Origin of the sequence: Paenibacillus sp. LjRoot153, assembly GCF_964253085.1 — a bacterium.
GTDB lineage: Bacteria > Bacillota > Bacilli > Paenibacillales > NBRC-103111 > Paenibacillus_E.
In genome coordinates this window covers 2248186-2363528 of sequence record NZ_CAXUQH020000001.1, presented here as the reverse complement: position 1 = coordinate 2363528, position 115343 = coordinate 2248186, and the positions used below count along the sequence as shown (strand labels likewise).

The 115343-nt window shown below is 43.5% G+C and carries 101 protein-coding genes, 1 pseudogene and 1 riboswitch (2 of these 103 only partly in view); of the genes and pseudogenes, 22 read left to right on the top strand and 80 right to left on the bottom strand.

Features of this window, described 5'->3' with window-relative positions; all coding sequences use genetic code 11:
• From ACSQ8P_RS10410 to ACSQ8P_RS10395, 4 genes are all read right to left on the bottom strand, one after another.
• A protein-coding gene (locus ACSQ8P_RS10410) for a sugar-binding protein (RefSeq protein WP_436235109.1) crosses the window boundary here: on the bottom strand, positions 1 to 3101 show its 5' portion. It extends 1543 nt beyond the left edge of the window; 3101 of the gene's 4644 nt are visible here — the first part of the coding sequence; the start codon lies at positions 3099 to 3101; its stop codon lies beyond the left edge, outside the window.
• A gap of 359 nt (positions 3102 to 3460) precedes the next feature.
• Positions 3461 to 5017 carry an extracellular solute-binding protein gene (locus tag ACSQ8P_RS10405; protein WP_436235108.1) on the bottom strand — a complete coding sequence of 519 codons (1557 nt, stop codon included), beginning with the start codon at positions 5015 to 5017 and terminating at the stop codon, positions 3461 to 3463.
• Positions 5018 to 5065: 48 nt separating this feature from the next.
• Positions 5066 to 5935 carry a carbohydrate ABC transporter permease gene (locus tag ACSQ8P_RS10400; RefSeq protein ID WP_436235107.1) on the bottom strand — a complete coding sequence of 290 codons (870 nt, stop codon included), beginning with the start codon at positions 5933 to 5935 and terminating at the stop codon, positions 5066 to 5068.
• Between the two features lie 35 nt (positions 5936 to 5970).
• The gene (locus ACSQ8P_RS10395; protein WP_436235106.1) at positions 5971 to 6936 is read right to left on the bottom strand and encodes an ABC transporter permease; all 966 of its coding nucleotides are present in this window, start codon (positions 6934 to 6936) and stop codon (positions 5971 to 5973) included.
• Between the two features lie 261 nt (positions 6937 to 7197).
• Here ACSQ8P_RS10395 and ACSQ8P_RS10390 point away from each other — a divergent pair, with 261 nt between their 5' ends.
• A complete protein-coding gene (locus ACSQ8P_RS10390) occupies positions 7198 to 9567 on the top strand; it encodes a helix-turn-helix domain-containing protein (RefSeq protein WP_436235105.1) in 2370 nt (789 codons plus the stop codon).
• 90 nt (positions 9568 to 9657) lie between these two features.
• Here ACSQ8P_RS10390 and ACSQ8P_RS10385 read toward each other — a convergent pair whose 3' ends face one another.
• The 6 genes from ACSQ8P_RS10385 to ACSQ8P_RS10360 all read right to left on the bottom strand — a co-directional run bounded on the left by ACSQ8P_RS10385 (position 9658) and on the right by ACSQ8P_RS10360 (position 17212).
• Complete coding sequence (locus tag ACSQ8P_RS10385) at positions 9658 to 10854, bottom strand: polysaccharide pyruvyl transferase family protein (protein ID WP_436235104.1); 1197 nt, start codon at positions 10852 to 10854, stop codon at positions 9658 to 9660.
• 196 nt (positions 10855 to 11050) lie between these two features.
• Positions 11051 to 12535 (bottom strand): glycoside hydrolase family 88 protein, encoded by a 1485-nt coding sequence (locus ACSQ8P_RS10380; protein WP_436235103.1) that lies wholly within the window; start codon positions 12533 to 12535, stop codon positions 11051 to 11053.
• Positions 12526 to 12888 (bottom strand): Rieske (2Fe-2S) protein, encoded by a 363-nt coding sequence (locus ACSQ8P_RS10375; protein WP_436235102.1) that lies wholly within the window; start codon positions 12886 to 12888, stop codon positions 12526 to 12528. Before ACSQ8P_RS10375 ends, ACSQ8P_RS10380 begins: the two co-directional genes overlap by 10 nt.
• Positions 12889 to 12890: 2 nt before the next feature.
• On the bottom strand, positions 12891 to 13979 hold the full coding sequence (locus ACSQ8P_RS10370) for an amidohydrolase family protein (RefSeq protein ID WP_436235101.1): 1089 nt from the start codon (positions 13977 to 13979) through the stop codon (positions 12891 to 12893).
• 117 nt (positions 13980 to 14096) lie between these two features.
• Positions 14097 to 14927, bottom strand: a complete 831-nt coding sequence (locus tag ACSQ8P_RS10365) for an AraC family transcriptional regulator (protein WP_436235100.1) — start codon at positions 14925 to 14927, stop codon at positions 14097 to 14099.
• On the bottom strand, positions 14924 to 17212 hold the full coding sequence (locus ACSQ8P_RS10360; RefSeq protein WP_436235099.1) for an AraC family transcriptional regulator: 2289 nt from the start codon (positions 17210 to 17212) through the stop codon (positions 14924 to 14926). The genes ACSQ8P_RS10365 and ACSQ8P_RS10360 overlap by 4 nt, the downstream gene beginning before the upstream one ends.
• Positions 17213 to 17471: 259 nt before the next feature.
• Here ACSQ8P_RS10360 and ACSQ8P_RS10355 point away from each other — a divergent pair, with 259 nt between their 5' ends.
• The 3 genes from ACSQ8P_RS10355 (at position 17472) to ACSQ8P_RS10345 (ending at position 20975) form a co-directional block, all read left to right on the top strand.
• Positions 17472 to 18449 carry an ABC transporter permease gene (locus tag ACSQ8P_RS10355; protein ID WP_436235098.1) on the top strand — a complete coding sequence of 326 codons (978 nt, stop codon included), beginning with the start codon at positions 17472 to 17474 and terminating at the stop codon, positions 18447 to 18449.
• Positions 18450 to 18461: 12 nt separating this feature from the next.
• Positions 18462 to 19343 carry a carbohydrate ABC transporter permease gene (locus ACSQ8P_RS10350; RefSeq protein WP_436235097.1) on the top strand — a complete coding sequence of 294 codons (882 nt, stop codon included), beginning with the start codon at positions 18462 to 18464 and terminating at the stop codon, positions 19341 to 19343.
• 87 nt (positions 19344 to 19430) lie between these two features.
• Complete coding sequence (locus ACSQ8P_RS10345) at positions 19431 to 20975, top strand: extracellular solute-binding protein (protein WP_436235096.1); 1545 nt, start codon at positions 19431 to 19433, stop codon at positions 20973 to 20975.
• Positions 20976 to 21061: 86 nt separating this feature from the next.
• Here ACSQ8P_RS10345 and ACSQ8P_RS10340 read toward each other — a convergent pair whose 3' ends face one another.
• The 4 genes from ACSQ8P_RS10340 to ACSQ8P_RS10325 form a co-directional block, all read right to left on the bottom strand.
• Positions 21062 to 21907 carry a helix-turn-helix domain-containing protein gene (locus tag ACSQ8P_RS10340; protein WP_436235095.1) on the bottom strand — a complete coding sequence of 282 codons (846 nt, stop codon included), beginning with the start codon at positions 21905 to 21907 and terminating at the stop codon, positions 21062 to 21064.
• An 83-nt stretch (positions 21908 to 21990) separates the two neighbouring features.
• The gene (locus ACSQ8P_RS10335; protein ID WP_436235094.1) at positions 21991 to 22869 is read right to left on the bottom strand and encodes a creatininase family protein; all 879 of its coding nucleotides are present in this window, start codon (positions 22867 to 22869) and stop codon (positions 21991 to 21993) included.
• Positions 22870 to 22887: 18 nt separating this feature from the next.
• On the bottom strand, positions 22888 to 23865 hold the full coding sequence (locus ACSQ8P_RS10330) for an aldo/keto reductase (RefSeq protein WP_436235093.1): 978 nt from the start codon (positions 23863 to 23865) through the stop codon (positions 22888 to 22890).
• A 5-nt stretch (positions 23866 to 23870) separates the two neighbouring features.
• Complete coding sequence (locus ACSQ8P_RS10325; RefSeq protein ID WP_436235092.1) at positions 23871 to 24617, bottom strand: phytanoyl-CoA dioxygenase family protein; 747 nt, start codon at positions 24615 to 24617, stop codon at positions 23871 to 23873.
• Positions 24618 to 25296: 679 nt separating this feature from the next.
• Here ACSQ8P_RS10325 and ACSQ8P_RS10320 point away from each other — a divergent pair.
• Positions 25297 to 25470 (top strand): hypothetical protein, encoded by a 174-nt coding sequence (locus tag ACSQ8P_RS10320; protein WP_436235091.1) that lies wholly within the window; start codon positions 25297 to 25299, stop codon positions 25468 to 25470.
• 60 nt (positions 25471 to 25530) lie between these two features.
• Here the strand turns inward: ACSQ8P_RS10320 and ACSQ8P_RS10315 are convergent, their stop codons facing one another.
• Positions 25531 to 26421 (bottom strand): helix-turn-helix domain-containing protein, encoded by an 891-nt coding sequence (locus ACSQ8P_RS10315; protein WP_436235090.1) that lies wholly within the window; start codon positions 26419 to 26421, stop codon positions 25531 to 25533.
• A 94-nt stretch (positions 26422 to 26515) separates the two neighbouring features.
• Positions 26516 to 27895 (bottom strand): ADP-ribosylglycohydrolase family protein, encoded by a 1380-nt coding sequence (locus ACSQ8P_RS10310; protein ID WP_436235089.1) that lies wholly within the window; start codon positions 27893 to 27895, stop codon positions 26516 to 26518.
• A gap of 179 nt (positions 27896 to 28074) precedes the next feature.
• Between ACSQ8P_RS10310 and rbsK the strand changes: the two genes are divergently transcribed.
• Positions 28075 to 29022, top strand: coding sequence for a ribokinase (gene rbsK, locus ACSQ8P_RS10305; RefSeq protein ID WP_436235088.1), 948 nt, complete (start codon positions 28075 to 28077; stop codon positions 29020 to 29022).
• A gap of 67 nt (positions 29023 to 29089) precedes the next feature.
• On the opposite strand, the gene ACSQ8P_RS10300 is transcribed toward rbsK, so the two are convergent.
• The 30 genes from ACSQ8P_RS10300 to ACSQ8P_RS10155 all read right to left on the bottom strand — a co-directional run bounded on the left by ACSQ8P_RS10300 (position 29090) and on the right by ACSQ8P_RS10155 (position 60033).
• On the bottom strand, positions 29090 to 29251 hold the full coding sequence (locus ACSQ8P_RS10300) for a Beta-galactosidase C-terminal domain (protein ID WP_436235087.1): 162 nt from the start codon (positions 29249 to 29251) through the stop codon (positions 29090 to 29092).
• Positions 29252 to 29504: 253 nt separating this feature from the next.
• A complete protein-coding gene (locus ACSQ8P_RS10295; protein ID WP_436235086.1) occupies positions 29505 to 30176 on the bottom strand; it encodes an ABC transporter ATP-binding protein in 672 nt (223 codons plus the stop codon).
• Between the two features lie 62 nt (positions 30177 to 30238).
• Entirely contained in the window at positions 30239 to 30802 is a 564-nt protein-coding gene (sigK, locus tag ACSQ8P_RS10290) for an RNA polymerase sporulation sigma factor SigK (protein WP_436235085.1), read from the bottom strand.
• A 39-nt stretch (positions 30803 to 30841) separates the two neighbouring features.
• Positions 30842 to 31975: a glycerate kinase family protein gene (locus tag ACSQ8P_RS10285; protein WP_436235084.1), complete on the bottom strand. Its 1134-nt coding sequence runs from the start codon at positions 31973 to 31975 to the stop codon at positions 30842 to 30844.
• A 91-nt stretch (positions 31976 to 32066) separates the two neighbouring features.
• Positions 32067 to 33032 carry a D-2-hydroxyacid dehydrogenase gene (locus ACSQ8P_RS10280; RefSeq protein ID WP_436235083.1) on the bottom strand — a complete coding sequence of 322 codons (966 nt, stop codon included), beginning with the start codon at positions 33030 to 33032 and terminating at the stop codon, positions 32067 to 32069.
• A gap of 15 nt (positions 33033 to 33047) precedes the next feature.
• Positions 33048 to 34535, bottom strand: coding sequence for an aldehyde dehydrogenase family protein (locus ACSQ8P_RS10275; RefSeq protein ID WP_436235082.1), 1488 nt, complete (start codon positions 34533 to 34535; stop codon positions 33048 to 33050).
• A gap of 19 nt (positions 34536 to 34554) precedes the next feature.
• Positions 34555 to 35739: an iron-containing alcohol dehydrogenase gene (locus ACSQ8P_RS10270; RefSeq protein ID WP_436235081.1), complete on the bottom strand. Its 1185-nt coding sequence runs from the start codon at positions 35737 to 35739 to the stop codon at positions 34555 to 34557.
• Between the two features lie 20 nt (positions 35740 to 35759).
• Positions 35760 to 37553: a cache domain-containing sensor histidine kinase gene (locus ACSQ8P_RS10265; protein ID WP_436235080.1), complete on the bottom strand. Its 1794-nt coding sequence runs from the start codon at positions 37551 to 37553 to the stop codon at positions 35760 to 35762.
• Positions 37550 to 39136: a response regulator gene (locus tag ACSQ8P_RS10260; protein ID WP_436235079.1), complete on the bottom strand. Its 1587-nt coding sequence runs from the start codon at positions 39134 to 39136 to the stop codon at positions 37550 to 37552. Before ACSQ8P_RS10260 ends, ACSQ8P_RS10265 begins: the two co-directional genes overlap by 4 nt.
• Before the next feature lie 136 nt (positions 39137 to 39272).
• Positions 39273 to 40142 carry an NAD(P)-dependent oxidoreductase gene (locus ACSQ8P_RS10255; RefSeq protein WP_436235078.1) on the bottom strand — a complete coding sequence of 290 codons (870 nt, stop codon included), beginning with the start codon at positions 40140 to 40142 and terminating at the stop codon, positions 39273 to 39275.
• Positions 40143 to 40215: 73 nt separating this feature from the next.
• Positions 40216 to 40926 (bottom strand): RraA family protein, encoded by a 711-nt coding sequence (locus tag ACSQ8P_RS10250; protein WP_436235077.1) that lies wholly within the window; start codon positions 40924 to 40926, stop codon positions 40216 to 40218.
• A 65-nt stretch (positions 40927 to 40991) separates the two neighbouring features.
• Complete coding sequence (locus ACSQ8P_RS10245; protein ID WP_436235076.1) at positions 40992 to 41825, bottom strand: carbohydrate ABC transporter permease; 834 nt, start codon at positions 41823 to 41825, stop codon at positions 40992 to 40994.
• A gap of 16 nt (positions 41826 to 41841) precedes the next feature.
• Positions 41842 to 42795 carry a carbohydrate ABC transporter permease gene (locus ACSQ8P_RS10240; protein WP_436235075.1) on the bottom strand — a complete coding sequence of 318 codons (954 nt, stop codon included), beginning with the start codon at positions 42793 to 42795 and terminating at the stop codon, positions 41842 to 41844.
• A 42-nt stretch (positions 42796 to 42837) separates the two neighbouring features.
• Positions 42838 to 44244, bottom strand: a complete 1407-nt coding sequence (locus ACSQ8P_RS10235; protein ID WP_436235074.1) for an ABC transporter substrate-binding protein — start codon at positions 44242 to 44244, stop codon at positions 42838 to 42840.
• Between the two features lie 102 nt (positions 44245 to 44346).
• Positions 44347 to 44649, bottom strand: a complete 303-nt coding sequence (locus ACSQ8P_RS10230) for a Dabb family protein (RefSeq protein WP_436235073.1) — start codon at positions 44647 to 44649, stop codon at positions 44347 to 44349.
• Between the two features lie 39 nt (positions 44650 to 44688).
• The gene (locus ACSQ8P_RS10225; RefSeq protein ID WP_436235072.1) at positions 44689 to 45783 is read right to left on the bottom strand and encodes an Ldh family oxidoreductase; all 1095 of its coding nucleotides are present in this window, start codon (positions 45781 to 45783) and stop codon (positions 44689 to 44691) included.
• Positions 45780 to 46460, bottom strand: coding sequence for an RraA family protein (locus ACSQ8P_RS10220; protein WP_436235071.1), 681 nt, complete (start codon positions 46458 to 46460; stop codon positions 45780 to 45782). The genes ACSQ8P_RS10225 and ACSQ8P_RS10220 overlap by 4 nt, the downstream gene beginning before the upstream one ends.
• Positions 46461 to 46813: 353 nt before the next feature.
• Positions 46814 to 47827 (bottom strand): LacI family DNA-binding transcriptional regulator, encoded by a 1014-nt coding sequence (locus tag ACSQ8P_RS10215; protein ID WP_436235070.1) that lies wholly within the window; start codon positions 47825 to 47827, stop codon positions 46814 to 46816.
• A 163-nt stretch (positions 47828 to 47990) separates the two neighbouring features.
• On the bottom strand, positions 47991 to 48677 hold the full coding sequence (locus tag ACSQ8P_RS10210; protein ID WP_436235069.1) for an RraA family protein: 687 nt from the start codon (positions 48675 to 48677) through the stop codon (positions 47991 to 47993).
• A gap of 33 nt (positions 48678 to 48710) precedes the next feature.
• On the bottom strand, positions 48711 to 49418 hold the full coding sequence (locus ACSQ8P_RS10205; RefSeq protein ID WP_436235068.1) for an RraA family protein: 708 nt from the start codon (positions 49416 to 49418) through the stop codon (positions 48711 to 48713).
• A gap of 108 nt (positions 49419 to 49526) precedes the next feature.
• On the bottom strand, positions 49527 to 50360 hold the full coding sequence (locus ACSQ8P_RS10200) for a carbohydrate ABC transporter permease (RefSeq protein WP_436235067.1): 834 nt from the start codon (positions 50358 to 50360) through the stop codon (positions 49527 to 49529).
• 17 nt (positions 50361 to 50377) lie between these two features.
• A complete protein-coding gene (locus ACSQ8P_RS10195) occupies positions 50378 to 51268 on the bottom strand; it encodes a carbohydrate ABC transporter permease (RefSeq protein WP_436235066.1) in 891 nt (296 codons plus the stop codon).
• Between the two features lie 83 nt (positions 51269 to 51351).
• On the bottom strand, positions 51352 to 52686 hold the full coding sequence (locus tag ACSQ8P_RS10190; RefSeq protein WP_436235065.1) for an ABC transporter substrate-binding protein: 1335 nt from the start codon (positions 52684 to 52686) through the stop codon (positions 51352 to 51354).
• A gap of 1099 nt (positions 52687 to 53785) precedes the next feature.
• Entirely contained in the window at positions 53786 to 54463 is a 678-nt protein-coding gene (locus ACSQ8P_RS10185) for an ABC transporter ATP-binding protein (RefSeq protein ID WP_436235064.1), read from the bottom strand.
• A gap of 65 nt (positions 54464 to 54528) precedes the next feature.
• Positions 54529 to 55074 (bottom strand): RNA polymerase sporulation sigma factor SigK, encoded by a 546-nt coding sequence (gene sigK / locus ACSQ8P_RS10180; protein WP_436235063.1) that lies wholly within the window; start codon positions 55072 to 55074, stop codon positions 54529 to 54531.
• 40 nt (positions 55075 to 55114) lie between these two features.
• Complete coding sequence (locus ACSQ8P_RS10175; RefSeq protein ID WP_436235062.1) at positions 55115 to 55486, bottom strand: hypothetical protein; 372 nt, start codon at positions 55484 to 55486, stop codon at positions 55115 to 55117.
• A 29-nt stretch (positions 55487 to 55515) separates the two neighbouring features.
• Positions 55516 to 57402: an FtsX-like permease family protein gene (locus tag ACSQ8P_RS10170; RefSeq protein WP_436235061.1), complete on the bottom strand. Its 1887-nt coding sequence runs from the start codon at positions 57400 to 57402 to the stop codon at positions 55516 to 55518.
• A 25-nt stretch (positions 57403 to 57427) separates the two neighbouring features.
• Complete coding sequence (locus tag ACSQ8P_RS10165) at positions 57428 to 58204, bottom strand: ABC transporter ATP-binding protein (RefSeq protein ID WP_436239491.1); 777 nt, start codon at positions 58202 to 58204, stop codon at positions 57428 to 57430.
• Between the two features lie 135 nt (positions 58205 to 58339).
• On the bottom strand, positions 58340 to 59335 hold the full coding sequence (locus ACSQ8P_RS10160) for a sensor histidine kinase (protein WP_436235060.1): 996 nt from the start codon (positions 59333 to 59335) through the stop codon (positions 58340 to 58342).
• On the bottom strand, positions 59332 to 60033 hold the full coding sequence (locus tag ACSQ8P_RS10155) for a response regulator transcription factor (RefSeq protein ID WP_436235059.1): 702 nt from the start codon (positions 60031 to 60033) through the stop codon (positions 59332 to 59334). The genes ACSQ8P_RS10160 and ACSQ8P_RS10155 overlap by 4 nt, the downstream gene beginning before the upstream one ends.
• Positions 60034 to 60259: 226 nt before the next feature.
• Between ACSQ8P_RS10155 and ACSQ8P_RS10150 the strand changes: the two genes are divergently transcribed.
• The 6 genes from ACSQ8P_RS10150 to ACSQ8P_RS10125 all read left to right on the top strand — a co-directional run bounded on the left by ACSQ8P_RS10150 (position 60260) and on the right by ACSQ8P_RS10125 (position 68151).
• Positions 60260 to 61762: an alpha/beta hydrolase family protein gene (locus tag ACSQ8P_RS10150; RefSeq protein WP_436235058.1), complete on the top strand. Its 1503-nt coding sequence runs from the start codon at positions 60260 to 60262 to the stop codon at positions 61760 to 61762.
• Positions 61763 to 61892: 130 nt separating this feature from the next.
• Positions 61893 to 62663, top strand: coding sequence for a sugar phosphate isomerase/epimerase family protein (locus tag ACSQ8P_RS10145; protein WP_436235057.1), 771 nt, complete (start codon positions 61893 to 61895; stop codon positions 62661 to 62663).
• Position 62664: 1 nt separating this feature from the next.
• Entirely contained in the window at positions 62665 to 63747 is a 1083-nt protein-coding gene (locus ACSQ8P_RS10140) for a Gfo/Idh/MocA family protein (RefSeq protein WP_436235056.1), read from the top strand.
• Positions 63748 to 63905: 158 nt separating this feature from the next.
• On the top strand, positions 63906 to 64709 hold the full coding sequence (locus tag ACSQ8P_RS10135; RefSeq protein WP_436235055.1) for an AraC family transcriptional regulator: 804 nt from the start codon (positions 63906 to 63908) through the stop codon (positions 64707 to 64709).
• A gap of 105 nt (positions 64710 to 64814) precedes the next feature.
• On the top strand, positions 64815 to 66368 hold the full coding sequence (locus ACSQ8P_RS10130; RefSeq protein ID WP_436235054.1) for a response regulator: 1554 nt from the start codon (positions 64815 to 64817) through the stop codon (positions 66366 to 66368).
• Positions 66361 to 68151, top strand: a complete 1791-nt coding sequence (locus ACSQ8P_RS10125) for a sensor histidine kinase (RefSeq protein ID WP_436235053.1) — start codon at positions 66361 to 66363, stop codon at positions 68149 to 68151. Before ACSQ8P_RS10130 ends, ACSQ8P_RS10125 begins: the two co-directional genes overlap by 8 nt.
• 116 nt (positions 68152 to 68267) lie before the next feature.
• Here ACSQ8P_RS10125 and ACSQ8P_RS10120 read toward each other — a convergent pair whose 3' ends face one another.
• From ACSQ8P_RS10120 to ACSQ8P_RS10055, 14 genes are all read right to left on the bottom strand, one after another.
• The gene (locus tag ACSQ8P_RS10120) at positions 68268 to 71018 is read right to left on the bottom strand and encodes a hypothetical protein (protein ID WP_436235052.1); all 2751 of its coding nucleotides are present in this window, start codon (positions 71016 to 71018) and stop codon (positions 68268 to 68270) included.
• 151 nt (positions 71019 to 71169) lie between these two features.
• Positions 71170 to 72888, bottom strand: a complete 1719-nt coding sequence (locus ACSQ8P_RS10115) for an S-layer homology domain-containing protein (RefSeq protein WP_436235051.1) — start codon at positions 72886 to 72888, stop codon at positions 71170 to 71172.
• Positions 72889 to 72973: 85 nt separating this feature from the next.
• Complete coding sequence (locus ACSQ8P_RS10110) at positions 72974 to 78256, bottom strand: DUF4962 domain-containing protein (RefSeq protein WP_436235050.1); 5283 nt, start codon at positions 78254 to 78256, stop codon at positions 72974 to 72976.
• Between the two features lie 33 nt (positions 78257 to 78289).
• Positions 78290 to 79300 (bottom strand): M14 family zinc carboxypeptidase, encoded by a 1011-nt coding sequence (locus ACSQ8P_RS10105; RefSeq protein ID WP_436235049.1) that lies wholly within the window; start codon positions 79298 to 79300, stop codon positions 78290 to 78292.
• 128 nt (positions 79301 to 79428) lie between these two features.
• Positions 79429 to 81009, bottom strand: a complete 1581-nt coding sequence (locus ACSQ8P_RS10100; RefSeq protein ID WP_436235048.1) for an ABC transporter substrate-binding protein — start codon at positions 81007 to 81009, stop codon at positions 79429 to 79431.
• Positions 81010 to 81060: 51 nt separating this feature from the next.
• Positions 81061 to 81999: a carbohydrate ABC transporter permease gene (locus ACSQ8P_RS10095; RefSeq protein ID WP_436235047.1), complete on the bottom strand. Its 939-nt coding sequence runs from the start codon at positions 81997 to 81999 to the stop codon at positions 81061 to 81063.
• A gap of 24 nt (positions 82000 to 82023) precedes the next feature.
• The gene (locus ACSQ8P_RS10090) at positions 82024 to 82941 is read right to left on the bottom strand and encodes an ABC transporter permease (RefSeq protein ID WP_436235046.1); all 918 of its coding nucleotides are present in this window, start codon (positions 82939 to 82941) and stop codon (positions 82024 to 82026) included.
• A gap of 316 nt (positions 82942 to 83257) precedes the next feature.
• Positions 83258 to 83935, bottom strand: a complete 678-nt coding sequence (locus ACSQ8P_RS10085; protein WP_436235045.1) for an ABC transporter ATP-binding protein — start codon at positions 83933 to 83935, stop codon at positions 83258 to 83260.
• 86 nt (positions 83936 to 84021) lie between these two features.
• Complete coding sequence (sigK, locus tag ACSQ8P_RS10080; RefSeq protein WP_028555640.1) at positions 84022 to 84723, bottom strand: RNA polymerase sporulation sigma factor SigK; 702 nt, start codon at positions 84721 to 84723, stop codon at positions 84022 to 84024.
• A 110-nt stretch (positions 84724 to 84833) separates the two neighbouring features.
• Positions 84834 to 85691 (bottom strand): hypothetical protein, encoded by an 858-nt coding sequence (locus ACSQ8P_RS10075; RefSeq protein WP_436235044.1) that lies wholly within the window; start codon positions 85689 to 85691, stop codon positions 84834 to 84836.
• A 9-nt stretch (positions 85692 to 85700) separates the two neighbouring features.
• Positions 85701 to 87383 carry a recombinase family protein gene (locus tag ACSQ8P_RS10070; RefSeq protein WP_436235043.1) on the bottom strand — a complete coding sequence of 561 codons (1683 nt, stop codon included), beginning with the start codon at positions 87381 to 87383 and terminating at the stop codon, positions 85701 to 85703.
• Complete coding sequence (locus tag ACSQ8P_RS10065) at positions 87374 to 87709, bottom strand: hypothetical protein (protein ID WP_436235042.1); 336 nt, start codon at positions 87707 to 87709, stop codon at positions 87374 to 87376. The genes ACSQ8P_RS10070 and ACSQ8P_RS10065 overlap by 10 nt, the downstream gene beginning before the upstream one ends.
• A gap of 151 nt (positions 87710 to 87860) precedes the next feature.
• Positions 87861 to 87995, bottom strand: a complete 135-nt coding sequence (locus ACSQ8P_RS10060) for a hypothetical protein (protein ID WP_436235041.1) — start codon at positions 87993 to 87995, stop codon at positions 87861 to 87863.
• A gap of 81 nt (positions 87996 to 88076) precedes the next feature.
• Complete coding sequence (locus ACSQ8P_RS10055; RefSeq protein WP_436235040.1) at positions 88077 to 88925, bottom strand: hypothetical protein; 849 nt, start codon at positions 88923 to 88925, stop codon at positions 88077 to 88079.
• A gap of 684 nt (positions 88926 to 89609) precedes the next feature.
• Between ACSQ8P_RS10055 and ACSQ8P_RS10050 the strand changes: the two genes are divergently transcribed.
• From ACSQ8P_RS10050 to ACSQ8P_RS10040, 3 genes are read left to right on the top strand one after another with little or no spacing between them, the layout of a single operon-like run.
• Entirely contained in the window at positions 89610 to 90938 is a 1329-nt protein-coding gene (locus ACSQ8P_RS10050) for a tyrosine-type recombinase/integrase (RefSeq protein ID WP_436235039.1), read from the top strand.
• Positions 90935 to 92038 (top strand): tyrosine-type recombinase/integrase, encoded by a 1104-nt coding sequence (locus ACSQ8P_RS10045; RefSeq protein WP_436235038.1) that lies wholly within the window; start codon positions 90935 to 90937, stop codon positions 92036 to 92038. Before ACSQ8P_RS10050 ends, ACSQ8P_RS10045 begins: the two co-directional genes overlap by 4 nt.
• The gene (locus tag ACSQ8P_RS10040) at positions 92031 to 92996 is read left to right on the top strand and encodes a tyrosine-type recombinase/integrase (RefSeq protein ID WP_436235037.1); all 966 of its coding nucleotides are present in this window, start codon (positions 92031 to 92033) and stop codon (positions 92994 to 92996) included. The genes ACSQ8P_RS10045 and ACSQ8P_RS10040 overlap by 8 nt, the downstream gene beginning before the upstream one ends.
• Positions 92997 to 93933: 937 nt before the next feature.
• On the opposite strand, the gene ACSQ8P_RS10035 is transcribed toward ACSQ8P_RS10040, so the two are convergent.
• The 6 genes from ACSQ8P_RS10035 to ACSQ8P_RS10010 all read right to left on the bottom strand — a co-directional run bounded on the left by ACSQ8P_RS10035 (position 93934) and on the right by ACSQ8P_RS10010 (position 96758).
• Positions 93934 to 94182 carry a hypothetical protein gene (locus ACSQ8P_RS10035; protein ID WP_436235036.1) on the bottom strand — a complete coding sequence of 83 codons (249 nt, stop codon included), beginning with the start codon at positions 94180 to 94182 and terminating at the stop codon, positions 93934 to 93936.
• Positions 94183 to 94216: 34 nt separating this feature from the next.
• Positions 94217 to 94936, bottom strand: coding sequence for a hypothetical protein (locus tag ACSQ8P_RS10030; protein WP_436235035.1), 720 nt, complete (start codon positions 94934 to 94936; stop codon positions 94217 to 94219).
• A gap of 282 nt (positions 94937 to 95218) precedes the next feature.
• The gene (locus ACSQ8P_RS10025; protein ID WP_436235034.1) at positions 95219 to 95377 is read right to left on the bottom strand and encodes a hypothetical protein; all 159 of its coding nucleotides are present in this window, start codon (positions 95375 to 95377) and stop codon (positions 95219 to 95221) included.
• Between the two features lie 41 nt (positions 95378 to 95418).
• Positions 95419 to 95811, bottom strand: coding sequence for a hypothetical protein (locus tag ACSQ8P_RS10020; protein ID WP_436235033.1), 393 nt, complete (start codon positions 95809 to 95811; stop codon positions 95419 to 95421).
• 22 nt (positions 95812 to 95833) lie between these two features.
• Positions 95834 to 96220, bottom strand: coding sequence for a hypothetical protein (locus ACSQ8P_RS10015; protein ID WP_436235032.1), 387 nt, complete (start codon positions 96218 to 96220; stop codon positions 95834 to 95836).
• A 79-nt stretch (positions 96221 to 96299) separates the two neighbouring features.
• Positions 96300 to 96758: a GIY-YIG nuclease family protein gene (locus tag ACSQ8P_RS10010; RefSeq protein ID WP_436235031.1), complete on the bottom strand. Its 459-nt coding sequence runs from the start codon at positions 96756 to 96758 to the stop codon at positions 96300 to 96302.
• A gap of 331 nt (positions 96759 to 97089) precedes the next feature.
• Here ACSQ8P_RS10010 and ACSQ8P_RS10005 point away from each other — a divergent pair, with 331 nt between their 5' ends.
• Positions 97090 to 98241: a hypothetical protein gene (locus ACSQ8P_RS10005; protein ID WP_436235030.1), complete on the top strand. Its 1152-nt coding sequence runs from the start codon at positions 97090 to 97092 to the stop codon at positions 98239 to 98241.
• Between the two features lie 170 nt (positions 98242 to 98411).
• Here ACSQ8P_RS10005 and ACSQ8P_RS10000 read toward each other — a convergent pair whose 3' ends face one another.
• From ACSQ8P_RS10000 to ACSQ8P_RS09970, 7 genes and pseudogenes are all read right to left on the bottom strand, one after another.
• A complete protein-coding gene (locus tag ACSQ8P_RS10000; protein WP_436235029.1) occupies positions 98412 to 98636 on the bottom strand; it encodes a nucleoside triphosphate pyrophosphohydrolase in 225 nt (74 codons plus the stop codon).
• Positions 98637 to 98784: 148 nt separating this feature from the next.
• On the bottom strand, positions 98785 to 99075 hold the full coding sequence (locus ACSQ8P_RS09995; protein ID WP_436235028.1) for a hypothetical protein: 291 nt from the start codon (positions 99073 to 99075) through the stop codon (positions 98785 to 98787).
• Positions 99076 to 99292: 217 nt separating this feature from the next.
• Complete coding sequence (locus tag ACSQ8P_RS09990) at positions 99293 to 99565, bottom strand: hypothetical protein (protein ID WP_436235027.1); 273 nt, start codon at positions 99563 to 99565, stop codon at positions 99293 to 99295.
• Between the two features lie 55 nt (positions 99566 to 99620).
• The gene (locus tag ACSQ8P_RS09985; protein WP_436235026.1) at positions 99621 to 100007 is read right to left on the bottom strand and encodes a hypothetical protein; all 387 of its coding nucleotides are present in this window, start codon (positions 100005 to 100007) and stop codon (positions 99621 to 99623) included.
• Positions 100008 to 100041: 34 nt separating this feature from the next.
• A complete protein-coding gene (locus ACSQ8P_RS09980; RefSeq protein WP_436235025.1) occupies positions 100042 to 100626 on the bottom strand; it encodes an NUDIX domain-containing protein in 585 nt (194 codons plus the stop codon).
• A 122-nt stretch (positions 100627 to 100748) separates the two neighbouring features.
• Positions 100749 to 101210 (bottom strand): hypothetical protein, encoded by a 462-nt coding sequence (locus tag ACSQ8P_RS09975; protein ID WP_436235024.1) that lies wholly within the window; start codon positions 101208 to 101210, stop codon positions 100749 to 100751.
• A gap of 604 nt (positions 101211 to 101814) precedes the next feature.
• Positions 101815 to 102015: pseudogene (locus tag ACSQ8P_RS09970) on the bottom strand (RNA polymerase subunit sigma-70); the annotation flags it as partial.
• Between the two features lie 410 nt (positions 102016 to 102425).
• On the opposite strand from ACSQ8P_RS09970, the gene ACSQ8P_RS09965 reads away from it, so the two are divergent.
• From ACSQ8P_RS09965 to ACSQ8P_RS09955, 3 genes are all read left to right on the top strand, one after another.
• A complete protein-coding gene (locus ACSQ8P_RS09965) occupies positions 102426 to 103958 on the top strand; it encodes a class I SAM-dependent methyltransferase (RefSeq protein WP_436235023.1) in 1533 nt (510 codons plus the stop codon).
• 145 nt (positions 103959 to 104103) lie between these two features.
• A riboswitch (purine riboswitch) is annotated at positions 104104 to 104202 on the top strand.
• Between the two features lie 61 nt (positions 104203 to 104263).
• Entirely contained in the window at positions 104264 to 105688 is a 1425-nt protein-coding gene (locus ACSQ8P_RS09960; RefSeq protein ID WP_436235022.1) for an NAD(P)/FAD-dependent oxidoreductase, read from the top strand.
• Between the two features lie 187 nt (positions 105689 to 105875).
• Positions 105876 to 106223 carry a LytTR family transcriptional regulator DNA-binding domain-containing protein gene (locus ACSQ8P_RS09955; protein ID WP_436235021.1) on the top strand — a complete coding sequence of 116 codons (348 nt, stop codon included), beginning with the start codon at positions 105876 to 105878 and terminating at the stop codon, positions 106221 to 106223.
• Positions 106224 to 106295: 72 nt separating this feature from the next.
• Here ACSQ8P_RS09955 and ACSQ8P_RS09950 read toward each other — a convergent pair whose 3' ends face one another.
• The 6 genes from ACSQ8P_RS09950 to ACSQ8P_RS09925 all read right to left on the bottom strand — a co-directional run bounded on the left by ACSQ8P_RS09950 (position 106296) and on the right by ACSQ8P_RS09925 (position 111670).
• Positions 106296 to 106694, bottom strand: coding sequence for a hypothetical protein (locus ACSQ8P_RS09950; protein WP_436235020.1), 399 nt, complete (start codon positions 106692 to 106694; stop codon positions 106296 to 106298).
• A gap of 109 nt (positions 106695 to 106803) precedes the next feature.
• Complete coding sequence (locus tag ACSQ8P_RS09945; protein WP_436235019.1) at positions 106804 to 108069, bottom strand: MFS transporter; 1266 nt, start codon at positions 108067 to 108069, stop codon at positions 106804 to 106806.
• The gene (locus tag ACSQ8P_RS09940; protein ID WP_436235018.1) at positions 108066 to 108515 is read right to left on the bottom strand and encodes a MarR family winged helix-turn-helix transcriptional regulator; all 450 of its coding nucleotides are present in this window, start codon (positions 108513 to 108515) and stop codon (positions 108066 to 108068) included. The genes ACSQ8P_RS09945 and ACSQ8P_RS09940 overlap by 4 nt, the downstream gene beginning before the upstream one ends.
• A gap of 413 nt (positions 108516 to 108928) precedes the next feature.
• On the bottom strand, positions 108929 to 110059 hold the full coding sequence (locus ACSQ8P_RS09935) for a lactonase family protein (protein ID WP_436235017.1): 1131 nt from the start codon (positions 110057 to 110059) through the stop codon (positions 108929 to 108931).
• A gap of 25 nt (positions 110060 to 110084) precedes the next feature.
• Entirely contained in the window at positions 110085 to 110720 is a 636-nt protein-coding gene (locus ACSQ8P_RS09930; RefSeq protein ID WP_436235016.1) for a DUF2238 domain-containing protein, read from the bottom strand.
• A gap of 101 nt (positions 110721 to 110821) precedes the next feature.
• The gene (locus tag ACSQ8P_RS09925; RefSeq protein WP_436235015.1) at positions 110822 to 111670 is read right to left on the bottom strand and encodes an AraC family transcriptional regulator; all 849 of its coding nucleotides are present in this window, start codon (positions 111668 to 111670) and stop codon (positions 110822 to 110824) included.
• Positions 111671 to 111801: 131 nt separating this feature from the next.
• On the opposite strand from ACSQ8P_RS09925, the gene ACSQ8P_RS09920 reads away from it, so the two are divergent.
• The 3 genes from ACSQ8P_RS09920 to ACSQ8P_RS09910 all read left to right on the top strand — a co-directional run bounded on the left by ACSQ8P_RS09920 (position 111802) and on the right by ACSQ8P_RS09910 (position 114523).
• Positions 111802 to 112797: a Gfo/Idh/MocA family protein gene (locus ACSQ8P_RS09920; protein ID WP_436235014.1), complete on the top strand. Its 996-nt coding sequence runs from the start codon at positions 111802 to 111804 to the stop codon at positions 112795 to 112797.
• Between the two features lie 30 nt (positions 112798 to 112827).
• Positions 112828 to 113766 (top strand): aldo/keto reductase, encoded by a 939-nt coding sequence (locus tag ACSQ8P_RS09915; protein WP_436235013.1) that lies wholly within the window; start codon positions 112828 to 112830, stop codon positions 113764 to 113766.
• A 151-nt stretch (positions 113767 to 113917) separates the two neighbouring features.
• Positions 113918 to 114523 carry a c-type cytochrome gene (locus ACSQ8P_RS09910; protein ID WP_436235012.1) on the top strand — a complete coding sequence of 202 codons (606 nt, stop codon included), beginning with the start codon at positions 113918 to 113920 and terminating at the stop codon, positions 114521 to 114523.
• Between the two features lie 420 nt (positions 114524 to 114943).
• On the opposite strand, the gene ACSQ8P_RS09905 is transcribed toward ACSQ8P_RS09910, so the two are convergent.
• Positions 114944 to 115343 carry the 3' portion of an anti-sigma factor domain-containing protein gene (locus ACSQ8P_RS09905; RefSeq protein WP_436235011.1) on the bottom strand. Its footprint extends 317 nt past the window's final position, so the window shows 400 of its 717 coding nt (coding positions 318-717); its start codon lies off the right edge, out of view; it ends in the stop codon at positions 114944 to 114946.

The window sequence follows — 115343 nt, the reverse complement described above, 5'->3', positions numbered from 1 at the left end:
GCGTGTACATACAGGTGTTGTTCATCCCATAACAATCGGACTGTCGCAAGTGGCCATTTTTTCGTGCTATCGCTGACATATAAAGCCTGAAAACTCTCTGTTGAGGACCATAGTGCATCCGTTAGCCCATCAATCATCGGCGTCCCCTTGGCTGCTGTAGCTGCTTTAGATATTTCTGGCGTTGGTTCAGTTAGTTGTACAGCATCATCCACTAAAAAAGCGGGGTTATTACTTGGTGATTCATAGGCGCCGATATCGACACGAGCATTCGAGCCTTCTCCTGCATAAGGACGCACGTTCCCATCATAATCAACACTTGGAGCAAATGAACGGGTGCCAACATCAATCGCCGGCGAATCTGCTTGTAGATGAAAATCATACGTCGCCCCGGTCACAGTAACAAACTTCGGATCATCTACAAGCTCATTTTTCCCTACAAAACGAGTTAAACCGCCATACATATTGTTGGCAAAAAGATTGTTAAATCCACTATTTCCGTTTGCATACTCACCAGCTTCACTCCTGGCAATGGAAATATTGTTCAGAAAGACGGCATTATCTCCGGACTGCACATCCATATTCGGATATTTTAAATACGGACTACGGCTATTATGATAAATCGTGTTGTTAATGACATGCACGTTATGACTTCGATAAATGTGAATGCCCCCGCCGCCATTGTCATAGACAATATTGTTGCTCACTAATTTTTTACCTTTGTAGGTTTCATCGACATCAAAAATAATCCCGTTCCCATCGGAATAGCCTTTCGTTCTCTCCCATTTGACTCTGGTTTCATTGTCATAGACACGGTTATTGCGAACAATAATTTTGTAATCGGACGTGTTGGCGTCAATATCAACATCGTTCATAAAACTAATCCCACTTGTCGCATAGAAGGTATACCAGCTGTTGGCATGAATATCATTACCTTCAATCGTGATATAATCACCGCCACCGCCAACTCCGCCGCCTGACAAGTGATGAACGTGATTATTCTTAATCATGACATGATGGCCAGCAATAGAAATGCCATTGGTGTTAGTTTTTGCATAAGTAGACCAATCAGAGCCGCCTGCTATTTTGCTTTCATAATTAGCTTCCGCTTCTGCGAGTGTCAAATTTATATTATTACCTTCGATTTCCAGACCATCAACGACGATATAGTTGGCACTTACTTGTACCATATCCCATACCCCTTTGATATTCGGAGGAAGCAGCAGTTTGGGTTTATTGTTAGGATCATATGCTTTGTAAGTAATGTAATGAGCAATACCCGTTTTTACATCTTTGGCACCGGAGCGATTGATTAGAACGAAGTCGTTTGCTTCATTCGCTGCGGCATAGGTTCCCGGCATAATATTAACGGTGTCACCGGGATTCGTTACACTTACGGCTTTATTAATCGTTTTGAATGCGGATGTTGTCGTCAATCCGTTATTCGTATCCAAACCTGCTGGGCTTACATAATAGACAACAGGCTGGCCAATGTATGGTTGTTCTTCAAATAAGGTGCCGGGGTTCTGGTTGATGGTTGGTGGCGTACCCACTGAGTTGGAACCAGACAGCCTAATATCATCAACAAGAATTTTGGTTTCCTGTCGAGCACCATCTTTTACTTCTAGGAAGAATCCTTTTAGTCCGCCTAAGTAAGCGTCATTTTGAAGAGGTTCGCTGTTCACGATCTTCGTATTATTCAGATACATATCATAACTCTTCGTATCTAAGTGAAACACCAGTTTGATCTTATAGAGCGTATTCATGCTCCAATTTGTACGATCTGCCAATGCCCCGCCTGCCGAATTGTCAGAACGTGCATAAAGCTGATTATCCATCCCGAAGGCAAAGATAGGACTCTCCAGACCAGCAGCGCTTACCAACTTGAAAATATAGTTCGCTTTCTCGTCCTTCAGCATAAAGCTGGACTCAAGCGTATAACTCTTCATGGGCACAGGAGCAAGCCAACTGCCATGGAAAGGAAATCCAACAATGCCCTGCTTACCAGCCGGGGACGTCACTTCTGCCCAGCGGGAACCTGCTTCTTCTACGATTTTCACTGTACTCGCGGAAGTGCTTTTCAATGCATTTCCACTAATCAACGGTGAATTCAAGGTGGATCCAGTCGGTGCAGCTGCAATAATAGCATCTATATCCGAAGTCTCGAAGCTAGTCGTTCGGAAGGTTTGATCTCCTACTTCAATGAAAGCTTCGGTTACAAACTCAAACCGGTCGATCACTGGGGTAGCATTTGCACCAATACGCTCAATTTTCATAGTGTTTACGCCTGCGTTTAGGTCAATGCCCGTTAGTTCCTCATACCTCCAGTTCGCCCACGCGCCTGTTGCAACACCCTTGGCGTCTTGAACCCGGGTACCATTAATTGTTACGGCAAAGGGCCTAGCCGTGCTGCCGTTACTGTACCTAACTTTCAATGTATACTTGCCAGTCTTAGGAACGACAATATTGTTATACAGCATATAACCTGTCAAGCCTGCAGCAATACTGGCATAACCCGTTCCAGAGAAGCCTGGCGCAGTGCCTACATTCGCAGCAATTGTGACATTAGAATGAGCTGCTCCCCCGCCATTCTCAGCTTCGATGATCGTCGCGAATGGTGTCACTTCCATGACATCGACCAGTGGGCCATCGGCGCTTTCAGATGAAAGCTTTATGGTATTGGCTCCTTGATTCAACAGCACGATTGCAGTAAGCTCTCCCCAAACAGGAATCTGCCCTTCTCCCGTTTTGTTGCCAGCAAATGTCGTAACTTTCTGACCATTTACACTTAGACTAACTGGCTTGGGAGCGGAATCCGCATTGCCATAGCTGATTTTGACAATATAATTCCCATAAGTAGCCGCTTGAACAGTCGTCCATGTCAGACTTGCCATATTAGTTTGAGCTCCCAAATCTACATATCCTGAGGCAGAGTAAACCGCCCCTACCGCTGGACTTGGTATTTGCCCATCCACGCGTGCGGCATTTTCAGCTTCATACATGGTACCCCCTGCAGCAAAAGCCTTATTTACTGGTATGATGGGTATAACCGTAGCCGTCAGTACGAGTGTAAATACTACAAACCATATCATTACCTTTTTCAAAATGAGTGTCCTCCTTATACTTTTCTCCAAATGGTGAAGCGCTTACAAAAAAGTTAATACGTTAAACTTAGCCTCACATTCCTCCTTAGATTACTTGCCGGTACATGCTTTCTAATCTGTAGCACTTTTGATTAGCGTCTAATCACCTTCCCTCCACATGTGGCTTACTATAGGCTTTAATGCTTATTTCCTGCAATTAGAGTTTTTTGAAAGATCTACTTCTACTACACTTCGAGCAATGGAAAAATAATGCAATTGCAGGAAATCGCTTGAATTGAAGCACAACAGAGGATGTCGCACCTCAATGATGTGACATCCTCTGTTGTGTCCTACTCCCTGCACATTAAACGTATAACGCCTTACTTCGCCCCAAATAGCTGCTTGTAACTTGCTTCTCTTTCGCTTTCAATCTTCTTGACATTCGGATCATTTTTCATACCCTCAATGAATTTATCCCAAGCTTCAATTGTTTCTTTACCCATAATGACTTTGATCTTCATATCCTGTAGTTTCTTTGCGATTTCCGATCCGAATTTGGTATCTGTTTCCGAAATTACCCCGTTATTGTTGATAAAAACACCATTTTGGATACGCTCATCCACAACTTTCTTATCCCGTTCCAAATACTCTTTCGGGTAGTCAACCGAGGCTTGTTGTACACGACTGTATGGATCAACCAACGTCCAGATATTTGTCAATGACGCCGTTGCTATTTTTTTGTACTCATCCGTCGTAACTTTCTTACCCTCTTTTACCGTGAAATGTACATCTTTGATACCAAAGTTTGAAAGCTCCATTCCTTCCGGTGTAGCACCGTAGTCAAAGAATGCCAAAATTTGCTTCAGCTTCGCTTCAGGCACTTTCTTGGAGATCAGATAGTTTCCGAAGAAACCTCCTTCTTTGGTTGCATACTTCTTCTCAGTTGAAGGTGTAGTCAGTGTAGGAACATGTACAATTCCCGCGTTCGGGGTTGTTTTTCTAAGAGTTCCTACCATATCACCGATTTTGCTGGCATCCATTGCTGTAGGGATCATACCAACTTTGCCTTGTTTCATCATATCCAACACTTGCGAGCCCTTCATGATCGCAAAATCAGGTGCTAAAACGCCTTCCTTGTAGGCACGTTGCAGCCAAAGAATAGCATCACGAGTTGCAGGTGAAAAATCTCTATACGAAGTCGGTTTCCCTTCTGTACTTAGAATCATGTTTTCGAATCCATTAAATGTATTTTCGACGAAACCTAACTGATCCATCCAGCCTTCTGCTACGGCACCCGTAAAGCCGTACGTATCTTTCTTGCCGTTACCGTCAGGATCCTGTTCAGTGAAAGCCTTCAGTACCGTGTACAGTTCATCCATCGTCTGCGGCACTTTTAAGCCAAGTTTGTCTAACCAGTCCTGACGTAATGCAGGGAACGAAGCACCGCCTGCTAATGGGCGAGGACGTGGGAGCCCATAGACTTTACCGTTCACTTTTGTATTATCAAAGCTTTCTTTCGGATAATTCTTCTGTAAATTCGGATAATCCTTTAGGAATGGGGTCAAATCCCAGAAGGCACCGTCTTTAATCGCATTCAAGACAGTAGAATCGAATATATAGGTAGTTAAGAGCACATCAGGAATTTCGCCCGAAGCGAGCATAACCTTAAATTTGTCCCCATAGTTATTGGAAGGCACGTAAGTAATATTAACTTTGGTATTCGTTCTTTTTTCCATCTCTAATTCGATTGCGTTATCATTTGCTGGCGCTTCTGGATTGTAGTTAATTGTTGTGATATTAAATTCAGTTGGTGCGGCTTGCTTCGTAGCAGCAGGTGATACGGAAGCTGCAGGTGTTTCCTCCTTCGTTCCGCATGCTGCAAGTACACTTGTTAATAGCAATGTTGCCGATAATACAGTTACTAAATTCTTTTTCATTTCTTATCCTCCCTTAAATTCCCCTTAATAATAGCATATATGTGACTATCATCCCTTAACAGAGCCAAGCATAACACCCTTGGCAAAATGCTTTTGAAGGAATGGATACACCAACAGGATTGGCACAGTGGCAATGACGACGGCAGCCATTTTAATCGTTTCGGGAGGAACCTGCTGTTCCGCAGCAACACCCGCTTCGGCAATTCCCGTTTCGGATTGAACCAGCATCCCTTGCAGTAGAACCTGCAGTGGCCGTTTATCTGGATCAGTGAGATAGAGAATGGCATTAAAGAAAGTGTTCCAATAAGCGACAGCAAAAAATAGTCCAAACGCCGCTAATGCTGGAAGCGATAAAGGCAAGATTATACGGAAGAAGATGTGTAGATCATTAGCACCATCAATAACTGCCGATTCTTCGAGGCTTTCAGGTATGCCATCGAAGAATGTTTTAAGTAGCAAGGCATTCCAACCGCTTAGCAAACCTGGCAAGATAATGGACCACAAACTATTCATGAGTCCAAGATCTTTGATGAGAAGGTAGTTCGGAATAATACCTGGCGAGAACAAAATCGTAATGATAAGCGCAACAGTTAACACTCGGCGTCCAAATAAGCGTTTTCTGGAAATCATATATCCGAATGCTGCAGAAACGATCAGACTTAGCGCAGTCCCTACAATAGCAAGATAAGTACTAACACCAAGTGATTTCACAAAAGTTTGGGTAGAGAAAATATATTCGTAAGCTGCAAGTGAAAACGATTTGGGGAAGAGCATTAAACTGCCCCCGATATAATCGCTAGGCGAGGTAAAGGATACGACAATAACATAATAGAATGGAAACACGGAAGCGATGCCAAGTAAGGCTAGTAGTACTACGTTGATATTTGAAAATATTTTGTCACCCAATGATTCTTTCACTGTCAACTCTCCTTAATATCTGACATTAGCCACACTTAATAAAATCCTTCCCCGCCTGCCTTTTTCACTAGCTTATTGGAGATGATTACCAATAGTAACCCGATAGCAGCCTTGAATAAACCAACTGCCGTTGTATAGCTAAACTCCGATTGTTTAATCCCCACACGATAAATATACGTATCGAAGACATCAGCAACATCAGAAACAGCAGCATTCTGTAAGAGGAAAACTTGTTCGAAACCAACATCCATAATATGTCCAAGCTTCAGAATCAGCAGAATGATAATTACATTTTGAATAGAAGGTATTGTAATATTCCACATCTGACGTATGCGACTGGCGCCATCCATGCGTGCGGCCTCATATAAACCTGGATCTACGTTGGCCATTGCAGCCAAGAAAATCACCGTTCCCCAACCTGCTTCTTTCCAAACACTCTGTCCTGTGAGGAACCCCCAGAAGAAACTCGGTGTCGTTAACCAATCTACACGTTCGAGGCCAATCAGGACCAAAAACTTATTTACGAGTCCTTCTCCCGTAGCAAACAATGTGAAAGTAAGTCCTGCAATGATTACCCATGATAAGAAATGCGGAAGGTAGACGATCGATTGTATGATTCGTTTAAAGACTTCGTTTCGAACCTCATTTAACATTAAAGAGAGAATGATGGGAACTGGGAAGAAAAACACCAAACTCATAATATTAATGGCAAGCGTATTTCTTAGCAGCTTAAAGAAATCCGGATTACTAAAGAATAGTTGGAAATTCTCTAAACCTACCCAATCACTTTTAAGTATCCCACGGAATGGAGAGTAATCCTGAAAGGCAATAACAACCCCCCACATCGGAACATATTTGAAAATGAGCAAACACAAGATACCAGGTAATCCTAATAAGTAGAGGTATTTATCACGTTTGATGGATTGCCACATCTTCTTTGCTGGATTCCGCGGCTTAACGATGCGTTTCGTTAATAGCCTATTTTCTTTCAATACATTCATTAGCTTCTCCCTCGCATTCAACGGTTGCTAGCACGTTTGTCTATGTCATCACTGTATGGGCTAGCCTCTTTTCCTGCAATAAGAGTTAATTGGCGTCTAGCTACATGTGAATTTACCGAGCTTTCCTGTTTCTTGGATCCTCTATCAAAAAAGTCTTAAGGCAGGAAAGCCGCCTTAGCCTCATAATCGGTTGCAGAGAGGTACCGTGAGGTTTATATTAAGAGAACTTACATTTATTGCGTTGTTCTGGAGGGCGTAACTATGCTTCAACATATGGCTAAAAAATATAAAGATCAGCATAAAATTTCTAGGCTGCAATCTTCCTTTTTCCGAAAAAACTTGATTATTGTCTTATTCATTACCTGTCTGCCAACTACTTTTATTGGGTTCACACTGTATTTTATTGGGGTTCACCGCATTGAAACCGAAGTAAATAAAACCCACCAATTAAGTGTTAATCAGATTTCGAAACAATTGGATGACCAACTCTCCCAACTCGAGATACGCCTCGCTCAATGGGTATTCAATCCCATATTTAGTGAGAAATTGAAAACGCTAAATTTTGGTCAAGAAGTAGACTTCACCAGGGATATGCTGAAGTCACTCCTGCTTATGCAGGAATCGAATCCGCTTATCGATGAAGTCTCTTTGTATATTGATAGCAACCAAACTTTGATTAGCAGCTCCCGTGGCGTTAACAAGCTGAATCAAATGCAACAAAATCCACATGATGCTTACCTGCATCTACTGCAAGAGAAGAAGAATATTTTCTGGACCAAGTCCTTACCTTTACAGAGCATTACCAATAGCCCTTCCGTTCCTACCGACTTTAAATATAGCTTGGTACATAAATTACCTGGCGATTCCTCTGAGAAGTATGGGGTATTCATCGTTAGAATAAATACTGCCAAGTTAATCACTTATTTCTCTGAACTAAGTGATTCAAGTGCTCCTTTTCTTATGGATACGAATGGGGATTGGTTAGTTGGAGGTCGTCCCCCTACATCAGAAGCTAGTCTTCTAGAAAATACGATTCACAATGAAATCATGGATCGCTGGCCAAAGCAGAAAGAAGACACTTTCCTGTATGGCTTTCGCAACACCAAATATTCAATTTCTTACCACACCTTCTCAAGATTAGGGACGGAGTGGATATTTACGACTTTCTCCGACATTTCCAACATATCCAAACCTGTCATTCTCATGTCTCGCCTGATTATAAGTATTAGTGTATTCGGTTTCATTACCGCCATTTGTTTATCCTGGTTTGCGTCTCAGCGGATCTATCAACCCATTGCCCGATTAATGGGAACCGTGATAAAGGATAAAAAGGACCGAGGGAATGTGAGAGGGGATGAGCTGACCTTCATTGAGAAGGAATGGCAACATTTATCTCGCGAAAGTCACATCTTGCAAACGAAGGTTGAAGAACAACTGCCTACCCTTCGTGAAGGTTTTATGCTCCAGTTGGTTCAAGGACGCTTGTATTATTTAGACGAGAATGAGTTAACTGCAAGGATGTCCTATTACGGTTGGGACACCGTTGGTCAACAGTACACAGTGATTGCCGTGCAATTGATTGGATTGACATCAGAAGGCGGGAAATTCAAAGAGGATGATGAGCAGCTTGTCACCTTTGCCGCTGCCAATATTGTAGATGAAATTACTCATTTGCATATTGAACAGGCTTATGTGATTAATTTTCAGGATTTATTCGTTGGGATTATCCTTGCACTCCCAACAGATACCCCGGGTATGACAATGAAGAAAGAATTGACTCAGTTATCCCAAGAGATTATTACAACGCTGAATCATATCCTCAAGCTTCAAGTTACTGTTTGCATTGGCCAACTCAGTAATGAGCTTACCCGCATTCCTACCTTAATGGAAGAAGCCCGCCATACACTTCGATTCAGGAAGTTGCTTGAAGCCAATCAAATTATTGATATGGATTCCTTAATCATTTCAGGAGATTATACGTTCCGGTATCCCTTTGAGATTGAGAAGGAACTTATCCATGCCATTCGTTTGGGGCAAGAAGAGGAGGCGTTTCATCGGGCCGAGGAGTTCATTGCTGAATTAGATCGGAACGCAGGTGTTGAACTGTTCCTCCAACAAGCCATGATGCAACTAATAGGAAATGTGAATAACACTCTGCTGCAGGCCGGATTTAATGTTTATTCCTATCACAGGGGTCACAATATCATGGAGGAGCTCCTTCAGCTGCGACAATCCGATGAAATGTTGAAGTGGTTTAAAAGCAATGTCATCTCCCCCTATGTGATGGAAATGCATGAATCGTATCATGCCCATTTAACACAGAACATCGAGAAAGTCATTCGACTGGTTGAAGAGAGATACATGACTGACTTGTCGCTAGAGGAATGTGCAGACCTGCTAGGTGTTCATGTAACTTCACTCAGTAAAACCTTTAAGCAAATCAAAGGCATTAACTACGTTGATTATGTAACGAAGGTACGCATTGATACTTCCAAGAAGCTATTACTGGAAACTGATCTGAAAATCAGTGAAATAGCTGAAAAGGTTGGCTACCAGCATTCCTGGTTTAACCGAGTGTTCAAAAAATCGGAAGGGGTTACACCTACCCAATTTAGAGAACAGCAACGGTAGTCAATTTGTGTTAAAAGGCCCTGCATCTCAACTCTAATGAGATGCAAGGCCTTGCTGTGTCTTTCAACTGGTAGACATTCCATTTCTATGCTACAGCTTATCAAGCTCTTGCCTAAGGGTTCTCACCATTTCTTGATAATGTATGTCTACTCGTGCTTTTGCGGCTCTCGCTTTGTCTCTTGCTTCTTCAGGGTGCAGGGCTAGTTGGCATACAGCAGGAACAATCCGCTGTCGATCCTCTTCCTGATCCAAATCGAACAGCCATTCACCTAGACCGATGTCCTGCCACATCCATCCTTTCGTCGACTGTTCTTCCCACCGACAAACAATAGCAGGGATACCATGACCAATACACATAATCGGCGAATGCATCTCACTTCCAAAAAGTCCAGCTGATCGTATATATACGCTTATTGCCTCATCCGGCAACCAAAATTCCTCACGCCAAACGACCCGTGTTTTGATATCATCTGGCAACTTATTAATAAGCATTTCCTTGCTTAGCTCCATTTGCGTCATATCCTCGGGACACACCAGGACTTTCAGCGATGTCTGTCGGACGACTTCAATGATGGCTTGCCGGATATCAGCATGATCTTGTTCTTTCATCAACTCATTGTAGGCATGCTTTTCCTCATTGAATGGTACGTTTTTTACTTTCCAGAACGGTGTATATCTGTTTCTGACAACACAGCAAAGGAATTGACCTTCATAGAGATCATTTGCAGCGAGGAAAGCTTGAGCCCGCTGTTCATCTCTCAGATCGACGGCGAAAGCACCATCAGGGCCAAATTTCATCAGAGGACTCGTAATTTCGTCGCCTAGTGCTTTCTCCAAAGAAACGGAATCTCTAAAATAGATAAACTTGGCTTGTGACAAAATGGTCTTCATCTCAGGCCAATTAGATTCATTATAGCCTCCATATGTGATACCAAATACACCAAAAGACTTGCCCATATGCTTTGTATAGGCAATCATATCCTCATGTCCAACGAGTAATGGTCCTGAGCCATGTAATACAAATACACTTCGATCTATGGCTTCCTGCAACTCCCGATTGGTCGCCCTTCCATCGGTGCCGATACTTCCCATCACAATCGAAAGATGAGGGAACCTTCTATGAATCATATCCCTAACTTCATCAGAGAAGTCTTCCGAAGCCCAGAGAATGACCTCCACCTCGGGTAAATAAGCCTGCAGTAGTTGTAGTACGCCTGGGGTATGAGCAATATCGCCAATGTTGACTACCTGCCAAGAAGATCGCAAGATGATTGTATTTTTGGTCATAATTATTTATCACTCCTTATCATCTTACTTGGTTGTTCTACTAATCGTAATCGTGAATCTATTTTCCTGCATTAAGAGTTAATTGTTTGGTATCATTTTTTTTGACCAAAATAGTCTTACTACCAGAAAGCCGCTCCATTTAGCAAGGGTTTGGATAAGCAATAGCATGTATCTGCTTAAAAAATATCAAAAAACCTTACGATACCTCGTAAGGTTTGACCAGCTTCATTGCCGCTTCCAACTGAGCCGCTAAACCCGTACCCATTTGTGAAAGAATTCGATAACCGTTACGCTGAAGCTCTTCCCCTGCTTTGTTGTTCTGTGTCACGCCATGCAGGATACCATCGGGTGTCACATACTTGGCAAGTGAATCCCTCGCTCTATTGCAGGAAGAAAGAGTATTGCTATCGAGTATACCTAGCTTTACACCGATAGCCAATGCCGTAGCAATCGCAGATGAGCCTGACGTTTCTACTCCCGTGTGCGGCTCATTCACGTATACAAACCAAAGCCCATCTTGCGACTGGTACTTCATCACCTCTTCCGCGACACGCGCAAGCTCTAGCTTAAGTAGGTCTATGCGTCTCAACGCTGCCTCGGGTAAACCATAAATCTCTTGAAGCACCCGCAACGTACGCGCCATTCCCAGCATGTACCAAGCATAAGCTCTCGACCATTGGCAGAAGCTTCTGCTGCCATCCGACTGATAGCGCAAATATAGCGCATTTTCCCAAGCTAGCTTATCCTTTCGTATCTCTAACTGTTGAAGCGCTGAGTCCACTAAATCCACTCTTTCGTAGATCTTAGCTAACACAGCCATGGGATAGGCAATTGTGTAGCAGCCTTCAGCAGATAGCATAGCGCCATCCCAGATTGAACCATCTTCAGCTCGCTCGGAAAGCCAGAACGCAATCGCTTTCTCAAGCGCAGGATGCTGCGGCTCCAACTGAGCAAGTGCAGCGAAAGGCAACGTCCCCTCAATGCCGTATACCTGTCCGTCAACAGGCTCACTACGGGGATTCTCATAGCGTAGTATCCCTTGCTTATCAATGAACATTAGAATGTGCTTCCTCGCTGTTTCGCGAAAATGTCCTCCTCCTACTGCCTGCTCTAAATCAAGCAGACCATCCAGCACACAGCCTTCGAGCCAACCGAAAGGTTGCAAAGATGACATGGAGGCAAGCGTATTTGAAAGCCTTGACCAAGGGTTGAAGGATTCACAGGGTGTCCTAAGAAGATGAGGCAGCAACAAGGGAGCTTCTACTGGGCCCTCTGTGAAAATCCATAGGGACGCACTTCCTTTTACCAATCGCAGCTCGACTCCCTCGCTTGAAATGAGTGCCATTTGCGTAGCAGTTAATTGTAACTGGTAGGGTTGAAAGACAGAGGCATAACGAATATCCAAAATGCCGATCTGTACACTTGTTACTGCAGTAGCTACCTCGACACAAACTTCCTCACGTAAATCCAAAGCAACCGAAATTCTCAAATACCCTGGTTGATTGCTAACTGGAACAGACCAGAATAGCCTTACCCACTCCTTGGAAGAAGCCCCCACTGCAGTGGCTGACCATCCAAATGGGATACGCTTCCCCTCTGGAACAGCACAACTTTGGTTACTAACTGTACTTGCCAAAACATAAATCTTGTCATTCTGTCGTGTATTTGTCTTTATATCCATACATAAATGTCGTTCCCCTCAACATCAACCTCATACCCGCGGAGCTGAACACCGCCTTCAACCAAATGCTTGCCGTCGGTCAGCCCGAACTCCCAACCGTGCCAAGGGCAGCGTAAAATCTCTTGATCTCGCCCATATTCGTATTCATATACCAAAGAAGGAAGGCGTGTTCCGCAAATGACCCCTTCGCAAACGGGAGCCGCCGCGTGAGGGCACATATTCCGCCACACATAGTAGCTGCCATTAACAAGAAAGATGCCGATTTCTATGCCGTTGATGCTAACAATTTTGCGTCCATTCTCTATCAAGTCATTAACTTTAGCTGCTGGGTATTTCGTTTTTACTTTACTCATGTCTACACCCCCTGTTTAACGACAGGGAATGTGTGTTGACCATATAATTCCACAGCATTATCGGCAAGAATTCGCTGTCTCAAGTCTTTGCGTATTGGCTGGAGCACCATTTTGGGATTGTCGAAATCCCAGTGTGGGTAATCCGAAGAGAACATCACCATATTGTCAGCGCCAATCATATCAAAGATCTGATTAAGATGTTCAGGCTTTGCAGGCTCTTCGATCGGTTGTGTCGTTAAACGAATATGCTCTCTAATATAATCTGAGGGCAATCGTTTAAGCCACGGGACAAGATCCCTTAGCGCTTTATAGTTCTTGTCCATCCGCCACATCAGATGTGGTAACCAGGCAATACCACCTTCTATGGCGACAAACTTCAATTTAGGGAACTTTTCGAATACACCTTCGCAAACTAAGCTATTCACGTGAGCCATATAATTTGTTGGGAGTATATTATGCCATTCCAAATATGTCGTTGGATATCCTGAAGGAGTTGGCGCTCCAGCAATGCCTCTGCCTTCTGTCCCAGGATGAACAGCAACGGGTAATCCGTTACGCTCGGCTGCTTCATAAATCGGATGAAAGCAGCGTTGACCAAACAATTGCCGTGAACCGCTGCACATAATCACTTGAATCATATCGGGATGCTTGGCCATGCGATCAATCTCTTTGGCAGCCGCCAACGGATCAGCGTGGTTCACAAGAATAGAACCTTTATACACAGGACTTGCCTTCAGCCAAGTTTCGACCAGCCAATCGTTGTAGGCACTAGCCACCACATTCCCATAATCTGGATTCGGATTTAGCGAAATTCCCAATATGCCTGAGCCTGTCAATATCCCGTAATCAATGTTGTACTTTTCAAAATGGTGTTTAAGCATATGATGCGGATCACTGCCAGGTATGCCCCCACCATTAGGAATGGCATCTTTACGCATAACACCCACGGGTGAATGCCAACCTCCGCCATAGCCTGGGCCAGCAGACAGCCAATAATCATGCCAGACTTTGGGCAAATACGGCAGCAGGTCCTTGTTATGCGCAATGGCATTATGGACATCTGCATCAATAATATTCGGTTTATTGAACATTCGAAATCGCCTCCAGGTAACGTATGAAATCCTTTATATATCTCACTATAAAGGGTCGAAATCACTACGTACATGAAGGATAATTCTGAAAATATGGATTTTTGTTATGTCAATATCTCATGAATTTCGATACTCACGAGGATTCATCCCCGTATCTTTTGAGAAGATACGCGAGAAGTAGAAAGAATCTGCAAATCCACAATCTTCTGCAATTTGTCTAATCGGCAACTTCGTGCTTTTCAACAAAAATTTCGCGCGATCTAGTCTGACTTTGGTTACATACTCAATTAAGCTTAAACCCGTATATTTCTTAAATGTAATCGATAAATAACCCGGAGATATTGAAACATATTCGGCAATTATTTCCCGAGTCATATTTTCTTTATAGTTCGCTCGAATAAATTCGGAAGCTTTTTCAATCAGACTAGCTGTTGAACTCTGTTCTAGTAGTTCCATACCCACGAGCTCATTGACTCGCTGTACGTTATTTAGAAACTCTAGTTTTACGAGCCATTCATAGCTTCTGCTTTTGGACTGCCACATATGGAAAGCTTTGCGAAACGAATCTTCGATAGTTGCTTGCCCGATTGGAAAAACTTCACCGCAGATCGGTAACTTCCCAATGCTATCCATGGATAGCATTTCCCCATTTTCCCATCGCACAAGTCGATATTGAAAATGAAACGAAAAAAAACAGACGGGATGCGCTGGCGTCGTTGTGATTCGCATGTGGGCGTTTGGCCATACTTGAAACAATTGCCCTGGATGAAGTGGGTACGGCTTGCCATCGATCTCAAGAGTGCCTGCACCTTGATACACGTACGAAAGTGTATGCAATCTTGTCTTGTCGCGCAGCAATTCGTGATTAAAGTGGTCCCAATACGCTTTATCTCGCTCTACAACATCGATAATTCTTGGGGTGAAGCTCGTCAGGAATTCATCATTCATATCTGGTCTGCCTTTTCGCGATATTGGCCTGGCGTTATTCCCTCATACTTTTTAAATAGTCGGTTGAAATAGGGAGGCTGATAGCCAACTTGGATTGCGATATCATTAATTTTCTCGTCTGTCTCTACGAGTAGCTTTTTGGCTTGATTAAGCCTATATTGTGTCAAATAGTCAATGAACGTCTGTCCAGTTACTTGCTTGAAGCCGACACTTAATTTCTTCGAATAGGTGCCATGAAGGTCAGCACATGCTTCAAGTGAGATATCCTTGGCATAAGTTGTGTGAATGGTTTGAAGCACATTTTCAACTAACTGCTTGAGCTGCATATCTTGTGTGCTGTGTAAACGATACACATAAGGCTCAATAATATGTTGCTTCATCCAAGCAAGTATGGCTTCAGGCTCACGGACTTCGGCCAGTTGTTCCCACATATCCAGCCCTTCATTCAAAGCGAGTGGGTTATACCCCGAAATCATAATGGTATTCAGCATATTACTACATAATTGTAGCAGTCCTTGTCGAACACCTAACTCAATAGCCGACTGCTTCTTGAGAATCCGAAGAAACTCATCCAACATGTGAGAAAGCTCTGGTTCATTACCTGAGCGCAATGCCTTAAGGAGGAGACTTTCTTCTTCGAAAGGATAAAGAATGGCATCATGACCGCCCGGAATGAGTTCATTCACATCCAGAATCTGCTGCTCTTCCCCTATTTTCCGGTGATTCAACGCACTACGAGTGTCATCAAATAAAAATGGAAGTCTGCGTAACTCCGAGGTACGTGCACCAACACTTACAGTTACTTCCAATTTCAATAAGCTATTTAACGTATGGGCAAGCTCTTCTGCCAAGTGAAATAGATTCGACTGCATGCTTTCCACAGTCATTTCTGAAGGTTGACGAATTAAAATCCCGAGCGTCATATCATGAAAATTAACCGTATTCACATCCAAGCCTTTACCCTTCGTTAACTCTTGGGTAATGTTCACGGCTGCGAAGGTAACGAGTTGTTCGTCACCTTGCGAGAATTTGCCTTCCGATCGATAAATACCATGCAATTGTACAGCCATTACGGCAAACACACGATCCGTCACTTCCCACCCATACTGTACCATGCGGTCTGCCAATTCATTTTCGCTTAAAAATGAAAGATGCCCTTGTAAGAGCTGTAAGAGAAAGTTCTCCCGTAAAGACGGCAATTGTTGATCAACTCTCTCTTGCAATATTTGACTTTCCCGTGAAAGATGCTTCCATTCATCAGCGATCGTTGCAAATTCATCTGTCGTAGCTGCGGCTCGACCTGGTAATAGCTGTTGCATCAGCCGTTGAACGGGTTGGTACATCTGACGATAGGAATACCATGATAGGAATAAGGCAAGCAGGATCCCGAAGCAGCCGGTCAAAATCATGAAGCGTGACACGGTCTGAACGGGTTTGGTCATTTGTTCCAATGGTGTAGCAGCGGCAATAATCCACATATTCTCAATGCGCTTCATCTGGCCGTATGAAACCGAATAGGCTTCGCCGTCCCAAGACTCAACAGCGGAAGCATGATCTATCTTCTGTTCTTTAACCGAATTCATCAAAGTGAGATCTAGCGAAGTGGGTTGATGAATATCAGTTGCCCCTAATGAAACGATGCCTCCATCCTGCTGCATTAGAATGGTCGACCCCGTCCCTTCTGAGTCTAACTCGGCAATTAGTGCATTTAACTGTTTAGCGCTTACATCAATAATTAACGCTGCCTCAGTCTCTACAAGTCCGCCAGGAATGCGCACAATCAGGGTATAGGGTACATTCTCATTTCGTGGTGTCAGGCGATTGGTCCAGTAAACATCCCGTTGGTAAGAAGCCAATGCCCGGTACATCATCTTCTCCTCCGTCGATTCAATGTTAACAATGCCCGTGCTTTCTTTAATCAGCACCTGCTGCTTATCAAGATATAAGGTAACTTCCTGAATGAGGGGGTCAGAGGATTTAATCCACGTTAAAGCTTGATAAATTGAACGCGTGCTTCGGTAGTCTTTAAACAAATCCAAGTCCTTATAACTGCTGCTTAAATTTAAATTAAATGACCATTGGGCCATGATCGATTCTAAATGATTTAAATTTTCATTGATGCGCTCCGTCGCGTAGGCAACTTGATTGCGATGTGTCTTCTGCGCCTCTGCCTCGATCTGCTGTGTACCAAGAACATACAAAATCATGCCAATGATGGCTGCTGGCAGACAAGCACTTAGGATTGCGATCAGAAATCCTTTCCGTTGATAATGTTGTCTCCGCATAGGTTTAATCCTCCTAATCAACTTAAGATGATTTATCCATTACCTGTTGTCCATCCATCATATAAGAAAAAAAAGCCGTCTGCAAAGGGAAAATAATTAAAAACAGGCCAAGAATAAATGTGCAAGAGCAGGAAATTTGCCTTACCCAAAAGTGATAGTCTTGGAAATAACCCAGAAAAACTATCTAATTGATGGAAATACACTTTATGCCTAAAGTAAAGCCAAGAGACCGACACTACTTCTGGGAAAGGTGAAAACTATGAAGAACAAAACCATGCTTATTGCCCCTCCTCATGCAGGCCAACCTGTATCTACACCAGCTCTATCCAACTGGATCCGAGTTTGGAGGGGCTTGAAACGAGACCGAATGCTTTACCTAATTGCCTCTCCCATGCTGGTATACTTCCTTATCTTTAAGTATCTGCCGATGTGGGGTGTACTCATTGCCTTCAAAGATTATTCCCCCTATCTAGGCTTCTGGGATAGTCCTTGGGTTGGATTTCAACATTTCGAAAGATTCTTTGCCAACGATAGTTTTTTCCAGCTTTTACGCAACACGCTAGCCATCAATCTACTGAATTTAGTCTTTTTCTTCCCGCTTCCCATTGTGCTTGCACTCATGCTGAATGAAGTACGGAAAGAATGGATTAAGCGAATAATTCAATCCGTTATTTATTTACCCCATTTTCTATCCTGGGTGGTTATTGTCGGGATTACATATTTGATGTTATCCACCTCTAGTGGTTTCGTGAATAAGTTTCTGGAGTCGCTCGGCTATGACAAAATCAATTTCTTAACGAGTCAAGGCTTATTCTGGGCTTTGCTCACGCTGCAATCCATTTGGAAAGAAGTAGGCTGGGGTACCGTTATCTTCTTGGCCGCAATTGCATCTGTGGATACGCAACTCTTCGAAGCGGCACGAATGGACGGCGCAGGCAGACTTCGCCAAATCTGGCACGTCACCTTGCCTGCTATCCGCAATGTTATTATTATTCTGCTCATTCTGCGTATCGGGCATATGATGGATGTTGGCTTTGAACAGGTGTATCTGATGATGAACGGCGCTGTTTCCGATGTTGCGGACGTATTCGATACGTATGTCTATCGCAGCGGTATTCAGCAAGCGCAATTCAGCTTTAGTACCGCTGTAGGTTTGTTTAAATCTATTGTAGGTGTGATTTTGGTTGTTATGACAAACCGGCTTGCCAAGAAGTTTGGCGATGACGGTATTTACTAGGAGGGCTGATCAATGACTCAACGCACTACAGCCGACAAGTGGTTTGAAGGAAGTATTTTAGCAGCATTAATCGTGGTTGCTCTGGTTATGCTATTTCCCTTTTACTATATAACTGCTGTTTCTTTTACATCACCCATTGAATACTTAAAAAAAACCGTCGTCATCTTCCCAGAAAAATGGACACTTGACTCTTATCGCTATCTGCTTTCAAATAACGTATTTATCCAAGCAGCAGGTGTGAGTACTTTTCTAGCTACCGTTGGTACATCATTAAGCTTAATCATTACTTCCGCTGGCGCGTATGCTTTATCTAGAAAACGACTTCAAGGCCGCAGAATTCTATTGATCTTAATTTTAATGACAACACTATTCAACCCAGGCATCATTCCACCTTATTTAGTTGTAAGAGATTTACATTTAATAAACACCATATGGGCACTTATCTTACCCGTTTTGACAAGTGGGTGGTATGTCATCTTAATGAAAGGATTCTTCGACAGCATTCCAGATGAGCTTGAAGAAGCTGCCAAAATTGATGGTGCAACAGATATGGGCGTTTGGTTCCGTATTATTTTACCCTTATCCCTACCATCGCTTGCCGCATTTGGCCTTTTCTATGCAGTAGCCTACTGGAACACATTCTTCTCTGCTGTCCTTTATATAACGAAGCCAGATCTTCGTCCCATGCAGATTGTGCTTCAAATGCTCCTTATTGATTCCTCCTCTTCTTCTTCCGGAGAGATTGCGAATTCAATGGCTGGGGACATTGCAATCCCGACAGACACGTTGAAAATGGCAGCTGTGGTCATTTCTACAGTACCTATACTGCTCGTGTATCCGCTGCTCCAAAAACATTTTGCAAAAGGGGTGATGGTCGGATCTATTAAGGGGTAATCTGCCCATGTGTTTCATTAGAAAATTAGTTTTCGTAATGTATGTTAGGTCAAAAAATTGTATGATATCCATGGGAGGTTGATTCACTTGATTCACTTGTACACAAAGAAAAACGTATTTGCGAAAAGTACAGTTATCGGTCTAATCGCTGCCTTAACCCTTACAGCCTGCAGCGCCGACAAAACAGCAACAACGGAGAAAAAAGCAGAACCCACCAGTAACGAGCCTGTGAAAATTTCAATTTTTACTAACCAACAAGGCGCTCAGGCTGTTGACCCTGCCAATCCAATTCTCCAAGAAATAGAAAAGAAAACGAATTCGAAACTTAACATTACCTGGGTTCCCGTGAACACGTACTCCGAGAAGACAAAGGTCATGCTTGCATCCGGTGATTTATCCGATCTTAACTTGGTTATGAATGTCTTTGATTCACAGGTTGTGCAAATGGCGACATCCGGTGCTTTCTGGGATATTACCCCTTATATCAAAGATTATAAAACGCTAAGCGCTATGCCTGCTGTCGTTTGGGACAATGCCAAAATTAAAGGGAAAAATTACGGCGTTCCTCGTCCGCGCTCGTTAGAAGGTGTTTGGGGCGTACACGTCCGTAAGGATTGGTTAGATAAGTTGGGTATGAAAGTACCTGAAACGATGGATGAGATGTATGCTGTGCTCAAAGCTTTCACAGAAAAAGATCCGGACGGCAACGGCAAGGCTGATACGATTGGGCTCACAGGCCAAGTGGATGCGGATGGTATGGGTTTATATGGATGGGTTGAAGATGTCTTTAACAACAATAATGGTTTTTGGAAGCTTGTAAATAATCAAATCACCATCGCTGCTTTAGAACCATCAGAACGTAAAGCATTGGAATGGCTTAAAAAGGCTTATGACGAAAAAGTACTTACACAAGATTTTGCCGTTATCAAGAATTCCCAAGCACGCGAGCAATATATGGGAGGTAAAGCTGGTGTCCTCGGCTCAGCACTTAATCCGCAATGGCTCTATACGGATGCTATGCGTAAAATTGATCCGAAAGCTGACTCTCTACCACTCACTTATTTAATGACACCAGAAGGCAATAAATTTGCCGCTCAAGATGTTGGGAACTTCGGTATGTACGTTATTCCTAAAACGGTGTCAGAAGCCAAAATGAAACAGATCTTAGGGTTTATGGACAAATTATTATCCGATGAAGTCGCGGATATCGCTGCTTATGGCATTCTAGACAAGCACTATACGATCAAAGATGGTTTTAAAACAGCTACAGAACAAGCCAAAATTGACAACATTCCAGACGTTTCCAATAACCTTTTACAAATCGCTCAGAAGTACGATAAATACACACGCGCTTACTACAATGGCATACCCAAAGAGTTCTATGATCGCAGCAAAAAGATTATTGATGACCGTAGTGCCTTTAGTAAACCTAATGCAGCTTATGGTCTCATCTCACAAACCAACTTAACGAGTGGCCCGGAATTGAACAAGAAAATTTTGGATATGAAAATCAAAGTAATTATGGGCAAAGAATCCTTAACGGCTTGGGATGAGTTCGTAGCGAAAACGAAAGCAGATCCAACGTATCAAAAAATTGTGCAAGAAATGACAGAAGCATACAAAAATAAATAATACGGCTAAAGCAAATAGAGATCGAAGACAAGTATTCATCTACCTGTCTCGATCTCTATTTTTCTCTATCGTTACCTCACCTAAGATCAATTGTAATAAGACTGATTTGTCTGTTGCACCTGTTCCCTGTACTTTCCAGGATTGACGCCAAACCTCTTGACGAATTGATGACTTAGATACGAAGCATCCCCAAGCCCGCATGCAGCAGCAATTTCAACAAGGCTATCGTTAGAATTCTCCAGCATGCCCTTCGCTTTCTTTAATCGAAGCTCACGAAGCATCTGCATGGGGTTCATTTGATATTGCTCTATGAAAATCTTATCTAAATAGTTGGTATTTAAATGTACGAGGTTTGCGAATGTTTTTCTCGTAATTTTCTCATGATAGGACCCATTAATAAATGAAATGACCTTTTCTAACCTTTCGTCGTTTCTACCTGCCTGGAAGATGCGACTGACCCGGCCATTATGATCCCAGCTCTCTAGTAATAAATGGACTAATTGCATGCCAAAACCTGATAACTCAAGTTCACGAAAGGGAGAGTCTTTTTTTTGCCAAGCAGCTAAAAGCTTGTAAAAAATGGCGGAGTAAGCCACTGGATCCATCAATGACATCACTTCAGGCAGGGGATATAAACGGAACAAATCAACTTGGTAGCTGTTTCTCACATCAATTAGCAACCAAAGGTGTAGACCTGGCGTTGTTGCTTTCTCAGCGAATGGTAATCCAGGAGCGTGCAGCATGACTTGTCCGGATTTCGCAGTTTGCGCCTTACTGCCATCCTCCACGTCCACCTGACCTTCCAATATAAAACTGACAACCCAAGACGGATAAATCAGGTTTTGTATATCGATGCTCTTATACGAGGATTTCTCAACCTGAAACAAGCGAATTTGCCAGTATTCGTCCATTATTCCCTTTGAATCCTTCACCAAGATCACTCCTAACCATCATTCAAGCTTTATGATTTCATCCGGTTTTCTCATACAGCATAGCACTTGCTTACCCACGATTACTAGCCCCTCTTCTTGTTATAAGGTCGTTCATATGGCTGCCATTGGGAATGCCCAGGTAAAAGATTCTGCGACTTTAGAGGGCTCGAAGTGATCCATTCCTCCTGGAGAGTTAGAACCTTTAACCATATTTGCTCCGTTTCTGCAATACCAATACGTTTCAACGATGATGGACTTTGGTTCATTTCCCCAACAATCGTCCCCATACGTTCGAGCGCTGCGTCTACTATTTGACTTCCGTAATCTCCCGAAGCTTCCATAGCATCTGAACCGATGGCTAATGTCCCATCCGAACCTGGCTTGTTGGCAAGCGAACTTAACGTTAAATCAACAAGTTCAGGACGAATGTACATTAATTGGGATATCTCATATTTGCCTGCATGATCCCCTTTATATCGGTCAGCCACTAGGTCACCATCTGTAAATACCTGTACCTCAAATCCAAACGCTTCTTGAAATAACGATGCGGTCAAGCGCAAATCATGCTCATTCCCGCCGGCATGGCCTGTTAGTACGAATGCACTTGTGAACCCTGCATTGGCAAACGATCTCAATTGGTATATAAAAAAATATAGAAGAACATGAGGAGGCATGGAGGTCATTCGTGGATTCTCCTCACCTATAACCTCATCCAGCCATCCAGCGTGGAAGCCAGTTTCATGAAGGGTATACCCTAGAGAAGGAGCAACGACACCGCCATAACGCAGTGCCGCTTTGTCGCATAAATATTCTGCTTTAATTAGATCAAGACCATACACAGCTATTTGCCCATGAGGTTCACATAACCCAATAGGAAGATACACCACAGGGCACTCTTTCATTCTGGCTTGTAGCTCCACTGGATAGCATTCCGTCCAGCGGACACGTTGATCTGTTGTCATTACAACATCTCTCCTGTTCTACCAATACTTCGTATCGTAAAAATTACGTATCCAACGATGCTTGGTTCGCAGCGCATGAAATACCTCGTCAGAGAGAGGGCTAGTCTGAAGTACCTGTAAATTATCATCAGCATGTGCTGGAATATGCATGGATACCAAGGCAGAAGTAACCGCAGGCGAGTGCAGCACAAACTTGATTGCAAGCTGCGCAAGTGTTCGCGTTTCCTCGTCCAAATAAGGTAGAAGGCGATTCACTTTCTCGATATATTGGGAGCGCGGTACATTTTCAAAGAAAGTTTTTCGGAAGTCGTTCTCTGCAAATGTTGTTGATTCTGTTAAGAAACCCGTCAATCCGCCTTCATCTAGCACACATCTTGCGATAAACGCAACGCCGTGTTGTTCACAAAGCGGTAATAAGCAATCAAGTGCCAGCGGATCGAAAATATTAAGAATCGTCTGAACTGAATCAATCGCCCCGCTCTGAACTAACGTGAGTGCTGTATCATGGCGGTGATCGTTTATCGATATACCGATCGCACGAATTTTACCTGCTTCTTTAGCACGAAGCAGCTCTTCCATCCAGTAGTCAGTCTTCTCCCAGCATGGCCAATATTGGTGCATTTGCATTAAATCTATCGACTCCACACCCAGTAGTTGTAGAGACTCATCAATATCAGATGTGACGCACCCTTTTGGGAAACAAGCCTCCACTGGTGCAGGCATCCCCCAAGTTGAGCCAGCTCCACGGGGGCGTATCTTTGAAGCGATGAAAGGGCGGTCTCCCTTCCATTGCTTCAGTGCCTTTCCAACAATATCTTCTGATGCCCCATATCCGCGTGCTGTATCAATGAGGTTAACACCTTTATCTAAACTGTGAAGCACCGAGCTAATTAATTCATTCTCATTATAAGAACCGAAAGCACCACCAAGTCCCATTGCGCCAAATCCAAGTCTAGAGATTGAATCCCCAGTAGAAGGGAAAATACTATTTTTCATAGGGATTACACCTCCTCTTTGGATTGGAAGCCCTTATAGACTGCTTTTCCATCCTTTGAGATAATCGGGCCATTCTTATAAATAGCGCCACTTCTTGGGTCTTTCGAGCCTTCTACCGCATATTGCATTACGTAAGCTTTGCGTGTACCTTGACTTCGGTTAGGTGTGCTTCGGTGGAACAACAACGAGTGGAACGCGACCATACTTCCTTTTTTCAAAGGTACTGGTGTCCCCTGTACATCCCCGTAGTAACACAACCATCCGATGTCCGTTTTCACATGTTCCACAAATCCTTTATGATGCGATCCTTCTTGAATCCAAATGCAACCGTTCTCCAGGGTAGCGTCCTCAAGTGCTAGCCAACAAGTCAAATAGTGCATAGGCTCAATCGGTGCATACCCATTATCCTGATGCCATGGAAAGTCCCTCTTCGCTTCTGGTCGTTTGTAAACGGATTGATCCCAATACAGACGAATGTCAGGCCCAAGGATCGAAGTAGTCAACTCTACAAACCGATCATCGGCTGTAAACCGCTGCAGTTCAGGACTCATGAAGTTTAAGCCAGAGGTAAAATTAATCTGATTGGGTATATTGTTAAAACCTTGTCCTGCCCCGCTGAGACGACGCTCCGATTCCTGATCAAAACCATCTATAATATTGCGTACACGATCCATTTCTTCATTTGAGAATAGATTATTAAAAATGATAAATCCTTGTTCTTGGTATTGCTGCTGCTGATCTTTTGTTAACATCTCTGATTCGCTCCCTCATTTGCTAGTATTCTTACATAGCAATCATCTAACAAAAGGCTCTCATTCACAATTTGAACGCTACGCTATTACGTTGTGTTTTTTACTCTTTTTTGGTTTTTGTGACTTATCTTCTCAGCCTGTAATCTGCACTGAAGCAGATAGGTCATTGGCGAAAGTCCAGTCTCCTCCTTGAACAAATGTCGGAAACGATTGTAACTATAGCCTACTACTTAGCCATCTCTCCAAAATGAATTTTATTCTGGTAATGTTCGTCTAAGAATCTTCGTGCCTACGCCAGTCTTACGTCAACCATCGCTTATTTAATTAACGAAGCATGGACCCATCACCATCTTATTCATAGCCCTAAAATATTCCGATGACTTTGAATGGATTTTTGAAGTCAGGCGGCACTTCATTCGTTATGTTTCTTGAGATTTATTTGCAAAATCAAATAAAAACATAAACAAAAGGGACGCCATTGCGCCCCTTTTGTTTAGTGTTTCTTTCATGAGCAAGATTACCATACCGTCATTCGCCGGCAACCTGCACAAAGCAACATTCCCAGCCATCAATGGATTTTGTCCATACCAGCACGCATCCACCTTTACCCGTTAGCAAGGCTAACCGGCTCACTGCTTGCATCTAGAGAGTAGTTGATAACAACGGTGTTGATATCTTCGTGTCTAGCAATATAACCGAGATCGGTTATCCAGTGAAATCGTTCAAAAACAATACGAATCCAAGCATTGATCTATCTTTTGTAACTCGGACTGGACGCTACATTACATTTAAAATGAATACGGCCAAGACAGCTTGGTGGACGATTAACGAAATCAACCTCTATTCCCAATAAGCTACAAAGGACTTGAAGCGTGACATGCCTCAAGTCCTTTTATATTGTTCTACTAGCCATTTATTCTAGAAGTTCTTGCGTATGCACCAAACGACGATAATCTTCGGGAGACATCTGTACATACAACTTGAAATTTCTGTAAAAGGTAGCCATACTCTGGAACCCGGAGTCATAGCAAATATCTGTTACGCTCATGCTTGTCACCGCTAATAATCGCTTCGCATGTTGAATACGAAGGGTTATTATATGACTTTTAAATTTTCTGCCTGTTGATTCCAAAATCAATCTGGATAAATGTGACTGACTAATATGAAATAATAGTGTCAATTGTGAAAGGTCTATGTCTCTTTGATAATGCTGCTCCATGTATTGTAAGACCGGGCGGATATATTCATAATTATGCATGCCATCCAACCAGGTCGAACTGCTGATCTCATTCTTGGACATTCGCAGAAGTTCTACACAAATCGACAAAAGTAAGCTCTTAACAGCCGTTCTATACCCCGGAATCCTATATTCCATCTCTTCATACATCTGCTTAATCTTCATACGCAGCTGCTCCATAACCACAGCTTTTCCATCCAGGCGATTGCGCAAATGAAAAGGGTAATATCGGAAAGGAACCATAAGTTCCGGTTCTTCTTTTGCTAACAATTCGGAATCAAAATAAAGAAATATAAACTCACAAGGATCATTGATTTCTGACTTGGCGATATGTCTCTCCAATATATTTACAATAAAAATATCGCCTGGGGTTACGGGATATACGGCGTCGCCAAAATAAAACTGCCCGCTACCTGAAAGACACAACCCCATTTCAAAGCTATGGTGCTGATGCTGCGTTTCGAATTCAGCGCTTGGCGTCCATTTAAAAATATCAATCGGCAGTTCTTTATCTTCGTATGTAATGTGCAGAATCATTCGGGTACCCTTCCCTAATTGATAATCCATTCTCTGTACTCATTGTAACAAAGAAAAGCCCAGGAAGGGAATGACTCCCCTACCTGGTTGTGGATAATACATTGACAGGCTATCCCATTACTTTCTATTGCTTTAGTTTTATGAACACTTCATAGCTTCTCCGAGCACACTCAGAAATTGCAATGGGATGAAATCCGATGACTGCAGAATAAAGTGTATCGTTAAGTGGTTTAATCCAATGCTCGGGTATCTGTTTGGCCCCTAGAGAAGCACCCATGATAGAACCTACTGTAGCACCATTACAATCCGTATCCCACCCGCCTAAAACCGATGTTGCAATCGCCTTAGTGAAATCTCCTTGGGCAAACACGAGAGAGGCTGCGACCAAAGCTGCGTTATTATTGGTATGCACGGGATCATAATGGCTGAAAGCATCCCAAACGCGTTTGACCAGTGTAAGTTGATCATTTGTACCTTGGGCAATTTCTACAGCTTTATGAATATCTTGCGCTAAACGGCAATTTCGTGGAATCTCACTCAAACCGATTTCCACAATTTTACGTGGATCAGACTCGACAAACGCAGCAGCTATCATCGCAGCAACAAACATTTCACCATAAATTCCGTTTCGAACATGAGAGAACGAGGCATCTCGCCATGCGAAATCTGCTGCAAGTTCCGGCTGACCTGCTGCTCCGTAAGCGAAGCCATCCGCTCGTATTTGTGCACCAATAAACTCGCGGTATGGATTCAGATAAGTACGCACCCAATGCTTCTTTTGACTCCAATCCACTGGTCGTTTTACTTCTCCATAATGATGGGTCACTTGGGCGAAATTTAAATAGGATTGTGTTTCCGCCGTACACACTTGGTTATAGGACAATAGTTCATGCCATAACTTGCCAATGTCCCAGGAATCCCAGTTATGTCCGTTTCTCTCCAGCATGATTAATCCAAGCACAGTGTAACGTATATCATCATCCGTTTGCATGTAGGAAATGCGCTCTCTAGTGCTCTCCTTTCCATAATGAGCCAATTCAATTCCATACTCTTCCTGAGCGGAGGATTTACCAGGTGTATAGCCATTAATCGGCCAAGCATCTGCTCCCTTGAACCAGAGATGAACATTTTCCCAGCCTGCTCTACCATGCGAACCGCCCATAAAGTTTGACCACTCCAGCGGCTTACCGAGCGCACAACCAATTGCTCTTCCGAGCCATGCTCCATTGAATTTATCCAGCCATTGTTCAGAGCTCATCTCTCTTTCTATTTTACGGGGACCAATTGGACGAAGCATGCGAATCTGTTCCAATTCATTCGGTTCATCCTCATTTGGACTATGCGCAATCAAAGAACATAAATCCTCATAAATCTTCATTAATTCAATCTGATTCTCACCTGTCGCTTCAATACGCGCGAGAAAACCATCTACATTACATGCTTCATATTTACGTTGTCTAACTTCATCTTTTAGTAAATCTTGTAAACCTACCCATCCAGCCATCTAGCTTCCTCCCATGCATTAGCTACTTCTTGTTTAAGTCTACAAGAAACTACGCCAATTTCCTTCCCATAATATGCAGCCCATTCTCATTTATTGTGAATGTAGAAGGTTGGATTCCAATCGTAAAGTTCATGCATTACACTTAAATAAACAAACAGAGAAGGAAGGAACGACTCACGATGAAAAACATTTATGTTGTTGGCAGTATTAATATGGACATCGTCAACAAAGTACATCATTTCCCTCATCCAGGAGAAACCGTTGAAGGACTACATACCGCCTACTACCCTGGTGGAAAAGGTGCTAATCAAGCAGTAGCAGCAGCAATGTCAGGTTCCAACGTCCAGATGGTCGGGGCGATTGGAAATGATGCATTTGGGACACCTCTATTAAACTCCTTACGAGACAAAGGCGTACAGGTGGGTCATGTAAAGTCGAAAGAAAGCGGATCTGGTTTAGCTTTTATTACGGTGAACGAGGAAGGTGAAAATTGTATTATGCTTTCGCAGGGAGCAAATGGGCAACTATCTGGAACTGATCTTCCCAATGAAATGTGGGACGATGCTGCATTAATTTTGCTGCAGAACGAAATTTCATGGGATATAAACCTTCAAATTATACATAAAGCGAAAGAACGCGGAATTCCAGTCTGGATGAACCCCGCGCCTGCGTTCCTATTACCCAATGACATCTATGCATCCATTCATACCTTAATCTTAAACGAAACCGAAGCTGGATTGCTGACAGATCGATTAATTGTAGATGAAAATGATGCTTTGCTGGCGATTACGCAATTAATAAATAAAGGGATTGCACGCGTCGTCTTAACATTGGGAAGTAAAGGTTTAATAATAGCAGATGAGACAAAGCAACTTACGTATTTCAATGCGTATTTGGTAAATTCAGTCGATACGACTGCTGCTGGAGATACGTTTATCGGTACCTTTGCCTCATCTTGGTTGTCTGGTCAAACACTTTGTGAAAGTATGCAGTTCGCCTCCACTGCTGCCGCAATTGCCGTTACTAAACCTGGAGCACAAGACAGCATTCCTAGCAAATCTGACATTGAAGCATTTATTCGCTCGGAACCAAGACCTAGTCAACGAATTCTCAGTTACTTGAATTGAAACCTCATTGCCCCCAAACCATTCGTTAGCAGTTTGAGAGCACTCACTGTTATCGTGCCCTACTATGTCATATATTTGCTCCAAGAGGCCACCGTTTAACCATAACCCCATAAGGTTCTATTTCTATTTTACCTTCTAGCAAGCCAAAATTCAGATAATCTCGGACACATTCCTTAAAGTTTAAAATTTGGGTAGTAGACGTATAATTAAGAAATATCGTAATCTCCATCTGGATGGTTTCTGGTCACAACTTCTACTTCAGCGGAATATGAGCCCAAGTTTCTGTTGGATCCTTAATTTGAATGCAATTTAAGAGCTGGTCCGTGTTTTCCTTCGTGAAGAAAGTACCAAAATGAGAAGAGAAGGGGGCGGCGATATGCCGCTTAAACTGGTACCCATGTACTAACAGATAGTTTTCTCATCATTATTGAATGAATGTTTAAAGCCCTACGATTTTTATCGTAAGGCTGATATTATTCAGGTTAATGTACCAACCGCCCATCCCGAAACCTTACAACCCGCTTCGCCTGCTCCGCAATCTGCCAATCATGCGTAATTACAATAATCGTCCTGCCTTGCTCGTTTAACCGCCTGAAAATATCCATAATCTCTGCACCCGTCTTCGAATCCAACGCGCCCGTTGGCTCATCTGCCAAAATAATCGGTGGATCACCTGCCAACGTGCGTGCTATCGCAACACGTTGCTGCTGTCCACCAGACAACTCCGAAGGAAAGTGCTTCCTGCGATCTAGCAAATCCACTGCTTCCAGCGCTTGTAATACGAGCGGCTCCCTCTGTTTTCTAGATAATCCGCGATAGATTAATGGTAACTCCACATTTTCATATGCGTTTAACCTCGGCAGTAGGTTGAAGCTTTGGAAAACAAACCCGATCTTCCGATTACGTATCTCAGCCAATTGTGAATCCTTCAGCGAATGAATCTGCTTCCCGTCTAGAACATACTGGCCATCGTCGGACACGTCCAAGCAACCTATAATGTTCATCAACGTTGACTTGCCGGATCCCGACGGCCCCATAATGGCGACATATTCACCCTGCGCGATAGTTAACGAAATGTCGTCCAACGCCTTTATCGTTTCGTCTCCCATGAAATAAAATTTGCTCACATGCTCAATTTGGATTAAGGCTGTCATTGTCTTCGCCTCCATTATTTGATGCCAAATAAATGAAGAATACTATGCTCCAACCTAACAACTTACCGCTTCGCCTTATAAAATTCATGATAAAGCTTCATTAACGCCCGCTTCTCAATCCGCGACACATACGAACGCGAAATGCCCAACTCCTTCGCAATCTCCCGCTGCGTCCGCTCTTCGCCGCCCAGCTCCAACCCGAACCTTCCGACTACGACTTCTTTCTCACGGTCGTCCAATATTTCCAAATTTCTGTAAATTTTTGACTTCTCGATTTTTAGTTGCACCGCATCCACCACATCGTCTGCCTCGCTGCCGAGGATGTCAATCAAAGTAATCTCGTTCCCCTCTTTATCCGTTCCGATCGGGTCATGCAGTGATACGTCTTTGCGTGTTTTCTTTAAGGAGCGCAGATGCATCAGGATCTCATTCTCAATGCAACGTGCCGCAAATGTCGCCAACTTCGTGCCCTTGTTCGGGGAGAAGGATTCGATAGCTTTGATCAGTCCAATCGTCCCGATGGAGATCAAATCTTCCAAATCTTCCCCCGTATTGTCGAATTTTTTGAGGTTGTGAACACGAAGCAACGTAATTTTCAAATAACACCCGGAATAAGGTGTCTGCATACTGCTCTATATTTACTGTTATAGCCTGATTTGACCCACTTACAAAATCGACAGCCGATAGGTGCGCAGCACTTGTTCTGCTGTAAGCTCAAGCAGTTCACTCGAACGAGACATCGCCTCCTCGAGTGTCATAGGACCATTCACAATGCTGTGAACACTGAGGATACCAATTGCATACAGGCGCTCGATGCCTGGCCCCACTGAACCGGCTAGTGCAATCACGGGAACTCCAAATTTCTGCGCTTCCTGGGCAATCCCCATCGGTGTTTTGCCCGAAGCGGTTTGCGAATCGATTCGTCCTTCCCCTGTAATCACGAGATCGGCATCAACCAAATGGTCTCGCAATCCCGATTGCGCGATCACGATGTCAATGCCGCGTTTCATTTCCGCCTTAAAAAAGGCAATTAGAACACCGCCCACGCCGCCAGCCGCTCCGGCACCAGGCAAATCATGAACGCGCACTCCCGTTTTTTCCGCAATGCGGTCTGCCCATACACGCATTCCCTGCTCCAGTTTTTCAATCAACTGAGGAGTTGCCCCCTTTTGCGGACCATAGATGTGGGTAGCTCCATTCGGTCCGAGCATTGGATTCTGCACATCGGAGGCGATGATAAACGTCGATTCAGCGACTCTTGCATCCAACCCGCTATCATCGATCGAGACGACCCTTTCCAGCTCCCCGCCGCCGCTTCCCACTGAACAGCCCGCTTCGTCCAGTAGACGTACACCTAGTGCCTGGAGAATCCCAGCCCCGCCATCGTTCGTCGCGCTGCCGCCGATAGCCAGGATAAAATGACGGCAACCAGCGTCGAGCGCATGGCGAATCAACTCGCCTGTTCCGTACGTCGTTGTATACAGGGGATCCAAATCTTCCTTGGCAAGAAGCTCCAGTCCTGAAGCACTCGCTAATTCAACCACGCCAACCTTTCCGGCATGAAGGATGCCATATTCAGCTGTAATCGGTTTCCCGAGAGGCCCTGTCACTGTTACAGACTTCTTAGTTCCGCCTATTCTTGTTAAACTGTCAAGTGTCCCTTCCCCGCCGTCGGCAACCGGTATGAGTACCGTTTCAGCATGTGGAAGACAACGCATGATACCTTTTTGAATAGCGATCGCAGCATCTGCAGCGCGGATACTTCCCTTGAACGAATCCGGAGCAATAATAATTTTCATTGGAACTTCACCGCCTTTTGAAAGCTATTTTCGTATATGGATTATCTCCGTACCAAAAAGAATGGAAGCCGTAGAGCCCCCATTCTTCTGATTAAGCAGAATTAACCGTATTCATGATATTTCCCTGTAAATAAGCTGCTAAATTCCCTACAGCAATGTCCATCAACCGGCTTCTGGCCTCGAAAGTTGCCCATGCCATATGCGGCGTTACGATGCAGTTCCTAGCAAGCAAGAGCGGATTGTCCTTACCGGGCGGTTCTACGGAGAGCACATCCAGTGCTGCTCCGGCAATTTCCCCCTCGTTCAGCGCTTCCGCCACATGCTGCTCGACCAGCAGTCCTCCCCGTGACGTATTGATGAGAAAAGCTGACGGTTTCATAAGGGCAATTCTCTCCGCATTAATCAGCCCTTCCGTCTCAGGAGTGAGCGGGCAGTGCAGGCTAATGAAGTCGGAAGTGGCAAGCAGATGCTCCAGTGGAACACGTTCCACGGATTCCTCCCTTGCTTCTGCCAGCCGGCCTTCTCTACCTGCAACCAACACGCGCATGCCGAATGCCTGAGCCAAATGGCTAACCTGCTTGCCGATTCGGCCGTAGCCGACAATCCCCAATGTTTTACCTGCCAATGCAATTTGTCTGCTAAGCGTATAGCAAAAGTCCGGTGATTCCGACCATCCGTCTGCGCTCACGCTTTCCCCATGCTTACCAACTCTGTGACATAGCTCCAAGATTAGTGCAAAAACGAATTGAGCCACAGAGTCCGTACCATACGTCGGCACGTTGGTGACAACAATCCCCTGATTGGAAGCAGCTTTAACATCAACGACATTATAGCCTGTAGCCAAAACCCCGATATATGTCAATCGCTTTAGACCGGTAAGCGTCTCTTTCGTAAGCGGCGTTTTGTTCGTCAGCACGATGTCCGCCTCTTGAATGCGTTCCTTTACGAGCTTTTGCGGTGTTCGATCGTAGACGGTAACTGTACCTAGCTTTTCCAGCTCAGCCCAGCTCAAATCTCCGGGATTTAGCGTATAACCGTCGAGCACTACGATGTGCATGCTTTCACCTCTTGATTAATACAACGTATAAATGACTTTATTCTCCGTATAAAATTGCTGATTGGTACTTCCGATAGAAAAAGCACCGAATCCTGAACGCTTAACGCCGCCAAAGGGCATATGCGCTTCACTTGCTGTACCATGATTGATATGCACCATTCCAGCTTCAAGACGCGATGCAAACTCGTTCGCATCACTTAACTCATCCGTGAATACAGATGCAGCCAGGCCATACTCGGTAGCATTTGCGATGCGAAGTGCGTCTTCTTTCGTATCGGCTTCAATGACTGTAAGCACGGGACCGAAAATTTCCTCGCGGGCAATTGTCATCTCTTCGGTTACCTTCACGAACAAGGCCGGCTCCATGTAAGCGCCTGTTTGATACGTACCACTGTTGAGCACCTCGCCGCCATACAGCAGTTTGGCTCCCTCTTCCTTGCCTAATCGGACATAGCGCTGCACAGATTCCAGCTGTTCTTTATTAACGAGCGGGCCCATATGAATACCTGACTCCCATGCCGGACCTACCCGCAGACCTTTTATCTCCTGAAGCAAGGCCTCTGTTAATTTCTCTGCCTGCGATTTAAGCACAACCACACGGCTTATAGAGGTGCATCGCTGACCGGAGCAAGCAAAGGCCGCAGATACAATCTGTTTTGCAGCTCCAGCGAGATCCGCGTAGTTTAGTACCACTGCGGCATTCTTTCCGCCAAGCTCCAACTGCGTTCGCACCAGACGCTCGGCAGCTATCTGTTGAATGCGCAGGCCAAGATCTGTAGATCCCGTGAAACTTATCCCCTTCACACGCGGATGCTTCGTAAGTGGATCACCCACGCGCGATCCTCCGCCTGTCACCATGTTCACAACTCCGTTTGGCACGCCGGCTTCTGTGAACAGCTCCATAAGCCTCGCAGACGCCCAAGGCGTTGCGGAAGCAGGCTTGAATACGACTGTACACCCGTAAGCAAGTGCAGGAGCGATCTTGCGAACCGGGGTAACAACTGGGAAATTCCACGGTGCAATGGCCGCAACAACGCCAATCGGATAACGAACAACCATATTCCGTACATTCCGGCGTTCGCTCGGAGCCGTTTCGCCTAAAATGCGTGACGCTTCCCCAGCCGCAAAGCGTGCTTCTTTCGCCGCTCGGGCCACTTCGCCCCGGGATTCGGCGATCGTTTTGCCCTGCTCGGCAGACAAACGAAACGCCACCTCGTCGCGATCAAGTTCCAGCAGGTCTGCGAAACGAAGTAGAATCGCCCCCCGTTCGGGTCCAGGCACAGCGGACCAGCTCTTAAAGGCAGCATCCGCAGCCTCAACTGCTCTGTTCACGTCTGCGGCATCGGAGTCTGCAAAGTGACCGAGTACCCTTTCGTGCTCTGCAGCGTGAACGATCTGGAAAGTGCGTCCTCCCTCAGCGGGCTTCCATTCACCGTTTATGTAATTGCCATAGTTTTGGCCGGCGGCTTCTTGCAGCCAAGTAAGCATTTCATGGTCTGACATCACACATTCGCTCCTTTCGTTACCTTAACGGAATCGTCTTCGTTTTGGACATTGCGGCGCGGCATAGTTGTTTGAGATCTTCATGCGTTGGTTTTACCGGATTGACCGGCACATTGCCCGATTGCATCGCTTCCTCGGCGATCAAATCCAGAGCCTCTTCCGTCACGCCAAAATCTGATAGTGTCTGTGTAATGCCGATATCCTCTTTTAAGCGGCGTATTGCGGAAACAGACAGCTCAGCAGCCTCCCGCAAAGAAAGGTAGTCCGTTTTCTCTCCGAAAATGACGGCAATTTCCTTGAATTTTTCCAAGTTTCCAATCAGATTGAAAGCCATAACCTCAGGTAATAGGATGGCATTTACGATCCCATGCGGAATCTTGAAATGCGCACCGAGCGGAATCGCCAATGCGTGTGAAAGCCCAAGACGAGTTGGGTTGAATGCCATAGCCGCTATCAGACTGGCAAGCAGCATATCGTGACGCGCCTGCAAATTCTCTCCTTGGACAACGGCAGTCCGCAGACTGCGGGCAATCATTTTCATGGACTGAATCGACATGCCTTCGGAAATCGGCTGCGTCGCTTTATTCACGAAAGATTCCAATGCGTGCGTCAAAGCGTCCATTCCTGTAGACGCTGTGATATTCGCCGGCAATGACACTGTCAGCTCAGGATCACATAAGGCCAGTGACGGGCAATTAAACGAGCTGCCCACGCTGAGCTTAACCTTCGCTTTTTTGTCAGAGAGCACCGACCAAATCGTCAGCTCGCTGCCAGTCCCCGCAGTCGTCGGTACGGCAATGACGTGCGCTCCTTTGCGCGGTACTTTATTAATGCCCACGTAATCGCGAATGTTGCCTTCATTGCCCAGCATTAATCCGACAGCCTTAGCTGTGTCAAGCGAGCTCCCTCCGCCAATGCCGACAACCAAGTCACATCCTTCAGCCTTCGCCAGCTCCGTTGCCGCAGCGACCGATTCAATATTCGGATCGGGTTCAATGTCCGAGTAGATGACGTACGGAATTCCTTCTTCACTTAGCGGTGTCGTCAGACGGTCGACGCCTCCTGCCTTGAGGACGCCAGGATCGCTGACGATAAGAACCTTGTTTCCTCCAAGCTCGCGAACGTGATGGGGCAGCGTTTTCGCAGCCCCATTGCCAAATTCGATTACCGTCGGTAGTTCATAACGAAAAATCCGGTTTATCATCTTATTTCCTCCCTCTATGTTCAATCCACATTCTTTGGCAGCGAAGCTACCACTTTAAATCCTCGATCATGCCTCCGGTCCACATGGAGACCGTATTCATTTCCGTATAACATTTGTAATCGCTCATGAATATTTTTTAAGCCAAGACTCTTTTTCTGCTCGGCATGTTGTCCTGCAGTCTTGTACAACGCGCTGCGAATAGCTGCCAATTTCTCGTCGCTGATTTCTGCTCCATCATCTTCCACGCCGATATGAAGCGCTTGCTCGTCTACGGCTGCCCAGATCGTAATCGTTCCTTGCTCTTCCTTCATCTCGATACCATGGTAGATCGCGTTCTCCACCAACGGCTGAATAATTAGCTTTGGAATCTGGTAATTCATCGTCTCTTCAGGAATGCGGGCTTCGAGCTCGAAGCGGTCTCCATACCGAAATTTCTGAATGCTGATGTAATCTTTGACATGCTGAAGCTCCTCATAGAGGCTAACGATGGGTGCTCCTTTGATACTGAAGCGAAAAATCTTCGCAAGACTAACTGCCATCTCCCCAATATCCGGCGCTTGATGAAAATCAGACAACCATTTGATGGACTGCAGCGTGTTATACAGGAAATGAGGATTAATTTGCGCTTCAAGCGAGGCGAGCTCTGCTTCTTTTTGCTTCAAATTCGATACAAATACCGTGGAAATTAAGTTTTGGATGTCTCCGATCATGATATTGAAATGCTCATTGAGCTTTCCAATTTCGTCAGAATTGTCCACCTTGGCCCGAACCGACATGTTGCCTTCCGCTACCTTTTCCATGAGCCGGATCAAGTTGGAAATTGGACGTGTGATGCGCCGGCTTAGAAAGTAAGCGATAATGGTGCTCATCACCGTCATGATTAACACGGAAATCAAAATAATGTTTTTGACTCTAGATGCATCGACGAACAATTCGTTCGCAGGAACAACTGTAATTATTTTCCACCCCGTCGTATGGATGGTTGCAAACGCGACCAACTTTCGAGCATCGGGTTCATCGGTAAAATAATAGCCGTTATCCTCGGCAAACACGGGCCCAAACTGCGCGCTTTTCGCTGTCTCCAGCTTTTGGGTTACAAGCGACTTGTCACTTATGGAAATGACGTTGTTCGCATCATCCAAAATCATCGTGTAACCGTTTGGAGCCACACGGCCAGTTGTATAAATGTTCTCTAAAGTTCTTTCATTGACGTCCATCCAAAGAATACCGATTTGACTTCCGTACGAGTTGCGAATTTTTTTCAAAAAAGTAACCACATTGGCATTTGAGCTAATGGTATACCCGCCTACTTTGTGGGAAGGCGACCACTTGGCATCTGCCGAATCGGATTCGCTAAATGACTGAAACCATGGAAAATCAGTAAAATTAGGCTTTTCTCTTAATTGGTTAGCCGAGGAGAAGTAGGTCCCATGCGTATCAATAAAATACATGCCGTTAATATCGTTACGATAAATCGTATATTTATTCATCTCATCTTCGACGCTTCGACTGATTTGGCTTTTTTCATAATCAGATGCAGCCGGATACGCTTCAATTTGCTTTTTGATCGGGTTAGGCAGGTTAAAAGAGTCGTAGAATGCGGTATTAACCGCCTTCTCTGCATCCTCCAAAATGACTTCCGAATTTAGAGAAAGCTGATGAACGGTTTGCTGAATCGAACGGCTCAAGTTATTGTTGATAATATGTGTTGCGACGCTATAAGCGAAATAACTGACAACCGTCAGCGGCAATACGACCAGACTCAGAAAGGAGAGCATCAGCTTGGTGAATAAATTGAATCGAGCCTTTTTCATGGCGCAAGCTTCCTGAATTCGCTGGGTGTCATCCCCATATGCTTCTTAAACATCTGTCCGAAGTGACGGAAATCTTTATAGCCTACCGCTTCCGCAACTTCGTAGTTTTTCAAGCCTCCTGCCGCAAGCAATTCTTTGGCCTTCTCAAGACGCAGGACCGCCAGAAAATCCGAGAAGTTGCTTCCCGTTTCTTGAACGAATAAGTAACTAAGATAGCTGCGGTTTAAGAACACACGGTTCGCTGCGTCCGCAAGCGAAATGTCTTCCCCGTAATGCTGATTAAGAAACTCGATCACATCGCGGATGACTTTACTGTATGGTTTAGGTAAATGCTGATGTAAAGTCTGTACAGACTCCTGGAATAACGCTTCCAAGCTTTCTACGGCGTCATTCAACGTATCGGACAAGTACAATACTTCACGCACCCGCTCCCGCAGGTCCGTCTGACTTTCACGGCTGCGTTCCTTCTGCAGTAGTTCCAGCGATTCCGCCAGCTTCAGATAAAAAAACTCGATACTTTCCGGATCGTACATACTGTCATTGGAAAAACGTGTCTTTAATTTCACCAGTTCGTCGAGCAGCGGCTTCGTACTGCCAAGCTGAAGAGCCTGCGTTATCGTTTGAATGGTTTCATTTCCCGAAAATGTCTTACCGGTCGTCTCCTGATTGAAAGTGAAGATCCGTTTGGCCGGACTCAGCAGGCGCAATTTCAACGCGCGGTCGGCATCGCGATAAGACTGGCGCAGCCCCTGAATGCCGGAAGCTATACTTCCGACTCCCCAAGTAGTGGGCACACGTAGGTAATCCAGTACAGCGGCTTGCGCCTTCATAACAAAGTCCTCCATCGGTCTGTGATCGCTCTTATCCTGTCTTAAAACCAAGACGAGACTTCCAGGGCGAAGATCGACAAGTTCACCGCTGCCTTCTGTCCGAAGCAGTTCTTCTAGAATGTTCTGTACGGCAAAATGGAGCAATCCGCCATCGCGGAATAAAGTACTTTTTTCTTTAAAAGAATTAATTTTCACCACAGTAACGGCATTTCTGCCATAAATGGAATCATTTAAGCCTAGAACATGCTCATAACGCTTAAGTTCTTTCTCTCCGGCTTCGCCGAACAGCAGTTCTTTCAGCACCTTTTGTCTGGCAATGCCAACCGATTGCTGGAGGAGGTGTGACATTTGATCTTGCTCCCGAATTTTGCCCCGCTCGTCAACAATCTCTTGCGTCACTTTATCAATCGTTTGTCCCAGGGACTTACTGTCGATCGGCTTGAGCAGATAGTCCGTTACTCCGATAGCAATCGACTTTTTGGCATAACTAAATTCATCGTAGCCTGAAATAATGACAATTTTTATGGCAGGCCATCGTTCCTTAACGATTCGCGACAACTCCAAACCGTCCAGTCCCGGCATTCGGACGTCTGTCAGTAACAGATCCGGCTGCCGCTCCTCAACCATCTGAAGCGCAACTCTCCCGTTCGGGGCCGTATTAATTTCGCCAATTCCATAGTTGCTCCAAACTATCGCCTTCTGAATACCCATCCGCATCAACGGTTCATCGTCTACGATCAATGCTGTCAACATGCTCTTGTTCCCTCCTGCAATGGATACTTGTTTTCGGACGATCACTTTGCTAACTATAGAATTCAACGAAACTAATCCTTTCCCTCTTAAAAATTGCTTAGATTACTCGTATTCCTCAGGTAAAAAAAGGTATGGATCACCCTCGTGTTACACGGCTGACCGCCGCAAAGTCCAGCTCACCGCTTTCCTTTGCAGCCATTTCATATAACTGAAAAGCGTGCGAGGTGACAGGCATCGGTTGGCCTGCAGCTTCCTGAAGCGCAATGCCGATATCCTTTTTCATGAGATTAAGCTTAAAGCCCGGCTGGAAATTACGCCCCGCAATCGCTTGCACTTTGTTCGCAAACATCCATGATCCGCCGGAGGAGCTGCCAATCACTTTCTGTAAAGCGTCCAAGTCCACATCAAGCTTCTCTGCTAATGCGATAGCCTCGGAGGCAGCCAGCATATGCACGGCGGCGAGCATCTGGTTGATCGCCTTAACCGCCTTGCCCCCGCCGATGGCACCGACAAGATGTACCGTCTGTGCCATCTCTTCAAGGATCGGCTGTGCCAGTTCCAATGCCTCCTCGCTGCCGCCAGCCATTACCGTGAGCGTCCCTTTCTCCGCACCAATCGTTCCTCCGCTGACTGGAGCGTCCAAAACCAGAGCTCCTTTGGCAGCAAAAGCTTCCGCAACCTCCTTCATCGCACCTGGAGAGCCGGATGTCATCTCAAGCAGCAGTTGACCTTCTCTTACCTCGGCCTGCACCTCTTCGGCCAGAAGCACCTGCCGCATTTGCCGATCCTCCGGCAATATGCTGATGATCGCGCCGGCAGCGGCAATCGCCTCCGACGGGGATGCGTGCACCTCGGCTCCCAGCCTGCGAAGCTCTTCGGCTGGAGCTGGGTCGCGGTGAACGGTTACATGCAGCTTAAAACCTGCTCTCGCCAAATTTTTGGCCATCGGCAATCCCATTGCACCTAGCCCAAGAAAAGCGATTTGGCGCATATCTAGCGGATTCATCGTGATTTCCCCCTTTGATGTGAATGTAATGATTGAATAAGGAAAAACCCCGGTATAACCGGGATTTCCATACTTAGTAGCCGGCAACGGACGCATCGACGGACATGCCCATTTTATCGTACAGTTTGCGGCGGCTCTTCTTATCCGCTTCCATTTCTTGCGTTGCATATTTGGCTACATCCCATGCTTTTTCAATCGGCACAACAACGATTCCGTCGCCGTCCGCTACGATGATGTCATTAGGCCGTACAAGCTGGCCGTTAATGTTAACCGGAATATCTTTGGCCTGGAATTCAACACGTCCTTGCACCATCGTTTGTGACACGTGACGAGAGAAAACCGGCACCTGATTCAAGATCAACTCATCTGTATCACGCGCACCACCATTCGTAATGATGCCACGGCAGCCTTGGCTTTTATATTCCAGTCCGTTATTGGAACCGATAATCCCAACGTTCGTATCGCTAGCGTCAAGTACGAGGACATCGTCTTCACCGATTTCTTTCCCCCAATGATACGTTGCGACATTGCCGTACCAGTGATTGGAAAATTTCGTGTACGCTTCAGGCTCCATTGTAGGGATCGTGCGGTTTGTCGGCACGAATTGAACCGTTTTGGCAAAACCGCAGAAGCAAGTACGGAAAAGTGGCTTAATCGTATCTGTATGAATACTGCCCTGGAAATGCATCATGTTCCAGTCCATCCCGTCACGCACATCCGCAACGCGTAGCTTACGGTAAACTTCCATCAATTTTTGCTTTTCTTCTTTTGTCAATTCGATCATTTTCAGTCACCTCTACAATGGATTTGGTTGTTTCATTTGCAGGCTATATCCAAGAGCGATTCGGATTAAAGCTTCAAACCGCTCGATGCCACACTTTCAATGACATATCGTTGCAGGAAAAGGAACAAAACGACCATCGGAATGATGGTTAATGTTGCAAGGGCAAGGCTGCTTCCGATGTAGGTTCCATTTGGTCCTAACGTGAAGTTCGCCACGCCGATGGATACGGTGTACATGCTGCTCTTCGATAAGATGAGGAGCGGCCAAAGCAGCTCGTTCCATTTATGCATCACTGTAATGATGGATAAGGTAGCGATAATGGGTAAAGTCAGCGGTAAATAAATTTTCATAAATATTTTAAAATGATGGGCTCCGTCCATTTTGGCTGCTTCCCCTAACTCATTCGGCAGCGAATCCATGAACTGTTTGACCAGGAATACACCGAATGGATAAGCGAGTGTCGGAAGAATGACCCCAATGAAAGAATTGATGAGATTCAGTTCGTTAAACACCAGAAAGCGTGTAAACACAATCACTTGGTCGGGTACCATCATGGCGGTAAGAATGATCAGCAGCCAGATCTTTTTACCTCTAAACTCCCCTTTGGAAAGAGCATATCCTGCCAGCGTGGCGCCTAAGATATGACCAGCCACGGAGCCGGCGACAATAATCATCGAATTTATATAGTACGTGCCTATCGGCAGTGACTGAAAGATCAACGAAAAGTTTTTCCACCCGAACTCTTCCGGAACGATGCGAGGAGGGAAGCTAAGCCCAAAATTCGCATTAACGTCCAGAGAAATGCCGATCATCAGCACAAAGGGATAGAGAAAGACCACGGCCAGTGCCGAAAGAACGAGCAGCCGGATGATTTCCAGCGATTGATTGTGTCTTGTCATTGGAACCTGCCTCCTTTCATCGTTCCGATCTCCGGGAGATCTTCAGATTGATGACGGTGATGATCAGAATCATCAGGAACAGTGCGACCGAAGCCGCTGAACCGTACCCGTACTGGGACTTCTCCATCGTTTCTTCATAGAAAAAGAGCACGATCGTTTGCAGCGAACGGAGCGGACTTCCGGAGGCCCCGCCGAAGGTATACACATCATCGAATCGCTGGAAAGCGCCGATTACGCCTGTTATTAGTAAAAACCACAGGATGGGCTTGACGCCGGGTATCGTGATATACCTCATTTCCTCCCAGCGCGAAGCGCCGTCCACACGGGCTGCTTCATAATAATCTTTGGAAATCGACTGCAGGCCCGCCATCCAGATCAGGATGTTAAAGCCGACTGACTGCCACAGCGCCAAAGCAATGACGACCCATTTGATCAGCGTCGGATCACTCACCCATTGCTTCGGCCCGATACCAAACCAGGAGAGCACATAGTTAACCGTTCCTGATTGATCGGGGAAAAACAGGACCTTAAACACCAGTACAACAGCTACCGCCGACGTCACGTTCGGCAAAAAATAAATCACCTTGAGCAGCCCTTTTCCATACACAGCCCGGTTTATCATGGCTGCCAGCAGAAATGAAAGTGGCAGCCCAAGCAGTAAACCGAACAATCCGATGTACAGGGTGTTATAAATCGCAAGGAAGAAGTTCGCATCTGTCAGAAGATGTTTGTAGTTAAACAATCCTGCGAATTTCTCCAGACTTCCGTCGTTCGAAACGTAGAAGCTGAGGAGTAATGTTTTGACCATCGGGTAATAGCTGATCAATGCCAGTACGCCTACTGTCGGAAGCAGATAAAGGTACCAGGTAAACTCCTTAAGGAGTTTACCCTTGAGAGGAGAGTTGCCTTTGGAAACCTGAAGAGCCTGCTTCGCATCTGTGACCGCACTCGCGTATGTCGTCGGTTTCATGAGTGAACCCTCCTTTTAGCGGCTTTACGGTTTGTGAGCGAGTTACTTCTGGTCGGCGGCTTTATTTTTGGCGAACTCATCCACTACCTCTTTTTGTGCGGTATCCAGCGCTTCTTTTGCCGGCGTATTTTTCAATAGCACCTTTTCCAATCCCCGTGTCAGTGCGAACTTCGCTGTCGTGAACCAGATCGGAGACATGTATTGCGCTTGGCTTACCATTTTGAACATCTTCTCGTCGTTCGCATCCGGCTTGTAGTCTGGTCCAAGCGATTTCGTCGAAACCGGCATCGTGTTCTTGGTTTCCCAAAGGAATCGCTGTCCATTCCCAACGGACATCCACTTCACGACTTCCCAAGCAAGATCTTTATCCTGCGTGTTCTTAACCATTTGTACGCGAATTCCGCCGAGGAAACCGCCGGTTCCTTGAGGACCTTTCGGAATCATGGCCACATCGTACCTGTCGAGCATTTTGAGTGATTTAAATTTTTGCAGCTGTATAGCAGGCAGATTAATGTACATAGCGATATTGTTCTTTGGTGTGGACCACTTCTCGGCTCCTTGTCCTTGAATCATGCCCGGAGGTGTGAAAGGAATTAGCGATTTGTAATAATCAGCCGCCTTTACCATGCCATCACTGTTCAATGTGACTTGGTTTAGATATTCCTTGTTGCCCATTTTACCCATGTCGGCGCCGAACGTATTGGCGATAATTGAGACGGCGTATCCTGCTTGGTCACCAGGAATGCGAGTATACACTCCGTAGGTTTGCTCACCTGTTTTTGGATTTTTGCCAGTTAGCTTTTTCGCTTTGTCGAGCACTTCGTCCCAGGTTGGATTTTCGGAAAGTGGCTGAACACCGTAATCGGCAAAGATCGTTTTGTCAAAATAAATCCCCGAGCCGTCTACGGCGATCGGCAGCGCATTATTGACTGTTTTCCCGTCCTTATCAACTTCCAATGGACCAGTCAACAGCGTCGGCGATAAATACAGTTCTTTGCTCCACTCTTTATCCTTTTCCAAGAAAGGAGTCAGGTCTTCACTTAAGCCCTGGTTCCACATAAATTTGCTGTCCGATTCAATGGATACATCAATTTGGCGTGATTCCACCAGCGCTTTCGCTTTGGCTTGATGATCTTTATACGGATAAGTGACAACCTCGAAGTCGATGTTCGGGTAATCCTGCTTGAGCCGTTTCTTCAGCTCGTCAGCCCCGTATACCATTTCCCCCGTGAGCGGGTCTGGTGCTGTTTGATCGTTTAAGCCGACAAAGCCAATGCGGATTTTACCTTTCAATTCCGGTTTTGCCTTAATTGGAGACGTCGACTTCCCTACCGCCTCTCCTGCTGCGTTTCCACTTTGCGCAGAATCCTTGCTCTCTCCACTGCTGCAGCCTGCAGAAGTCACTAGAAGCATTGTTGCCATCGATAACGTAAGCCATTTGTGTTTCATTGATTCGGCCTCCCTTGTCCTCTTGTTTACGGCACCGCTTACATCCTTATTGTAGCGGAGCCTCGACATAATTGTTAGGCGGCCTCGTTTGGATTATGTGGGTTATTTTTGGCTTGTTTCTATATCAACAACAATGCCGTCTAGTCTTCCTGATTCACGAATAAATGCGGAGCATGCTTGATGTTCTGGATTCACTTCATAGGCTTGAAGCGCCCCCCGATTTTCAAAACGGATGGTCAGAACGACCTGAAACCCCTGATTTCTATCGGAAAAATTGAGACCGGCCTGCAGGTCCAAAACGCCCTCTAAATGATTCCTTAGTGACTTAAAACGTTCAATCACTTTATGTAATTGTTCGTTTGTCGTACTCTCCATAAATTTCAGCAGTATGATATGATCCAGCATGATGGTTCCCTTTCTTCCCCAAAATGTGTTTCCATCTTTCTAAACTTCGGAGCCTTTGCTAACTGAAACATTCTGCATAGCGGCTTCGCTAAGCTGCAAACCGTATTTTATGCCAATGTCATTTAGCTCAGTGACCACTTTCAGAGGAAGCTGGATGCCTTCTTGCTTACGGGCTTCCGTCTGTCTTTGTTCAATTTCCCCGGGCACCAAAATTTCCTTCACACCGGCCGCCTTAGGTTCATTTTTTATTTGGCGGATGTACTGATCGACCCTCTGTTTAAACAGCTCAAGCGGAATGAAACGGCTAATATCTATAGCGATGAAAAAGTGACCTACATTTTGCGGTTCATTCCAATTTTCATACATGTTGTTTACATACTGTCCATAACCGGCTCCTGTTAACACTCCTGACAAAATATCAATAAACATCGAAATGGCGTAGCCCTTTGGACCTCCTACCGGCAGAACGGAACCTTCCAACGCAGCCTCCGCATCGGTCGTCGGGTTTCCCTCTTTATCGATTGCCCAGCCTAGAGGAATCGCATCTCCCTTTTGTGCGGCGACGATGATTTTACCTCTGGCGACAACACTTGTTGCCATGTCTAAAATAAAGGGATTCTCCTCGCCCGCCGGAACGCCGATACATAAAGGATTGGTGCCGATGAAAGGACGAACTCCACCCGTCGGCGGCATTGTCTGGGAGGCGTTCGACATCACGAGCAGAATCAGATTCTGTTCAATCGCTTTCTGCGCATAGTACGCTCCGGTACCGAAGTGGTTGGAGCCCTTCACCCCAACAACAGCCGCACCGTATTGCTTAGCCCTTGCCATCGCCAAATCCAGGGCATAGCTTCCCACCACAGAGCCGAAGTTATTACTCCCATCAAGCAAAGCGGTGCTGCCATGCTCGGATACGATCACAGGCTCAGTTTGAGGGTCCATCATCCCTTTTTCTACACGCTTCAAATAGATCCCCGTACGCACAACGCCATGAGATTCGACTCCGCGAAGATCCGCCTGTATTAAAGACTCCGAGACGATGGATGCACGGTCCGCAGGCACGCCTGCGCGAATGAATACGTCCCGGCAGAAGGATTGCAATTTCTCCCAATCATAAGTAAGCGGTAAGCTCATAGCCCTTCACACCCCTTCTGTTTTAAAGTTTGATCCACCCAATCGCGGTTCACCGTGCCATCCTCGATGGACTGTAAAATTTGCTGCTCACGAACCTGCTGCTCGCGAATGAGCTTCAACAAGCTTTCCGCTTCTCTGAGCGGAACGATGGCTAAACCATCTTCGTCACCGACGATAATATCGCCCGGCTCGACAATCATCCCCCCAACAGAGACGGAAACGTTAATTTCTCCAGGTCCATCCTTGTAAGGCCCGCGATGGGTAATCCCTCTCGCATAGACAGGGAAGGTGTCATTCGAGAAAGCAACTGTATCACGGATGGCGCCGTCAATAATGAATCCTGCGATCTGCTTTTTCTGAGCGAGACGAAGCATAATTTCGCCAACGATTGAATTGGTTGTATCCCCGCCAGCATCAACAACGATAACATCTCCAGGCTCTGCCAAGTCGATCGCTTTGTGCACCATCAGATTGTCACCGGGTCTTGTCTTAACGGTTAATGCAGCGCCGACCAGTTTGCTGCCAGCTTGGTGGTATGGACGCAGCCCTGAACAAATGGCATGCAGACGATTTAAATTATCACTAATGTGCGGGGTAACGACATCTTGAAACTGATGAAGCAATGCAGGGCTCGGGCGCTCTGAACGCTGAAGAATTCGAAAACCTAAATTAGGCATAAAGGCACACTCCTTAGAAAGTTTTAAAATAAATTCGGCTGGACGATTGTAAGTATAATTACGGCTGTTAATCAGTTTATCGATTTAGGAAATCGATTTACAAGTAAAATTTAACATGTTTATTTTATTTCAGCAAGCGGTTTCAGTAAAAAAACTAAAAAAAAAGACCTGACGGAAATAATCCGTCAGATCTTAAAGCAACCAATTTCATGCCCACTGAAAATTCAAACTTCCCTATCTTTCAACACACCAGTAAAGGGAAGTTTTCTTGTTAAAAGGTCAAGAGAGGACTGGGAATGCCCATTCCCCTCAATTAAAAAAGCGTCAGTCATAAATGACTGGCGCATCGTTCATCATTGATGGTCGCCGCTTGACTGTCTGACAATCAAACTCGGCTTTAACACGACATGCTTTGGTTTGCGGGCTGTTTTAGAGTCAATTCGTTGGATCAAATTTTTGGCTGCAATCCTGCCCATCTCATAGGCCGGCTGTTCGATCGTCGTTAATGGCGGATTAAGATGCTTGGCCCAAACCGTCTCGTCATACCCAATTAACGCGACTTGCCCCGGAACTTCGACTCCAAGCTCCTTAAAACCCTCCAGGATTTCCAATGTCATCATATTGTTCGTGGAAAAAACAGCATCCACGTCAGGTTTCTGTCTGAAGTAATCTATTATGGCTGCCTTCGCTCTTCCGCTTGCATTGTCAACTTGAATAACGGATTGCTCCGTGACTACAAGTCCGTTCTCGCTCATCGCCTTTTTGAAGCCTTGAATACGTTCCTGCCACGTACTGATGCCTTCCGGCTCGTAGACGAAGCAGACCAGTTTGCGTCTGCCCCTCTCAATAAAATGCTCGACAGCAAGTCTGGCGCCCTGGATATTATCCACGACAACATCGTCAACATCCAAATCCGAGATGCGGCGATTGATGACAAGAAAAGGGTACTTCTTCTGTACAATTTCCGTATACAATTCTTTATTGTTAACAGTCGGGTTGACAATAATGCCATCCACCTGGCGCATTTGCAAACCGTCAATCAAGCCTGCTTCACGTTCGGAATCTTCATTGGAGTTGCATACCATGAGACTATACCCTGACTGACGGCAAGTATCCTCAACACCTTCCAATACCCGAGACCAGAACGGATTGCTTAAATTAGAAAGAACAATACCGATAATGTTCGTCCTCATTTGCTTTAATCCTCGCGCCATAGGGTTCGGACGATAGTTCAAATCGCGTATGATCTTTAAAACCTTCTCTTTGGTTTCTTCAGTCGCCTGCGAATAGTTCCCGTTGAGGATTCGTGAGACCGTTGTTTTGGATACACCAGCCATTTTAGCCACATCATCGATGGTTACTTTCAATGAAATTCCTCATTTCAATCCGTGTATGTTGCTTAAGCAACGTTTTCATCTAATAAATATAACAGATTGCCCCCTACAATAAAAGGCGGATATTTACTTGCCTCAGAATCAGTTGGCAGGTAAATATCCGCTTGTTCAACGAACTGTCGGTTCAGTTCTTGTATTAAATAACCGTATGATCCAGGGCCTTGCCCATTGCCTCATAGATTCTTTTCCTCCCTGCTTTATCGCCTTTCAATTCTTGATGGGCATACTTTGCCACCTCATAGGCAAGCTTTCGAGGCACAACGATAACGCCGTCGCCATCAGCTACGACAACGTCGCCGGTTCGAACGACAACACCGCCGATATTCACCGGCACGTCTAGCGCGTCGAAACGGATACGACCTTGATCCATTTTCTGCGAAATGAATTTGGACCACACAGGTACTCCCTGCAAAATACACTCATCCGTATCCCGTACACCTCCGTTGCTCAAATACCCGACGATCCCATCCTTCATCCCGCCTAACGTATTGTTGGAGCCCAGTATGCCCACGTCTACGCCATTTTGGTCAATAACCATGAAGTCGCCCTTTGTAATGCTTTGGTGCCACGGATCGTAGCATACTTCCTTGTAGTACCATTTCGCCCACTTCGTATATTCTTCCGCTGTCATGCTAGGCACGGCATCTTCATAAGGGACATATCGGGCTGTTCGGGCAATTCCGACAACACGTGTTCTGAACAGCGGACGAATTTCATAGTGGACAGATCCATAATGATGCATCATATTCCAATCCATGCCATCGCGCACATCCGCAACTCTTAGATCTTTGTATAGCTCCAAAATCTTCTCTCTGTCGTCCATGTTCATTCATCCCTTCGGTATGTATTTTAGTAGTTAAATAACGGTGTGATCCAATTCTCTATTCATCGCTTCATAAATTCGGCGTCTGCCTGCTTTATCGCTCTTTAATTCCTGATGCGCGTATTTCGCAACTTCAACAGCGATTTTCCTCGGCACAACAATGACACCGTCACCGTCAGCAACGATCACATCGCCTGGATGTACAACGACGCCTCCGATATTAACCGGCACATCATTCGCATCGAATTGGATTCGTCCCTGATTCATTTTCTGGGAGACGAATTTGGACCAAACCGGAACCTCCTGCATAATTAATTCGTCCGTATCGCGCACACCGCCGTTCGTGATAAACCCAACGGCTCCCTGCGAGAAGTATTGCAGCGAGTTGTTAGAGCCAAGAATTCCTACATCCACACCGCTCTGATCGACAACGACGAAATCGCCTGGTTCGGATGCTTTCATTCCTTTATTATTCGTAATATTCGCATAATACCACTTGGCCCACTCCGTATATTCGTCAGGTGTCATTTTCGGAATTTCCCCCTGATAAGGAATGTATCTGGAGGTTTGCGCAATGCCAACCGCTCTAGTACGGTAAAGCGGACGGATTTCGTGGTGTACGGTACCATAATGATGCATCATGTTCCAATCCATGCCATCCCGGACGTCAGCCACTCGCAAATCATTGTAAAGCGCCAACAATTCCTGTTTTTCCTCTTTGGACATTTTATCCTTGCTCATTTGCTCACTCTCCATTGCCTAGATTTATATTTTCATCCTTAAACATGATGTACAGCTGCATCTTTAAGGAATAAAAATCTGCCGCCAAACTTCTTTAAACACAAACTTCTAACCTTTCAATCCTCCTGTAGAAATGCCTTCAATCAGATATCTCTGGAAGAAGATGAACATCGCAAATACAGGAACAAGGGATAGGATGGACATTGCGAACAAAGCCCCCCAGGAGTTATCCCCCATGGAATCGGTGAACATTCTAAGCGCTAAAGCAATCGGAAATAATTGAATATCGCTGATATATAAAAGCTGACTGAAGAAATCATTCCAGGTCCAAATAAACGTAAAAATCGAAGTCGTCATTAAAGCAGGAACGGTAAGCGGGATCATGATATACCAATACATTTTAATTGGACCGCACCCGTCAATCTCAGCTGCTTGATCTAATTCCCGAGGGAGAGAGCGGATGAATTGTACGATTAAGAAAATGAAAAAGGCTTCAACACCGAGGAACTTCGGCAGTATTAACGGCAGATACGTATTGATCCAGCCAAATTTATTAAACATGATATACTGCGGAATGACAGTCACGTGAAAAGGAAGCATCAACGTCATGAGCATGATAGCGAACAGCACTTGTTTCAGGATGAAGTTAAGCCGGGCGAAAGCATAAGCCGCCATCGAACTGGAGATCAAATTTCCGATGATGCACATGGCTACAAGAAAGAAAGTATTCAGAAAAAAATGGCCAAACGTCACTCCGGATAAGCCAGCCCATCCTTGCTTATAATTATCAAATGTGATTTTTCCCGGGATCAAGGACGTATTCGTGAAAATTTCCGTATTCTCTTTGAACGAGCTCACGAACATCCATAACAGCGGATAAATCATGATGACACAACCGGCTATAATACTTGCATGGAGAACATAACGGGATGCTCTGCTCATAACCAAAAGGATCACCCCTATTCCTGATAATAGACCCATTTTTTCGATGTAACGAAAAGCAGCGATGTCACAAGCGCAATTGTGACGAGGAGCATCCATGCCATTGCTGCAGCATAGCCCATGTCAAATTGGGCAAATCCTTTCTGGTATAGATACAGGGTGTAAAACAAGGTGGAATTCAGCGGACCGCCGGTGCCGCCGCTTACGATAAACGCTGGTGTGAAGGCCTGAAAGGCATGAATGATCTGCATGACAAGATTGAAAAATAGAATAGGAGTGAGCATAGGAAACGTAATATTCAGAAATTGCCTGAATGTACTAGCCCCATCGATTCTCGCTGATTCATATAAATCAACCGGAATTTGCTTTAAACCGGCCAAGAAGATCACCATAGCGGAGCCGAATTGCCACGTTGACAATACAATCAAAGTGTAAAGCGCCGTGCTTGGGGTAGCTATCCAGTTAATGCCTTCTGCCCCAAATACATGCAGGATTCTGTTAATCAAACCTTCACCGCCAAAGATTTGCCGCCATAACAAGGCAATGGCTACACTGCCGCCAAATAATGAAGGGACATAATAAATAGCCCGGTATACTCGTAGACCACTTATTCCCTTGTTCAACAGAAGCGCAACAGATAGGGCGAATGAAAGAGCAAGTGGAACAGCCAACAGCACGTAACTGGTTGTTACTTTGATGCTTTCCATATATTTCTTGTCATGAAACATTTCGGTAAAATTGCTGAGACCTATCCATTGCGGCGGTGAGAATAAATCATATTTGGTAAATGCCAGGTAAAGTGAAAAACCCATTGGGAATGCGCTTAAACCAATCAATCCGATCAGCCACGGCGTTAAAAATAAGTAACCCGTACAGTTGTTTTTCAAGAACGTCTTAATGGCAGTCATGATTTCACTCCCAATGTTGCGGCCGAATGCGCCTGTATGTCGTTAACATCCGGCCGCAAGAATGAATGTTGTAATTTGCTTAATTATTTATTTAAAATAGCTGTGGCTTTAGCGATAAAATCCTGGGATCCCTGATCAACTGTGCTCTTGCCGAAGGCAACGGCTTGCGCAGTCTCCAAGAGCAGCGTACGAACAGCGCCCTGACCTGCCGGCGGAAGCGGAAGTTGGCCTGCAGTCTTAAGGCTCGTCTGAATCGCTTCCGTTGTTCTTTGCTCAGCTGGAGAAAGCAGCGGTTTGATCGTTTCATTGCCCTTCGTTGATCCAAGCGCACCCTGTTCCAATTTAAACACCTTCTCGGCTTCCTCGTTATTGACAAAGAAATCGATGAAGCTTGCGGCTGTTTTGGCTTGCTTCGAGTTAGCAGAGACTGCTAAGTAAGCACCTTCAACAAACTCGCCCTCTTTGCCATTCGGATCAATCGGTCTGCGGACCGCGCGGACTTCGCCCTCTTTGATGTAGTTCTGATACAGCGGAATCTGATTGTACGGGAATACCGTCAGCGCAAGTTTCCCTTTGACGAACAAGCCTTGATCGAGCGACACCGTTGAATACTGTTCTGTCGTTGCCGCATCCGGAATCGCCTTGATTTTGCGAAGCTTATCCCAAATGGAAAACCATGCGACCATATCATCTTTGTTTACACCTAACTTGCCTTCTGCTGTAAACAGATCCTTCCCTCTTTGGCGGGCAAATACCTGAAGACCTGTAATATCATTGCTGTTATCGCCGGCTGCCCAGACACCGGGCTCTTTGATTGCTTTCTGAAGTTCCGTCACCTTAGCTGTAAAATCATCCCATGTCCAGTTGTAATCCGGATATTTGACACCTAATTTGTCAAACATGGCAGTGTTGTATTCCCAACCCGTCATCGTTACACCCTGTGCGACCATGACGGTTTTACTGTTCACTTTGCCTGCGGCCTGCACCGCTTCTGGGAAGTCTTTCAGATTGATTGTGCTGTCTTGGAGGAAAGGGCCCAGATCAAGCAGCGTATTGCGGCGTGCATAGTCCGCAACATATGTAGCATGCATCCCCACGACATCCGGCATATTACCGCCTGCTGTTTGAGTGGCCATTTTATCCCAATAATCATTAAAAGAACCGAACTCCCTTACGATTTTAACATTGGGATGCTGTTTCTCATACATATCCGCGATGGCATTATACTTCTCATGCCTCTTCCCATCCCCCCACCAGGCAAAACGGATGGATACCTTCTCATCACTCTTGGCCGTAGTTGCTGCTGTTGCTGCTGGAGCGGCAGATGAGGTAGTGCCCGCAGGAGTGGAGCTGCTGCATGCTGTCAATCCGAAAGATGCGATCAGAGGAATAAATAAAAGCGCTTTCATTTTCTTCATTTAAAGCCCTCCTTTTTTGATAACACATTTATCCACACTTTTTCATAAACCTATTCGATTCAGGTTTCGTGAAATAGTTTGGATCATTCATCATTGCTTGCTTTGGTTGTGAGAATTCTGAGGATGGAGGATGATTACGGGTTTCATAACAGTTAGTTGTAGTAAGTTCCATGAGGTTAATCGATTTAGTAAATCGATTTCTTAACTTTATTCTAAAGCAAATTCTCAGTTGTTGTCAACAGGAAATCGATACACTAAATCGTTTCACTAAGTTCCGATTACATTTCATTGAACGGTGCGTAAACCCTCAGATGAAGATGAGCCAACAAATTAATGAAGATCCAAGCCCATATTGTGAATGACTCCCAGCGGCTAAACCGCGTGTTCTGTAGATGAGCATATTCAAAAGCTGCTGAACAGGATAATTGTGGATACAAATCGAAGCCAACCAGGCGGGCTGATGAGTTCCGTCTTCTTTCCGTCAATCCATAAACGTGCTTCCCCTGAAACAAACACTATTAAGCTTTTCGACCCAACTGGGAGTGGAAAAGAATCCAAACAGTTCTTCCGACATTAGCAGGTTCAGCATAAAATGGCAGTGGATTCGGATCAGGAACGCTGTCCAACATCAGCCAGCCTATATTGGGTAGCGGATGGGGACGAGCAGTTTATATCTTTAATGTTTATTTTATGTACTTCTCCAACTCGGCAACCAGTACTGTACAGGAACTCTTGAAGAGCTCGTTCCCATATGGATCAACAGGAAAACTTCAAATGAATTATATCTTCTTCTAATTAAAAACTTCGGAATACACTTTTCCGACTTAGCTCTGATTGCTTCGTTAAGGGTCGCTGGTACCATTGACTTAAGCGATCTCTCCAGCAAGCTGATATAGGAATGACTTAACCCCGAATGTTTTGCCAGCTCCCTCTGGGAGTACCTATCAAAACTACTCATATAATGATCCCGCTATTTTATCGTTTATTGGACATCACATCGTGTATGTTAATCTAATCACCGATTTACGTTCGAATACAGTACTCGCTTAATTAATTCATCAAAAAACCGGCACCCCATCATCGGAGTCCCGGTCCTGACTTACCCAACCTCATTCAACTTCCCATCCCGAAACCTTACAACTCTCTTGGCCTGTTCCGCAACTTGCCGATCATGCGTAATCACAATAATCGTCCTGCCCTGCTCATTCAATCGGCTGAAAATCTCCATGATTTCCGCGCCAGTCTTCGAATCCAGCGCCCCCGTAGGCTCATCCGCCAAAATGATCGGTGGATCGCCTGCCAATGTACGCGCAATCGCAACGCGCTGCTGCTGTCCACCAGAAAGCTCCGAGGGAAAGTGCTTCCTCCGATCCAGCAAATCCACCGCTTCCAACGCTTCTATAACCAGCGGCTCACGCTGCTTCCTCGTCATTCCACGATAGATCAACGGTAGCTCCACATTCTCATAAGCGCTCAACCTCGGCAGCAGGTTAAAACTCTGAAATACAAACCCGATCTTCCGATTCCGAATCTCGGCCAATTGTGAATCATTCAGCGAGTGAATCTGCTTCCCATCGAGGACATACAAGCCTTCGTCCGAAACGTCCAAACAGCCGATGATATTCATCAACGTGGACTTGCCAGAGCCCGAAGGCCCCATGATGGCGACAAACTCCCCCTGCACGATGTCTAACGTAATGTCATCCAACGCACGAATCGTCTCGCCGCCCATATAATAAAATTTACTAACATTCTCAATTTGGATTAAGGCTGTCATTGTCTTCGCCTCCATTATCTGATGCCAAATAAATGAAGAATGCGATGCTACAACCTAAAGGCGACTTACCGCTTTGCCTTATAAAATTCATGATACAGCTTCATGAGCGCCCGCTTCTCAATCCGCGATACGTACGAACGCGAAATTCCTAGCTCCTTAGCAATCTCCCGCTGCGTCCGCTCTTCACCACCTAACTCCAACCCAAACCTTCCGACTACGACTTCCTTCTCCCGGTCGTCCAATATCTCCAAATTGCGATAAATCTTGCTCTTCTCAATCTTCAACTGCACCGCATCCACCACATCATCCGCCTCGCTGCCGAGGATATCAATAAGCGTAATTTCATTCCCCTCTTTATCCGTTCCGATCGGGTCATGCAAGGACACATCTTTACGTGTTTTCTTCAAAGAACGCAGGTGCATCAGGATCTCATTCTCAATACAACGTGCTGCAAAAGTCGCCAGCTTTGTCCCTTTGTTTGGGGAGAAAGATTCGATAGCTTTGATCAATCCAATCGTCCCAATCGAGATCAAATCCTCCAGATCTTCCCCCGTATTGTCGAATTTTTTGAGGTTGTGAACACAAAGCAAGGTAAATTCAAAATAATACACAGTGCCATTTTCAGAGTAATGTTCGAACCAAAGTCTCCATTCAATTAAAACGAAAACCCGGACAATATTGTCCAGGTCCCTTAAAAATTAAATCTAATACTGTTCGGAACGTCGTGTAGTCAGTCGTATTGGTATAGGTATTTCCGCCATAAGAAGAAGAAGAAGAAGAAGAAGAAGAAGAAGAAGTTGTTAAAATACTCATGTTGTAGAAAACAGTTGGTGTATTCTCATCAATATAAACTTTCTTATTTGTGAACGTGGATTGAGTCAAACCATCGTAAACCCCGACAGAGAATGAGATATCTGTATCATAAGAACTTCCAATATCACTTGTTGGATAAGAGACGTCTTTTGGGTTGTTACTTTTTGGGGTCGTATGAGACCATTGAAAAGTCTTGTGATCCGGTTCCAAGCCGACGATCCTTTCAGAAATAGGGGCAATCAGTTAAAACCCGCTGATTGTTTCAAATTCTTTAAATAACGGGCACGGATCAGTAGAAAGTACAGGAATTGCGCGACAAGGAAAACGCTGTAGACCGTAATAGCCGAATGAATCACCGGCGCATGAAGCAGGTTATGCAGAGCGTAGAGCGCAACCGAGCTGTGGATAAACGCGACCGCGAGTGGTACGAAAAACAACAGTGCCATCTGCAAAGTGGCCACTTTCTCGAGTTCCTTGTCGGTTAATCCGATCTTCGTGATGGAACGGTACTTCATCTTGTCATCGTTGAGATCGGTAAACAGCCGGAAATAGAGAAAGCTTCCCGACGCAACAAAAAATACACAACTGACAAACACCCCGACGAAAAGCATCAGATTATAAGTCCGCTTCATCTGTTCTTCCAAATAGGCAGGAGATGCAAACCAAAAATTGGAGGTTTGTGCATTTCCGAGCAGCTCCGCGATGGCCTCCCCCGTGTCCGCCGTTGAATCGGCGCTGTCCGTAACGTAAGCAGTTATAAGCTGATCATTTCTCGGCTTGCCGAAGGAGTCAAGTATACTATCCTGAACGATCAACAACGGTTCATCGACGATGGGGGGCGTGACCGCCTTGCCAACAGTTTGTTTCACATCCAGAATGATCGATGCTCCTTTTACTGACCACGCGTGTTCCGGAAACGGCCGGTTTTTCATGGTCCAGATGGCCGCCGCTTCATTCCCCTGCAGCGACAGTACCGGATAATCCAAGGCTTTCGCAAGCTTGGTATACTCGGACAGGTGGATGAAATTTAGTGATTGTCCATCTGTTAATTCGATGTTCGCTATATGAACGGACAATGTATCATAACGAATCTCCCGTTCTTGGAGCGCTTGTTCGATTATTTTCGTTTGATGGGCTGCTTGCCCGGCATCACCGTTAGTTTGGCTATAGGTATAAGCTAACGGGTAAGCATCCGAAATTTGCTTGTGGATGGTTTCCAGAAATCCCATCAAACCGCCCATAGCGCAAATGGCGACTGTCGAAACGATCGTAACGAGAAAGAACATGCGGGCGTTGTCCTTCATACGATACGCCATGTCGGACAAAACCAGTACATTCGTTTTGCGGAGAAAGACAGAACGGTTGCTTCTTAACGCGCGAATCACAAACACGCTCAACTGTGTGTACAACAAATAAGTACCGATAATGACTAAGACTGTGACAGGCAATAGAGCGAAAACGACCGAGACTCCTTGAACCAGGAACGAGATTATGTATCCGGCAAGAAGCAGGCAGAACGCTGCCATTGAAAGAAAGAGGGATGATTTAGGCTCAGACTTCGGTTTGGCGCTGCCTTTTAGCAGATCGATGGGCTTGCTGGCTCGTACGAATGCGGCAGTGAACGCTGAGATGACGAGAAACAACAGCACGAATGCAGACAGCGTGAGCAGAATTGCTTGGCTAGGCATGTAGGATGGCAACGGGCTCATCTGCATCAGATCAGCTCCGATCATCATGAATAGCTTGGCGAACAGCATTCCCGCGGCAAGCCCCCCTACTATGGAAGCGAATCCAATCACCATGCTTTCGATAAAGACGATCCAACGCAGCTGATTGTAAGTCATGCCGAGCATGATCAGCACGCCGAATTCCCGTTTGCGCGATTTCAGAAAGGCGCTGACGGAATAGAATACGAAAAAGATAGAGAACACATAGACAATATATTCCGCAACCATCATTGCCTGAATGGCCGACCAATTGAAACCGGAATTTTTTATGGCAGGGTGAAAAATAAAAACAGCATAAATAAAAAAGATCATCACTGAAAATGTGCTGCTCAGAAAAAAAGCGGCATATATCCGCTTGTTCCGGCTAACATTGCGGAAGGCAAATTGTCGCAACGTCATCTATTGACCCTCCAGGGAACTCTTCTTAATTGACACGAAGCGGTGAAAGCTCATGTGCATTCCCTCCCATTAACGAGAGCATATCGATAATCTGTTGGAAGAAGGCTTGCCGGTTGTTCCCTCGGTAAAATTCATTATAGAGCTGACCATCCTTGATGAATACAACCCGGTGGCAGTAGCTAGCCGCGAGAGCGTCATGGGTGACCAGCAGCATGGTCGTGTGATCGGCTTGGTTGATGGCCTCCATCGTTTCCATGACATCACGTGAAGATTTGGAGTCGAGATTTCCTGTCGGCTCATCGGCCAGCAGCAGCGAAGGGGTATGAATGATGGCCCTTGCAATGGCCGCCCTCTGCCGCTGCCCTCCCGATACTTCATAGGTTCGTTTATTCAGAATTTGGGTGATGCCCAGTTTATCGGCCACTAGATGGAGTTTGGCATCCATCTCTTTCACACTTTTCCCATCTAGCGTAAGAGGGAGAATGATATTTTCCCCGATCGTCAGCGTATCTAGCAAATTAAAATCCTGAAAGACAAAGCCCAATTTCCTTCTGCGGAACAGGGCCAGGTCATGTTTGGATAATAAATGGGGATTCTCCCCATTAATCAACACTTCCCCAGAGGTAGGCGTATCGATTGTGGATACTACATTCAGCAGAGTTGTTTTGCCGCTGCCTGATGGACCCATAATGCCAACAAACTCACCTTTCTCCACAACGAGGTTCATGTCGCTCATCGCCCTATACGCAATGCTGCCACCATCATAAACTTTTCCTAAATTGCGCACGATTAGCATATCCATATCCGTCATTCTTCCTTTCATACAGTCGCAACTTCAAGTTCCATTACGCTCTCGCATCATCATAGCTGATCCCCTGGCACGATACCATCGATTATTCTTATACGAATCTTACAATGTTGTAATGAAAAAGCATGTTCATATAGCTTGAACATGCGCGATTCTCATCCATATACGTACTGCAGTTCCTTGTCCCTGCTCAGATTCAAGCTCGACGTGATGATCAAGTCGCGAGGCGATCTCTCGAACCAGGTAGAGCCCCATGCCCGTAGACTCGCCGAACCGTCTTCCGTTTTCCCCTGTAAAATAAGCGTCAAACACCCGCTTAATGTCCTGTTTGGGAATTCCGACACCATGATCCCGAATTTCAAGAACCACCTGCTGGCCTTGCACTTCGGAAGTAATCATGATACGGCTGCTTAAACCGGCCGAATACCGTACGGCATTGGTGATTAATTGGCCGAGCGCGAATGCAAGCCACTTGTCATCGGACATGACCATCAATCCGTCATCCACTTGAATTTCCGGAAAAACCTTATTGCGGATCCACAAATTTTTGTGTTCAGCCGCCACTTTCCCTACCAACTGACGAAGAGCCACCGGCTCCGCCACGAAATCCTGCTCGAACGCATCCAACCGCGATGTATAGAGCACTGTGTCAAGCCCCTTCTTCAGCTTATCTATTTCCTCTCGCATGCTGTCAAAAAAGGGATCGGTTTCTTGCTGAACCGCAAGGTGCATAACGGAAAGCGGGGTTTTCATCTGGTGCACCCACTGATTAATAAAGGTGACATGATCGGTTAGCTTCTTACGGTACCTCTCTATATCGTTCTGATAGAGACGATACTTCTCCTGGAGCAGATGCCCAAGTGCATCCGCGAGCGGCGCGTTCCCGATATATCCGGCCGATTCGTCAAGGGACGAAAGAGGACGAGTCAGCCTCTGATACATTTGAAAATGTCGGATATAACGGTATATCAAGTAAAAAGCGAACAAGGCCGTATTTACCATGCAAATGTAGGCAAGATCGAAGGTATTTCGGAAACCGGATAATCGGCACATATAAACCGTCAGCAGAAGCTGTCCGGCATACATAAACACTAACGGAACATGCTCTTTCCAAAACAGCCTCATGGCTCCTCCCTCCAGATAGGCCGCAGTTTATACCCGGCTCCCCGCACGGTTTCCAACGCTTCTTCAATGCCGAGCTCGGCTAATTTTTTGCGGATGCGCGTGATATTGACATTAAGCGTGTTGTCGTCAATGAATTGTTGACCATCCCACAGCTTCTCCAAAAGCCAATTGCGGCTGACCACCTTGGAACTGCTTTCCATCAGTGTTTCCATCAGCATGGATTCTTTATGACTGAGATCTACGGTTTTGTCGGATAAGGTTAGTTCAAGCCTTTCTGGATACAACACGAGTCCTGTGCATTCCACGGTACGTTCCCTCTTGTTCGAGGCGTATGAGCCGTATGCGCGACGAAGCTGGCTCTTAATCTTGGCCATGACTACTTCATAATCGAAGGGCTTGGCGATATAATCGTCCGCCCCATTCTCCAGCGCCATAACCTGCTCCATCTTGCCGTCACGGGCAGAGATAAACAATATGGGGCAGGTGGATACCGTTCGGATTTGTCTGCACCAGTAATAGCCGTCGTAATGGGGCAGATTGACGTCGAGCAGCACGAGATCCGGACGAATGCGCTGGAACACCTCCATAACTCGGTCGAACTCCTGGACCGATTCCGCTCGGTACCCGTATTTCTCCATATATGATTGAAGCAGCTGCGCCAGCTTAAGATCATCTTCTACTATCAAGATACTAAACATAAGACTTGGCCCCTTCCTGATTTTAAAGATGAAGTACCTTTGTAAGCTATTATAACCTTAAGCAGCACTCTTTCAAGGTGAAAAGAAACCGTTTTACGAGTCTTCTATTACCGTAAGATCGAATTACAACATTGTAAGGTAGATGTAAGTCAAATCGATAGCTTAGGCCACACTGGCAGGATAAGATTGGAACAGAATATTAGAATTTTTAAAAAGGAGAATCAAGATGAGGCTGTTTGAATTGTTGCTTTTATTGTCAAACATCGGCTTATTTGCATTAACAATCCTATTAAAAAAAGGACAGCGTAAAATGCCAGTTTTCGTTGCAAGCGGGATCGCCACACTTATACTGGTCATTCATTGGACGGTGGAAGGATATCGAGTTCAGCTATTTTGCTTGTATGGCATAACGATCATTTTCTTCGCCAGTTCAGGTTATCGTTATTTGAAAAAATCCAGCCCAACACAAATCCCGCGATTCCTATTGGGTTCGGCTTATGCCGCTTTGGCGATCCTGCTGGTCGCAACAGCGGGTCTTATGTATGCTTTTCCTGTATTTCAATTATCTGAACCGACAGGCAAATTTAAGGTAGGCATGCAATCGTTACATTTCGTGGATACCAATAGAGAAGAGATTTATGGCGGATCCAGAGGTGGCAAAAGAGAATTGATGGTTCAGGTATGGTATCCAGCTCAAGCTGGCACAGGCAAACACGCTCCTCTTATTCCCGATACTCGGATATTACGTTATATGGCTGCGAATTATGGCCTTCCCGGGTTTACTTTGCAGCACCTGAAGTACGTATCCAGTCATACGTATTCGGGGGGCGAAATCTCTTCAGCACAGACTTCATACCCACTAATTCTTGCGAATCCTGGCTTTGGCTCCTCTAGGTTCCTCCACACGTCGCAAGCCGAAAATCTCGCAAGTCACGGATATGTCGTGGCCGTGATCGATCACACCTACAATACATTTGCAACTGAGTTTCCTGACGGTCGAATCACAACCAGCTCAACCAACGACTTATTCTCACCCGACCATGACTACCAGATGGAAAATGGAAATCGCGACAAGTTAGGAAAAATGTTAACCGACGATGTGACGTTTGTGCTGGACCAATTCGGACTCATCCAATCGGGACAGATGCCAAGTCATCTAATAGGGAGGATAGATCTAGGTCATGTTGGGGTGTTCGGTCATTCCATCGGCGGAGCAACAGCCTATGACGCTTCCTACGATCCGCGAATCACGGCTGGAATCGACTTGGATGGCGCACTTTATCGACTGCGTGACCGAGAGAGTCTACGAAAGCCGTTTTTGTTCATGAACTCGGAAAGCGAATTCGGACGATTAAAGCTCGTGATGGATAACCACGTCTATACGGAGGCAGAGCTTAAACACATGGGTAACACAAGAGCGTGGACGGATCAAGTAACGGAAGACAAAAAGTTAGAACTTGAACGCATACGCGAATCGGTCGCTTCAGGGGGGCAATTCCTCTATCTCGAAAATTCGGAGCATTTGAATTTTACCGACGTACAATTCATTTCTCCAATATTCAAATTTCTGGGCATTACTGGTAAGATTGCCCCACATAGAGCTAACGCCATTATCAATGCCTACATGCTGGATTTCTTCGATACGTATCTGAAAAATCAAGGAGGTATCTTATTAAAAGGACCAGATAGCCGCTTTCCGGAGGTGAAGTTCGGAGCATTGCGATTATAATGTATTTCCCTGCATTGGAAAACTTAATCAGATTGTTCATGTTTCAATGATATCCTTCATTTAATGAAAAAATTGTTCATCTTATAATAAATCAGAGATGAACGATTATATGAAATGAAAGGAGCCTTTCATGAACAAAATGGGAATAGGTCTACAACTGTACACACTCCGAGATGAAATGAGTCGAGACGCTGCAGCAACTTTGCAAAAAGTTGCCGAGATGGGCTATGCGGGTGTGGAATTTGCGGGTTATTACGGGTTTAGCCCTGAACAGCTGAAGAAGCTGCTGAACACGCTGTCACTTCAAGCCGTAGGCAGTCATGTAAACATGGAGCGACTGCAAAACCATCTAGAAGAAGAAATTGCTATGAATGTCGCGCTCGGAAGCCGTTATGTCATCTGTCCTGGAATCACTCAAGAACAACGACAAGCACTTCCCGAGACTGTTGCTTTCTTCAACAAGTGCAGTGAACAGTTTAGAAGAAATGGCATCGAATTTGGATTTCATAATCATTATGTTGAATTCACTGAAGTTTATGGGGATCAAATTTGGTTTGATGCCTTTTTTGGAAGCACATCCCCAGAAAATATGAAAAGTGAGCTCGATGTTTGCTGGGTACATAAAGCTGGCAGCGATCCTATCGCTTACCTCGACAAATATGCCGGACGCATACCTTTAATTCATTTGAAGGACATTCGCAAGTTCGAAAGTGACACGTATCAAACGGTGGAACTGGGACGCGGTGAAATGAATTTACCAGCCATTATTAGGGCAGCAGCAAGGGCGGGAACAGAATGGCTCATCGTCGAACAAGACGATTGCGACTTGCCTGCGTTAGAAAGTGTACAGATAAGTATGGATTGGCTAAGCCAAAATTATAGGTTTATGGAGGTCATTTAAGATGGCGAAAAAACTTAAAGGGGCAGTAATTGGTTGCGGGGGCATTGCCTTCGAGAAATATTTCCCTGCACTTTCCAAGCTGAAGGAACTGGAATTGGTCGCCTTCTGTGACATTATTATCGAAAAAGCAGAAAAAGCAGTGGCAGGATACGGTTCAACTGACGCAAAAGCATTTTACGATTATAAAGAAGTCCTAGCAAATGTCGCCATTGATGTCATCTATGTGTGTACGCCGAACGATTCGCATGCGGAAATCTCGATTGCAGCCCTGGAGTCAGGCAAACATGTCATGTGTGAGAAACCGATGGCCAAAACGGCTGCCGAAGCACAAGCCATGGTGGATGCTGCCAAACGTACAGGCAAAAAGCTCTCGATCGGCTATCAGAATAATTTCCGGCCAGACAGTCGGTATTTGCAACAAATTTGCGATAACGGCGAGCTCGGCGAGATCTATTTTGCCAAGGCTCATGCGATTCGCAGACGCGCTGTTCCCACCTGGGGCGTCTTTCTAGATCAAGAGAAACAAGGGGGTGGCCCTCTCATTGATATCGGTAGCCATGCGTTGGATTTAACACTTCGGATGATGAACAATTACGCACCAAAATGTGTTTTGGGCAAGGCCTATCACGAGCTAAGCCGTAAAGAAAACGCAGCGAATCTTTGGGGACCGTGGGATCCAGAAAAGTTTACGGTGGAAGATTCGGCTTTCGCCTTCATCACGATGCAGAACGGTGCGAGCGTTATTCTCGAATCCAGTTGGGCACTTAACTCACTTGACACTTTAGAGGCCAAAACGACGCTTTGCGGTACGGAAGGCGGAGCGGATATGCGTGACGGACTCCGAATTAATAGCGAAAAGCTCGGTAGAATGACTACGACCACCATCGATTTGAACGCAGGAGGCGTCGCTTTTTTTGAAGGCCAAACAGAGAGTCCAAGCGACTTGGAAGCGCGGTTGTGGCTGGAATGCATCCTTCATGATACCGAACCGGTAGTAAAACCGGAACAAGCGCTTGTTGTCACGCAAATATTAGAAGCCATCTATGAGTCTTCGAAGACTGGGAAAGCCATTTATTTTGACTAACCTCATAAAGTTAAGCTTAAACACTCGCCGCCCTGATTAAGGGCGGTTGTGTTTGTTCAAGGAATATGTGCGTACAATTGGCTAGAAAGCTTGTATAATAATGAAATAGTTACTAAACATGAACAATTTGCGCAGACAAAGGAGAAAACTGATGATGGATGGGCGAGGATAAATTGCGAGCTGAAACAATTGATGTAGCCATGGCGCACCATAAGAAGCGTCTCAGGTATCCTTCTGAGTTTTTAACCACATACATCATTAGATTGCAGACAAGCGGTTCCTGCGAGGCGTTGATTGATAACGAATACGTTGTGATTGAGCCTGGAGATCTGCTGATGTTTCGTCCTGGTGAAAAGTATGAGCTTATCTTGAAAAACAACAGCATCGATTACTATGTGATTTGCAATGGAACATGGATTGACCAGTGGTGGGACAATTTCTCCCCTCCGCAGAAGTCAACCATACCTCTTGACGATGATCTGCTGAAACTGTGGAAACAGTTGGCGAAGGAAACGTTACGGAGGAACGGCACCGTCGATGAATTGACAGATTATTTAATGCGTGTCTTTTGCTTGACTTTACAGCGCCTGCATGAAACTGCTAGCATGGGAAAAACATTAAGTCCCTCCTACATCGCTTATCAAATAAAAACTTTCATTGATCAACATGCAATAGAAGCGCTCACCCTTGAGCGAATCGCCAAACATGCGGGGATTAGTGTCTCTAGAGCTGTCAATTTGTTTAAAACCAATTTTGGTCAATCCATCATGAGTTATGCCATTGAAGTCCGTCTTACTGTCGCGTGCGAACGTATTCGTTTCAGCGCAATGTCGCTTGATTATGTCGCAAAGTCATGCGGTTTCAACAGCTACACCTACTTCCACCGACAATTTCGCATGCATTTCGGACTATCCCCCCGGCAATATCGCGGAGAACAACAGAATCGTTCGAAACTCCCATGACCCCGCTAAACTTTCGAATATATGTCTGAAATTAAGATTCCGTTTTGAATCCAAATGAAACATACTATAATGAAACTATCTACTAATGTGTACGGGAGGGTCATCATGAAGCTTTTACTTGTGGAAGACGAACAGTTGATTCGCAAAGGGATTCTGATGAAGACCGACTGGAAGCAATGCGGAATCAATGAAGTGATGCAAGCAGAAGATGGTCGCGATGCCGTTCGGATCGCTGAGCAGTTCCGCCCCGACATTCTGCTTACAGATATCCGTATGCCCCATATGGACGGTATTGAGGCAGCTCGCAGTATTCGGGAGTTTTGTCCGAAAGTTCATATCATCTTCATGAGCGGCTTCTCGGATAAGGAGTATTTGAAAGCCGCTATTTCTTTACATGCTGTCCATTATGTAGAAAAACCGATCCATCCAGATGAGCTGCATGAAGCGATTCGCACCGCTTCCAAGATGGTCCAGAACGACCTGCGAACCGACATGGGAGAGGAAGAAAGTATGCCTCTTATTAAACGGGAAATAGCCGCTCTATTGTGTTCTCCTGTGTATCAATCAGATAAGCTTGCGCGGTTGTTTCCTTTAATCGGTTCTCAGTTTCCACACAACAATCCCTGTGTGAGCTCCGTTCTCAAATGGCATCATGCTATTGAACAGGGGGATCTCCTTCTGCAAGAACTCGAGGATGCCGCTCAGATGGCAGCGTTAGATTGCTTTAGTATGTTAAAAGATAACCATCATGTCGTCATCCATTTAATCTCCCGTTCCGAGCTAACGATACCGTTGGACGATTCACTTCAACAATGGATCCATCAAGTATCCCTTCGGTTACCCAAAGTTCCTGGCTTTCATTTAGGAATTGGCCAGCAAGTCCATGGGTTGGATCAGCTATATGCTTCCTACATCTCAGCGGTGACCAATCTTCAAAGGGGCTTTTATCAGCCACCGAACGCCATCTTATGGGAGTCTACTAATCATTCTCACACCGATGCTTTCTTTTTTGAGGATAAGCGTATTACGACCTTTGCCCTTGCACTTCAACAAGATGATGCCTATCAGGCAAAAAATTGGCTTGCGAATTTGATGAAAGAGATATGTAAGTATCCTGATACATCTGTCACTTATACCAAAGGAATCTATTTGCAACTCTATCAAACTGTACAACAAGTTGGCAAAGAAAGCGGTATTCCTTCGTTCAAGCAGGAGGCGGCAGTAGGTAAATACGTGGAGCGCTTGTACGCTTGTCAGACATTAGACGTCTTAAATCAATTGTTGAGTGATGAACTCGATGTTCTTTTTGATCATTTGGAAACGCGAAAGGGCAACTCAATTATTCGTCATGTGACGCAATATATCGAGCGAAACTACCAGAATCGCCAGCTTTCACTGGCCGAAATCAGCGAGTATGTCGGAGTAACCATCCCTCACTTGTGTTTTGTCTATAAGGAAGGCACTGGTGTGACTATCAAACATTTCCTATCGGAATATCGGATTGACCGGGCCAAAGAACTGTTGGCCAATAAGGATCTCAAGTTATTTGATATAGCGTTACAGGTAGGGTATGGGGACGGGGAATATTTTAGCAAAATATTTAAAAAAGTAACCGGCCTGCAACCTTCAGAATTCAGGAAGAGGATCGCTGATGTTTAATTCCTTCAATCGCATTCTCCTTAAACTAAGATTAAAGCAAAAACTGTTGCTCTCCTATCTATTGCTCATTCTGCTTCCTATTCTCTACCTCCAGTTCTATGCCTCTGGTAAAGTAACGGGCATTATACAAGAAATGGTCAATTTCTCGCTAAATCAAAGCTTTAACCAAACGCATTCCTTTCTTTCCTATAAATTAAAACGGATGACCGATGTTTCAGATATCATTGCCTTGGACGAGCAGAATATGACCCGTATCCTAACGCGTAACGTAAACGATTACAATATCCATGATCAATTACAAGATGGAAACATAATGAGGCAATTCATCATTTCCTTCCGTGACAGTACCGATGTAAGCGAGGTCCGACTCTATCTGCCAAAAGGATTTCTATTCGCCGATGAGGGCGTCAACATGTTGCGCTTGGATGATGTTCAAAAATCGACATGGTATAAGAACTTGGTCAATGCCAGAGTAAAGCTCATGTGGTTTTCTTCGCATGATTATCCAACCCTAGCTAGTGATGTCCGTCCGGTTATCTCCCTTATCCGCCTCATTCGCCATCCCAATCATTATAATGATACGATTGGTGTTCTAAGATTGGATATGGACGAGCGGAATCTGAAAGAAATCGTTTCGCGTGCCAACACCGTGAAGAATAGTTTAACTTACTTACAGAGCAGCGATGGCCTCATTCTAATTGCTTCGGATGAATTGCTCATGAAGCAATATTTTCTCGCTGATGGCTCTGCACCTATACTCACACAGCATACAAGCGGCAGTTATAAGCAGATCATAAACGGCAGAGAGCTTGAATTCCTCCAGCTGCCCATACCGCAAACAGACCTGACCATGGTTACTGTTATTCCCTCTCAGGAGATCGTGTCAAGAAGTACACGCCTTCAGAAAGAGCTTCTTGCCAGCTTGCTCGTTGTCGCACTGCTAGCCATCGGGCTTGCACAATATATTTCCCTTCATATGACTAGGCGGATTACACATTTGAGTCAAAAGATGAAAGCAATGGAGGCTGGATTCCTAGAACCTATCGTAAAGCCGTCAGGTGAGGATGAGATCGGAGAGCTCATCCAAAGCTATAACTACATGTCGAAACAACTAGCTTTGTTAAAGGATGTTGAAGTAAAGGCAATTAAATCGGAATTGAAGGCCCTTCAATCCCAGATCAATCCTCACTTCTTATACAATACGCTAGATCAGATCAATTGGATGGCTCAATTCGGGATGAACGACCAAATCCCCGCTCTTGTGCATTCTTTAGCTGGATACTACAAACTTACTCTGAGCAATGGACAGGACATTATTACAATTGAACACGAACTGAAACTGGTCGACTATTATGTCCAAATTCAAAATATTCGCTTTGAACAAAGAATCGAATTTATAATGCAGGTCGATGAGGAATTTCTACAAGGACTCATTCCGAAACTAACGCTTCAGCCCATCATCGAGAATGCTATTCTACATGGTATATTGAAGAGTGAGAATCGAGAGGGGATCATTACGGTAACTTGCGAACGCCAAGCTGACCAGATCATACTGTCCGTCGTTGACGATGGGGTTGGTATGGACGGAGCTCACCTGGAAGTACTCCAATCAGGCAGTAAGATAGTCAATCCGAACGGCAGCGGTTACGGGATTCGTAATGTACAAGAAAGAATTAAATTGTACTATGGGGAAGCCTTCGGATTGCAATTCTTCAGTTCACCTGGAGATGGGATGATTGTTGAAGTGCATATCCCGTTAATTATGGATTCGGATTCCTTATAAATATTAAGCATGAAGCCAAAAAAAAAGATCGCTCTCCACTTGCTGCTAAAGACACAAGTGAAGTAGCGATCTTTTTACGCTATCAAGGTTCCTTACAGGTTCGGCAATGATTTTAATTAATACCCATAAACCTCAAGCTCAACCATATAATTAGAAGTATTTACGTTATTGCCATTTAGCCAAAACCTTACGTACCGGCCCGATATGGGACTGAACGTAATTGTCTTGCCGGCGCTCGTCTCCGTATATTCAGCATCAGTCCCTATGCCTTGGCCTGCCGAGTTATTCGTATCATTATTAAATACATTGGTATAGCTGCTGAAATCCGCATCATTCGAGATCTGAACAATAACGTCGTGGTATTGCCGACTGTCATTGAAATAGTGCCACATCGTGATTTGGTTCAAGGTGACGGTGGATCCAAGATCCATTACTGCATGAACCGCGCCAGTTCCTACATCTACCAAATCACTTGAGGATAAATTCCCATTCGATAATTTAGAAGGAAATGCATCATTTACACCCGCAGCACTGTAAGTAATATCCCTGTATTGAGACACTAACTTTGCGATTGGTTCAGTTCCAAATACCTGCAGCTCTACAAAATTACTGTTGGTATTTACAGAGTTGCCTTTTAACCAGAAACGGGCATATCTAGCTGTAACTGGTGCAAAAGTAAGCGTCTTGCCGTTTGCCGACTCGGCATATTCATCATCAGACCCATATCCTTGACCTGAGCTGTTATCTTTATCATTATTGAACACAGTTGTTACATAACTGCTGAAATCAGACGTTCGCGACAGCTGAACGACCACATCTTTATACTTGCGGCCATCCGTATAAAAGTGCCACATCTTTACTTGACTAATGTCTTTCAGAGCACCAAGATCAATTTGAGCATATACTAATTGGTCAGGATTTCCGACAGTTACATAATCCGTAGATGCTGTATTACCATTTGTTAGTTTGGAAGGGGGAGGATCCGATGCACTACTACTAAAGGTAGGAGCTATACCTGCAGATAGGTTCGTTCTACTGACTCCGGGGTATTGAATCGCCCCTATACTTCCGCCGCTCATTGCAAATGGCGTACCAAAAAAGTCGCTATATCCTCTGTCCATATCAGAATGATAGCTCAGGGCACCTGTTTTCATAGTAGCGCTAGAGCTGGATTGAAGCCGATAGTCCCGATTAGCAGGATCTACGAATAATGGATTTATCTGAACATTACCACTGCAGCTAGATGAGCAGACACTGTTCAATTGCGCAGCGTCATAATTTAAGCTAAAGTCTGGTGGAGAACCCAAGTAGTTCTTGTAACGAGCCACTTTTCCATTGGTATCGCCGGTTTGAACGACAGGATCCCAGAAATTGTTATTGCGAACGAAGGCTGTACCCGTTACTTGCGGATGTACGTTCAGGCCAACCTGCCCTTGAGGGCTGAGACCGTACTCATACATAATGTTATTGGCAATAACATTATTCTCTACCTTGTTGGCGCTCGGACTGCCAGGATTATCTCCAAGGTAAATAGCATACTGATCCGTCTCAGCAATCGTGTTATTAATAATCCAACTATCCTTGGCTTCCATCCAAGTGTTGTTATCACCCGAAATAGCTTGCCAAGGATACATATCTAATCCCCAGGGTTGGAAGGAATGATTGGGTAGAACTGTACCCGTAGCACCCGTAATAATATTGCCGTATATTTTGTTGCTACTACCAAGAACATGGTTAGTTGTTGTGTAATCGTGAATATAGTTGCGGCGAATGATATTATTCGTGGTCTTGCCGCTGTAGCCGTCCATGTCAAGACCATGCATGTATCCGGAAGTACCTGCAGAAATATCATTCTGCTCCACGATTACATGCTTGACGCCAGACAGGTTATTCTTGTAGTTTGTTAGCGATATACCGGAATGTCCCCAGTTCAATATTTTATTACCACGAATGACTACACCGTCAACGGCATGATGGATGAATAATCCATCCCCTGTGGTCACTACCGTATCGTTCTCTTGGGGTAGCCAGACTTTGTCAATCAAGGAATTCGTTATCGTGATGTGAGAGACATTCGAAGTGTCGTCTGGGTTAGTTCCTAAATTCCCGATTTGTATGCCACCTTGAACAGCTCTTTGGACGATTAGATTGTCAAAGGTTAGATGCGAACTTGGCGCTTTGACCCAAATGACTCTCCCATAGGAGCCTCCACGGAAATCAATATCCTTCATCGTGACATGCTCTGTGTTCTCCATAACAACAACTGACAACAAATTATAGGCGATGACCTCTACATTCGTGGGAGCAACCGTGGATGAGCCTGTATATAAGTATACAATTCCACCAGCAACTGCCCATTCATGTAATTGATCGACGTCGTTCGCGCTTGTAACTTTTTGTTTAGGAACGCCATTCACAAATACCCGATATGCATCTAAACTGGTACTTCCATTAATACTCTTTTGCCAACGATTCGTCCCCGGTACATTCGTCCAGCCCGTATCCAGCTTATACATACCTGCAATCACTGGCTTTGGTCCAGTCCCATAAGCACCTATCGTGATAGGATCAGCTGATGTTCCTGCTTTGTTAGTCAAGTTAAGAGATGCGTTGTACCAAGCATCACCTCTCTTGAATAGGATTGTATTTCCTGCAGTCATCAAGGTAAGGGCCGTTGAGATATTTTGCTTAGGAGCGCCTGCAGATAAACCGTTGTTGGAATCGCTTCCAGATGTGGAAAAATAGTAGGTCGTGCCTGTAGCAAACGTTACGTTAGGGGTTATCAGTATGGAGATAAGTACAGAGCTAATAATAAGTGCTGCAAAAAGGAAAAGCTTAGACAAAGAACCCTTCGATACATCGTTCATCGTAAACCTCCTCAATACCTATTTACTTACTACTTGTCACTCTTTTCAAACATGAATAACTGCTTGAATAAAAACGATCACCTCCTACGACTCAATTCTTGCCGATGTTACAACATATAGACACCACCTCCTCAACTAATTTGGTATTGAATTAACCACTGTACATGCCAGCAAAAGTCAACAGTCGATTCAGAACAGCTGCAGCTTCCCCTCTTGTAGTTTGCGCCTCTGGTCGGAACGTGTTCTGTTCGTCACCCTCTATTAAACCCGCTGCCGCTGCTTGAGCAATGGCCTGCTGTGACCAAGGTGCAGCCTCGTTGAAATCGACAAATGGTCGTACACTCCCACTGACTTCGGAAGTTGCCCATGGTTGACCAGTAAATTGAACCGCACGCTGCAGTATTACCGCTAATTCCTGCCTGTTAAGCGTTGCCTCAGGTCGGAAGGTCTTATCCGGATAGCCGCTAACCAATCCGGCATCTGCTGCCGATTGGACTAATGCGTCATACCATTGCCCATTTATGTCAGCAAAGGAAGTATTGCCGGCATTACGATCCAAGGAAAGAGCACGTACTAACATCGATGCGAACTCAGCCCGAGTAACCGGTTTGTCTGGTCCAAAAATCTGATCCGATAAGCCATTAACGATGAGCTTATTCGCCATCGACTCTACCAAGGATTCGCTCCAATGGCCTTCAAGATCAGCGAAATGCTTCTCTAGGCGAATTAAGGAATAGACACTGTTTCCTTTCCTGAAAAGCTCCGCTACCGTCTTACCGTTAATGCTACGAAACACTGTTGGAACCGGGAGCAGCTCACCTGTCGCTTCATCCATGTAAACACCTATCGTATGGCTAGATTCAACTTCAACATCAAGCTGAAAAGAACGTGGCACATACCGCGTGAATTTCGTTATAGTTACTTTTTCTCCAGATGGTGTTTCGGCAATCATTTCGAAATCGATCGGTTTTATCAACAAGTTCGTTCCAATCTTAGTTGCTGCGCGCTCGAATTTATCGCCCTGCTCCTTACTTGCTTCTGTTACGTTAATTGTGATCACAGCTTTATCCGCTTGGTCACCTAATTCGTCACGCCAAGCACCTGAGGTCATTTCGCTAAGCGGTATAGAGTAAGTAATATTTCCTACTTTAAGCACTATAACTGCAGACGAATTTTGCACTGTCCACTTTTGAAGCAGCCCTATAGATACTCGCACTGGACCTTCTGCAGAAACAATGACTTGACCCGATGCCACTTGACCGTTTCCGTCCTCTTCTGTGATATCCCGAAAAGCTTTCGTATTACCATTTCCGCTACTGTTACCGTTTGCATTACCATTACCGTTTTCGTTACCGTTGTTCTCTCTGTTGTCCGAAGTAATTTGAATAGTGAGCTTTTTGGGCACATCATGAACGGTGGCATGCAATCCTGTCTCAAGATTTATCAAGTTCTTGACCTTAACTAACTTGAAGTCAACGATGCCAGGAGCCCCTGCTTGGAAGGTGAGTGTGGTTAATGTTTTGGTACCGCTTTCCCCAGCGGCTTGACCTGATTTCGTCGATCCATACCTAAGTGTATTTCCATTTTGGACAAAAACGGGTGTTCCCCCAGACAGATTATCCTCAACACTCAATAATGTAACGCCGGTGGGAATATCGATCGTCAAGTCATACGCATATAATTTATTGAGATTTGATCCTACAACGGTAATAGCGAAAGTATTTTTCTCTTTGATTGTTGGCGTTGTTGTCCGGATGTCAAACGATGTTGGCACCTCATCTGCAAATGCCACTGACGATCCCTTGACCACCCCAAATAAACACGTGATGAATAGTAGGATCGTACCAATCCGAAACAGTTGCTTTATCATTTGGCTCCCCCTTAGAATTTGAGAAATGGACTTAACACCCCCTTGCATAAACAAGGGGGCGCATCGCCATAAGTTTGTTTCTTTATTACCCGGCAATTCGGCTAGCAATGAAGGCAAGATCCTCCATATCGACGGCGCCGTCACCGTTAATGTCTGTCAATTGTGCAAGGGCCCAATCTGGGCTTGTCGCATCTTTTCCATAATGCTTCGCAATATTGGCGAAATCGACGATATTAAACTGCTGGTCGTTATTCGTATCGCCTGTTGCAGCAGTAATCCGGTGCGCTTCAAACTCTGCAATCGCCGCTGCCAGATTCGTCTGAGCAGTCTGAATTTGCGACTGAGTTGCGTCAGTCTCATTAAATACCGACTTGGCTGCATCAATCACAGCAGTCAAGACTGCTTTCAATCCCGACAACTTCGAGCTGAAGAAGGTCCCGATAACCGTCCCTTCAGCAGCCTGATCACGGGTCGACTCTGCTTGCGTGATCAAAGCTCCTAGTGCTGCTTTATTCGAAATGCTCACATCTATCGAGCTCCCGGCTAGCACTGTAATGCCCCCTGCCTCTGAGGAGGCCGTTCCCGCAGATGCAGCGAAGCTGGCATTGCCTGATGAAGCATCCGATTTCACATCGAACTTCAAGGTTAAGAACGGCGCGTTAGCAGGAATTGCACCTGTTCCCGTGCGTGCTGCCAAGATACGCAGCTTGCCCTCTGACTCGTTGTTCGTTGCGATAACGGCTTGCTCTGCGTAATCTTTGTCATAACTATTGTAAGTGAACTTCGTTGGATCGTAAGATACGGTCAGATCGATCCCCGCCGCAGGTACTGTCTTGTCTAAAGCTAATTGAAGATCAAGCGACTGCCCTGTACTGACAGTAGATGTGCTAGCCGTCAATTTGACCGTTGGCACAGCAGGAGCTTCGACTTTGACCAAGCCGACCCAATCCAAATTCATCGCTCCGCTGACTCTCCACATCTTAAGTTCAACTTCACCAGCGGGCAGCGTTGTACCGGTATGGACGGTCATCGCTTTCCAGTACTCCGGTTTAGTACCTTGATCAACCGTTCTTTCTGCTTCCGCCGTGTAATACTGGTTCCCTAGTTTAATGAGTCGGGTAGGAAGCGAGTCTGCAAGTTCCCATGCAACGTATTTGATTGCAAGGTCATAGTTGCCAGCTTCGGGGACGTTTAATTTCCATGTAATATTTTGTCCTAAAGCATTCCATTGGCTGACTCCCTTTCCACCCGACAACCAAGGCCGCGATGAGTACACGTTGAAATTGCCGTCGTTGGTTTCGATAAAGCTCTCGGCTTCCGCGAACACCGTTAATTTATCCTTGAGGACATCATAATTCGCAGTAGCTTCAGTTGGCGTCACCCCGCCAGGCGATACGCTGCGCAGTTTCAAGGCTCCCGTCACGCTAGGTATAAAGAATTTCGCATTCTTCCCAATGAAAGTGAGAGGATTAACTGCACCCAACCCCTCAAAAATCAGGCCCGGCGGCGCTTCAAGAACCTCGTAAAGACCGGCCGAATTCGTGATGGATCCCCAAGCTGCTGTACCACCGTGTCCATCGCCGTACGTGGATAGCGTTACTGATGATGCTACGCCGTTAATCTCAACAGGGTATGCTACCTGCGCCTGCGGTGCAGGAGCCGGAATGTTGCTTAACAGGAGGTGATGCTGACCAGGCTCGACATTCAATGTCAATGTATTGCCGGCCGTATCCCAATGAACGCCTCGTGCATAAACGACATCCGTTACACTTCCGCCCTTCGGCAAGCTGCGGTACTCTTCATCGCGTACAGTCGTAACACCGGACTTATGCAAGCTGACCTGCGAACCTTGTGTTCCTGTAATCGATAGCTCGTCGCCCGAGAGAGCGATCGTTGCCCGCTCTGTGCTGGCAATGCGCGTAATCCCGTTGATCACTAATTGCGTACCGCCGACCAAAAGAATGGAATCCCCCTTGACGGTAGCTGCGATGCCTTCGAATTGAATATCACCGGTGTCTACAACACCGCTTTGCGCTGTTCGAACATAAACATTCGTTCCATCGGTAAAATGCAGCTTCCGGTACGTGCCATGATCCTCGGTGATGATATCCTGAGGGGCGGAGCCCACTTGGTAAGGCACATAGGTGGAAACAATCGTCGCTTCCTCCGTTTTTGGCGTTTTAAATCCGCCATGCAACCTTCTTTTCCCTGAATAGGTTGATCCGCCAGGCAAATATTCAACACCATTGTAATCCAAGAACTGGTTGGTTACGTCGATTTTTGTTAATCCCGGATAGTACAGATTTACTTCTAAAGCAGCCTTATTCTTGATAATCGTCGCGCTGCTGTTCGCTTCGTCTAGGTTTAAGGTGTTTTCGGCATGGAGCCAATATTCGAAGCTGGAGCCTCCCGGCTCACGCGCATTCAGATTATCAACGACGACAAAGGCGCCTGGCTTCACATAAATCACACTGCGCTGAGCCAAATCGATGCCGGTGAAGTCTCCGGTATTGTAAGCAGTAGTGGCGTCACCTACCGCAGCATCGAAATCTTTATTTGTAGCAAAGCCCGTAATTTGACCCGTTGCTTTCATATCGAATATTGGCTGGCCTTTTTTGTTATCATAGGTGATCGCATTATGGGCAAAAGTCTGCTTGGCATATTTTTGGAAATGCTCACTGTTGAAATCATCATAGAATCCGCCGTCAACCGTGAGATCCTCACCGAAGGCTTTGATCATGATGCCGTTCTGATCCGCGTGGCTATGATTGAAGCTTCCAAAAGGACTGGATTTGAAAAAGAACGAAACCCGCTTCGGATCAAGTAAATTGGAGTGCATCGCAACCGTTCCGATATTCTCGAAATACTTGGCTGTCGGCATCTCTACCGGAGGGCGAGCCAGCAAGCTGCTGTCTTCATATAAGTAAGTGATGAAGTTGGCATAATCATATGGGTCTCGCTGTGCGTACCACTGCATCACTTCATTTTGCTGCATTTGCGCATTGCGTGTGATACTCGCAGCAACATAGTTGCGGGAGATAAGGTCGGCTTGGTCTCCGAATGCGCCTGTTTTCTGACCGGGAGGCAACATATACATTGGATACCAGGATTCATTGCGTAAGAATGCTTTCTTATAAAGATTAAAGCCTGTAGCAGTATAAAGTGTATCAATGAACTGCTTGTTGCTCATTGTAGACCATTGCCAGTAGCCTTCACCATTACCCCAACCGCCGTCCTCGCCGCCCCAAGGGGGAGATAAATTAATATAGGCCGGGACAATCAGATTAAACCAATTCTGTGCATCCTCCCTAACGTTTTTCCCATTCACTTTAATGTCGTCGTGCATCAAGGCAGTTGCAATTATGCCCAGGAAGCCAAAGACGGTCCAACCGTGCGAGTCATACGGTGTACTGGAGATTGGTTTACTATCATACAGAACATCTTTTGCTATCGTTGTGGAGCGATTATGCACCATCGTTAATACGGTTTCCCGCTCAGTCGGGCTAAGGAGATCATAAAGCCAGTCATAAGCCATCGCGCCTGTTAATGCGATCTCCCGGTGAGCCTGATCGTCATTTTTATAAGCAGTTAGGCTACTCTCATCCGTACTCCACGAAGAGATATGTAGTAATCGTCTTTTTGCATATTGGCCGTATTTGGGGTCCTGAGTAATTAAGTAAATAAAAGCTGCGTCCAATAAGGGATTTGTTATTGCGGTTACTTGATCGATAATTTTTGGATTTTTAGTCACGGGTTCACCCGGCAGCACCAGCGGGGACTGGGCTTCAGCCTCCACCGCAGCCTTTACTCGCCCCTTTACGGTATCGAATGTTTTCTTGCCGTCACCGTCTTTTCTAGCACGAAATGCTTCCAGCGTAGCAGGAGTCGTGAGGATACGTGGATGTTCGGTCGATACGGCATTAAACATATCTGATGTTGATGGCACTGGGAACGGGACGTTATCCGCATCAATGCGGAATTTTAATACTTCGCTCCACGCTGACCACCCTGCCGGTTTATGAAACCTGACTCTCCAGAAGTAGGACTGTCCGCCTGCAAACGTATGCGAGAAATTATAGAAGTTGGTAGTAATACCATTTTTCTGATAAGCAATAGAATGAAAGGAGCTGTCTCCTGAAACTTGTAATTCGTAAGAATCAGCACCCGGAATGAAGGGCCATGCGAAATCTGGCGGATTTTGGGTCGTTACAAGATGATTAATAGGTTGAAATTTCCTAGAAACTCCCGGATCCTGCCCAATTGGCCACTCTAAAGCACCAGTAGTTGGGGGAGTAGGTGTTGGTGTAAGAGTTGGAGTTGGGGTTGGTCCAGTAGTTGAATCGGTTGCTGTAAGTGAAGCCGCGTCGAAATAAACATCGGCAGTCCCAATACCTGGCGTAGACAATTCCACTTGTACATCCGTCGTACCAATGGGAGGTACAGCCGACAGGGTCAAAGTTTCATAGCTTCCAGTGAGTAATGTTTGCGCTTCCACAAATTGTTGGCCAGAAGATCCAATGAAGTGCAGAATCAAATTCGCGTTGCCAGTTAATGCATTAGCTTTAACAGTTGCCTTGTACTCCTTGTCAGCAACGACTGGAATAGCTGGGCTTTTCACACTATACGCGTCCGTTGTAGAGTTGTCGATCATATGCACAGACCGGAAACCATGTGCAGCATAAGTCGCAGAGTTAACGGACACGATACTGGAGGTTAGTCCGTGGTCGATCGCTGTCCATCCCGTCGGCCTCGAACTAGAGGTAGCCTCAAAACTCGAGTTAGGGAGCAGCTCATTGCTCTTAAGAGATACATCGTCGAAATAAACGGTGCCGTTAGCGACGGTGCTCGGAATAACCAGACGAATAAGTAAACTTACCGTACCAGAAGGCGGTGTGTCACTCAGCTCCACCGTCTGCCAGCCTGCAGATACCGATTTATATTCTGATACTTTAGTTGTACTTGCATTACTAGCATCAAAATATCGGACCTGCATCACAGCTTGCCCTACTTCGACTTTTACTTTGACACTAGCCTGGTAGGTAGTCCCAGGTGAGTAAGGAATCCTTTGGCTTTCCATAACTGCCGCTGCACTAGACGTGGTGTCCGTGACCTTCATACTTCTGGCCCCTTCCACAACAGGGTCGGTGACCCATTCGTAGGAAAGTCCCGTATTTACGGCTGGTGTCCAACTTACAGGCACGCCACCTGTCGCCTGTTCGAAACCAGGGTTCACAACTAACTCGGGCCCTAGAACTGAACTGCTAGCCGCACTAGCGAATTGAAAGGTGAACAAGTTTAGAATCAGACTGAACCCCATCACAAATACAATCGTTGCAGAAATTTTGCGTTGCCACATACGGTTTCTCAAATTATACGCCTCCTGTTGTTCAAACTAGTCGTACTAAATTGATGTATATCTAAACATTTCCTCGAATAATACGAAATGACTGTCGAGAATTTCATCCTCTGTTAATTTAATACCAGGAGCATCCAGCCCCATATTGGACTCAAATGTGAAACTTATTCCGCCGCATACATGGTGAATCGCCGACGTCAAATTAAACGCTCGATAAGGATAAGTCCCCTCATCAGTTAGAATCAGATTCAATTTCGAATAGGGAAGATTTTGCTTTAAAAAGGCGCCTGCAATCTGTTCGTTGAACGCCTGCTGCCTTTGCATAATGCCCAGTGGTACATATGAAGTTGGCAAGAGATGATTTTCATAATTGGATCCCCCATGCAGTAATACCGTAAAATCAGGAGCTTCTCTGTCTACTACTCCAAGCAAAGAACTAGTCTCGCGCGCCATCGGAACAAAGAAGTTATCGTGCATGATATTAACACCATCATCGTTAAAGTAGCTGCCTAAGAAATCGGAAGCTTCCTTAATGGGATGCACAGCCTTGCAGTCCGGCCACTTGCACAGCGAACCGTCTTTCCATGTACCTTGCATATAGTAAACAGTCTTGTCGAAAGATACATTGATCAACGTATCTACAGGCAATCGGGCTCGGCCATCCGGATTCATACAAGGAATAAGAAGCAGTCTGAATCGATGGGCATTTTCAAATAAATAATCATGCCTTTTCCCCCGGTAATCCTCCCCTGTTTCGAGCAGTTGAATGAGATTCATCACGGCAACAATGCCCTCCAACTCCCCCCCATGGATACCGCCAATAATGAGAAGAACCGGCTTGCTGTCCTCAGGCTTATTCGCGTAATGTGTAGGGTCCTTAGCACCGCAAGCAGAATTATAATTCGCTCGCCGACCGAAATCTTCTTTCACTCCGTATTCCACCATATAAATGTCTCTTTGACCTGCTGATGATGTAAGTACACTTACTTTCCCCTTACGTACCGTCAACATGGCTTCCTCTATTTCCAATAATCTGCTCTTCCAAAACGATTCCAATTTCATTTTCCCCCTAGAGCTTATTAAATTTGCCTCTCAACACCAAGATTGTAACCGCTTTATTTTCAAGGCAAAGAAGTGGAGCTGCCGTTTCTGTGAAATACAACATAGCAGCCCCACCACACTCTTTACTTTTTACTTGCGATATACGCATCCAACTGCGCTTGGAACTCTGCTTGAACCTTTTCAATGCCAGCTTGCTTCTGCTTTTCGAGCACCTGAGGAATGCCAACTTCCGCTTTGATCAAACCATGAACGATCGGCAGCAAATAGGTCTGTTGGACATTATCAAGTGCCGCCAGCTCATTCTTAATCTTGGAATCATCCAGTATAAACGTTTCAAGCGGGCTGTGGACAATATTCGTTGCTTTCCATCTGCTGTAAGTAGCCGTAATCAAATCACCGACTACTCCTTCCATTTGTAAGGAAAGTGGTGTTCTCCATCCCCAAGGACTAGCACCTTCAGGCGGATAACCGGCAGTTGCGGCTAGCGTTTTGAACTTCTTGTCGCCTACTGGTTCCCAATGCTTTCCTTTAATCCCATAGAAAGTTAAATTATATAAATCCTTGTCGTACCGGAGGAGATCCAGGGCCATCAAAGCTCGCTCCGCATTCTTCGATGTTGCATGAATCCCAATTCCATTACTAGTCAGTTGCGTTTGGTACTGTTTCGCCGTTGGATTAACGTCAACTAATTCAGGCTTCCACTCTGGATTCGTTTTTAGAATGCTATCCATGGAGGCAGCCATCGTTGATATATTACCAAAATCAGCTGCCGTTTTTCCTTCTTTAAATGCTTTTCTCCAATCCGTCTTAGACACAATTGCATCCTTCGTCCAAACACCTGCTTGAGCCATGTCATAAAACATCTTATATTTTTCAAGCGTTTTCGGGTTTTCCAAATAGTTTGTAAGCTTCGGATTTGGGTTTTTCAAGTCATAAACCAAAGTCACACTACCATGGACGAGGCGCATTTCCATATCAGAGAAAAATACAGGAATCCCAGTAGAACTTAATTTGGCAGGAGGACCGCTGAAGCCAAGCATGCCCTTTTCATTCTTAGCAATTGTAGTCAAGAAGTTGGCCAAATCAGCTTGTGTTTTCACTTCCGGCAGTTTATATTTCTCTCTCAAGTCCCCACGGATCAAACCTATATTAAAACTACTTTCGAAAGTATCATTCGGCACCATATAGATTTTGCCATTAATCTTGGCTTGATCCCAGCCAACCTTATCTTGTTTTTCCCACGTATTTGGCGCATATTTCTTAAGCATATCTTCGGTTAATTGAAGGAAGCCGTCTTTACGAGCTGTTGCATTGTAAAATGCCCAATCTCCGGTAAAGATCATGTCAAAATCCTCATTAGCAGCAAATAATAGCGGATATTTCTGATTGTATTCATTGAAATCTAGATACCTGAGCTCTAATTCGGCATTGATTTTTTGCTTAAGGATTTTATTGACTTCCGCGTAGACTTCATCCGTATCTGGCGGTTTGGTACCCACCAAAACCATTTTCAGCTTAACCGGTGTTGAAGTATCTATTTTCGTTGCTGATGCGCTTTCAGATGGCTTTGCGGACACGTTCGGCGATGTTTGACCGCCAGTATCTCCACCACAGGCACTTACAAACATGCTCAGCATGAGGGCCGGCACGATGCCCTTCCAAACTTTTTTGTAGTTACTTTTCATTGTCATCATTCCTTTCATGCTCTACCCCCTATGAAATCTCATGCTATGATAAACCGGAGTGTTCCGGGATTATCCTTTTACTGCACCAATGGTAAGCCCTTTGACAAAATAGCGTTGAATAAATGGATAAAGCAGTACGATCGGCCCCGTAACTACAATAGTCAGAGCCATTTTAAGCCCTTCGCCTGGTAAATCCGGTACGTTCATTCCGCTTTTCTCCGCAACGATTTTGAGCGCATCTACACTGCCAATAACTCGATATAAGTAATATTGAAGCGTGTAGAGCTTGTGATTATTAATGAAAAGTAAAGAGTGGAACCAATCATTCCAATATCCAAGTGCTACAAACAATCCAATGGTAGCAAGCGCAGGCTTGCATAGAGGCAAGATAAGCCTGATGAAGATCGTAAAATCTCCTGCACCATCTATCTTGGCTGATTCCGTAATGGCTGCTGGAATGCTCCTCATAAAACTTTTCATAACCAAAATATAGAACACGTTAATTAATGGAAGCAACAACAATACTAGGTACGTATCGTTTAATTTCAAGTAATTGACGACCAGGATATAGAGAGGAACTAGGCCTCCGCTAAATAAGGTAGTGAAATAGTAGAAGAATGAAAATGTATTTCTCCATTTAAAATCAGTTCGTTGCAGCACGTAACTGCTCATGGATACAAGAAATAACGAAATCGTTGTACCAATAATCGTCAAGGATGTTGTTAGTGCATACGCACGAAGAATCTCTTGAGGAACCGTGAAGATAAACCGATAAGCCTCGAAGGACAAGCTAGAAGGAATTAATTTATAACCTTCCAATATAATTTCTCTTTCATCTGTGACAGATCCACTTAAGATTAGTAAAAAGGGTAAGATACAGAGTAGTGCTACGAATGATACCCAACCATAAGCGATAACATTCAGGACGAATTGGTCCATCTGGATCTTCGGGGGCGCTGTCTTCGTTAAGACCGCGATTTCTGTTCGGGTATTGGCTGCCGATTTCATTCAGGTGCAGACTCCTTTCCGGATTTAGAACAAAGCCGAGTCTTTATCCGCTTTGCGAACGACTCCGTTAACTAGGAGAATAGTGATAAAACAAAGAATGGATTGGAAAAGCCCAATAGCCGCTGACATCCCAATTTCATTGTTTTGTACCAAAGATCGGTATACATACGTATCAATGACGTCCGTATTACCAAACAAGAGTCCGTTATTACCGATCATGTTAAAGAAAAGTCCGAAATCGCCTCGGAAAATGTGGCCCACCGACAAGAGCGTCAGAATGATCATCGTCGGTTTCAAACACGGAATCGTGATATGCCATATCTTCTGGAACACATTGGCCCCATCGGTCTCAGCCGCCTCATACATCTCCTGATCAATACTCATAATTGCGGCTAAATAGAAGACAACACCGTAACCAACAGCTTTCCATGTTGAGAAGAATACGAGGAGGTATGGCCATATGCCTGTTGTGCTGTAGAAGTTGACAGGATCCATACCGAAATTACGGAATATTGTGTTGATTGTACCATGTTCAAAATTCAACAAATTGTAAGCGATTGAGCCTACTACCACCCAGGAAATGAAGTACGGAAGGAACATGACAGATTGGCTAACTTTCTTAAACCATTTGCTGCGAACTTCTGAAAGTAAGATTGCGATTCCTACCTGCAGCACCAAATTAATGAAGATAAAGAACACATTATAAAGTACGGTATTGCGCGTCACTCTCCAGGCATCTCCAGAGATAAAAAAGAACTTAAAATTATCAAGTCCGCTCCAATCGCTTCCCAGAATTCCTTTACCGTATGAATAATGTTTGAATGCGAGCACCAGGCCAAACATCGGCACGTATTGGAATAACGCCACAAACAATAAGGAAGGGACCAGCATAAACAGCATGGTTCTGTAACTGATTAAATCGCGAATGAACGGTGTTTTCATTTTACTCTCCTCCTTTATGTTCACCGGTCTATGTAGCTTATTATAATGGAACCGCTATCATTTGGGTCCCCACCAATCTTTCGAATTCATGTCCAGAATTAAGATTCCGGGCAAAACAAAAAAGAGATCAGCACGAATGGCTGATCTCTCATTCACAATATGAGCTCATACTCCCCTTGGCTTGAAAAATAAACTCAGCAGTTTTCTGCACACTTATAGAGTCTCCTGCTCTGTGCATATACTTTTTTTCAAGTCGTGATCCTCTCAAACTATGCTTTGTGACGAAAGATCCTATGGAATTGGTAACTCACAGGAACTACTCACCCTCCACCAACCGCCCATCCCGAAACCTCACAACCCTCTTCGCCTGCTCCGCAACCTGCCGATCATGCGTAATCACAATGATTGTCCTGCCTTGCTCATTCAACCGCCAGAAAATATCCATTATCTCCGCGCCTGTCTTCGAATCAAGCGCCCCTGTAGGCTCATCCGCCAAAATAATCGGCGGATCGCCCGCCAACGTACGCGCAATCGCAACACGCTGCTGTTGACCGCCGGAAAGCTCCGACGGAAAGTGTTTCTTACGGTCAAGTAAATCCACCGCTTCCAGCGCTTGTATAACCAGCGGCTCCCGCTGTTTTCTTGATAATCCACGATAAATCAGCGGCAACTCCACATTCTCATATGCACTCAACCTCGGCAGCAGGTTAAAACTCTGAAAAACAAACCCAATCTTCTGATTCCTAATCTCAGCCAACTGCGAATCCTTCATAGCATGAATCTGCTTCCCATCAAGCGCATAGACTCCTTCGTCCGACAAATCCAAACACCCGATGATATTCATCATGGTGGACTTGCCGGAGCCCGACGGCCCCATGATAGCTACGTACTCGCCTTGCACGATGTCTAACGTAATATCATCTAGCGCGCGAATCGTTTCGCCGCCCATATAGTAAAATTTACTTACATGCTCAATTTGAATTAAGGCTGTCATTATCTTCGCCCCCCATTATTTGAAGCCAAATAAATGAAGAATACGATTCAATTCAATGTGTACTAATTCAAATGAGTTCAATTCTTTTACCGCTTCGCTTTATAAAACTCATGATACAACTTCATCAACGCCCGCTTCTCAATACGCGACACGTACGAACGCGAAATGCCCAGCTCCTTTGCTATCTCCCGCTGCGTCCGTTCTTCGCCACCTAGCTCCAACCCGAACCTTCCGACTACGACTTCCTTCTCACGGTCGTCCAATATCTCCAGATTCCGATAGATTTTGCTCTTCTCGATTTTCAACTGCACCGCATCCACCACATCGTCCGCCTCGCTGCCGAGTATGTCGATGAGCGTAATTTCATTCCCCTCTTTATCCGTTCCGATCGGGTCATGCAAGGATACGTCTTTACGTGTTTTCTTCAATGAGCGCAGATGCATCAGGATCTCATTTTCAATACAACGTGCCGCAAAAGTCGCCAGCTTTGTCCCTTTGTTAGGGGAGAAAGACTCGATTGCTTTGATCAGTCCGATCGTCCCGATGGAGATCAAATCTTCCAAATCTTCTCCGGTATTGTCGAATTTTTTCACTATATGGGCAACTAACCTTAAATTATGCTCAATCAATTTGTTTCTGGAGTGATCATTACCTTCTGCCATAAGCCTCAGATGTAATTCTTCTTCTGCCTCGGTTAGAGGTTGTGGAAACGCATTATTTTTGACATAGGATACAAGTAAGGTTAGCTGCTTGATTAATACGGCTATTGCGCTAAACAATCCAGGCATTCCAGCCACCCCCTTCGATGTTAGCGGATCTCAGCTGTTCGGAAGTCTCCGCTTTGAGCTTAGTATTAGTGTATGTGGGTGGTAGCCTAGAAGTGCCTGTACCTCATAACTTACATGAAGAAGTCATTTTGAACTAGTTCATATAAATTCACTTCCTTGGTTCTGGTTACACTTAGATAGGAAAGTAACTGTAGTCTCCTCTGATTGAACTCATACATCGACTGCTCCTTTGAGATCTCTATCAAAAAAAACTTTACGTTAACATCCTTAAATTTTCGATATTTATTCACTTCAGACATACAGATATACCCTCTGGCTGCAAGTTCCTCTACCCTAGAGATATCTATAACAACCACGTCAAACAGTTCATTGATTCCAAAAATGCTTAGGAAATGTTGAACTAAAACGGCCGGCTTCGCCTCTAGGAGAGAGATTGTCCCATAATCGGACACAACCTTTTTCTCATTTAGAAGTATTCTAGAAGAACAAGCAAGCTTGCGAAGTTTTTGCCACTCTATAGACAATAATTCATGCTTTCTATGGTACTCCTGCCAAACAGCCAATTGATCTTGAATATTCATATCAGCCCACCATATATCTCCATTAAATTGAAATTTCAATTTATGATTAGGGCTAAAACGAACAAACTGCTCTTTCCGTATCATATTACTATTCAATAATATAGAAAGCTGGTTTTCATCTAATTTTTCAATACATATCGAACAAGCATGCACTAAGATACCAAGATCATAAAACATCTCCTTCAGTACATCCTTGTCCCAATTGTATTCTTTATTAGAAACAAACTTGCTAACAACACCTATCTCTTTCCATTGAATACGTAATTCTTCCGTATTCATTTGAAACAAACGAACATTTTCCTTAATGCTATTGGTAATAAATTCGTACTGCTTCATTTTCGTGTATTTCCCTTGTTCAATAAAATGGTTGAGATGAAATATTGTCATGTGAATACGCTACTCCCACTCAACTATCTTTTTCGGGCTATACACATTTGCACGTTTCAACTTAAATTTTCTATGCAGCATTACACCAATATTCGTACCATTGTTGGGTTGCTCTGCAAGTAAGCTCTCTAAGTGACCAATCGTAGTAATCTGAACCTCATCACCTAAATAGTGGACTCGAACCTCATCAATCAGCCATTCAACGATTTTCCTTTTATCATCAAAGGATAACTCTGAGCCTCCACTTTCTATAAACTTTTGAATGCGCTCAGTGGCTAAAAGAATCTTCTCAGCATTCAAATTCCCCTCTTCAAAAGCTCCAAGTTGCAATAAATAATTATCTAGAGTCTGTTGCAACTCCAACTTAGAAACATTGATTAAAGCAATCTCTTCAGCCATTTGTTCCTCATCGATCACATCGCGTCTAAACATTATTTTTATTTTTTCAATTTCTTTCCCCTTTTCATTAAGCTGATTCTTTATCAACTCACTTGCTTGCCTGACTTCACTAATAATTGAATCCGACATAACCTCTAATTGAGCTATGTATTCATTGGGATCAGATATCACTGACATAATAAGATCCCAAATGTAATCATCAAGTAAATCTGCACGTAATGTTTGTGCTGGGCATCGTTCAATACCTTCTCCATATCGTCTTGGGTTTTTATTGGGGCACCGATAACAGGTATATCTGACACTTTCACGACTTTGCAACTGATTACCAGTGTAGGTCGTACAATTCCAAGTTCGTCCACAATGCGAGCATTTAATTAATGATTTGAGGAGATACTCATATTTTGTGTTTCCAGAACCTGTACTGTTTTTAATCTTCTGCTCTCTTGCTAATTCAAAAAGTGCCGTATCAATGATAGGTTCAATTTCAACCAGGATCCAATCACTCTTATCACGAAATTCATACGTTTTTTTGGGTGCTCCGCCTTTGGTTTTCTCACCCTTCACCTTTTTAAATTTTCGACGATTGTAATAATATTTACCGATGTAAACCTCTGAATTTAGAATCCGCACAATAGAAGAAGCTCCCCAGTGTTCGCTTTCTTTTCTTTTAGGGGATATCCCTAATTCAAAAAGCTTTCCTCCAATTTCACGTAAGGTTAGATGGTCGAAGATATACCATTGGTAAATATTCCGAACTACCTCAGCTTCTTTGTCGTTAATTACAAGCGTTTGATTTTCGAAATTGTACCCAAACGGCGCAACACGCATTGGCATAATTTTCTTATCACGTTCAACTGCCTTTAGCCTGCCGCGCACAGTTCTTTTCTTAATAAGTGCTAGCTCGTACTGAGCAATAACACTCATTAAGTTAAAAAAAAGTTGGCCTTCTGGTGTTGAAGAATATTCGGTATCGACGAAAATCAACGCGACTCCCTTTGACTCAAACTCTCTGCAAATAAATAGCTTATCTGTGAGGTCACGAGAAAGCCTGTCTGGATGAGTAACAAAGACATGAGTGATCAATCCAGCCGCTATATCCTGCCGAAGACGGTTAAGTTGCGGTCGTTCAATGTCCTCTCCGCTTGCTCCTTCCTCGCGGTACACGATCACATCATTTATGGAGTGGCCGAGATCAGATATCCTTTTTAAGCAAAGCTCAGTTTGCGCGTCTAGGCTTGTACCATCTACCGCTTGGCTGCCTGTCGAGACACGCGGGTATATCGCTATAGCCATTTTCTTCTTCCTTTCTTAGCTGCATGTACTTGTGCTCTGTGATCCTTCAGTTCTTGAAAACGAGTATAGTATTGGTGTAGATACTCTTCAGGAAGTACTTTAGGAGTAGGCAGTAAATAGCAACATATCAACTCCGAATTAGGATTAATTATGTAAATGCAATCAAGGCAATCTGGAGCGTAATAAACGGTTACCTCATTACAAATCGATCCTAATTTCAAACTAAACCATTGCTTTTTTAGAGCTATACTACTTGAGTAGAATCTCCCTTCAAAATCAATGCCATTGTTAGTTAGCAATGCATAACCTTCCTCAAAATCAAACATGCAAACACCTACATTCCAAGTAATAGAACATTTGTTCCCATTACTGTTATGCCCGAAAAAAAGAAAAATAAACCGACTTCATTCAGTCGGTTTGGATAGTAGCCTTTTAATAATCAACTCAATAACTCTTTTCTTGGCTGCTATAGCAGCTTCACTCTTTGTTGTCATGAGCGATTGAATTTGCATCGTTCTCTTTAGATTCATTGTCGGAGTGTTCTTCACGCTCCTCCTCTTCTCTAATCCATTTCTCTAATAGTTCTAATGTTCGTTTGCGATTTTCTTCCAAACAAAAAAACCTCCTTATACAAAGAGGTTTTCCAATGCTCACCAGAAAGGTGGTCTGTTCTTATATCTGAGCAGGAGCAAATTAAGAAATAAATTCAACTGGATATTTTAAAATATTATTAGACAGTGGATGTTTCCATAAAAATGTGGGATTGACGCGCTCATGGACTACAGTTTTCATATATCCACTCGAAATACAATTATAACCTAATAATTTCTCAATCTCATACAAATACCGAGCATTTAATTCTAAATCGTATGCTTCAATAATTACTAAACCGTATTGATTCTCTATCCTTAGTTTAATTTGAGCATTTAAATCTACCGAGTAAAGAATAATCGCTTTTACATCATGACTATTGAAATCCAACTGATATAAAGTATTAAGAAATTCTTCTCTTGTCATTGGTGAAGGATCAAGTAATTCGAATTGTAAAGTATCCCAATCACGTTTAACAGTATCATGCATAATCCATTTACATGGAATTCTACTTAGTAATGAAACCGATGCAAATAAGATCAATGGATACTTTTCAGTCAAGAAAGTGGTATTTTTGTGATTCATTCTATTTTTATACTCAATAAGACTACAATCTCTTGAACCTTTTAATTGATAATAACCTGAAAATTTCCCCATCATTTCTGTACTTATACCGAATTCATCCATAAATCTGCGTTTTGAAATACCTAAAATTTCTTCAAACATAATAATAATTCTTCTGAGTTCCAGTGGTAATGAGATTAAAATAAAGCCTAATCTGTTTAAATTACCCCGTAACATTAATAATTCAGGCCAGGCAATTGAAAGCCTTCCAGCAGAATCAACCTTTTCGTAGAAGAGATCGCTAATTGTGTTTTTATCTTTTAAAAAATTATCAATTATTTTCAAACGAGTATATATAGCCTCTATATCTAAATGAAATTTAGACAATTCACATCACCTTTCTTAATAATACCTCATAATTACTCCAGTCCTTCTCTGTTCTGAAAATAGAACAGAGAAACCCATTCAAAAATTCAGGGTATCCTTTTAATAATAAAAGACTAATAATTCAAAATTGCATCAATCATCTTAAACAAAAAATAGCTCCTAAAACACTCCGTTAATTTTACGGAAAAGTTTTAGCAGCCATTTTACGCACTCACTCATTTTAAAAATTAAACTAGTTCATCAAGTCTTTTTAATATCATCCCCCCTTCCGCTTTCGACAGAAAGCGATTTTAATTCCATTAAACAAAATTATTGGCCACTTTATGTAATTTTATTACAATAAATGTAAATAATTTAAGTTGATGGAATTTCCAGTGATGAGTGCGTTCTTTTAAACATAGTTCTTAAAATTCTGATATTCATATATACAGTCATCAGGGAATGAAGCACAAAAAGCCCTGATGCACCGGACATTGTAAAAGGACATACTCATCCCTTACCATAAATTCCGCCGCATAGGGCATTTGACTTGCGCAATGGGTGCTACTTACATCGCACCGAAAATTTCTAATTTTATTATATCCATTAATAACCAATATGTGAAGTCCTAATTCTATTAAACTACTAAAATCAATGAGTATATTAATAGACTTATGTGTCAAAAATTTAATTAGAGGTGATCATATGCTTAGTCAATTGAAATGTTTCTCCCCAGAACAACAGGATTTTAAAAGTTATCTTAATGCGCTCGGACTTGTAAAACAGTCTAAAACTCTAAGTGCAGTTAAGGAATTTAAAATGTCAGCATTTGATTATTTACTATACAATTCATCCTCTTCCAATTTTAAAGTCATTGATTTTTTGAAATTAACTTTGGAGAAACTTAACCAAGATTATGCACTTAAACAAATTAGTAAAAGAGAACTAGCAGACACAACCAACGGCTTAAAGAAGTACTTTCAATTTTTAACCTTAAATGGTCTGGTTTCTGATGATTGGAACCAACTTTTCCAGAGTGCTAAACAAAGGAAACCTAGACTTACTGAACCAAAGGAAAGAGAAAAGAAAGTCTTTTACATTAACGGCAGGAAGCAAAAAGACTATGTTCAGAATCAGTATTTCCGTGATTATATCGAGAGGTTGAAAAAGCGCAATGCCTCCTGTATCGAGGAACATTACAGCACCATCGCATATTTCTTAAGATTCCTTAAAAGTAATGGAATAACTTCTTTCGAATCACTCCCCAGAGAATATATCAAGAATTACGAAAAGCATCTCGAAGGTCGATATCTGCTAAAAGAAATCAAGAAGAAAACAGCTTATGATAAGTTATTAAAACTTAAACACTTTATCAACTATCTATATTCAAACAATTTGATTAGTTATAAATATGACATCCCTCTTAAGTTCAAAGGTAACCCAATAACTCGAGACAATGAATATGTTTCAAATGAAGACCGACTCCGTTTCATCGAAGGGATAGTTAACAATAAACTCCGACATTTTCAAAGGGATCTTGCAACCACTCTCATTTTTGTAGATATAGGATGTCGACCTATCGAAGTCTGCAATATAAGGATTTCAGATGTCAATATTACAGAATCAACTCTAACATTATATTGCCATAAGTCAGGTCAACGGGTCCTAAAAGTCGATAAATTTGTAATGAAACACATCTCAATATATCTGGAATATAGAAAAAAACTTCCCGCCGAGACGGACCACCTATTTCTTTTGGAAACTGGTGATCCAATGAATACTAAGGCTATCGGAGGTATGATTAACATATACAATAAACTAACATTTGGCGAATCTCGCTTCTCTGCAAAATCATTAAGACATACGTTTATCACAAATGCTCTGAATGACCGCAATGATATCAATCAGGTTTCACTATCAGCCGGACACAAACATTTAGTTTCAACGTTACATTATTTCTATCGAAGTATCGAAACATTGCTTGAAAATACCCTACCTTATAATCCAGTCGAAGGGATCGATCAAATAAAATGAATCTCAACAATGCGTCTAAATATAATTATCAAGAAATGTGTGATGAACTGAATGTACCTTATGATGCTTTCATTGCTTTCATCCAGTCTGGCGGCACGCAAGGGAGTAGTTCAAAAAATGAACCTTCCGTATTATTTGTACTAGACCAATATATGGATCACTTGAAAAAACGTCTAGAATTGGATCAAATTGCGCAAACCACCTTCGTAACCTACACTAATTTTTTAAAACGATTAAAAAAATTCTTATTGGCACACCATTCTGAAATAACTATAAATCAATTAAACCAAGAAATGTTTCTAGATTTTCTTCTCACAGAGAAATCAGAAAAAATTGAAACATTAGCAATCCGTACCACAAATACTTATAAAGCAATAATCCGAGAGTTCCTTGATTTCTGCTATTACTCAGACTTTACAGATAAGCAATATAAAAAAAGATTTTCATTCCAATCTGTAGATCTTAGGCCTCGTTATTTTAAAGATAATGAAGTGTTTGATTTCCTGAAAGAAGCACTTCAACGTACCCACGGTTACCGGTATCATGCGCTCTTTAGTTTTTTGCTTGGTTCTGGATGCAGAGTAAGTGAAGTTTCCAAACTTCGTGTTTGTGATTTTGATATCGAGAATGGTGTTATCCGAATTTATAAAGGTAAAGGAAACAAAGATCGAAATATACCAATTTTTCCAGAGGTAAAGAAAATAGTTCTGGACTACCTTAACCTTACCGGAGTAAGTGAGTGGAATCGAAATTTAAAAGGATACTTATTTAGTAGAGATTTCGGAACAACGAGGGAAAAACCCATTTCTGTTCGCAGCATTGACAATATGGTATCAGTGATTTGCAAAAAACTGCAGTTTACAGAACAATATACTGCTCACTCATTTCGCCACACATTTGCTGTTCGTTGTTTACTCGAAGGCATGGATACTGTTTATTTAAGCCAAGTTTTGGGACATAAATCACCTGAAACCACCTACATCTATATCCAACTTTTCCCCCGAGATCTTCAAAAGCATATTACTGAAAAGTATCCATTTGCTTTTGAGAAACTATTATTCAGTGCATTTGGCATCGATGAGGAATCTTTGAATGAATAATCTAGTAAAAGACATTCAATTGTTTATCCTAACTAGTAATATATCTGGAAATAGAAAAGCTATACACCACAAAAATTTATTAGATTTTGCACAATTCTTATCTACTCTTAAAGTAGTCCCACTAGAGGAAGTCCATCTTGAGAAGATCTTTACACTTTCCAACCACATAACTGGTAAAGTACTTAAACATAACCCGATAAACTCCGAAGTACTCAACCACTATTTACAAAGTAAAAACGGATTTTCATATAATCAATTATTATTACTGAAAAGCTCCCTTGGAGCCTTCTTTAAGTTCCTTGAGAGGGAGTACCAGTTTCCAAGTCCAGTTAGACAAATCGAATTCAGCTTTGAGGAACTCAAACCTGTTAAGCGTCCCCTGAAAACCCTAACACGGCATGATGTTTTGAGATTCTTTCATACCTTAGTAAGTAAGTCTGAAGATTATTATCGAGATCTGACTTTGTTCTGTCTCATTTTTACTACAGGTTGCAGAATCTCAGAGATATTGAGTCTTCGTATGTTTCAAATCGATTTCACCCATGGATTTATTAATCTTGGAAAGACCAAATCCGGAAAAAGCCAAACTGTAGTAATAAAACATGGTATGGAAAAAGGATTAGAGTTTTACTGTAAACAGTTTAAACTCACATCAAGTGATCATTTATTCCAAAATAAAAAAGGGCCTATAAATTACGAGACGGTCAGAGGTTTGTTTAAAAATTACTTGAGTTTAGCTAATATTCCAGAAAACCACCTTCATATAACTAGGCACACTTTTGCAACTCATTTGTTTGAGAATGGTAGCGATATATCAATTATTCAGCAACTGTTACGACATAAAGATAAACATACGACAGTTGGATATGTCCATTCGAATTACGTCAGAAACTATGGTTTAAAAGTAAATAATAATAAACTTCTCTATGAGAAGTTAGTTAGTGAGCTATCTCTTTAAAATCTTATTTAAGATAATATTTCCCTGGAGCACTCACTGATGTGGTTGCTTTCTTAATTTCCTAACCGTGAGTTTAATACGCGGCGCCACCAGTTTATGCTATATCTTATGGGGGCTTCAATAGGATCAGATCTTAAGAGTTATGACACCACTCGGACAGCAACGTAGAAACCAGGTATCAGATGGTGTCATAACTTAGTGTCATATTCAAAGGTAGGATATGCTAGTGTATCGGGCTTAGGTCAGGACTTGGGGTTACAAATCGAGCAACTGAAGGCGGCCGACATAGAACCCATATATATGCTGATAATCATGAACATAAACGCTTCCTGGCTCTATTCTCATGCGTACTGAATGAACCCTGATGAGCTAAAACAATTATCTAGGTCATCAGAGTATGACGATGATCAAGGTACTTCTTATAAAGGCTGTATGAATTCAAATACTGGATATGGGGCTACTAGAAAAACGACAATGAACAACAATTAGAGATAGCATTGTGATGAAGATTTAGTTTGTATTATCAGATTAATATGAACTACTACAAGTAAGTAATTATCAGACGAGTTGTTAGTGTATATTTACACGATTCATCCGATAATATTATTTATAAGATGAGATATTCAAATAAAAAATGAGCCTCTCGGCTCACCTTAATATCAGTTTCTAATGATGGCAAGGAAAACTGATGACATACCGTCATTTGGAATCTATATTTTAGATACTTCCTTAAATATACATGCATTTATCGTTTCCGAAATAGCTTCACTAAGAGCAATATTCCCCCTATTGTAAGAAGAGGCAGCCATATTTGAGAGATAATAATTAATGTAGTTAATACTAAAAATACAAGTAATAAAAAAACTTGACCTAGACAGTTCCAACTCTGAAGTCCAGACATACCAAATTTCATCCTTTGTCTCATGAAATAGCCATTTTATCTTTTACGTAGCATGTTTTTGTTTCCAACAATCTCGTACATATCGATAGAGTTTGCGCCTTTTCTGATTAAATATTTAGCGAGTTCAATACAATAGCCATTCTCAGCCTCCCAATACATTGTCCCTCTCATGATATCTCGTTTCTTAACACTTTTTTCTAACTCAATTATTCCGTCTTTAAGGGGTTTATCCTTAAAATACTCTTCTATTAAATCTTTTGAAGACTTGATGTTAAATACATCCATACATTATTACCCCCTATCCTTTTAAACAGTTATTTTATCTGGCATCATTAAAATATTCTTCTTTTATATCCAGTAAATACGACAACAACACAACACACCTTAAACTATTTAACTCTGTGTCATACTCACTCACAAGTCCATGAACGACTTGATGCCTATTTAAGGGTGCGAAGTCAACGTCTTGAAGTCTTATCTTTTCTAGGTTGTTCGTACCTTCGGCAAATGACGTAAGTGCGTCCAGCGGATAAAGATACATACTTCTTGACATTTCATTTTCTTCTAGGTTTTTGACCATTTTCTTAGTCTTGGGTTCACCTGTCCCTCTTTCAACTGAGTAGATACTCACATTAAATAACTCATGACCAATCCCATCAGCAAGAGTTAGCATCGTTGGTACTGAAAGCGCGAAGCATTCATTTCTATGGGCAAAAAACACTTGATTGATAACATTCGATCTGTGGGGAAAGTGTTCGAGGAGTCTGAACTCTGTCTCATTGACAATCCTACGTGCATAATCAGACATAACATTATCAATTTCTAATTCATCACATTCCTGCAATTCAATTAACTCATTCAATGTTAAGTCATTAATTATATACCAACTTCTCCGATTGAGTTTTTGATGAATCTTTACATACTCTTTAGGGAATCTCTCTTGAAAAAAGAATACCGCTTCTCGTATGTTTTTTTGAAACTCTTCCATCACAACACCAATTCCAGCCACAGCTGCTTGAACACCCTGATAAAAATTCATAGCTCCTCCATTTATCTAACGAATTTTTGCCTGCTCCATGATAGACTGAGGGGCTTAGGCATTCTATGTCAGCACCGCTACCACATTCAGCGTACATTTCCAATGGGAATTCATCTCTGTCCTTGTTAGGTTTTGTAGGAACTCCCTTCAATGAATCCTTACGGTTCTTTACGATCTATATTACAGACAGGATTCTTACCATGTTCCTCAGCTGCTTTGATGTGTTCTGCCGTTTCTGGGAATTGATTATAAGCGAGAGGACAATTACTACTAGCTTCTTTTTCATTCTATATCCACTTCAAGCTCAAATTGTCCTACTTCTGGCATGACAATCTGAACATTTATTTTTGTTCCGTCTTCTAATTCCAGAATTAACTCTTCTTTGAACTCAGACATTGAAGCAGCAACTATTCTTTTGTTAAGTATCTTATTCTTAAACAAAACAAGTGTCTCCCTTAAAAGTCAGTTTTTATTGCATTTCATTATAACTTGCGATGTTCATAACCACTCCCGCTTAATGTGGTTTTATTCAATTCGTCAATAAACCCATTGTATTCTTCAATTCTTCTGGGAACTACATTTTCTAAATGCTTTAAAATTTCATTATACTTCTTCTCATCTTTCTCTGTGTTTAATTTCAGAATATCCAACATTCCACTCACTGAACTTTTTAATTTGATTGTTTCTTCCACATTACTACCCAAATCATAAACCAAGCCTTCAAAAACAACACTGTCATCATAATCTCTGTTTTCCAATACTTCACTGATCTCTTTGTATTTTTTTTCTGTTTTTTTATAACTCTTTAATATTTTATTGAATTGTTGCATGTTAATTGATGGCATTTGAAGGTCATCTCCTTTATTTTCTCCCACTTAAAACTAGTATTTTATCTGCTTACATCTTCAGTTTGCTGCTATTTGTCTTTTCGATACTTTTAGGTAAGAGCATAATTATTAGGATCGCACTTACAAAATCAAGCGCAGCTACGACAATAAAATTAATCGGTAGATGGTACATAGCTGTTAAAGTAATTGTAACGATACATACGAATATTCTACCGATGACCGTCGATTTAGCAAATTGTATATTATTTTCCAAACCTGAACGAACGTAATAGAAACCAATACATAAAAGGAGCATACCAAACAATTGAAGCCATACTGTTGCATCATCTTTAAACTGTAACATTGGTTGCACTAACTTGGGTGTAAAAAGAAGGGAACCCCCTAGAATAGTAATGTAGATTCCATAATAAAACATTAACTTTGAAACCTTATACATTAAGATCGCCACCTAACATTTTTTATAAGTGCGCTAGTCAATACTCATCCATAACGAATAAGTTGATGAAACCAGTCTTTTATTTTAATGATCTTCCGTTTGATTTGCTGTTGTAAATTGGTTCATATTTAATAATTAAATATTCTTCAACCTCAAGTCTCCCTACATAAACACCAACTGCCGAAACAGTTAGGTTATTTTTGCATTGTTCATCTATCAACTCTTCGATACTTGTTGCATACTTCTTTTTAGAACTAGCTGGATAGTACTCAGAGTGACCACTGAAATGATATTTGCCGATGTTTCTTCTGATCGTATGGTTCTGAGTGTTCTTCATATCTTTGTGCATTCTAGCTTTTATATTTGCCGTCTCACCTACATAAACTACTTGTTCTTCATTTCGTATTATGTACACTCCACCTAGAGACGGTAGATCTTTAGTCCAATTCTCCGAATACAGCTTATAACGCTTAGCGCTACTTAATTCTTCTTCAACTTCCGTAATTATAGCTTCAAGCGAATCAATGCTATTAAACATATTCCAACCCCTTAATTTACTATCCAAAAATACCCATAAAAAGCATATCATGATTAGTACATTTGGTCTACGATAGGAGCAGCTATTTAGTTCTAATTACATAGTAAATAGCCACGAAACTGCTTATCGCGGCTGTATAACGTTCTTTGAGCTATGACTATAAAATAAATTACACAAAAACATCTAGATACGTAGTATTATTTTACCATTGAGCATTTCACCTTAAGTTTTTAGATATGGGCTATAGTTACTTCTTCATTAGAAATAATTGATAACCCTGGTCTTCAACTTAATTGTTACATACATTAAAAGTTTGAAGGAGTGATGAACAATGAATAGACATAATCATGTAATACTTGAAGGTAAGCAACCATTAGCTGGGTTTGCCGCTGAGGATTCAAGTACAGGTAATGATAATTTAAAAGTTCTTGTAAATGCTTTTGTACATTCTGACCAAAAAGAATTTTATGGATATGTTAAGCAAATAAGTGACTATTACCTGAACTCATTTTTCTCTCAAGATAATATTCTTTCATTTCTTATACTTGCTCATAAAGATGGAACTACAGATATATATGTAAATGATATACCACTTGTTTTAAATATCGTAGCAAAGAAGAAAATAAACAGCGGCGATACGGTTTTTCATAGCGATATAGTTGATATTCAGTCATTAACATTCGACAATATTACTATTTCAGAAGATGACATAATTATTTATTGCTTTAAAAAAGGATGGAAATTTGGTTTATATTTCGATTTTAGGCAAATAGAAAATGGACATCTGTTGAATATACATGAACTATCTCAGGTATTAGGAAAACATTATAGATATCTTTCCTTCCAAGAAGAGTATTCAATTCTAGAAAATCAATCGTTATTTAATATTATGATGGAAGATGGTTGGTTTCCTTTCATTCAGTTAGTTGGCGGTGAATATGAACGCATTTCAAAAGCATATTTATACAAAGAAAAAGCCTCTGAAATCTTCTCAATCTTGATAAACGAAGTAGTTGATAAATATGATTCGGCGCTTATATTATCTATTAGTACTAAATGGTGTGATAACGAGGTGTTTAATGAAAAAGGAAATATACTTTCCGCTGGAATTGAAGCCTTTTTAACAAATACTCCATCAGGTTATATTAACTGCATAAAAACACTATATACTGAGATTGAAGGCATTGTAAGAATTAGCTTTCATAAAGAGTTTGGTAACAAACCAACCACTAAAGATTTGATGAAATTTATACAGGATAAAGGAGTTAATAAATTCTTAAGTGAGTATTCTCTCGCCTTCCCAAGTTTATTTTATCAATACTTAGATCAAATTATTTTTAAAGGATTCAATTTAAGTGATAATGAAGTTGACCTTTCAAGACATTCGACTTCTCATGGAGTGGCAAAGTCAGATGACTATACAAAGATAAAAGCATTACAAGCAATTCTAGTACTTGACCAAATGTACTATTATTTAAAATGATTTACATGTTATTTCCTTCTCTAATCATTGGCATTGATTAAAAATTACGAGGGAGACTCACATAGCCCAAGCATAGATAATCAATAAGTTATGTATGACAGATGTACCCATGCCGACATGTTCCATTCAATGCAGTTTAAACTTTTAATCGCAATACAACGCTTACTCCCTTACTCTCCAAAATCCCATATACCTACCTCTATAATATCGGCAAGTTCCTCAAGTTGCTCCTGTTCATTTGCATGAGTAAGTTCGAGGAACTCCTCGTGAAGTTTCACTTCAAGTAATGTTCTATACTCAACGTCACTAAGCACCCTAATGTTCGCTTTCTTGCCCTTCGCTTCAATAATCCGTGGAATGTGTTTATCGCGGACTAGTTTGTTATATGCTTTCATTTAAAAGTTCTTCTTTCAACAAGTGTCAAAGTGTAACGAGACTTTCTTCTTTACAAGAAAAAGCTGCTCATTATTAGCAGCAGCTATCTGAATTCAAATCGAACTTCTCTTTTATTTAAACTAAAAATACGACCGTAAGTTATTAAAATTATTGTATTATCCACTTTTCTTCAAAGGTAGACTCGGGAAATTTAATTAATGCTTTCTCACTTCGAAACCAAGCTACATGCGTCTGCCCATTCAAGTTATATTGAATCTTATAATGATTACCGAAAGTCTTACGAACGGGAGTAAACGGTGTATCATTAGGTTTTACTTTCTGTACAATGACAAGCGTTCCACCTAAGGATTTAATTTGCGCCTCAATTTCATTTCCGTTCTTTTGGTTACCTGCGGTTATCAACATGATCGCTAATGGAATGCATGGGATTATAGTCATGATAATAGTAGCAATCATCTTACTCTCATTTTTTCTAACAGAACCAAAGTAAATAGCGAGTCCAGTTCCAGGGAGAACGATTAAAAATATTAATAATATTGCGATCTTGCCGTAAAAAGGAAGCATTAATTGAACCAACTCCATGCTTTATTTAATCATTTAAATCCTTATAGAGATACAGTTTTTTCTCAACTGCAATAAGATGTTCCATAGGTTCTCATACACTTGAACAATTGTTATTTGTCAGCTTCTTATATAAGTATATTATTGGAAACCAAAGCATTATAGCATGCAAGAATCCAACTATCGCCATAATAAATGGTATAAAAGGAACAGCAATTATTCCTGAAACTATGCCGTGTACCTCTTTCTCACCAAAATAGAAAGTGAAGTCTTTATTAAACAAAGAATAGATCAACATGCTTATTCCGATTAAAACACCAATAATTCCATATACAATAAAGGTTCTCCTTATGACCATCTTCAACATTATGACTTGCTCCTTTAATCAATTGATATTTTCCATACATAATATTATCCATGTTTTATTGAATGTATAATTCACTTATTTTATATGAGATTTTCCTAGCCACTACTAAGCAACCGAAATCATTCTGACAATCTTCTGGAGTAAATCTAAATAAGTGATTACCAATTTCTACTCGAAACATTAGGTTTATTGACTTTGCTTCTTCTCCTTCAAGAAGGGTTAAGATTGTTTTTGACGTATCAGTATTCCAATCTGTATGAAGTAAGATAAAAAAGACCTCATCGAAATAAATCTCTATCATGGGCGGATATGAACGACTTAATCCACCAGTAATTATCAATTTGTCATTGGTATATTGCTGTAAACTAAAGTCAAACCAAAGTTCTTTCTGGATGAAATTATTTACTTCCTCAACAACTAACTTGACTTCGCTTTCTTCCATTTTCATCATCCTTTTAATAAAATTGCTCATTTAATTAAAGTTTCTTTGAAGTTAAGCGAATTTCAGGATGCTTCTCCAGTAGCATTTTTAGTAGTCGTAAGTGTGGAAAAGGCTCTAACACGAGGTTTAAAGGAAGACTTTCTTTAAACACAGCTTTGCCACCTGATTCAAGATATTGTCCTAGTGTTATGGTACTTGTTACTATTTTCTCAATGTCGGGTGGACTAAGTAACAAAAGTGCCTTTGCTTCATTAGCGGGTGTGGGGTTATCATTGGAATAGGCTAAATAGATTGGGGTTATTTGATTACTTTCTTGTCGTTTCCCAACAAGTATTGGTTTAACGTCCCCTTCTTGCCAGACTCCAAGTTTTAATTCTGAATCCGCAGTTGCATCTAACCAATAAGTAGCTGGTGGAGTAATTGGTTTGATTCTAATCATAGCTTCCTCAAATGCCTCTCTTTCAGCACACTCCCAACCTGATTCATCGTGTTCTCTATGTCCTCCTAATCTTATTACACCTAAAGTTGACCCTGATTTAGTTGGTCCAACTTGAAAGGGAAAAAGACCATGTACATTTACATAGACACCAGCAGTGACGATACGGTCATTAAAGTTCATGAATTTGCCCCTTTGTCTTAAATTTCGCAAAATATAATTGTGCTTTCTTTTAGCTTTTTTAGTAAAGTTATAAGAAACCAGCCTTAGAAGGCTGGTCTGAATTTCACAAACGTTTCTTTGCTTTAAGGATTCAACTCTTTTACATTCCTTAAAACAGTTGGCATTGCTTCATGGAAGAACTTCACCAATTGTTTCATCTGTTCTAAGAAATCAGGACTATCAGGCAGACCAATATTTACTGGATTGCTTTGACCACTAAACACTTCGTTAAACAATAGTACATCTTGGTTGAAATTTTGCTTTATATAATCTTTATGAAGTTCACTCATTCCAATCACCACATCAAATTGTTCAATACAAGATTCGTTGAATTGTGTTCTTTTAAAACTGGCTGTATCAATGCCCATTTCGTCCATGATGTTAAAATGAACATTTGAATATTTGCTAATATCACTACTAGCCCTTATCCCAGCAGACGCTACATTAACTGATAAATTGTTACTCTTTCTCAAATAATCCTTCATGCAAAATTCCGCAATCACACTTCGTGTATAATTATCAGTACATACAAATAAAATATTCATTGCCCCTTCTCCAATCTATTGCATTCCATTTTATGGAATCATATCAGATCAAAATAGAACCATCAAGGTATATTGGGGAAATTCACTTAAATAAAATCATTCTTTCATTATCAACTTACAGCTACTTTTCTCTATCTTCTCATTATAACACCAATTTACAAATTAAGGATATTGGCAGAACTCTTCTCTGAAAGATACAATAATGCTTTCCAACTTAAAAAAGCCTCTCAAAGAGGCTCTCAGCATTTAAAAGCTTATCGTATCGTTAATTATAACGGAAACGATTCTTTAGATGACATACATACAACACCTACTTGCTAAGCAATCTTAAGTCGTACATCTTTGTAGACGTTTCGTCTACGAAATACAAGCAATTTGCAATTCTTATTCTTCTCGTCTACAATTCGTCTACATTTCCACCCTTAGACAGCAAAAAACCCGCTAACTAAGCGGGTTTCTCTAATGGAGGTGAGGGGAGTCGAACCCCTGTCCAATAAATAATGTAATACAGTAGCAAACAAACAATTAACAACACTCCACATGTGTGTCACTTATGGAAACAATACTTGTCCAACAAATCTACATAGCTTCGTGTCCACAACCCCTTTACTATATGCGCGACAAGTCTCAAATTGTGTTCAATCAGCTTGTTTCTAGAGTGATCATTGCCTTCTGCCATAAGCCTCAGATGTAATTCTTCTTCTGCTTCGGTAAGTGGTTGAGGAAACGCATTATTTTTGACATAGGATACAAGTAAGGTCAGCTGCTTTATTAATACGGCTATTGCGCTAAACAATCCAGGCATTCCAGCCACCCCCTTCAGTGTTAGCGGATCTTAGCTGTTCGGAAGTCTCCGCTTTGAGCTTAGTATTAGTGTATGTGGGTGGGAGCCTAGAAGTGCCTGTACCTAATAACTTACATAAAGAAGTCATTTAGAACTAGCTCATCTAAATCGACTTGTTTGGTCCGCGTTACACTAAAATGGGAAAGTAACTTTAGTCTCATCTGATTGAACTCATACATCGCCTACTCTTTTGAAATCTCCATTATACTTAAATTATTTTTCATGTTGCAATTCTCCTAAGACTGAATAGAATATTTATAGAAAATCCCCACTATCGTTGAGCTGACAAAAAAATGTATCAATAGAATCAAAAGAATGATCAACAACAGTGTTACAGTCATATTCGATTCCCATAATGAGGAGGTTAAATAATGATTAAAAGGAATAATTTGTTTCAAAGAATTATGGAAATTCAAAATGATTCCTCATTACATGATTTTGGAGGGGGGAGTCCCCTAAACAAATGTTATATTATGGCATACTTGATCACAAAATTTCGGTTAAAAAATTATGTAGAAATTGGTGTTTACAAAGGAAGAAGTCTTTTTTCTGTATCACAAGCTATTAAAGATAATAATGGAACAGCTTACGGAATAGACCCTTATGCCCTTAATGAAGCCAAGCAACACGATATGGAGGAAGACATTAGAGATAAAGTAAATCACTTTTTAGAAGAATTGGAGTTCGACGATCTATATAAAAATGTTGTATTAAAGCAGGAAGCACTCGAACTTAAAAATGTAATTGAGTTAATCAGAAAAACCTCATCCCAAGCTGTTAAAGATTTAAAGCATATCGAAATCGATATGCTTCATATAGATGGCAACCATGATTATAACCACGTTCTTGAGGATATTACCAATTATGCTCCCCTTATAAAAGACGGGGGAATAATTGTATTTGATGATATCAATTGGGATTCTGTAAGACGATGCTATGATGATATAAAACAGAATTATATTGTTTTATTGGAAACGGAGTATTTTGGAATCCTCATAAAAAAAGAAAAGAGTCAGAAAAATGTAGACCATGCAAATTTGACTTCCAATAAGTTGAAAAATCTTTTTATTAAGCTGCTTGACATCGAACAACGAATAGAATCAAAAAGACCTACGGTTAATGTAGGCGTACTTGTGTATAACCATGAAAACTTTATTTTACAGTGTCTTCAATCAATTGTAACTCAAAAAGGTGACTTCGACTTAAAGGTCGTTGTCTGTGAAGATAAATCAACGGATAACACAGCCGAGTATATTGAATCGTTTATAAAAAGCTCACAGATCCCTAATGGAGTAAGCCTTGTGTACTTGAAAAACAAAGAAAATTTGGGAATGGTTAAGAATTTACAACGCCTTTTAGAAGCATGTCGCGGGAGTGACTTTTTAGCGTTAATCGATGGTGATGATTATTGGAAAGAAGAAAATAAGTTGCAAGATCATATAGACTTCTTAGGAAGCCATCCGGAGTGTGCACTATCGTTTGATAGTATACTTTTTTATTGGGAAAACCAAGATAATTTTGGACTCTACCCCTTACAGCAAGCAGCAACTAAAGAGATTTTTACTACTGAAGATATCATTCAAGATAATATAATCGGAAACATTTCCTGTTGCTTTTACGATGCGAAATACCTTGATCAAATTCCAGATGATCTATTTACCTTCTTTGTTGGGGATTGGTTGTTAAATATAGTCTATTCTCAGTTTGGTGACATCGGTTTTATTAAGAAACCTATGACCGTTTATAGAAAGCACGACAACGGTATCTGGACCGGTGATAGGGTTTTTCATGATGAGTTTGAGAAGAGGAAAATTATAATAGAGAGTATAGATAAATGTAACCAGCTTTTAGACTTTCTTTATGATGAAGAGTTTTCTAAAGTTAAACATAAACTCAGAGTTTGATAAAAACCGGGAACCTTCGATCAAAAGAACTGCATCATACTGGTATCAGAGGTTTTTTTGGCACGGTATTTCGCAAATTTTACGAACATTATCTCATTGACAACAAATAATGTTCGTATTATGATAGTCAAGGCAATGACAATCAGCCATATAACTATGAATCGTTCGTATATCCTCGAGGATTGGCTTGGGGGTCTCTAGAGGAAGCCATAACTTCCTAGCTACGACGGGTGCTCTTTTTCGCATACCCGTGTGGCTAGGTTTTTTTGCGTCCAAATATGACAATCCCAGAGGAGAGTGCTGCTATGAAAGCTTATGATTTTATTGTTGTTGGTGCAGGACCTGCCGGTATTTTTGCTTGCTATGAGATGACATTGCTTCACCCTAACGCGAACATTTTACTCGTTGACAAAGGCCATGATATTTACAAGCGCAGTTGCCCGATTCTTGAAAATAAAATCAAACTTTGCCCACCTCCAGCTGGTAAGAAGGACTTCTCTGGTTGTCTTCCCGCTTGTTCCATTACCTCCGGTTTTGGCGGAGCAGGTGCCTATAGCGATGGGAAATTTAATATTACAACCGAATTCGGAGGCTGGATGACAGATTATTTGGCCCCAAGTAAAGTCATGGAGCTTATCCGATATGTCGATAGTATCAATCTTCAGCACGGAGCTACAGAAAACATGACCGATCCTACAACGGAAGCTGTAAAAGAGATTGAGCAACGCTCCTATGCTGCTGGCTTGAAGTTGCTTCGCGCTCAGGTTCGTCATTTGGGCACAGAGCAAAACCTCATGATCCTCAAGTCCATCTATGAATATTTGAAAACACGCATCGATATGCAATTCAAAACAGAAGTCGATGATATCATCACTACGAAAAGAGAAGATAAAAATGTCATTCAAGGCATTCGTTTGAAAGATGGCACGGAGCGCTTAAGCAATTATGTCATGTTGGCGCCAGGACGAGACGGTTCGGCTTGGTTAACGCAGGTCCTTAAAAAGCGCCGACTCAAAATGTCCAATAATCAAGTCGATGTCGGCGTTCGAGTTGAAACCTCTGATGTCGTCATGCGAGAAATCAACGAACATTTATATGAAGGTAAATTTGTGTATAACACTTCGGTTGGAACACGAGTTAGGACCTTCTGCAGCAACCCTTCAGGCCATGTTGTCGTTGAGAATCACAGCGGCATCATGGCCGCCAATGGGCATTCCTATAAGGATCCTGCGCTTGGATCCAACAACACGAATTTTGCGTTACTTGTTTCTCATAAATTTACGGAGCCTTTCGATAAGCCAAATGAATATGCAAGAGAAATATGTAAGCACGCGAATGACTTATCCAGCGGTGGCGTCATCGTTCAAAAGTTCGGAGATATTATGCGAGGACGTAGGTCTACGGCTGAGCGGATACGCGAAGGATTCTTAGAACCCACACTTTCTGAGGCAGTTCCGGGGGATCTTGGACTAGTTCTTCCCTACAATACGATGAAAAGCTTAATCGAAATGATCCACGCACTTGAAAAAGTAACACCAGGTATCGCATCCGAGCATACGCTTTTCTACGGTGTTGAAGCGAAATTTTACTCTGCTCGACCTAAGCTGAGTGAGAGCTTTGAAACGGAAATCAAAGGTCTCTTCTGTGGCGGTGACGGAGCTGGTATTACTCGAGGATTAGCACAAGCAGGTGCTGCTGGCGTATGGGTTGCTCGTAACATTCCACTGTAAATTATTTCCGAGGAAATAATTGTTCGTTCGTCAAAATTAGCAATAAAACCAACCTATTCGACCTTGAAGGGAGAATAATGTTGGTTTTTTTCAATGAAAAAAGCCTTCCCATGGCTCATAGATTATGGTAAGATAATACCGTCACATTAAATGTAAGCGTTATCATTTTAAGAAGGGGGCAAATAAAATGAATGTAGCGCTCGAACTCGAAGTAAAGAATACGTATGAGGATTTTATTTTAGAAAAGGATATCATGTATTTCCGCGTTGGTGAACATGGTCTAGTATCCTTTCACGGGAAGAACTACCATATCAAGAAACGCCTTAATACAGAAGAGATCCAGAATATGACCTCAGACAGCAGCTTTTTCAAAGTAAACACAGATTGTTATGTGAACACTCGTAAAATTCAACATATTCAAGACGGCAAAGTATTCTTCGAAGTTAGAGGATCCGAATCCAAATACACGTCGATTACAAAGCTTCGCCAATATCGGCTGAAAGAAATTGTATTACAACAAAAGGCTGAAGCATAAGTACAATTGAATGTAAGTGCCAAAAAAGGAGCCGAGCGAATTGATCGCCAGCTCCTTTCTTGTCTTACAACATTATGATATTTTAGCTAGTGTCTCTTGCTGATGCTCGCGGATCAGAAAACGTATGTAATCGACGGTTGTATCTTTCACTTTTTTGGCTTCTTCCAACGTAGCGAAGCTGTATTCAGCATAATCTGTGCTTTCATACTTGTTCAACTCTTCATTGTTCATGCCAAGCGTGGAAAAGTTATGAATGAGCTCAAAGGATGTTTTCGAATCCACATTTTTCACAAAAATATCTTTCGAAAAGAAAGAGCCTTGTTTCTCTACTTTAAAGATGACTCGAAACGGCTTCTCCTTATCCGAAACAAAACATTTAATGACAACGTCGATTTCCATTGTTTTGTAATCCACAGTGTGCATCGGTTCCTGCTTTGGTTTCTGCATCCATTTTTTCAATATCCCCAGCACAAGATCCCTCCTCACACATGAACTTATCCTCATATTGTAGCGAATCCCTAGTTAATTGACAACCCAAATGATAGAATCTTTATAATATTAAAAGTCGAATTTACTCCTTTTAAGCCATTTCTTGCTCCTTAAAAGATTGTGTTGATAGTGACGACTTATATTTCCAAGTAATGAACAAGCAGAGCAACCCCGTTAAAACCCCACAAGCCACAAATGCGCCATTGGCCCCAAATCGATCCGCAATGAACCCAGAGAACAGACTACCAATCGGTGTAGAACCCGCAAATACAAGGGAATACACACTCATGACACGTGCGCGATACTCGTCCTTCGCATACATTTGAAGAGCCGAGTTACTATTTGTCGCGAATAAAATATTAAAGAATCCCGTGCACGCAAGCAGCGTACCACAGACCCAAACCGAACCGCTTAGTCCATTAAGAATTAAGCATATAGCAACCATGCAGCTTGCTGCCATACTCAACTTCAGCTTCGGCCCTCGCTTACTACGAAACGACATCGTTAGAGCCCCGGCTAGCGAACCCACGCCCAAACAAGACATCAACGTACCATAGGTCGTCTCTCCCATGTGAAGGACATTTTTGGTGAACACAGGAATCAGAATATTAAAGTTAAAAGCAAGTGTACCAATAACGGTTACTAGCAACACAGTTGGTGATAGAATTGGATCTTTGGCAATGTAGACGATCCCATCTTTAATTTCCTTCAGAATACCTTCCTTCGCTCTCATCTTGCGTACGTAGGGTGCTGCCTCAATATGAATCAGTCCATATAGAACCGCTAGAAAGCTGACCCCATTTAGCAAAAAGCACCACCCTGCACCTAACCAAGCCATCATTACAGCACCAATCGAAGGGCCAACAATTCTTGCCATGTTAAACGTCGTTGAGTTGAGTGCAATCGCATTCATCAAATCTTCTTTACCCACAATTTCCACATTAAAAGCCTGCCTTGTAGGCATATCCAACGTATTATTTAAACCAAGAAGCAGTGCTAAGACAAGGATATATTCATATCGAACCGTATCCGTAAGTACCAATGTGGCCAAAGCGAAGGCAAGTATCATTGATACCGTTTGAGTCACGATAAGGATATTCTTCTTAGGAAATTTATCCACGATAATGCCGGCGAACAGCGAAAACAATAGAATCGGTAGAAACTGGCACGCAGCTACAATCCCAAGTTTAAGAGACGATCCCGTAAGTGTGAGCACGAGCCAGGACTGCCCGATATTTTGCATCCATGTACCGATCAGTGATACACATTGCCCTAACCACATATAGCGATAATTCTTGTGTGTCAACGCATGGAAATGACGATCAATGAACACCGCCCCCGCAGCCCTCATATTCATAGGTCAACCTCTTCCTCAGCAAAGTGAGCCGCATTGTGACCCATTTTTTCCAAAATAGTAAGGGCCATCTGCTTCTCAACATCCGACAAGCCAAACGTCAATCGCTCACGCCAGTCCGTGAGAACTTTGCGTACATCCTCTTTAATTCCGCGAGCTTTGTCCGTTAGAAAAACCTCGTTGCATCTTTTATCCTTTTCACTGACGATGCGCGTTACATAGCCTTGCTCTTCGAGTTTTTTCAGTGCTTTCGCCGTCGTACCTTTATCTATTTTCAAATAATCGGACAGCTCTTCTTGCGTTAAACCATCCTCTTTATACAGCGCATTGAGGAAAATATGCTGACCTCTACCGATCTCGAATTTCTTCAAATGCTCACCAATATACATCTGTCCGTACCGGTAAATCAGCGAGACCCACCTTGGAATTGAATTCCGAGTTTCAATCATTGCAACAACCCCTCCTGGTTCTGATTTTACAACTAAAATACACCTAACCTACCGAATCGTTGCACTTGCCACTAATTTAGTTTACGCCGAATACGTTGCATGTGCAACTAATATTTAGCTGATTTTTTAACCCTTATAGCGCGGAGGGGTGGGCGATTTGGGCACATTTAGCGGCTGTAAGCGTGCTTTTCACCGTTACAGCGAGAGAAGCTAGTGATTTTGGCGCTTTCTGCAGCTGTAAGCGTGTTTTTCACCGTTGCAGCGCGAGGAGCAGGTGATTTTGGCACTTTCTGCAGCTGTAAGCGTGTTTTTCACCGTTACAGCGCACGCCATACAAAAAAAAGGAGGCGCAAGTCGAAACTTGCACCTCCCTTTTCAGAAATAGCGCCTAACGCCGCTTCGTTCTGCGCTTCTTATAGAAATCTCACGCAAACCGGGCGCGATACCGCTACGGTTTGTTCTGTTTCTTGCAGCATCCCTGTCTCCGCATCCCTGCGGAAGACAACGATGCTGTTCGAGCCCTGATTCGCCGCAAGCAGGAACTCGTCCTGCGGCGAAAGCGCGAAGTTCCGCGGCGTCCGCCCCCGCGTCGACTGCCAACCCACGACCGACAGCGTGCCGCTGTCTCGGTCAACCCCATAAACCGCGATACTGTCGTGTCCGCGGTTAGAAGCATACAAGAAACGGCCATCCTCTGCGAGGTGGATGTCCGCGCAGTAGCTGACACCGCCGAAGTCCTCCGGCAGTGTCGACAAGTTCTGGACCGCGGCCATGCGGCCCGCGTCCGCCTCATAAGACAACACGGTGACCGTGTTGTCCAGCTCATTGATCGCGTACACATACGTGCTGTCCGTGTTAAACACCACATGCCGCGGGCCTGCGCCCGGCTTCACCCCTGCTCCGCCATGAGGCAGCAGGTCGCCGCTATCTGAGTCAATGCGGCTAACAACCAGCCGATCCAAGCCTAGATCGGCCGATACAGCAAAGCGATTGTCCGGGGATGGGACAATCGAGTGCGCGTGCGGCGCTTCTTGGCGATCCGCTTGCGGTCCAAGCTCGCCTTCATGCTTGATCAGTTGCGTGTGTTCACCCAAACCGCCGCCCGCTTCTACGGGAAATACGGTTACATCACCGCTTAAGTAATTCGCCACATACACCCTGCGGCCGTTGGCATCCAAGCTAATGTAGCAAGGCGCAGAGCCATCTGCCGGCTGTTGATTGATTTTGCTCAATCTTCCCGTCCCTGCTTCAATCGCATAAGCAGCTGTGGAGCCTCCGAACCGTCCCTCATATGTCACCGTTTCACTCACAGCGTACAAGACGGTTTTATCCTTGTTCACCGCTAGAAACGAAGCATTCGGCAAATCGCTGTACGTTTCAATCAGCGTCAATTCACCATTTTGCCCATTAAAGCTATATAAAGAAATGCCAACTGGATGCTGATCATCCGTGTATGAACCAACATACACAAACGCCTTTGACTTTTCTCTTGTATTTTCATTTTCATTTGCATCACTAATTGCAGTTTCACGCTCATTTCCCATCCCCAACTCTGCCTCCCATTTCCCCCTAAAAGTTATCTTCACCATGCCTTCGTTTCCCAAATGCCGTCACACACATCGAGATGATCGCTCCATATAGTGCAAGCTCCATATCATGCTGAGCGTCCCAAGGATCTCCTTGTGCACCAACGAATAAAGTACCGATCTCAGGTGCTACGATCATGGCGACCCACATTTCGATAAGCTCATAGAACGCGCCCATAGCCAAAACGATAACACACGTCATCACATAAATCCATCTTCTACCAAGTGTTGTCCAAGCCCTCAAACCTTCATAAATGGGATAGGCGCAAAGTAACCCAAAACTCAAATGAACAAGCCGATCGAAATGATCCCGCTCAGACACAAATATAAGCCTTAACCAGGGATCGAACCACGTCCCATTGTAAGAAAAGTGAGCCCCTACACTATGCAATAACAGAAAACTGGCAAGCAATCCATACGTTAGATTTGAAAATATAAAAACCCTATACGTAGCGATGAATCCAACTAATGCTGCCCATGTCAAAAGATTTTCTAACACCCAATCCCCACGACTATGCGGCGCAATCGCCAACCATCCCCACACACCCAGCCACACGACTAGAATCATATGCAGTATCCAATTTGTTTGAAAAGGTTTCTTATCTGCTTTACTTAGCATCTGCTCAGCCCCCTTATCGTCTCTACAGACTTAGAGTACCGTGCTGGCATGCCTTCCATAAGTACTAACTTTTTCTAGTACCAAGCCAGAGACTTGTTCATTTAGTTGAATATACCTTTCATGTATAGGCTTCGAAACTCACTTGGTGTCATGCCTTCATGTTCCTGAAATCGCTGATTGAAATAGCTCGCAGACGTATACCCCGCTTCACCAGCGATATCCTTGATCGGCCAATTTTCTTTCTCAATTAAACGCTGCTTGGCGAATTGAATTCGGCAAAGTGTGATAAACGACAACGGCGTCATCGATGTAGCTTTTCGAAATATTTTGCAAAAATAGTACGTACTCACGCCTGTAAGCTCAGCCCACTCCTCGAGATTGAACGGCTCGCAGGCTCTACGCTGCATCTCTGGAAGCAAGGCTAGTATCCGATCCACCGATTCCGTCCCTCGATTAACCGTTAACGGCGTGGCATAGCTCATGAATTCGCTTATAATCATATAATTCAGCGTGCTTAAATGCGTAGGCCGCAAAATTTGGTAAGCCTCCGCTTCTAAAAGCAGCTCATTGAAAGCTTTCTCTAGCTCAGCACTTCTTTTTAGCGTCCATAGATTGCGTAGAAACCCTTTCTCCAATAGAAACTCCTTAATATGATTCCCGTAAAAATGAACCCATCGAATATCCCATGGATCATCCTTGGAGCTGTAATAACGCTGCTCTTGATACGGTGGAAATAAGAATGCATCCCCCTTTTGCAACGTATATAGCTGCCCTTCGATCTCGACATAACCTTTACCTGAGATGATGAAATGCAAGCTATAAGTTGTCCACAAGCCTTCTGGACGCGCTACTTCGTGATTGGGCTCATTGCTGTACCAACCTATGGATTCAGGAAATATGAAATAGGTGGAGTGTTGAAGGGTAGGTAGCATAACATGCCTATGCATCATAATTAGACCTCATCTCTAATGACAATATTACGATAGTCGATTCAATATATTGTTATATTCATTTTAAATAACTCATTTTATAATAGCAATATAACGTTACACATTCCGCAAGAAAAAGGAGAAATACAAGTATGACTAAACTACGTTGGGGAATTTTAGGCTGCGCGGGTATTGCAATCCGTGCCTGTATCCCGGGGATTCAGCAATCGCAAACGGGTGTTGTAAGCGCAATCGCAAGCCGTAATTTAGAAAAATCTCAAGAGGTAGCCGCCAGGCTTGATATCCCGAAAGCTTATGGAAGCTATGAAGAATTGATTGAGGATCCAGAGATTGATGCGATCTACATCCCACTTCCAAACCATTTACATAAAGAATGGACGATTCGCGCAGCGCAGGCAGGAAAGCATGTACTGTGTGAGAAACCTGCTGCACTGACGGCAGCTGAAGTTGGGGAAATGGTTACCGCTAGTGAAGAAGCTGGTGTACTGTTCGCTGAAGCTTTCATGTACCGCCATCACCCTCGTTACGAGCGTGTGAAGGAAATCATGCAATCTGGCGAAATCGGAGATATTCGCGGTATTCACGGTACATTTACATTCAGTAATCCAAATGATAGCAAAAATGTACGTTTCGTCCGTGAATGGGGCGGCGGCTCAGTCTATGATGTTGGCTGTTACCCGCTAAGTGCGGCTAGATTTCTGCTAGAACGTGAGCCTGAGGCTGTTACCACACATGCGTTCTTCTCACCTGAACATGATAACGTCGATATGATGATGTCCGGACTTGTAGAATTCAGTGGCAATGTAGCCCTCACGTTCGATTGCGGGATGTGGGCATCGTTCCGAAATACACTTGAGATTCTAGGTTCCAAAGGACGCATTGTGATTCCATCGGCGTTTGTAACACCAACGGAAGAATCTGGTCATTTCCAAGTTTTTGTTGGGAACGAACAGCGCGAAGAAAAAGTTCCTTTCCTTAACCAATACGCCCTGCAGGTTGACGATATGGCCTATGCAACCTGGGGTGAAAAAGCGCAGCGTTTCCCTGCAAATGATGCCATTCTAAATTTGAAGGTTATCGATGCTTGCTTGAAATCCGCAACAGAACGCGCTCGCGTTCAGCTTTAATATTACAAAACGAGAGGCAGGAGAACATAGATGAAGCATATTCAGATTAAAGGATTAGATAAACCGGTATCCAAGTTGGTGATGGGATCTGACTTTTTCAGACTAGACAACCCACAAGAGGTTAGTGAAATTCTCCATCATTATTTGGCTATTGGCGGGAACACGATTGATTCCGCTCATATTTATTGTGGTGGGCAAAGCGAGCAAGCGATTGGTATTTGGTTGGAGGAAACGGGTAAAAGAGAAGAAATGGTGCTATTCACCAAAGGCGCACATCATGATCAAAACGGACCTCGCGTGAATCCCGAAGCTATCCGCCAGGATCTAATGACAAGTCTGGAGCGATTGCGTACAGACTACATCGATTTGTACGGTCTGCATCGTGATGACCCCGCAACACCTGTTGGCGTCATTGTCGAAGCATTGAATGAGCATCTGGAAGCTGGCCGTATTCGTGCCTTCGGCGGATCCAACTGGACGCATCAGCGTTTGCAAGAAGCGAATGAATATGCTGCTCAGCATGGCCTCGTTGGCTTTAGCTTCAGCTCACCCAACCTCAGTCTCGCTAAGCCGAATGAACCTTTCTGGGCTGGCTGTGTATCAGCAGATGAGGAGGCCTTGCGCTGGTACGAAGAGAAGCAGTTTCCACTGCTGTCGTGGTCTTCGCAGGCGCGCGGTTTCTTCACAGGCCGGTTCTCGCCGGAAATCCGTGATAACGCTGATCTCGTTCGCGTATTTTATAGCGACGAGAACTGGACGCGGTTGCAGCGTGCTCAGCAGCTCGCACAAGAAAAAGGCGTGAGCGCGATCCAGATCGCCCTCGCCTATGTGATAAGCCAGCCGTTTCCGGCGTGTGCGCTGATCGGACCACGCAGCGAGGCTGAGATGGTCTCCTGCCGCGATGGCGCAGAGCTAGTGCTGACGGCGCAGGAGCTAGCCTGGCTTGATTTGACTGGAGCTACGGTGTAGCTTCAGGGGTATGGATGTGTTCGCAAGATTGCGAACTCTCGATCGAAAGGGGACACCGATGTCGGTGTCCCCTTTTTCTTACAAAAAGAAAACCGAAATCCAAAATCAATCGTTACCTTTATTAGCATACATACGAAGGAGTTGGAACGATTTGAACAAATGGATGCAAGTAAGCCTTTGTGGGATGATCATCCTCGCAGCTTCCGGGTGCAGCGGAAAAGAAGCCAGTCCAGCGGCCATCTCGCCTGCCGCTGCTTCGGCCACGCCGTCACCTGTAGCGACAACGACAGCAGCAACGCCGACTCCACAGGTGTCGGCGACAGTAACGCCTCTGGCAACGGCAGCACCTGCCGCTACGGCAAGCCCAGTGGCAGCAGCCAGCGCAACGCCGCAACCACAAGCATCTGCGACGCCATCGGCGAAGCCGACACCGGTACCAACCCCAGCGCCTGCTAGCGCGACGCCAGCCCCTACTGCTGCACCTACGCCTGCGCCTTCTGTCAAGCCGCAGGAGACGACGGTAAGCAGCTCAAGCGCGAAGGCCGAGCTGCTATATAAGGACAACTGCTTGGTATGCCATGGCGTAGGCTTGGCAGGGGATTACGGTCCGAACCTAACGAAAGTAGGTTCGCGTAGAACGAAGGAGCAGATCGTCACGCAAATCATGAACGGCAAGGTCGAGATGCCGCCATTCAAAGACAAGTTAAAGCCCGACGACATCGAAACCTTAGCCAATTGGCTTTCGAGCATGAAGTGATGGTTAGTTTCTAGGTTTGGAGGGTTCGTGATTCACAAATTCGGTTAACTGGAATAACCTTACTCCGCCGCCCTAAACAAATTAGATGGATTTTCTGTAGTTATTATTGCTTTTTCTCTTTAATTGGGAACATTAGATGGATTTCCTACATTTAATTTCTGCTAAAATCTACCATACAGCCAATCTTGCTCAAATTTGCTGCTGTACTTTTTCCATCTATTCACAAAATCCAAGAAAAATCAGTACTATTAGCTGTACATTTTGCATTTATTTGACAACTAGCTACTCAAACTCAATTGGCCACACTAATTTCTACTTCTCCATCCACAGCTCAACTCGTATCTAGCATGTCATCCATCAGGCAGGACAAACGAAAACAGGCCTCCTTTTTCAGAAAGGAAGCCTGCTTTTTTCTTTATGTTACGTAGAACCTAGCACCTTTTTCCCTCGCGGTTGACTGCCATTCGCATCCGGCTCCAATGTGACGCCAATGGAGTCAATTATCAATTCTTTTGCATGAACATCATAGGACAATACACCTACACCGTTATTATCCACAAGAAGCGTCCCGCAGTTATACTTCTTGCCGTTATGATTCAACCAGACCTGATACGTCCAATCCCCTTGTGTTTCATTCAGTCCAGATAGATTGACCACTACTTTATTAAGATCCCCATGCTTCACGACCCAAGCCGTTCCTGAAGCCGATGGCATCGACGTGTCCGCTGATTTCAACACATACGTATTGACGACCTCAGATGGCTTATCTAGCAACTCACTTGCCGATTCTTTGGGGGACGGGAGCGGATTGTAATTCCAC

What these genes read in the sequence shown, in the direction of transcription:
- ACSQ8P_RS10405 (WP_436235108.1), bottom strand. Translation starts at nt 5,017, where the DNA reads ATGAAAAAGAATTTAGTAACTGTATTATCGGCAACATTGCTATTAACA.
- ACSQ8P_RS10395 (WP_436235106.1), bottom strand. Translation starts at nt 6,936, where the DNA reads ATGAATGTATTGAAAGAAAATAGGCTATTAACGAAACGCATCGTTAAG.
- ACSQ8P_RS10390 (WP_436235105.1), top strand. Translation starts at nt 7,198, where the DNA reads ATGCTTCAACATATGGCTAAAAAATATAAAGATCAGCATAAAATTTCT.
- ACSQ8P_RS10385 (WP_436235104.1), bottom strand. Translation starts at nt 10,854, where the DNA reads ATGACCAAAAATACAATCATCTTGCGATCTTCTTGGCAGGTAGTCAAC.
- ACSQ8P_RS10380 (WP_436235103.1), bottom strand. Translation starts at nt 12,535, where the DNA reads ATGGATATAAAGACAAATACACGACAGAATGACAAGATTTATGTTTTG.
- ACSQ8P_RS10375 (WP_436235102.1), bottom strand. Translation starts at nt 12,888, where the DNA reads ATGAGTAAAGTAAAAACGAAATACCCAGCAGCTAAAGTTAATGACTTG.
- ACSQ8P_RS10370 (WP_436235101.1), bottom strand. Translation starts at nt 13,979, where the DNA reads ATGTTCAATAAACCGAATATTATTGATGCAGATGTCCATAATGCCATT.
- ACSQ8P_RS10365 (WP_436235100.1), bottom strand. Translation starts at nt 14,927, where the DNA reads ATGAATGATGAATTCCTGACGAGCTTCACCCCAAGAATTATCGATGTT.
- ACSQ8P_RS10360 (WP_436235099.1), bottom strand. Translation starts at nt 17,212, where the DNA reads ATGCGGAGACAACATTATCAACGGAAAGGATTTCTGATCGCAATCCTA.
- ACSQ8P_RS10355 (WP_436235098.1), top strand. Translation starts at nt 17,472, where the DNA reads ATGAAGAACAAAACCATGCTTATTGCCCCTCCTCATGCAGGCCAACCT.
- ACSQ8P_RS10350 (WP_436235097.1), top strand. Translation starts at nt 18,462, where the DNA reads ATGACTCAACGCACTACAGCCGACAAGTGGTTTGAAGGAAGTATTTTA.
- ACSQ8P_RS10335 (WP_436235094.1), bottom strand. Translation starts at nt 22,869, where the DNA reads ATGACAACAGATCAACGTGTCCGCTGGACGGAATGCTATCCAGTGGAG.
- ACSQ8P_RS10330 (WP_436235093.1), bottom strand. Translation starts at nt 23,865, where the DNA reads ATGAAAAATAGTATTTTCCCTTCTACTGGGGATTCAATCTCTAGACTT.
- ACSQ8P_RS10325 (WP_436235092.1), bottom strand. Translation starts at nt 24,617, where the DNA reads ATGTTAACAAAAGATCAGCAGCAGCAATACCAAGAACAAGGATTTATC.
- ACSQ8P_RS10315 (WP_436235090.1), bottom strand. Translation starts at nt 26,421, where the DNA reads ATGGATTATCAATTAGGGAAGGGTACCCGAATGATTCTGCACATTACA.
- ACSQ8P_RS10310 (WP_436235089.1), bottom strand. Translation starts at nt 27,895, where the DNA reads ATGGCTGGATGGGTAGGTTTACAAGATTTACTAAAAGATGAAGTTAGA.
- rbsK (WP_436235088.1), top strand. Translation starts at nt 28,075, where the DNA reads ATGAAAAACATTTATGTTGTTGGCAGTATTAATATGGACATCGTCAAC.
- ACSQ8P_RS10300 (WP_436235087.1), bottom strand. Translation starts at nt 29,251, where the DNA reads ATGGAGATTACGATATTTCTTAATTATACGTCTACTACCCAAATTTTA.
- ACSQ8P_RS10295 (WP_436235086.1), bottom strand. Translation starts at nt 30,176, where the DNA reads ATGACAGCCTTAATCCAAATTGAGCATGTGAGCAAATTTTATTTCATG.
- sigK (WP_436235085.1), bottom strand. Translation starts at nt 30,802, where the DNA reads ATGCAGACACCTTATTCCGGGTGTTATTTGAAAATTACGTTGCTTCGT.
- ACSQ8P_RS10285 (WP_436235084.1), bottom strand. Translation starts at nt 31,975, where the DNA reads ATGAAAATTATTATTGCTCCGGATTCGTTCAAGGGAAGTATCCGCGCT.
- ACSQ8P_RS10280 (WP_436235083.1), bottom strand. Translation starts at nt 33,032, where the DNA reads ATGCACATCGTAGTGCTCGACGGTTATACGCTAAATCCCGGAGATTTG.
- ACSQ8P_RS10275 (WP_436235082.1), bottom strand. Translation starts at nt 34,535, where the DNA reads ATGTCAGACCATGAAATGCTTACTTGGCTGCAAGAAGCCGCCGGCCAA.
- ACSQ8P_RS10270 (WP_436235081.1), bottom strand. Translation starts at nt 35,739, where the DNA reads ATGATAAACCGGATTTTTCGTTATGAACTACCGACGGTAATCGAATTT.
- ACSQ8P_RS10265 (WP_436235080.1), bottom strand. Translation starts at nt 37,553, where the DNA reads ATGAAAAAGGCTCGATTCAATTTATTCACCAAGCTGATGCTCTCCTTT.
- ACSQ8P_RS10260 (WP_436235079.1), bottom strand. Translation starts at nt 39,136, where the DNA reads ATGTTGACAGCATTGATCGTAGACGATGAACCGTTGATGCGGATGGGT.
- ACSQ8P_RS10255 (WP_436235078.1), bottom strand. Translation starts at nt 40,142, where the DNA reads ATGAATCCGCTAGATATGCGCCAAATCGCTTTTCTTGGGCTAGGTGCA.
- ACSQ8P_RS10250 (WP_436235077.1), bottom strand. Translation starts at nt 40,926, where the DNA reads ATGATCGAATTGACAAAAGAAGAAAAGCAAAAATTGATGGAAGTTTAC.
- ACSQ8P_RS10245 (WP_436235076.1), bottom strand. Translation starts at nt 41,825, where the DNA reads ATGACAAGACACAATCAATCGCTGGAAATCATCCGGCTGCTCGTTCTT.
- ACSQ8P_RS10240 (WP_436235075.1), bottom strand. Translation starts at nt 42,795, where the DNA reads ATGAAACCGACGACATACGCGAGTGCGGTCACAGATGCGAAGCAGGCT.
- ACSQ8P_RS10235 (WP_436235074.1), bottom strand. Translation starts at nt 44,244, where the DNA reads ATGAAACACAAATGGCTTACGTTATCGATGGCAACAATGCTTCTAGTG.
- ACSQ8P_RS10230 (WP_436235073.1), bottom strand. Translation starts at nt 44,649, where the DNA reads ATGCTGGATCATATCATACTGCTGAAATTTATGGAGAGTACGACAAAC.
- ACSQ8P_RS10225 (WP_436235072.1), bottom strand. Translation starts at nt 45,783, where the DNA reads ATGAGCTTACCGCTTACTTATGATTGGGAGAAATTGCAATCCTTCTGC.
- ACSQ8P_RS10220 (WP_436235071.1), bottom strand. Translation starts at nt 46,460, where the DNA reads ATGCCTAATTTAGGTTTTCGAATTCTTCAGCGTTCAGAGCGCCCGAGC.
- ACSQ8P_RS10210 (WP_436235069.1), bottom strand. Translation starts at nt 48,677, where the DNA reads ATGGACGACAGAGAGAAGATTTTGGAGCTATACAAAGATCTAAGAGTT.
- ACSQ8P_RS10205 (WP_436235068.1), bottom strand. Translation starts at nt 49,418, where the DNA reads ATGAGCAAGGATAAAATGTCCAAAGAGGAAAAACAGGAATTGTTGGCG.
- ACSQ8P_RS10200 (WP_436235067.1), bottom strand. Translation starts at nt 50,360, where the DNA reads ATGAGCAGAGCATCCCGTTATGTTCTCCATGCAAGTATTATAGCCGGT.
- ACSQ8P_RS10195 (WP_436235066.1), bottom strand. Translation starts at nt 51,268, where the DNA reads ATGACTGCCATTAAGACGTTCTTGAAAAACAACTGTACGGGTTACTTA.
- ACSQ8P_RS10190 (WP_436235065.1), bottom strand. Translation starts at nt 52,686, where the DNA reads ATGAAGAAAATGAAAGCGCTTTTATTTATTCCTCTGATCGCATCTTTC.
- ACSQ8P_RS10185 (WP_436235064.1), bottom strand. Translation starts at nt 54,463, where the DNA reads ATGACAGCCTTAATCCAAATTGAGAATGTTAGTAAATTTTATTATATG.
- ACSQ8P_RS10170 (WP_436235061.1), bottom strand. Translation starts at nt 57,402, where the DNA reads ATGACGTTGCGACAATTTGCCTTCCGCAATGTTAGCCGGAACAAGCGG.
- ACSQ8P_RS10165 (WP_436239491.1), bottom strand. Translation starts at nt 58,204, where the DNA reads ATGGATATGCTAATCGTGCGCAATTTAGGAAAAGTTTATGATGGTGGC.
- ACSQ8P_RS10160 (WP_436235060.1), bottom strand. Translation starts at nt 59,335, where the DNA reads ATGAGGCTGTTTTGGAAAGAGCATGTTCCGTTAGTGTTTATGTATGCC.
- ACSQ8P_RS10155 (WP_436235059.1), bottom strand. Translation starts at nt 60,033, where the DNA reads ATGTTTAGTATCTTGATAGTAGAAGATGATCTTAAGCTGGCGCAGCTG.
- ACSQ8P_RS10150 (WP_436235058.1), top strand. Translation starts at nt 60,260, where the DNA reads ATGAGGCTGTTTGAATTGTTGCTTTTATTGTCAAACATCGGCTTATTT.
- ACSQ8P_RS10145 (WP_436235057.1), top strand. Translation starts at nt 61,893, where the DNA reads ATGAACAAAATGGGAATAGGTCTACAACTGTACACACTCCGAGATGAA.
- ACSQ8P_RS10140 (WP_436235056.1), top strand. Translation starts at nt 62,665, where the DNA reads ATGGCGAAAAAACTTAAAGGGGCAGTAATTGGTTGCGGGGGCATTGCC.
- ACSQ8P_RS10135 (WP_436235055.1), top strand. Translation starts at nt 63,906, where the DNA reads ATGGGCGAGGATAAATTGCGAGCTGAAACAATTGATGTAGCCATGGCG.
- ACSQ8P_RS10130 (WP_436235054.1), top strand. Translation starts at nt 64,815, where the DNA reads ATGAAGCTTTTACTTGTGGAAGACGAACAGTTGATTCGCAAAGGGATT.
- ACSQ8P_RS10125 (WP_436235053.1), top strand. Translation starts at nt 66,361, where the DNA reads ATGTTTAATTCCTTCAATCGCATTCTCCTTAAACTAAGATTAAAGCAA.
- ACSQ8P_RS10120 (WP_436235052.1), bottom strand. Translation starts at nt 71,018, where the DNA reads ATGAACGATGTATCGAAGGGTTCTTTGTCTAAGCTTTTCCTTTTTGCA.
- ACSQ8P_RS10115 (WP_436235051.1), bottom strand. Translation starts at nt 72,888, where the DNA reads ATGATAAAGCAACTGTTTCGGATTGGTACGATCCTACTATTCATCACG.
- ACSQ8P_RS10100 (WP_436235048.1), bottom strand. Translation starts at nt 81,009, where the DNA reads ATGAAAGGAATGATGACAATGAAAAGTAACTACAAAAAAGTTTGGAAG.
- ACSQ8P_RS10095 (WP_436235047.1), bottom strand. Translation starts at nt 81,999, where the DNA reads ATGAAATCGGCAGCCAATACCCGAACAGAAATCGCGGTCTTAACGAAG.
- ACSQ8P_RS10090 (WP_436235046.1), bottom strand. Translation starts at nt 82,941, where the DNA reads ATGAAAACACCGTTCATTCGCGATTTAATCAGTTACAGAACCATGCTG.
- ACSQ8P_RS10085 (WP_436235045.1), bottom strand. Translation starts at nt 83,935, where the DNA reads ATGACAGCCTTAATTCAAATTGAGCATGTAAGTAAATTTTACTATATG.
- sigK (WP_028555640.1), bottom strand. Translation starts at nt 84,723, where the DNA reads ATGCCTGGATTGTTTAGCGCAATAGCCGTATTAATCAAGCAGCTAACC.
- ACSQ8P_RS10075 (WP_436235044.1), bottom strand. Translation starts at nt 85,691, where the DNA reads ATGACAATATTTCATCTCAACCATTTTATTGAACAAGGGAAATACACG.
- ACSQ8P_RS10070 (WP_436235043.1), bottom strand. Translation starts at nt 87,383, where the DNA reads ATGGCTATAGCGATATACCCGCGTGTCTCGACAGGCAGCCAAGCGGTA.
- ACSQ8P_RS10065 (WP_436235042.1), bottom strand. Translation starts at nt 87,709, where the DNA reads ATGTTTGATTTTGAGGAAGGTTATGCATTGCTAACTAACAATGGCATT.
- ACSQ8P_RS10050 (WP_436235039.1), top strand. Translation starts at nt 89,610, where the DNA reads ATGCTTAGTCAATTGAAATGTTTCTCCCCAGAACAACAGGATTTTAAA.
- ACSQ8P_RS10045 (WP_436235038.1), top strand. Translation starts at nt 90,935, where the DNA reads ATGAATCTCAACAATGCGTCTAAATATAATTATCAAGAAATGTGTGAT.
- ACSQ8P_RS10040 (WP_436235037.1), top strand. Translation starts at nt 92,031, where the DNA reads ATGAATAATCTAGTAAAAGACATTCAATTGTTTATCCTAACTAGTAAT.
- ACSQ8P_RS10035 (WP_436235036.1), bottom strand. Translation starts at nt 94,182, where the DNA reads ATGGATGTATTTAACATCAAGTCTTCAAAAGATTTAATAGAAGAGTAT.
- ACSQ8P_RS10030 (WP_436235035.1), bottom strand. Translation starts at nt 94,936, where the DNA reads ATGAATTTTTATCAGGGTGTTCAAGCAGCTGTGGCTGGAATTGGTGTT.
- ACSQ8P_RS10015 (WP_436235032.1), bottom strand. Translation starts at nt 96,220, where the DNA reads ATGTATAAGGTTTCAAAGTTAATGTTTTATTATGGAATCTACATTACT.
- ACSQ8P_RS10010 (WP_436235031.1), bottom strand. Translation starts at nt 96,758, where the DNA reads ATGTTTAATAGCATTGATTCGCTTGAAGCTATAATTACGGAAGTTGAA.
- ACSQ8P_RS10005 (WP_436235030.1), top strand. Translation starts at nt 97,090, where the DNA reads ATGAATAGACATAATCATGTAATACTTGAAGGTAAGCAACCATTAGCT.
- ACSQ8P_RS10000 (WP_436235029.1), bottom strand. Translation starts at nt 98,636, where the DNA reads ATGAAAGCATATAACAAACTAGTCCGCGATAAACACATTCCACGGATT.
- ACSQ8P_RS09995 (WP_436235028.1), bottom strand. Translation starts at nt 99,075, where the DNA reads ATGACTATAATCCCATGCATTCCATTAGCGATCATGTTGATAACCGCA.
- ACSQ8P_RS09990 (WP_436235027.1), bottom strand. Translation starts at nt 99,565, where the DNA reads ATGTTGAAGATGGTCATAAGGAGAACCTTTATTGTATATGGAATTATT.
- ACSQ8P_RS09985 (WP_436235026.1), bottom strand. Translation starts at nt 100,007, where the DNA reads ATGGAAGAAAGCGAAGTCAAGTTAGTTGTTGAGGAAGTAAATAATTTC.
- ACSQ8P_RS09980 (WP_436235025.1), bottom strand. Translation starts at nt 100,626, where the DNA reads ATGAACTTTAATGACCGTATCGTCACTGCTGGTGTCTATGTAAATGTA.
- ACSQ8P_RS09975 (WP_436235024.1), bottom strand. Translation starts at nt 101,210, where the DNA reads ATGAATATTTTATTTGTATGTACTGATAATTATACACGAAGTGTGATT.
- ACSQ8P_RS09965 (WP_436235023.1), top strand. Translation starts at nt 102,426, where the DNA reads ATGATTAAAAGGAATAATTTGTTTCAAAGAATTATGGAAATTCAAAAT.
- ACSQ8P_RS09960 (WP_436235022.1), top strand. Translation starts at nt 104,264, where the DNA reads ATGAAAGCTTATGATTTTATTGTTGTTGGTGCAGGACCTGCCGGTATT.
- ACSQ8P_RS09955 (WP_436235021.1), top strand. Translation starts at nt 105,876, where the DNA reads ATGAATGTAGCGCTCGAACTCGAAGTAAAGAATACGTATGAGGATTTT.
- ACSQ8P_RS09945 (WP_436235019.1), bottom strand. Translation starts at nt 108,069, where the DNA reads ATGAATATGAGGGCTGCGGGGGCGGTGTTCATTGATCGTCATTTCCAT.
- ACSQ8P_RS09940 (WP_436235018.1), bottom strand. Translation starts at nt 108,515, where the DNA reads ATGATTGAAACTCGGAATTCAATTCCAAGGTGGGTCTCGCTGATTTAC.
- ACSQ8P_RS09935 (WP_436235017.1), bottom strand. Translation starts at nt 110,059, where the DNA reads ATGGGAAATGAGCGTGAAACTGCAATTAGTGATGCAAATGAAAATGAA.
- ACSQ8P_RS09930 (WP_436235016.1), bottom strand. Translation starts at nt 110,720, where the DNA reads ATGCTAAGTAAAGCAGATAAGAAACCTTTTCAAACAAATTGGATACTG.
- ACSQ8P_RS09925 (WP_436235015.1), bottom strand. Translation starts at nt 111,670, where the DNA reads ATGATGCATAGGCATGTTATGCTACCTACCCTTCAACACTCCACCTAT.
- ACSQ8P_RS09920 (WP_436235014.1), top strand. Translation starts at nt 111,802, where the DNA reads ATGACTAAACTACGTTGGGGAATTTTAGGCTGCGCGGGTATTGCAATC.
- ACSQ8P_RS09915 (WP_436235013.1), top strand. Translation starts at nt 112,828, where the DNA reads ATGAAGCATATTCAGATTAAAGGATTAGATAAACCGGTATCCAAGTTG.